Source organism: Caballeronia sp. LZ035 (assembly GCF_031451175.1).
In the GTDB taxonomy this organism is placed as follows: Bacteria; Pseudomonadota; Gammaproteobacteria; order Burkholderiales; family Burkholderiaceae; genus Caballeronia.
In genome coordinates, this window is record NZ_JARUXS010000001.1 from 2,280,814 (window position 1) to 2,395,719 (window position 114,906).

General features: G+C 64.7%; 109 protein-coding genes and 2 tRNA genes (1 of these 111 only partly in view). 42 read left to right on the plus strand and 69 right to left on the minus strand.

Annotation, left to right across the window (positions count from 1 at the left end; all coding sequences use genetic code 11):
* Positions 1-547: 547 nt before the first annotated feature.
* The 4 genes from QCE88_RS10695 to QCE88_RS10710 all read left to right on the plus strand — a co-directional run bounded on the left by QCE88_RS10695 (position 548) and on the right by QCE88_RS10710 (position 4,260).
* Entirely contained in the window at positions 548-1,762 is a 1,215-nt protein-coding gene (locus tag QCE88_RS10695) for a DUF2863 family protein (RefSeq protein WP_309901657.1), read from the plus strand.
* A gap of 187 nt (positions 1,763-1,949) precedes the next feature.
* Complete coding sequence (locus QCE88_RS10700) at positions 1,950-2,759, plus strand: response regulator transcription factor (RefSeq protein WP_309903512.1); 810 nt, start codon at positions 1,950-1,952, stop codon at positions 2,757-2,759.
* A gap of 68 nt (positions 2,760-2,827) precedes the next feature.
* Complete coding sequence (locus tag QCE88_RS10705) at positions 2,828-3,502, plus strand: energy-coupling factor ABC transporter permease (RefSeq protein WP_309903514.1); 675 nt, start codon at positions 2,828-2,830, stop codon at positions 3,500-3,502.
* Between the two features lie 191 nt (positions 3,503-3,693).
* Positions 3,694-4,260, plus strand: a complete 567-nt coding sequence (locus QCE88_RS10710) for a BspC domain-containing protein (protein WP_309901659.1) — start codon at positions 3,694-3,696, stop codon at positions 4,258-4,260.
* A gap of 110 nt (positions 4,261-4,370) precedes the next feature.
* Here the strand turns inward: QCE88_RS10710 and QCE88_RS10715 are convergent, their stop codons facing one another.
* Positions 4,371-5,516 (minus strand): M14-type cytosolic carboxypeptidase, encoded by a 1,146-nt coding sequence (locus QCE88_RS10715; protein ID WP_309901661.1) that lies wholly within the window; start codon positions 5,514-5,516, stop codon positions 4,371-4,373.
* Positions 5,517-5,563: 47 nt separating this feature from the next.
* A complete protein-coding gene (gene yaaA / locus QCE88_RS10720) occupies positions 5,564-6,343 on the minus strand; it encodes a peroxide stress protein YaaA (protein WP_309901663.1) in 780 nt (259 codons plus the stop codon).
* Between the two features lie 56 nt (positions 6,344-6,399).
* Between yaaA and QCE88_RS10725 the strand changes: the two genes are divergently transcribed.
* From QCE88_RS10725 to QCE88_RS10755, 7 genes are all read left to right on the plus strand, one after another.
* Complete coding sequence (locus QCE88_RS10725; RefSeq protein WP_309901666.1) at positions 6,400-6,915, plus strand: putative toxin-antitoxin system toxin component, PIN family; 516 nt, start codon at positions 6,400-6,402, stop codon at positions 6,913-6,915.
* A gap of 95 nt (positions 6,916-7,010) precedes the next feature.
* Entirely contained in the window at positions 7,011-8,189 is a 1,179-nt protein-coding gene (locus QCE88_RS10730) for a pyridoxal phosphate-dependent aminotransferase (RefSeq protein ID WP_309901668.1), read from the plus strand.
* Between the two features lie 97 nt (positions 8,190-8,286).
* Positions 8,287-9,828 carry a 3-hydroxyacyl-CoA dehydrogenase gene (locus QCE88_RS10735; RefSeq protein WP_309901670.1) on the plus strand — a complete coding sequence of 514 codons (1,542 nt, stop codon included), beginning with the start codon at positions 8,287-8,289 and terminating at the stop codon, positions 9,826-9,828.
* A complete protein-coding gene (locus tag QCE88_RS10740) occupies positions 9,825-10,613 on the plus strand; it encodes an oxepin-CoA hydrolase, alternative type (protein WP_309901672.1) in 789 nt (262 codons plus the stop codon). Before QCE88_RS10735 ends, QCE88_RS10740 begins: the two co-directional genes overlap by 4 nt.
* A 3-nt stretch (positions 10,614-10,616) precedes the next feature.
* A complete protein-coding gene (locus QCE88_RS10745) occupies positions 10,617-11,342 on the plus strand; it encodes a histidine phosphatase family protein (protein WP_309901674.1) in 726 nt (241 codons plus the stop codon).
* A 26-nt stretch (positions 11,343-11,368) separates the two neighbouring features.
* Positions 11,369-12,442, plus strand: coding sequence for a phosphotransferase (locus QCE88_RS10750; protein WP_309901676.1), 1,074 nt, complete (start codon positions 11,369-11,371; stop codon positions 12,440-12,442).
* Positions 12,443-12,462: 20 nt separating this feature from the next.
* Entirely contained in the window at positions 12,463-13,677 is a 1,215-nt protein-coding gene (locus tag QCE88_RS10755; RefSeq protein WP_309901678.1) for an acyl-CoA dehydrogenase family protein, read from the plus strand.
* Here the strand turns inward: QCE88_RS10755 and QCE88_RS10760 are convergent, their stop codons facing one another.
* The 28 genes from QCE88_RS10760 to QCE88_RS10895 all read right to left on the minus strand — a co-directional run bounded on the left by QCE88_RS10760 (position 13,678) and on the right by QCE88_RS10895 (position 41,008).
* Positions 13,678-14,139 (minus strand): MaoC family dehydratase, encoded by a 462-nt coding sequence (locus QCE88_RS10760; protein WP_309901680.1) that lies wholly within the window; start codon positions 14,137-14,139, stop codon positions 13,678-13,680. It abuts the gene before it with no gap.
* Entirely contained in the window at positions 14,136-14,594 is a 459-nt protein-coding gene (locus tag QCE88_RS10765) for a MaoC family dehydratase (protein ID WP_309901682.1), read from the minus strand. The genes QCE88_RS10760 and QCE88_RS10765 overlap by 4 nt, the downstream gene beginning before the upstream one ends.
* 20 nt (positions 14,595-14,614) lie before the next feature.
* Positions 14,615-15,745 (minus strand): acyl-CoA dehydrogenase family protein, encoded by a 1,131-nt coding sequence (locus QCE88_RS10770; RefSeq protein ID WP_309901684.1) that lies wholly within the window; start codon positions 15,743-15,745, stop codon positions 14,615-14,617.
* Positions 15,746-15,755: 10 nt separating this feature from the next.
* Complete coding sequence (locus QCE88_RS10775) at positions 15,756-16,952, minus strand: acyl-CoA dehydrogenase family protein (protein WP_309901686.1); 1,197 nt, start codon at positions 16,950-16,952, stop codon at positions 15,756-15,758.
* Between the two features lie 118 nt (positions 16,953-17,070).
* Positions 17,071-17,511, minus strand: a complete 441-nt coding sequence (locus QCE88_RS10780; RefSeq protein WP_309901688.1) for a DUF1178 family protein — start codon at positions 17,509-17,511, stop codon at positions 17,071-17,073.
* 201 nt (positions 17,512-17,712) lie between these two features.
* Positions 17,713-18,312, minus strand: coding sequence for an NUDIX hydrolase (locus QCE88_RS10785; RefSeq protein ID WP_309901690.1), 600 nt, complete (start codon positions 18,310-18,312; stop codon positions 17,713-17,715).
* A 50-nt stretch (positions 18,313-18,362) separates the two neighbouring features.
* Entirely contained in the window at positions 18,363-18,683 is a 321-nt protein-coding gene (locus QCE88_RS10790) for a DUF2818 family protein (RefSeq protein ID WP_309901692.1), read from the minus strand.
* Positions 18,683-20,155 carry an NADH-quinone oxidoreductase subunit NuoN gene (nuoN, locus tag QCE88_RS10795; RefSeq protein ID WP_309901694.1) on the minus strand — a complete coding sequence of 491 codons (1,473 nt, stop codon included), beginning with the start codon at positions 20,153-20,155 and terminating at the stop codon, positions 18,683-18,685. The genes QCE88_RS10790 and nuoN overlap by 1 nt, the downstream gene beginning before the upstream one ends.
* Before the next feature lie 25 nt (positions 20,156-20,180).
* Positions 20,181-21,680: an NADH-quinone oxidoreductase subunit M gene (locus tag QCE88_RS10800; protein ID WP_309901696.1), complete on the minus strand. Its 1,500-nt coding sequence runs from the start codon at positions 21,678-21,680 to the stop codon at positions 20,181-20,183.
* A 13-nt stretch (positions 21,681-21,693) separates the two neighbouring features.
* Positions 21,694-23,787, minus strand: a complete 2,094-nt coding sequence (nuoL, locus tag QCE88_RS10805) for an NADH-quinone oxidoreductase subunit L (protein ID WP_309901698.1) — start codon at positions 23,785-23,787, stop codon at positions 21,694-21,696.
* Between the two features lie 17 nt (positions 23,788-23,804).
* Positions 23,805-24,110 carry an NADH-quinone oxidoreductase subunit NuoK gene (gene nuoK / locus QCE88_RS10810; RefSeq protein ID WP_007588140.1) on the minus strand — a complete coding sequence of 102 codons (306 nt, stop codon included), beginning with the start codon at positions 24,108-24,110 and terminating at the stop codon, positions 23,805-23,807.
* A gap of 21 nt (positions 24,111-24,131) precedes the next feature.
* Complete coding sequence (locus QCE88_RS10815; RefSeq protein ID WP_309901700.1) at positions 24,132-24,821, minus strand: NADH-quinone oxidoreductase subunit J; 690 nt, start codon at positions 24,819-24,821, stop codon at positions 24,132-24,134.
* 142 nt (positions 24,822-24,963) lie between these two features.
* Positions 24,964-25,452 (minus strand): NADH-quinone oxidoreductase subunit NuoI, encoded by a 489-nt coding sequence (gene nuoI / locus QCE88_RS10820; protein ID WP_309901702.1) that lies wholly within the window; start codon positions 25,450-25,452, stop codon positions 24,964-24,966.
* Between the two features lie 49 nt (positions 25,453-25,501).
* The gene (nuoH, locus tag QCE88_RS10825) at positions 25,502-26,566 is read right to left on the minus strand and encodes an NADH-quinone oxidoreductase subunit NuoH (RefSeq protein ID WP_309901704.1); all 1,065 of its coding nucleotides are present in this window, start codon (positions 26,564-26,566) and stop codon (positions 25,502-25,504) included.
* Entirely contained in the window at positions 26,567-28,906 is a 2,340-nt protein-coding gene (gene nuoG, locus QCE88_RS10830) for an NADH-quinone oxidoreductase subunit NuoG (protein WP_309901706.1), read from the minus strand.
* A 52-nt stretch (positions 28,907-28,958) separates the two neighbouring features.
* Positions 28,959-30,278, minus strand: a complete 1,320-nt coding sequence (gene nuoF / locus QCE88_RS10835; protein WP_309901708.1) for an NADH-quinone oxidoreductase subunit NuoF — start codon at positions 30,276-30,278, stop codon at positions 28,959-28,961.
* Positions 30,275-30,760, minus strand: a complete 486-nt coding sequence (gene nuoE / locus QCE88_RS10840) for an NADH-quinone oxidoreductase subunit NuoE (protein ID WP_309832626.1) — start codon at positions 30,758-30,760, stop codon at positions 30,275-30,277. The genes nuoF and nuoE overlap by 4 nt, the downstream gene beginning before the upstream one ends.
* A 152-nt stretch (positions 30,761-30,912) precedes the next feature.
* Positions 30,913-32,166 (minus strand): NADH-quinone oxidoreductase subunit D, encoded by a 1,254-nt coding sequence (locus QCE88_RS10845; RefSeq protein WP_309832627.1) that lies wholly within the window; start codon positions 32,164-32,166, stop codon positions 30,913-30,915.
* 9 nt (positions 32,167-32,175) lie between these two features.
* Positions 32,176-32,778 carry an NADH-quinone oxidoreductase subunit C gene (locus QCE88_RS10850; RefSeq protein WP_309901711.1) on the minus strand — a complete coding sequence of 201 codons (603 nt, stop codon included), beginning with the start codon at positions 32,776-32,778 and terminating at the stop codon, positions 32,176-32,178.
* 20 nt (positions 32,779-32,798) lie between these two features.
* A complete protein-coding gene (locus QCE88_RS10855; protein ID WP_076786425.1) occupies positions 32,799-33,278 on the minus strand; it encodes an NADH-quinone oxidoreductase subunit B family protein in 480 nt (159 codons plus the stop codon).
* Between the two features lie 61 nt (positions 33,279-33,339).
* A complete protein-coding gene (locus tag QCE88_RS10860) occupies positions 33,340-33,699 on the minus strand; it encodes an NADH-quinone oxidoreductase subunit A (RefSeq protein WP_309832630.1) in 360 nt (119 codons plus the stop codon).
* Between the two features lie 213 nt (positions 33,700-33,912).
* Positions 33,913-33,997: transfer RNA gene (locus tag QCE88_RS10865), tRNA-Leu, on the minus strand.
* A gap of 137 nt (positions 33,998-34,134) precedes the next feature.
* Positions 34,135-34,521 carry a preprotein translocase subunit SecG gene (secG, locus tag QCE88_RS10870; protein WP_309901713.1) on the minus strand — a complete coding sequence of 129 codons (387 nt, stop codon included), beginning with the start codon at positions 34,519-34,521 and terminating at the stop codon, positions 34,135-34,137.
* 94 nt (positions 34,522-34,615) lie between these two features.
* On the minus strand, positions 34,616-35,389 hold the full coding sequence (tpiA, locus tag QCE88_RS10875; protein ID WP_309901715.1) for a triose-phosphate isomerase: 774 nt from the start codon (positions 35,387-35,389) through the stop codon (positions 34,616-34,618).
* A gap of 186 nt (positions 35,390-35,575) precedes the next feature.
* Complete coding sequence (locus QCE88_RS10880; RefSeq protein WP_309901717.1) at positions 35,576-36,592, minus strand: NAD(P)H-quinone oxidoreductase; 1,017 nt, start codon at positions 36,590-36,592, stop codon at positions 35,576-35,578.
* Between the two features lie 202 nt (positions 36,593-36,794).
* Positions 36,795-38,948, minus strand: coding sequence for a polyribonucleotide nucleotidyltransferase (pnp, locus tag QCE88_RS10885; RefSeq protein WP_309901719.1), 2,154 nt, complete (start codon positions 38,946-38,948; stop codon positions 36,795-36,797).
* 347 nt (positions 38,949-39,295) lie between these two features.
* On the minus strand, positions 39,296-39,565 hold the full coding sequence (gene rpsO / locus QCE88_RS10890; RefSeq protein WP_309808735.1) for a 30S ribosomal protein S15: 270 nt from the start codon (positions 39,563-39,565) through the stop codon (positions 39,296-39,298).
* Positions 39,566-39,718: 153 nt separating this feature from the next.
* Positions 39,719-41,008 carry a branched-chain amino acid ABC transporter substrate-binding protein gene (locus QCE88_RS10895; protein ID WP_309901721.1) on the minus strand — a complete coding sequence of 430 codons (1,290 nt, stop codon included), beginning with the start codon at positions 41,006-41,008 and terminating at the stop codon, positions 39,719-39,721.
* A 198-nt stretch (positions 41,009-41,206) separates the two neighbouring features.
* Between QCE88_RS10895 and QCE88_RS10900 the strand changes: the two genes are divergently transcribed.
* The gene (locus tag QCE88_RS10900) at positions 41,207-41,722 is read left to right on the plus strand and encodes a hypothetical protein (RefSeq protein ID WP_309901723.1); all 516 of its coding nucleotides are present in this window, start codon (positions 41,207-41,209) and stop codon (positions 41,720-41,722) included.
* Positions 41,723-41,801: 79 nt separating this feature from the next.
* On the opposite strand, the gene QCE88_RS10905 is transcribed toward QCE88_RS10900, so the two are convergent.
* From QCE88_RS10905 to QCE88_RS10930, 6 genes are all read right to left on the minus strand, one after another.
* Positions 41,802-43,346, minus strand: coding sequence for a 2-isopropylmalate synthase (locus tag QCE88_RS10905; protein ID WP_309901725.1), 1,545 nt, complete (start codon positions 43,344-43,346; stop codon positions 41,802-41,804).
* 350 nt (positions 43,347-43,696) lie between these two features.
* Complete coding sequence (locus QCE88_RS10910; protein ID WP_309903516.1) at positions 43,697-44,353, minus strand: C40 family peptidase; 657 nt, start codon at positions 44,351-44,353, stop codon at positions 43,697-43,699.
* Positions 44,354-44,500: 147 nt separating this feature from the next.
* Positions 44,501-46,099, minus strand: a complete 1,599-nt coding sequence (locus QCE88_RS10915; protein WP_309901727.1) for a dipeptide ABC transporter ATP-binding protein — start codon at positions 46,097-46,099, stop codon at positions 44,501-44,503.
* Complete coding sequence (locus QCE88_RS10920; protein WP_309832644.1) at positions 46,096-47,217, minus strand: ABC transporter permease; 1,122 nt, start codon at positions 47,215-47,217, stop codon at positions 46,096-46,098. The genes QCE88_RS10915 and QCE88_RS10920 overlap by 4 nt, the downstream gene beginning before the upstream one ends.
* Before the next feature lies 1 nt (position 47,218).
* Positions 47,219-48,262 carry an ABC transporter permease subunit gene (locus QCE88_RS10925; RefSeq protein ID WP_309901728.1) on the minus strand — a complete coding sequence of 348 codons (1,044 nt, stop codon included), beginning with the start codon at positions 48,260-48,262 and terminating at the stop codon, positions 47,219-47,221.
* Between the two features lie 34 nt (positions 48,263-48,296).
* The gene (locus tag QCE88_RS10930; protein ID WP_309901730.1) at positions 48,297-50,171 is read right to left on the minus strand and encodes an extracellular solute-binding protein; all 1,875 of its coding nucleotides are present in this window, start codon (positions 50,169-50,171) and stop codon (positions 48,297-48,299) included.
* A gap of 234 nt (positions 50,172-50,405) precedes the next feature.
* Between QCE88_RS10930 and fabI the strand changes: the two genes are divergently transcribed.
* Positions 50,406-51,203 carry an enoyl-ACP reductase FabI gene (gene fabI, locus QCE88_RS10935; RefSeq protein ID WP_309832646.1) on the plus strand — a complete coding sequence of 266 codons (798 nt, stop codon included), beginning with the start codon at positions 50,406-50,408 and terminating at the stop codon, positions 51,201-51,203.
* A gap of 155 nt (positions 51,204-51,358) precedes the next feature.
* On the opposite strand, the gene QCE88_RS10940 is transcribed toward fabI, so the two are convergent.
* The 3 genes from QCE88_RS10940 to QCE88_RS10950 all read right to left on the minus strand — a co-directional run bounded on the left by QCE88_RS10940 (position 51,359) and on the right by QCE88_RS10950 (position 53,819).
* Entirely contained in the window at positions 51,359-51,724 is a 366-nt protein-coding gene (locus tag QCE88_RS10940) for a hypothetical protein (protein WP_309901732.1), read from the minus strand.
* A 255-nt stretch (positions 51,725-51,979) separates the two neighbouring features.
* On the minus strand, positions 51,980-52,318 hold the full coding sequence (locus QCE88_RS10945) for a hypothetical protein (RefSeq protein WP_309901734.1): 339 nt from the start codon (positions 52,316-52,318) through the stop codon (positions 51,980-51,982).
* 187 nt (positions 52,319-52,505) lie between these two features.
* Positions 52,506-53,819 (minus strand): MFS transporter, encoded by a 1,314-nt coding sequence (locus QCE88_RS10950; protein ID WP_309903518.1) that lies wholly within the window; start codon positions 53,817-53,819, stop codon positions 52,506-52,508.
* Between the two features lie 155 nt (positions 53,820-53,974).
* On the opposite strand from QCE88_RS10950, the gene QCE88_RS10955 reads away from it, so the two are divergent.
* From QCE88_RS10955 to QCE88_RS10995, 9 genes are all read left to right on the plus strand, one after another.
* Positions 53,975-54,754 carry a GntR family transcriptional regulator gene (locus QCE88_RS10955; protein ID WP_309903520.1) on the plus strand — a complete coding sequence of 260 codons (780 nt, stop codon included), beginning with the start codon at positions 53,975-53,977 and terminating at the stop codon, positions 54,752-54,754.
* Entirely contained in the window at positions 54,751-56,427 is a 1,677-nt protein-coding gene (gene mdcA / locus QCE88_RS10960) for a malonate decarboxylase subunit alpha (RefSeq protein WP_309901736.1), read from the plus strand. Before QCE88_RS10955 ends, mdcA begins: the two co-directional genes overlap by 4 nt.
* Positions 56,428-56,432: 5 nt before the next feature.
* Positions 56,433-57,299, plus strand: a complete 867-nt coding sequence (locus QCE88_RS10965; RefSeq protein WP_309901738.1) for a triphosphoribosyl-dephospho-CoA synthase — start codon at positions 56,433-56,435, stop codon at positions 57,297-57,299.
* 30 nt (positions 57,300-57,329) lie between these two features.
* A complete protein-coding gene (locus QCE88_RS10970) occupies positions 57,330-57,632 on the plus strand; it encodes a malonate decarboxylase subunit delta (RefSeq protein WP_309808767.1) in 303 nt (100 codons plus the stop codon).
* Positions 57,629-58,471: a biotin-independent malonate decarboxylase subunit beta gene (locus QCE88_RS10975; protein WP_309901740.1), complete on the plus strand. Its 843-nt coding sequence runs from the start codon at positions 57,629-57,631 to the stop codon at positions 58,469-58,471. Before QCE88_RS10970 ends, QCE88_RS10975 begins: the two co-directional genes overlap by 4 nt.
* A complete protein-coding gene (gene mdcE / locus QCE88_RS10980; RefSeq protein WP_309901742.1) occupies positions 58,468-59,283 on the plus strand; it encodes a biotin-independent malonate decarboxylase subunit gamma in 816 nt (271 codons plus the stop codon). Before QCE88_RS10975 ends, mdcE begins: the two co-directional genes overlap by 4 nt.
* The gene (locus tag QCE88_RS10985) at positions 59,283-59,912 is read left to right on the plus strand and encodes a malonate decarboxylase holo-ACP synthase (protein ID WP_309903522.1); all 630 of its coding nucleotides are present in this window, start codon (positions 59,283-59,285) and stop codon (positions 59,910-59,912) included. The genes mdcE and QCE88_RS10985 overlap by 1 nt, the downstream gene beginning before the upstream one ends.
* Complete coding sequence (locus QCE88_RS10990; protein WP_309901744.1) at positions 59,897-60,844, plus strand: malonate decarboxylase subunit epsilon; 948 nt, start codon at positions 59,897-59,899, stop codon at positions 60,842-60,844. The genes QCE88_RS10985 and QCE88_RS10990 overlap by 16 nt, the downstream gene beginning before the upstream one ends.
* Before the next feature lie 156 nt (positions 60,845-61,000).
* Positions 61,001-61,768, plus strand: a complete 768-nt coding sequence (locus QCE88_RS10995; protein WP_309901746.1) for a M48 family metallopeptidase — start codon at positions 61,001-61,003, stop codon at positions 61,766-61,768.
* A 131-nt stretch (positions 61,769-61,899) separates the two neighbouring features.
* On the opposite strand, the gene QCE88_RS11000 is transcribed toward QCE88_RS10995, so the two are convergent.
* From QCE88_RS11000 to cysS, 6 genes are all read right to left on the minus strand, one after another.
* Positions 61,900-61,993 (minus strand) — tRNA-Ser (locus tag QCE88_RS11000).
* A gap of 163 nt (positions 61,994-62,156) precedes the next feature.
* The gene (locus QCE88_RS11005) at positions 62,157-63,407 is read right to left on the minus strand and encodes an aspartate kinase (RefSeq protein WP_309808778.1); all 1,251 of its coding nucleotides are present in this window, start codon (positions 63,405-63,407) and stop codon (positions 62,157-62,159) included.
* Between the two features lie 339 nt (positions 63,408-63,746).
* Positions 63,747-65,174, minus strand: coding sequence for a tRNA lysidine(34) synthetase TilS (gene tilS / locus QCE88_RS11010; protein WP_309901748.1), 1,428 nt, complete (start codon positions 65,172-65,174; stop codon positions 63,747-63,749).
* Between the two features lie 54 nt (positions 65,175-65,228).
* Positions 65,229-66,200 carry an acetyl-CoA carboxylase carboxyltransferase subunit alpha gene (locus QCE88_RS11015; RefSeq protein WP_309901750.1) on the minus strand — a complete coding sequence of 324 codons (972 nt, stop codon included), beginning with the start codon at positions 66,198-66,200 and terminating at the stop codon, positions 65,229-65,231.
* 150 nt (positions 66,201-66,350) lie between these two features.
* Positions 66,351-67,385: a DNA-3-methyladenine glycosylase gene (locus tag QCE88_RS11020; protein ID WP_309901753.1), complete on the minus strand. Its 1,035-nt coding sequence runs from the start codon at positions 67,383-67,385 to the stop codon at positions 66,351-66,353.
* A gap of 47 nt (positions 67,386-67,432) precedes the next feature.
* Positions 67,433-68,830, minus strand: coding sequence for a cysteine--tRNA ligase (gene cysS, locus QCE88_RS11025; protein ID WP_309901756.1), 1,398 nt, complete (start codon positions 68,828-68,830; stop codon positions 67,433-67,435).
* 500 nt (positions 68,831-69,330) lie between these two features.
* Between cysS and QCE88_RS11030 the strand changes: the two genes are divergently transcribed.
* From QCE88_RS11030 to QCE88_RS11045, 4 genes are all read left to right on the plus strand, one after another.
* Complete coding sequence (locus QCE88_RS11030) at positions 69,331-70,128, plus strand: tetratricopeptide repeat protein (protein WP_309901759.1); 798 nt, start codon at positions 69,331-69,333, stop codon at positions 70,126-70,128.
* A 221-nt stretch (positions 70,129-70,349) separates the two neighbouring features.
* The gene (locus QCE88_RS11035; RefSeq protein WP_309901760.1) at positions 70,350-70,931 is read left to right on the plus strand and encodes a peptidylprolyl isomerase; all 582 of its coding nucleotides are present in this window, start codon (positions 70,350-70,352) and stop codon (positions 70,929-70,931) included.
* An 82-nt stretch (positions 70,932-71,013) separates the two neighbouring features.
* Positions 71,014-71,505: a peptidylprolyl isomerase gene (locus QCE88_RS11040; RefSeq protein ID WP_309901763.1), complete on the plus strand. Its 492-nt coding sequence runs from the start codon at positions 71,014-71,016 to the stop codon at positions 71,503-71,505.
* A 13-nt stretch (positions 71,506-71,518) separates the two neighbouring features.
* Positions 71,519-72,319, plus strand: a complete 801-nt coding sequence (locus QCE88_RS11045; protein WP_309901765.1) for a UDP-2,3-diacylglucosamine diphosphatase — start codon at positions 71,519-71,521, stop codon at positions 72,317-72,319.
* 4 nt (positions 72,320-72,323) lie between these two features.
* On the opposite strand, the gene cysE is transcribed toward QCE88_RS11045, so the two are convergent.
* A complete protein-coding gene (gene cysE, locus QCE88_RS11050; RefSeq protein WP_309901767.1) occupies positions 72,324-73,130 on the minus strand; it encodes a serine O-acetyltransferase in 807 nt (268 codons plus the stop codon).
* 184 nt (positions 73,131-73,314) lie between these two features.
* Positions 73,315-74,094 carry an RNA methyltransferase gene (locus QCE88_RS11055; RefSeq protein ID WP_309901769.1) on the minus strand — a complete coding sequence of 260 codons (780 nt, stop codon included), beginning with the start codon at positions 74,092-74,094 and terminating at the stop codon, positions 73,315-73,317.
* A gap of 298 nt (positions 74,095-74,392) precedes the next feature.
* Here QCE88_RS11055 and QCE88_RS11060 point away from each other — a divergent pair, with 298 nt between their 5' ends.
* The 5 genes from QCE88_RS11060 to QCE88_RS11080 all read left to right on the plus strand — a co-directional run bounded on the left by QCE88_RS11060 (position 74,393) and on the right by QCE88_RS11080 (position 81,721).
* A complete protein-coding gene (locus QCE88_RS11060; protein WP_309901771.1) occupies positions 74,393-75,196 on the plus strand; it encodes an inositol monophosphatase family protein in 804 nt (267 codons plus the stop codon).
* Between the two features lie 180 nt (positions 75,197-75,376).
* Entirely contained in the window at positions 75,377-76,675 is a 1,299-nt protein-coding gene (gene lplT, locus QCE88_RS11065; protein ID WP_309901773.1) for a lysophospholipid transporter LplT, read from the plus strand.
* 165 nt (positions 76,676-76,840) lie between these two features.
* Positions 76,841-77,209 carry a glycine zipper domain-containing protein gene (locus tag QCE88_RS11070; RefSeq protein ID WP_309901775.1) on the plus strand — a complete coding sequence of 123 codons (369 nt, stop codon included), beginning with the start codon at positions 76,841-76,843 and terminating at the stop codon, positions 77,207-77,209.
* Positions 77,210-77,724: 515 nt separating this feature from the next.
* A complete protein-coding gene (mutS, locus tag QCE88_RS11075) occupies positions 77,725-80,436 on the plus strand; it encodes a DNA mismatch repair protein MutS (protein ID WP_309903524.1) in 2,712 nt (903 codons plus the stop codon).
* Positions 80,411-81,721, plus strand: a complete 1,311-nt coding sequence (locus QCE88_RS11080; RefSeq protein WP_309901777.1) for a hypothetical protein — start codon at positions 80,411-80,413, stop codon at positions 81,719-81,721. The genes mutS and QCE88_RS11080 overlap by 26 nt, the downstream gene beginning before the upstream one ends.
* Positions 81,722-81,778: 57 nt before the next feature.
* Here QCE88_RS11080 and QCE88_RS11085 read toward each other — a convergent pair whose 3' ends face one another.
* Positions 81,779-82,330: a peptidylprolyl isomerase gene (locus QCE88_RS11085; RefSeq protein WP_309808810.1), complete on the minus strand. Its 552-nt coding sequence runs from the start codon at positions 82,328-82,330 to the stop codon at positions 81,779-81,781.
* A 33-nt stretch (positions 82,331-82,363) separates the two neighbouring features.
* Here QCE88_RS11085 and QCE88_RS11090 point away from each other — a divergent pair, with 33 nt between their 5' ends.
* Positions 82,364-83,602: a JmjC domain-containing protein gene (locus tag QCE88_RS11090; RefSeq protein WP_309901780.1), complete on the plus strand. Its 1,239-nt coding sequence runs from the start codon at positions 82,364-82,366 to the stop codon at positions 83,600-83,602.
* Positions 83,603-83,868: 266 nt separating this feature from the next.
* Positions 83,869-84,123: a hypothetical protein gene (locus QCE88_RS11095; RefSeq protein ID WP_309832676.1), complete on the plus strand. Its 255-nt coding sequence runs from the start codon at positions 83,869-83,871 to the stop codon at positions 84,121-84,123.
* Positions 84,124-84,245: 122 nt separating this feature from the next.
* Here the strand turns inward: QCE88_RS11095 and QCE88_RS11100 are convergent, their stop codons facing one another.
* From QCE88_RS11100 to QCE88_RS11145, 10 genes are all read right to left on the minus strand, one after another.
* Complete coding sequence (locus QCE88_RS11100) at positions 84,246-85,019, minus strand: MBL fold metallo-hydrolase (protein WP_309901782.1); 774 nt, start codon at positions 85,017-85,019, stop codon at positions 84,246-84,248.
* Between the two features lie 36 nt (positions 85,020-85,055).
* Positions 85,056-86,198, minus strand: coding sequence for an outer membrane protein assembly factor BamC (gene bamC, locus QCE88_RS11105; protein WP_309901784.1), 1,143 nt, complete (start codon positions 86,196-86,198; stop codon positions 85,056-85,058).
* A 187-nt stretch (positions 86,199-86,385) separates the two neighbouring features.
* On the minus strand, positions 86,386-87,312 hold the full coding sequence (dapA, locus tag QCE88_RS11110; RefSeq protein WP_309901786.1) for a 4-hydroxy-tetrahydrodipicolinate synthase: 927 nt from the start codon (positions 87,310-87,312) through the stop codon (positions 86,386-86,388).
* Between the two features lie 63 nt (positions 87,313-87,375).
* Positions 87,376-87,948 (minus strand): class I SAM-dependent methyltransferase, encoded by a 573-nt coding sequence (locus QCE88_RS11115; protein ID WP_309901788.1) that lies wholly within the window; start codon positions 87,946-87,948, stop codon positions 87,376-87,378.
* Positions 87,948-89,150: a tryptophan--tRNA ligase gene (locus tag QCE88_RS11120; RefSeq protein WP_309832682.1), complete on the minus strand. Its 1,203-nt coding sequence runs from the start codon at positions 89,148-89,150 to the stop codon at positions 87,948-87,950. The genes QCE88_RS11115 and QCE88_RS11120 overlap by 1 nt, the downstream gene beginning before the upstream one ends.
* 4 nt (positions 89,151-89,154) lie before the next feature.
* Positions 89,155-89,820 (minus strand): site-2 protease family protein, encoded by a 666-nt coding sequence (locus tag QCE88_RS11125; RefSeq protein ID WP_309901790.1) that lies wholly within the window; start codon positions 89,818-89,820, stop codon positions 89,155-89,157.
* Positions 89,821-89,972: 152 nt separating this feature from the next.
* On the minus strand, positions 89,973-90,602 hold the full coding sequence (locus QCE88_RS11130) for an L-threonylcarbamoyladenylate synthase (RefSeq protein WP_309832684.1): 630 nt from the start codon (positions 90,600-90,602) through the stop codon (positions 89,973-89,975).
* 187 nt (positions 90,603-90,789) lie between these two features.
* Positions 90,790-91,620, minus strand: coding sequence for a 3',5'-nucleoside bisphosphate phosphatase (locus tag QCE88_RS11135; protein WP_309903526.1), 831 nt, complete (start codon positions 91,618-91,620; stop codon positions 90,790-90,792).
* Between the two features lie 84 nt (positions 91,621-91,704).
* The gene (locus tag QCE88_RS11140; protein WP_309901792.1) at positions 91,705-92,589 is read right to left on the minus strand and encodes an alpha/beta hydrolase; all 885 of its coding nucleotides are present in this window, start codon (positions 92,587-92,589) and stop codon (positions 91,705-91,707) included.
* A 40-nt stretch (positions 92,590-92,629) separates the two neighbouring features.
* Positions 92,630-93,469, minus strand: a complete 840-nt coding sequence (locus tag QCE88_RS11145) for a ferritin-like domain-containing protein (RefSeq protein WP_309901794.1) — start codon at positions 93,467-93,469, stop codon at positions 92,630-92,632.
* A 212-nt stretch (positions 93,470-93,681) separates the two neighbouring features.
* Here QCE88_RS11145 and QCE88_RS11150 point away from each other — a divergent pair, with 212 nt between their 5' ends.
* From QCE88_RS11150 to QCE88_RS11160, 3 genes are all read left to right on the plus strand, one after another.
* Positions 93,682-94,206: a gamma carbonic anhydrase family protein gene (locus QCE88_RS11150; protein ID WP_309903528.1), complete on the plus strand. Its 525-nt coding sequence runs from the start codon at positions 93,682-93,684 to the stop codon at positions 94,204-94,206.
* Between the two features lie 42 nt (positions 94,207-94,248).
* A complete protein-coding gene (hslO, locus tag QCE88_RS11155; protein ID WP_309901797.1) occupies positions 94,249-95,199 on the plus strand; it encodes an Hsp33 family molecular chaperone HslO in 951 nt (316 codons plus the stop codon).
* 124 nt (positions 95,200-95,323) lie between these two features.
* Positions 95,324-95,692, plus strand: coding sequence for a hypothetical protein (locus QCE88_RS11160; RefSeq protein ID WP_309901799.1), 369 nt, complete (start codon positions 95,324-95,326; stop codon positions 95,690-95,692).
* Positions 95,693-95,783: 91 nt separating this feature from the next.
* On the opposite strand, the gene ftsB is transcribed toward QCE88_RS11160, so the two are convergent.
* Together ftsB and eno are read right to left on the minus strand one after the other, a co-directional pair.
* Positions 95,784-96,248: a cell division protein FtsB gene (gene ftsB, locus QCE88_RS11165; protein WP_309901801.1), complete on the minus strand. Its 465-nt coding sequence runs from the start codon at positions 96,246-96,248 to the stop codon at positions 95,784-95,786.
* A 106-nt stretch (positions 96,249-96,354) separates the two neighbouring features.
* The gene (eno, locus tag QCE88_RS11170; protein WP_309901803.1) at positions 96,355-97,638 is read right to left on the minus strand and encodes a phosphopyruvate hydratase; all 1,284 of its coding nucleotides are present in this window, start codon (positions 97,636-97,638) and stop codon (positions 96,355-96,357) included.
* A gap of 20 nt (positions 97,639-97,658) precedes the next feature.
* Between eno and QCE88_RS11175 the strand changes: the two genes are divergently transcribed.
* Positions 97,659-97,787 (plus strand): hypothetical protein, encoded by a 129-nt coding sequence (locus tag QCE88_RS11175; protein ID WP_309901805.1) that lies wholly within the window; start codon positions 97,659-97,661, stop codon positions 97,785-97,787.
* Positions 97,788-98,030: 243 nt separating this feature from the next.
* On the opposite strand, the gene kdsA is transcribed toward QCE88_RS11175, so the two are convergent.
* The 7 genes from kdsA to QCE88_RS11210 form a co-directional block, all read right to left on the minus strand.
* The gene (kdsA, locus tag QCE88_RS11180) at positions 98,031-98,885 is read right to left on the minus strand and encodes a 3-deoxy-8-phosphooctulonate synthase (protein WP_309832694.1); all 855 of its coding nucleotides are present in this window, start codon (positions 98,883-98,885) and stop codon (positions 98,031-98,033) included.
* Entirely contained in the window at positions 98,882-100,570 is a 1,689-nt protein-coding gene (locus tag QCE88_RS11185) for a CTP synthase (protein WP_309901807.1), read from the minus strand. Before QCE88_RS11185 ends, kdsA begins: the two co-directional genes overlap by 4 nt.
* 255 nt (positions 100,571-100,825) lie before the next feature.
* A complete protein-coding gene (locus tag QCE88_RS11190) occupies positions 100,826-101,647 on the minus strand; it encodes an alpha/beta hydrolase (RefSeq protein ID WP_309901809.1) in 822 nt (273 codons plus the stop codon).
* 35 nt (positions 101,648-101,682) lie between these two features.
* Positions 101,683-104,190 carry a ComEC/Rec2 family competence protein gene (locus tag QCE88_RS11195; RefSeq protein ID WP_309901811.1) on the minus strand — a complete coding sequence of 836 codons (2,508 nt, stop codon included), beginning with the start codon at positions 104,188-104,190 and terminating at the stop codon, positions 101,683-101,685.
* A 58-nt stretch (positions 104,191-104,248) separates the two neighbouring features.
* Positions 104,249-105,037: a TatD family hydrolase gene (locus QCE88_RS11200; protein ID WP_309901813.1), complete on the minus strand. Its 789-nt coding sequence runs from the start codon at positions 105,035-105,037 to the stop codon at positions 104,249-104,251.
* Between the two features lie 24 nt (positions 105,038-105,061).
* On the minus strand, positions 105,062-105,775 hold the full coding sequence (lolD, locus tag QCE88_RS11205) for a lipoprotein-releasing ABC transporter ATP-binding protein LolD (protein WP_309901815.1): 714 nt from the start codon (positions 105,773-105,775) through the stop codon (positions 105,062-105,064).
* Entirely contained in the window at positions 105,768-107,021 is a 1,254-nt protein-coding gene (locus tag QCE88_RS11210; protein WP_309808861.1) for a lipoprotein-releasing ABC transporter permease subunit, read from the minus strand. The genes lolD and QCE88_RS11210 overlap by 8 nt, the downstream gene beginning before the upstream one ends.
* 260 nt (positions 107,022-107,281) lie before the next feature.
* On the opposite strand from QCE88_RS11210, the gene QCE88_RS11215 reads away from it, so the two are divergent.
* The 5 genes from QCE88_RS11215 (at position 107,282) to QCE88_RS11235 (ending at position 113,955) form a co-directional block, all read left to right on the plus strand.
* Positions 107,282-108,385: a regulator gene (locus tag QCE88_RS11215; protein WP_309901817.1), complete on the plus strand. Its 1,104-nt coding sequence runs from the start codon at positions 107,282-107,284 to the stop codon at positions 108,383-108,385.
* An 11-nt stretch (positions 108,386-108,396) separates the two neighbouring features.
* Positions 108,397-110,103, plus strand: coding sequence for a single-stranded-DNA-specific exonuclease RecJ (recJ, locus tag QCE88_RS11220; protein WP_309901819.1), 1,707 nt, complete (start codon positions 108,397-108,399; stop codon positions 110,101-110,103).
* A 99-nt stretch (positions 110,104-110,202) separates the two neighbouring features.
* A protein-coding gene (prfB, locus tag QCE88_RS11225; RefSeq protein ID WP_309901821.1) for a peptide chain release factor 2 occupies positions 110,203-111,307 on the plus strand; the annotation gives its coding sequence in 2 pieces (ribosomal slippage) (positions 110,203-110,274 and positions 110,276-111,307; 1,104 coding nt in all).
* Between the two features lie 84 nt (positions 111,308-111,391).
* Positions 111,392-112,918: a lysine--tRNA ligase gene (gene lysS, locus QCE88_RS11230; protein WP_309901824.1), complete on the plus strand. Its 1,527-nt coding sequence runs from the start codon at positions 111,392-111,394 to the stop codon at positions 112,916-112,918.
* A 281-nt stretch (positions 112,919-113,199) separates the two neighbouring features.
* The gene (locus tag QCE88_RS11235; protein WP_309901827.1) at positions 113,200-113,955 is read left to right on the plus strand and encodes a glycine zipper 2TM domain-containing protein; all 756 of its coding nucleotides are present in this window, start codon (positions 113,200-113,202) and stop codon (positions 113,953-113,955) included.
* 69 nt (positions 113,956-114,024) lie between these two features.
* On the opposite strand, the gene QCE88_RS11240 is transcribed toward QCE88_RS11235, so the two are convergent.
* Together QCE88_RS11240 and pssA are read right to left on the minus strand one after the other, a co-directional pair.
* The gene (locus tag QCE88_RS11240; RefSeq protein WP_309901829.1) at positions 114,025-114,534 is read right to left on the minus strand and encodes an AAA family ATPase; all 510 of its coding nucleotides are present in this window, start codon (positions 114,532-114,534) and stop codon (positions 114,025-114,027) included.
* Positions 114,535-114,538: 4 nt separating this feature from the next.
* Positions 114,539-114,906, minus strand: partial view of a CDP-diacylglycerol--serine O-phosphatidyltransferase gene (gene pssA, locus QCE88_RS11245; protein ID WP_309901831.1) — the 3' portion only. The gene runs 499 nt beyond the window's last position; 368 of the gene's 867 nt are visible here — the last part of the coding sequence; its start codon lies beyond the right edge, outside the window; its stop codon occupies positions 114,539-114,541.

Genomic DNA, 114,906 nt, shown 5'->3' on the forward strand with positions numbered 1-114,906 from the left:
CCGGTCGCTCACTCAACGTACTGACGATGATTAATGTCCTAAGACAAAAACCTTCCTCTGATACTTCGTGTGAGACTCTTGATACTTTTGCTATTCCGGCTCAAAGAACCGGCCGCACTCGCATCAAGCGCCCACACTTATCGGCTGTTAGTTTTTAAAGAGCACATCGCAGAACAGAACCACTTCACTTCCGTCTTGCGTCGCTGCATCAGCAGCAGAGAAACGAGATTATGAACAACGTTTTGAAGTCTGTCAACAAGAAATTCGAACTTTCTTTCTCGCCAACCGCGCTCGAAGCATTCAACCACCTGCTCCACAACGCCCCTTCAAACCGCCTTTCCCGCTCCCTTCGCGTTCATCGAATCGCGAAGGAACGGAATTCTAGTTAGCCGCCTCGAGAAGCGCAAGGGGACATTGCAAAAAATCGTGCGCGTCTGTTCAAGCCTCCCGTCCCCTGCCCCGGCGTTACCCAAACGGCCAGCGGTAAAAGCCGCGGCGGAGCGACTACAATCAAAGGTTCACCGCACTAACTCATTCCAGTACCGATATGCGCTCGCGAATCGCCAAACGTATTCCCCCAGACGCCGACAAGCTCGTCAGCCTCTCCCTCGCGCTCTTCGCGTCCGGCAGCCGCGTCGAGGATCGCTTCTGGGAAGCCCGCCTCGACACGCTCATCGCCAAGCTCGTGCGCAACGGCAATCAGACCACGCTCGATGCCGCGCTCGATCACCTTCAGCAGAATCATCCCGACGCGTATGGCGCACTCGCCGACATGGCCGAGACGCACAGCGAGTCGTTCTCCATCGACATCGACGGCACGCCCCACGAAGCGCTCCTGATCGCAGCCCCGGTGCTTGCCTGGACGCGCTATGCCATTCCGTCGGGCGCGCTCAAGGGCGATGCCGTCGACGCCCTGCGCACGCAAATGCAGGCGCACATTCTCGCCGCGGACGTGCGCGTCGCCGTGGCGCCCTATCTGTACAGCATCGACCAGTTGCCGCGCCATCATGTCGACACGGCCCGGCTCGCGCAGCAACTGCTGCAAGGCGCCCTGGGCGGCGCGACCATCCGGTTGAACCTTGCCGATCTTCCCGAAACCTCCCCGATCCTGGCCGATCCGCGCTTTCTGCTCGCGTTGCTCGTGGTGCCGTCGGGTGCCGCATTCTTTCGCTGGCAGGAAGACGATAACGGTAGCCGGGTCGAACGAGGACAATGCCTCGAACAGTGGACGACGCAAGGTGGTCCGAGCTTCGCCACCATTCTTCCGGGCTGCGAATTCGAGTGCTTGCTGCCTGATGCCTACTATTCGGCCTGCCGCGATGCCGACGAGCAAGTTCGCCCGCATACCGTGCGCACCGCCGTCCGCTATCTTTTCGATACGCTCGGGACCGCGCCGCAGGATCTGCGCGCGGTCATCGCCGGGTTTGGCGAGCGACGCATCGACGAGTACCGCATCGGTTTCACGCGTCGTGGCAGCAATGACGTGATTTATGGTGTGGTCTGGCCGCTATATGGCCGCGAGAACGGCGAACTCGGCATGGAAGACGACACCGCCGAACTCGAAGGCGCGAACGGTCCGGTCGAGGAGATCGTCGAGTTGCTGAAGAAGGCGGGCGTGACGGACGTGCGCCGTCATGCCGGGCGCTTCGAGCCCGAGTTCTGCGACGACTGCGGCGTGCCGCTCTACGCAGACCCGCTCGGCGAGATCGTTCACGCCGAGATGCCCGAGGACGCCGAACCCGCGCAGCCTCACTTCCACTGACGCCAAGCAACTGAAAAAGCTCAACAAACCCCGCCCTGTGCGGGGTTTTGTGTATTTATGCCTATGCCATTCGGATAGGGGGCGGAACGGCCCGGAATTTGTCAATATTGCCGAAACGCCTGCGATATCGGCGACAACAAACCCGGCGCGGAGGCGCGTACGGGGCATTTTTGACACGAGGTCAAGCATGAATATCAATATCATCGGTTCCGACGCAGAACGCCGCGCGGGCCTCAAAACCTTGCTGCGCCGTATCGCTCGTCAAGCGCAGTTCAACGAGGCGAAGGACTGGAGACAAGCTCGTTCGCTACTGCTGCGCACCAGCCCTGACATGATCATGATCGACTGGACATCGGACCTGCGCGCCTACGACTTGCAGGCCATCCTGGACGAAGTCCCGCGCGTGCCCGCCGCCGTGATGATCGACCGGTGCAGTGCGGCGCTCGTGTACTCGCTGATGAACGCCGGCGCCATGGGCATCGTGCCGCGGGCGCTCGACCCCGCGCTGATCCTGCGCGCGCTCGAGATGGTGCTGATGGGCGGCCACTACATCCCCGCAGATATCGTCGATCCCGATCTCACTCGCGAAATCGCGGCGCGGCGCGCACAAGTGGTCGAGAAACAGTTGCTCAAGGTCCGGCACCATCCCACCTTGTCGCCGCGACAGCAGCAGATCATGCGCTGCGTCCATATGGGAAGCACCAACAAGATGATCGCCAAGACGCTGGGCATCAGCGAGGGCACTGTGAAAATTCACCTTGCAAGCATCTTCCAGCAACTCGGCGCAAGCAATCGCGCGGCGGCCGTCGCCATTTACAACGGCGTGCAGAACCCGCACCTCGCCATTCTGCGCGACCTCGGCGAGCAGCCCATGCCCGTTGTGACCGGTGAACCCGGCATCATCCCGTTGCGGCGCTCGCGCAAACGTTATCCTTCAATGACTGACCTCGATCCAGCCTCGCTGCCCATGGCCGCGGAGCCGCGATCGCCGTTCTAGGAAAAAAGCGTGCAAACGGGTCCGTCCTTTGCGCACACGTTTCACGCGCAACGAGTAATATGCAAGACATGGGGTTCTTCTACACACCGCTACCGCTGTGGCTGACGGTTGGCAGCTGGGTCGCCGCCGCTGGTCTGATCGCGCTTGCCGTCCTGCAGCGTCCGTTCACGCGTCTGCAGGACGCCACGCTACAGCACGTCTGGCTCGGCACCATCGTGGCCGTTACGGTGCTATGGGCCTGCAACGCGTGGTTCGACGACGGCCCCGTGATCCATCTGCTCGGCGCGACCCTCATGGTCACGTTGTTCGACTGGCGGCTCGCGCTGATCGGCACGGCGGCAACCACTGGCCTCGCCGCCGTCGTGCTCGACGCCTCATGGCTCAACGTCGCGACCACCTATCTGCTGTTCGGCGCATTGCCCGTGGGCGTATCCACGCTGCTTCATCGCTTGAGCAATGCATGGCTGCCGCGCAACCTCTTCACGTTCATTGCGGGTCATGGGTTCATCACGTCGGGTGCAGCGGTCGCCGCCGCATGCGGCGCCACCGTGCTGCTCGAGATGGCGCTGGCCACCGGTCCCTTTGTCGTACCCGCCGCGTTCATGCGCGGCTCCTTCCTGCTCGGCGCGGGCGAGGCCCTCTTCACCGGCCTGCTCACCATCCTCATTACGGTCTACAAGCCCGCCTGGATCACCACGTATGACGTGCGCCGCTATCGGCTGGATCGCGGTCCGCGCGTCTGAGGTTCGTCGCCGTCTTCTTCATTGAGCTTTTTCATTGAGCTTTTTCACTGAGCTCGAGCTTGCTTGCGTACGGTCTGGTTCGCTCCATTTCAGACCGCTCATGATGGGAACGCGCGCAAAGTACGATAAGATTGAACTCCTTCCCCACACGGCGCATCTTACTTGGCCGTGTCTTCTTAGCGTCTGACCTGATGGATAGTAACTACGCACCGCGCCGGCTGCTGCGGCTCGTCGGCCGGTTGACGGTATGCGTGTCGTTGGCATGCGGGGTGTCCGCCTTTGCCGATACGCTCGACGAACGCAATGAGTTGATTCACCACTTCGTCATCGACTTCAACGCCAATCCGCTCGTGGCGGACTGCGCCGCGCACGGCAACTTCATCGCCAGCACGTCCACTGCGTTCGACCACGTCGAGTTCCCTCCCGAGTCGTTTGATGCCTCGCACTCCGGCATCGAGCCGTGGAACGATTCCTTCGACGAGAAGAAGCAGCGCATCAAGGTGGACAACGTCGTGACGGTCGAAGGTCAGGGCATGCCGAAGAGCGACGAACGCAACCCCACACCATTGAAGTTCCGGTGCGGGTATGTCGGCAGCCAGTTGCTGGCGTTCGGCTGGAACGATCCCGTGCCGCCGCTGCGTCCGCAATCGCACGCCACGCGCAGCACCAAGTCCAAGCACGGCGCCAAGACCAAGTCATCGGGCAAGAAGAGCACGTCGAAGACGAAGTCGACCAGGAAAAGCAGCAAGAAGCACTAGGCTGCATTGCCGGCAACCGAAGCCCAAGTCAAACGAACAGGGCGTGGTCATGCGATATGACCACGCCCTGTTGCGTATGAACCCACAAGCACACCTTATCCCGCAAACGCCTACACATGCCACAGGATGGCCTGCAACATCGACGCACCCAGCGCCGCGCTGCGCGCGCCACTCCAGCCCACGCTCTCGTCCGGCAGATTGGCGTTGTCCTTGAACGGCATCTCGAGCGTCAGTGAAAGACACCCGTACTCGTTGCCGATGTACTTCGACGCCAGCTTGAGTGCATCCGTCTGATACTTGCTGGCCTCATAGCCATGGACGTCCTGGAAATCCGGGCTCGCCTGCTTGAGGAACTGCACGAAGGCTTTCTGCTCCGCTGCCTGCCGTTCGGTGAAGCCGGGCAGCATCTCGGACCCCGCGACGAACACATACGGAATGGCCTCGTCGCCGTGGATGTCGAAGAACATGTCGCAGCCCATCTCCGCGATCGCCTCGCGCACGGCCAGCACTTCGGGACTGCGCTCGGCGCTCGGCTCCATCCACTCGCGGTTCAGATTCGCGCCCGCCGCGTTGGTGCGCAGGTTGCCGAGCACACTGCCGTCCGGATTCATGTTCGGCACGATATGGAAGATGGCCCGCTCGAACAGCGCGCGCGCCACCGGATCGCCCGACCAGTCGCCGAAGCCCGCCAGCCGCTTGACGAGCCCTTCGACGAACCATTCGGCCATGGTCTCGCCCGGATGCTGGCGCGCGATGATCCAGATGGTCTTCTTCGGCGGCGCATCGCCGAAATCGGGGATGCCGAGCGAGAGTATCGACATCGGCCGGCCCTGCACCGAACTGCCGATCTCCGTCAGCGTCGCGAGCGGCATCTGCTGGACCGCGCCGAGGAATTCGGAATGACGCTCCTCGCTGTACGGCTCGAAATACGCGTAATAGATGCGGTCGAAGTCGGGCGTGTGATCGATCGTCATCACCTTCCCGTCGTACTCCGTCGACACGCGGAACCAGTTCACGCGGTCATAGCTCGCGACCGCTTCGTAGTCACGCCAGCCTTCCGGAAACGCGCACTGTGCCGCGTTCTCGAAGGTCATCACGAGACGCTCGCCACGCGCGCCCGACACCCGGAAGTAGAACCACTGCGCGAAGTCCGCCTGCGTGTCCGGACGAATGCGCAGGCGAATGTCGGCGGGGTCGTCGGCGTTCAGGACGTCGATCGCGCCCGCGTCGAAGTTGCTCGAGATGAAGATGCTCATGGTGGTGTCCTTTTGCTATCGTGTTCGCGTCGTTGCGGGCGTCGGGCTCAGTCCGCGATGCGCCGGCGAAACACATAAGTCGAATCGTTCGATGCCTTCGCGTCGAACGCGTAGCCTTCGCTGTCGAAATCCTTGAGCGCTTCGGGCTGGTCGATACGGTTCTCCACCGCATAACGCGCCATCAGGCCGCGCGCGCGCTTCGCGTGAAAGCTGATGATCTTGTAGCGGCCGCCCTTCCAGTCCTCGAACACGGGCGAGACCACCGGCGCGGCCAGTTGCTTCGGCTTGACCGACTTGAAATACTCGCCCGACGCGCAATTCACCAGCACGCGCGCGCCGCGCTGCTTGTGCAGCTGCTCGTTGAGCGCGGCCGTAATGCGTTCGCCCCAGAAGGCGTAGAGATCCTTGCCGCGCGCATTGGGAAACTTCGTGCCCATTTCGAGCCGGTATGGCTGGAGCAAATCGAGCGGCCGCAGCAGCCCGTACAGACCCGACAGCACGCGCACGTGATTCTGTGCGAAGTCGAGGTCGCTCGCGGACAGGCTCCTGGCGGCGAAACCTTCGTACACATCGCCATTGAAGGCGAGCACGGCCTGCTTCGAATTGTGCGTATCGAAGGTGGTCGACCACTCCGCGAAACGCTGGAAATTCAGGGCGGCGAGCGGGTCGGAGATGCTCATCATGCCGCCGATCTCCTGCGGCGACAGCTTGCGCAGGCCGTGAATCAGTTCGGCGGCGTCATCGACGAATTGCGGCAACGTGTGTTTGCGGACGTGAGGCGGCGTCTCGTAGTCGAGCGATTTGGCAGGCGAGAGAACGATTATCATGGAGGCTCGCCGGCACGCCGCCGGCGATCATAGGCATAAACCCCAGATTGTATCGAATGGACCATTCCGCCGCGCCGCTGCCGCAGTTGTCGCAGTCAACGCCGCCGTTATCGCCGCCGTCGCCGCTGCGCGTCGTGCTCGATTCGAACGTATGGATCGACATCCTCGTGTTCGACGACCCCGCCACGCGCCCGATCCACGCGGCCCTCGAAGCCCGCACGCTCGAAGCGCTGATCGACCGGCGCTGTCTCAGGGAACTCACGCACGTGCTCGACTATCCGCAGTTCGTGCGCATGGAAGTGAACGCGGCGACGGCGCTCGCGACCGTTGCGCGCCTGGCGACGCTCGTCGAAACGAACCTGGCCGAAGACGCGCCCCCGCTGCCCAAGTGCAAGGACCGCGACGACCAGAAGTTCCTCGAACTCGCGCATGCGTCCGGTGCGCACTGGCTCGTCTCGAAGGATCGGGCGGTGCTGAAGCTCGCGCGCCGCGTGGCACGCGATTTCGGCTTCCGAATCGCGGAACCCAGGCCGTTCGTCCAGGAACTCGAAGCAGCCGCGGCCATTGGCTGACATAGACTGACGCTGCACTAAAATAGCGTGCACACGCGCTTCACAGTGCTTTCCGCATCTGCATTCCATATCGCGACCTACCCGCCGACATGACCATGAACGCCACGCACGAACTGCCGCCCGCTTCACCCGATGCCTTCCCGTCGCGCCTGCCCAACGTGGGCACGACCATCTTCACCGTGATGAGCGCGCTCGCGACGCAGAAAGGCGCGGTGAATCTCGGTCAGGGTTTCCCCGATTTCGATTGCGACGCACGCATCGTCGACGCCGTGGCCGACGCCATGCGTCAGGGTCACAACCAATATCCGCCGATGGCTGGCGCGGCGCCGCTGCGCCAGGCGATTGCCCGCAAGATCGAAGCGCTCTACGGCCGCGCCTACGACGCCGACCGTGAAATCACGGTGACCGCGGGCGCGACGCAGGCGCTGCTGACGGCTGTGCTGTGCTGCGTGCATCCGGGCGATGAAGTCGTGGTGATCGAGCCGATGTACGACAGCTACGTGCCGTCGATCGAACTCGCGGGCGGCAAGCCGGTGTTCGTGTCGCTGGAGGCGCCCGACTATGCGCTGCCGTTCGACAAGATCGCCGCCGCGATCACGCCGAAGACGCGCCTGCTCATGATCAACACGCCGCACAATCCGACCGGCCGCGTCTGGCGCGCCGAGGACATGCGCAAGCTGGAAGACATCGTGCGCGGCACCAACGTGCTGATCGTGTCCGACGAAGTCTACGAGCACATGGTCTACGACGGCGCGCCGCACGAAAGCGTTGCGCGCTATCCGGAGCTGGCCAAGCGCAGCTTCGTCGTGTCGAGCTTCGGCAAGACCTTTCACGTGACAGGCTGGAAGATCGGCTATGTGGCGGCGCCCGCCGCACTGACCGCCGAGTTCCGCAAGGTGCATCAGTTCAACGTGTTCACGGTCAACACGCCGATGCAGATCGGCCTCGCGCATTATCTCGAAGACCCGAAGCCCTACCTCAAACTGCCCGCTTTCTATCAGCAAAAGCGCGACTTCTTCCGCGCCGGCCTGGCGAACTCGCGCTTCTCGCTGCTGCCTTGCGACGGCACCTATTTCCAGTGCGTCGACTATTCGAAAATCAGCGACCTGCCCGAAGCCGAGTTCGCGCAATGGCTCACGAGCGAGATCGGCGTGGCCGCGATTCCGGTGTCGGCGTTCTATCACGAGAGCCATGAATCGGGCGTCGTGCGCTTCTGCTTCGCCAAGAAGGAAGAGACGCTCGCGCTTGCGCTCGAACGGCTCGCCCGGCTCTAACAAGGGCGCGCGGTCCGCCGCGCGCCGCTGAACGGCTCGCCCGGCGCGGCGCCGCGCGGGTCTGTGTGGTCCACTTCCGAAGGAGCCGAACCGCATCATGAGTCAACCCGAATACCGCATCGAGACGCTCGGCATTGTCGGCAGCGGCGCGATGGGACGCGGCATCGCGCAGATCGCCGCGCTCGGCGGCCTGAACGTGCTGCTCCACGATACGAATCCGCAGGCACTCGCCGCCGCGCGTGCCTATCTGTCCGATACCTTCGCTCGCCTGAGCGCCAAGGGCAAGCTCAAGGAAGCCGACGCACACGCGGCGCTCGCGCGCATCCGCGAGGCCCATGATGTACGCGAACTTGCTGGCTGCGACGCCGTCATCGAGGCGATCGTCGAGAATCTCGACATCAAGCGCGGGCTGTTCCGCGAACTCGAAGCCGTCGTCGGCGAGCGCTGCATTTTGGCGTCCAACACGTCTTCGCTGTCCATTACCGCGATCGCCGCGGGCTGCGCGCATCCGCAACGCGTCGCGGGCTTCCACTTCTTCAATCCGGTGCCGCTGATGCGCGTCGTGGAAGTGATCGACGGCCTGCGCGGCGACGCCCAGGCCGGCGATGCGCTGATGGCGCTCGCGCGCCGCATGGGTCACACGCCGGTGCGCGCGAAGGACATGCCGGGCTTCATCGTCAATCACGCCGGGCGCGGCATGAACACCGAAGGCCTGCGCGTGGCAAGTGAAGGCGTCGCGAGCTTCGCGACCATCGACCGCATCATGCGCGAGCAGGCGGGCTTCCGGCTCGGACCGTTCGAACTGCTCGATCTCACCGCGCTCGATGTGTCGCATCCGGTGATGGAGTCGATCTACCACCAGTTCTACGAGGAACCGCGCTTTCGGCCGTCGCCGATCACGGCCACGCGGCTCGCGGGCGGACTGGTCGGACGCAAGACGGGCGAAGGCTTTTACCGTTATGTCGACGGCAAGCCCGAGGTGCCGCCCGAAGCCGCCGCGCCCACGCGCCTGCCCACCCGGGTGTGGATCAGCCGCGCATGGCCCGCCGGGCGCGAGCAGGTGCTGAAGCTGATCGCGCGCTGCGACTGCTCGGTGCATCTCGACACCGGTCATACCCCGGCGCCCGACTCGCTGATCGTCGTCACGCCGCTTGGTGTGGATGCCACCACCACCGCCATCAACGAACATCTCGACGCCACGCGCGTCGTCGCCGTCGATACGCTGTTCCCGCTCGACACCGTCGCGCGCCGCACCGTCATGACGACGCCCGCCACCACGCCCGCGATGCGCGACGCCGCTCACGCGCTGTTCGCCGTCGATGGCGTGCCGGTCAGCGTGATCCGCGACTCGACCGGTTTCGTGGCGCAACGCGTCGTCGCGACCATCGTGAACATCGGCTGCGACATCGCGCAACAGGGCATCGCGACGCCCGAGGACATCGATCTCGCGGTGACGCTCGGGCTCGGCTATCCGCACGGTCCGCTCGCGCTCGGCGACACGCTCGGCGCGCATACCGTGCTCACGATCCTGCGCAACATCCACAGCGTGCTGGGCGATCCGCGCTACCGCCCTTCCCCGTGGCTCACGCGGCGCGCCCAGCTTGGACTTCCGCTTACCCATATCGAGGAGCTCGGATGAGCGCCGAACTACTGACATCCCGGCCGGCCGGCAGCGATACCACGCTGGTGCTGAAGCTCTCCAATCCGGGCGCGCGCAATGCCTTGCATCCGGACATGTACGCGGCGGGCATCGAGGCATTGAACGCTGCCGAACGCGATGCGAGCGTGCGTGCCATCGTGCTGACCGGCGCGGACAACTTCTTCTGCGCGGGCGGCAATCTGAACCGTCTGCTCGAGAACCGCGCGAAGGATCCGTCGGTGCAGGCCGAAAGCATCGACTTGCTGGCCGAATGGATCAGCGCGCTGCGCGCGTCGACCAAGCCGGTGATCGCGGCCGTGGAAGGTGCGGCGGCCGGCGCGGGCTTTTCGCTGGCGCTCGCGTGCGACCTGATCGTCGCCGCCGACGACGCGCGCTTCGTCATGTCCTATGCACGTGTCGGCCTGACGCCGGACGGCGGCGCATCGTGGTTCCTGGCGCGCGCGTTGCCGCGCACGCTCGCAAGCGAAGTGCTGCTCGAAGCGAAGCCGATCGGCGCCGTGCGGCTGCATGACGTGGGCGTGGTCAACCGGCTGACGAAGAAAGGCATTGCACTCGATGCCGCCATCGCCTGGGCCGACGATCTCGGCAGCGTCTCGCCGAAAGCGCTGGCGCGCATCAAAGCGCTGATCGGCGCCGCCGAGACGCAAGGGCTGCCCGCGCATCTCGACATGGAACGCGACAGTTTTGTCGATGCGCTTCATCACGGCGACGCGCTCGAAGGCATCACCGCGTTCCTCGACAAGCGCCAGCCGAACTACCGCTGAACGATGGCCCACTACGAGCTGCCACGGCGGCGCCGCATCTTCCTGATGCGTCACGGCGACGTCACCTACTTCGACGACAGCGGCCGCGCGATAGATCCGGAAAGCGTGCCGCTCAATGAACGCGGACGCGAGGAAGCCCGTGCGGCGGGCCGCGCATTCGCCGCGCAGCAGGTGCGTTTCGACCGGGTGATCGTGAGCGGGCTGCCGCGTACGGTCGAGACCGCCCAACGCGTGCTCGCGGAAACCGGCCAGCAGATCGCTATCGAAACCTGGCCCGACTGGCAGGAGATTCGCGGCGGCAAACTGAAGGACCTGACCACCGCCGATATCGAGCGGGCGTTTCTCTCGGTGTTCGATGGCGTCGTGCCCGAAGACACGCAGTTCCTCGGGGGCGAAACCATCGGCCAGTTGCTGGATCGCGCGCTGCCCGCCGTCGCGCGACTGCGCGCGGATCCCTCGTGGGACACGGTGCTGCTCGTCTTGCACGGCGGCGTCAATCGCGCGCTGCTGTCACACGCGATCACGGCCGGCGGACGCGCGTTCTTCGGGCATCTGTCGCAGGCAACGGGCTGCATCAACGCGCTCGATGTCGGCGAGAAGGCCGGCGACTGGGTCGTGCATGCGATCAATCACGCGCCGCCATCGCCGCTGCACGCCGACGTGCGCAACACGACGATGGAACTGCTCTACGCTCAATTCATCCGCTACAAGGCCGACGACATGACCTGACGGCGCCGCGCAACCCGGAGGAGACGATGCAGGATTACTCCGCGTTCGAGGGAACGCGTCCCGTGCAGGAACAGCAGCGCTTCGACACCGGCGCGCTCGCCGCGTGGCTCGCAGCGCACGTTGATGGCTTCGACGGCCCGCTCACGGTCGAGCAGTTCGCGGGCGGGCAGTCCAATCCCACCTTCAAGCTCATCACGCCCCAACGCAGCTATGTGATGCGTACGAAGCCGGGGCCAGCGGCGAAGCTGCTGCCGTCGGCGCATGCGATCGAGCGGGAATACCGCGTGATGGACGCCCTCGCCGCGACCGACGTGCCCGTTGCACGCATGCTCGCGCTGTGCGAGGACGAAAGCGTGATGGGCCGCGCGTTCTATGTGATGGCCTATGTCGAAGGCCGCGTGTTGTGGGATCCGTCGCTGCCGGGTCTGTCGCGCGAGGCGCGCGGCGCGATCTACGACGAGATGAACCGCGTGATCGCCGCACTGCATGCGGTGGATGTCGACACCGCCGGACTGTCCGCTTATGGCAAGCCGGGCAATTACTTCGAACGGCAGATCGGACGCTGGAGCAAGCAGTATCTCGCTTCGCAGACCGGCGAGATCGACGCGATGAACCGCCTGATCGACTGGCTGCCGCAACACGTGCCACACACCGTGAAACCGCACGTGAGCGTGGTGCACGGCGACTTCCGCCTCGACAACCTGATCTTTCACGCGACCGAACCGCGCGTGCTCGCGGTGCTCGACTGGGAACTCTCGACGCTCGGCGATCCGCTCGCCGATTTCGCCTATCACTGCATGGCGTGGCATGTGGACCCGTCGCAGTTTCGCGGCATCGCGGGACTCGACTGGGCCGCGCTCGGCATTCCCGACGAAGACGCCTATGTGCAGCGCTACTGCGAACGCACCGGCTTCGCGATCGAAGGCGACTGGAACTTCTACCTCGCCTACAACATGTTCCGCATTGCCGCGATCCTGCAGGGCATCATGAAGCGCGTCGTCGATGGCACCGCCGCGAGCGCGCAGGCCATCGACGCTGGACAACGCGCCCGGCCAATGGCGGAACTCGCCTGGCAGTACGCGCAGAAAGTCGGCCGCTGACCAAACGGGAGACACCATCGATGAACTTCGATTACACGACCAAAGTGCAAGCGTTGCGCGAGACGTTGCTGGCCTTCTTCGACGCGCACATCTATCCGAACGAACGCGCTTACGCCGAGGAAGTCGCGGCGAATCGCGCGGCGGGCAATGCCTGGGTGCCGACGCGCCTGATCGAATCGCTCAAGGAACGTGCGCGCGCCGAGGGTCTGTGGAATCTGTTCCTGCCGTCGTCCGGACGCGGCGCGGGCCTCACGAATCTCGAATACGCGCCGCTGTGCGAAATCATGGGCCGCGTGCCGTGGGCGCCGGAAGTGTTCAATTGCAGCGCGCCCGATACCGGCAACATGGAAACCATCGAGCGCTACGGTTCCGACGCGCAGAAGGCCCAATGGCTGGGGCCGCTGTTGCGCGGCGAGATCCGCTCGGCGTTCCTGATGACCGAACCGGAAGTGGCTTCGTCGGATGCGACGAACATCCGGTGCAGCATCGTGCGCGACGGCGACAGCTATGTGATCGACGGTCACAAGTGGTGGTCGTCGGGTGCGGGCGATCCGCGCTGCAAGATCTATATCGTCATGGGCAAGACCGATCCCGATGCACCGAAACACGCACAGCAGTCGATGATTCTCGTGCCCGCCGATTCGCAAGGCGTCACCGTGCATCGGCCGCTGCACGTGTTCGGCTACGACGACGCGCCTCACGGCCACATGGACATCACGCTGGAAAGTGTGCGCGTGCCCGCCGGCAATCTGCTGCTCGGCGAAGGCCGCGGCTTCGAGATCGCGCAAGGACGGCTCGGACCCGGACGCATTCATCACTGCATGCGCCTGATCGGCCTGGCGGAACGCGCGCTCGAACTCATGACGAAACGCACGCTCGAACGCGTGGCCTTCGGCAAGCCCATCGCGCAACATGGCGTGACGCAGGAGCGCATCGCCGAGGCGCGCATCATGATCGAACAAGCTCGACTGTTGACGCTCAAGGCCGCCTTCATGATGGACACCGTCGGCAACAAGGGCGCGCGCGGCGAGATCGCGATGATCAAGGTGGTCGCGCCGAACGTGGCGTGCCAGGTCATCGACTGGGCCATACAGGCGCATGGCGCGGGTGGCGTCAGCGACGACTTTCCGCTCGCCTACGCGTATGCATCGGCGCGCACCTTGCGGCTTGCAGACGGCCCCGACGAAGTACATCGCAACGCCATCGCCAAGCTGGAGTTCGGCAAGCTCGCGTAGTCAGAACGCGTGGCGCGTGATGAATGCCGCGACGCATGCGGGTTTGTCGGCGCCTTCGCACTCCACCGTCACGCGCCATGTCACCTGCACGCCGCCCGGTTCGACTTCGCTCGCCTGCTCTACCTCGAAGCTCGCACGCAGCCGGCTACCCACGCGCACCGGCGACATGAAGCGCACACGGTTCAGCCCGTAGTTGACGCTGACGCGCGCGGCGAGCGGCACGCACTGCGCGAGCCACATCGGCACCAGCGACAGCGTGAGGAAACCATGCGCGATCGTGCCGCCGAATGGCGACTCGCGTGCGGCCCGGTCCGAATCGACGTGGATCCATTGATGGTCGTCCGTGGCGTCGGCGAAGCGGTTCACACGTGCCTGATCGATCAGGATCCATTCGCTCACATAGCGCGCGGTACCCGCTGCCGCGAACACGTCCGCTGCGCTCTTCAACGAGGCGACGCTCATGCGCCGGTCGCCGGCTGGCGCAGGCCGAAAAGCGCGGCGGAATCCACGGTCAGCACGAGGTCGCCGTGCTGGTTATGCGCTTCCCAGCGCGTCTGCACGATGCCGCGATCCGGCTTGCTCTTCGATACGCGCTTGTCGAGCACGCGCACCGTCAGCCGCACCGTGTCGCCGACGCGCACCGGCTTGAGCCAGCGAATGTTGTCGAGACCGGGCGAACCCATCGAGGTCGAATCGCCGACCATGTCGCGCACCAGGATGCCCATCATCGCGGCGCAGGTGTTCCAGCCGCTCGCGACCAGTCCGCCGAAGTGCGAGGCCTCGCCCGCCGCTTCGTTCAAATGGAACGGCTGCGCATCGTAACGCTCCGCAAAGCCGACGATCTCCTCGCGCGTGAAGGTATGCGCGCTCAGCACCACCGCGCTGCCGATATCGAAATCTTCATAGGCGTATTTCATGTCTGTCTCCTCGCTGCATGTCAGTCTTCGGTCATGGAGAACGCGCGCAACGAAGCGAAGCGCGCGAGATGATGATCGACATCGCCGAGCGTCGTCTCGATGATCGAGAGCCGCTTGAACCAGTGCGCCGCCGGTAGTTCGTGCGTCACGCCCATGCCGCCGTGCAGTTGCACCGCCTGTTGGCCGACGAAACGCGCGGCCTGTCCCACGCGCGCCTTCGCGGCGCTGATGGCCTGGGCGCGACGGTCAGCATCGTCGCTTTGAATATGCGCGGCCGCCAGATAGGTGATGGAACGCGCTTGTTCGATGTGGATCAGCATGTCCACCATGCGATGCTGCAACGCCTGGAAGCGCCCGATCGGCATGCCGAACTGCTGGCGTTCGCGGCTATAGGCGACGGTGGCGAGATGCAGCGCATCGAGCGCGCCGAGCGCTTCGGCGCAGAGCAGAAAGCACGCGTGGTCGGCGATCCGCTGGAGCGTCGCCGCGCCGGTCTCGCGGTTGCCGAGGCGCGTAGCGGTCGTGTGGTCGAAGACGAGGGTGGCGGCGCGCTGTCCGTCAATGGTGCGGTACTCCGTCATGCGCGCGTTCGCCGCCTCCTTCCCGACGATGAACAGCGCCACTTCACCATCCAGCCGCGCCGGAACGATCCAGTGATCGGCCTGCGCGCCGTGCTGCACCATCGACTTCGTGCCGGTGAGCGTGAAGGTGTCGCCGTCCACCGTGGCGACGGTGCGCAGGTCGAAGAGGTCGTAGCGCGCGTGCGGTTCGTTGAATGCAACCGCCAGCTTTATCTCGCCGCGACCCGCGCGTTCGAGCAACGCCGTCGCTGTCGCACTGCCCTCGCGCGCGCCGAGCCACAACGCCTCGATGCCGGCCGCCGTGGCCCAGTAAGGCTCGACCACCAACGCGCGCCCCAGCTCCTGCATCACCACGAGCATGTCCACGGGATTGCCGTCGAAACCACCCTGTGCCTCGGGCACCGGCAACGCGAGCACGCCCAGTTCGGCGAACGCGCGCCAGTGCCTGTCATCGACACCCGCCGCCGATGCCACGATTTTCTGCCGCGCATCGAACGGATATTCGCGGTCGAGATAACGGCGCAGCGCGTCGCGAAATTGCTGCTGTTCGTCGCTGAAAGTGAAGTCCATGCGCCGCTCCTCAGAGTCCCAGGATCATCTGCGCGATGATGTTCTTTTGAATCTCATTCGAGCCGCCGTAGATCGATGTCTTGCGGAAGTTGAAGTAGTACGCGGCGAGCGGCGCGGCATTGTCGTCGCCGGTGAGGCTGTGAGCGCGCTCGCCTTCGAGGAACGCGGGATCGAACGCGGCAGCCTGCGGGCCGATGGCCTCGACCATCAGTTCGGTCAACGCCTGCTGCACTTCCGTGCCCTTGATCTTCAGCATCGATGCCTCGGGCCCCGGCCCCTGCCCGCCCGCCTCGCTTGCGACCACGCGCTGGACCGTCACTTCGAGCGCCATCAACTCGATGTCGAGCGCAGCCACCTTGGCGGCGAACAACGGATCATGCAGCAGCGGCTTGCCGCCTTGCGTACGCTCCAGCGCCAGCCGCTTCAGGCACTGCAATTCACGTTTCGACTGCCCCACCCGCGCGATTCCCGTCCGCTCGTGACCGAGCAGATACTTCGCATACGTCCAGCCGCGGTTTTCATCGCCGACGCGGTTCGACACCGGCACCCGCACGTCCTCGAAGAAGACTTCGTTGACTTCGTGATCTTCGTCGAGCGTGATGATGGGGCGCACGGTCACGCCGGGCGCCTTCATGTCGATCAGCAGAAACGAGATGCCTTCCTGTTTCTTCGCGTCGGGGTCGGTGCGCACGAGGCAGAACATCATGTCGGCGTGCTGGGCGAGCGTGGTCCAGGTCTTCTGGCCGTTGACGATGTAGTGATCGCCGCGACGTTCCGCGCGTGTCCGCAGCGAAGCCAGGTCCGAACCCGCGCCGGGTTCCGAATAACCCTGGCACCACCAGTCGGTGCCATCGAGAATGCGCGGCAGGTAGTAAGCGCGCTGTTCGACGCTGCCGAATTTCATCAGCACCGGCGCGACCATCGACACACCGAACGGCAGCACCGAAGGGGCGCCCGCGCGGGCGCACTCTTCGTCCCAGATATGACGTTGGGTCACGCTCCAGCCGGGGCCGCCGTATTCAGTCGGCCACGCGACAGCCGACCAGCCGCGCGCGCCGAGCAGCCGGTGCCAGCTCGCGTAATCGTCGCGTGTCAGACGCTTGTGATGGAGGACTTTGTCGCGCAGCGTGCGCGGGAGGTTGGCTTCGAGCCAGGTGCGGATGTCGACGCGAAAGGCGTCGTCGGAAGGCGAGTAACTGAGGTCCATGCGCGCTTGTCTCCGGTCCCATGCAGAACCCGGCCGGAGTGGGCGCGTCTGCGCATCTCCGGTCCGCTGCAAAGTTCATGACCCGCATCCGGGCCATGGAGAACACCGCGCGCGATGCTTACTGCAGCGGCTCCTTCAGTGCGTCCGGAACAGGCAACGGCAATACGTCGATTCCTTCTTCGAGCAAGGCGTGCGCATCTTCGGGCGTCGTGACGCCGCGAATGTTGCGCGCCGGCGCCTCGTTGTAATGAATGCGCCGCGCTTCCTCGGCAAACCGCTCGCCCACGTTCTCGGTCTTCGATATCAGCTCGCGCATGAACTGCAACGCGCGGGCCTGTACTTCAGTAGCAGCGGGCGCGTTCACCGCCTTCTGCGCTACCTCACTCCGCGCCGACGACAGATTCAGACGCGGCGCAGACGGCATCCGGCTGACGTCAGTCGCCGAACACACCGGACAGGCGACCAGCTTGCGCGCCAGTTGCGACTCGAACTCCTCCGTGGAGGCGAACCAGCCTTCGAACCGGTGATCGTGCGCGCACTTTAAATCGAGGACCTTCATGCTATTCGGGCTTCATGGAGTGTAGCTCAGTTCACGGACTTTATGAACGAGCGTACTAAAACGAGGTGGAATCGAAAAATCATAACCGGATTGAGCCGGTCGTTCATTCTATCCGCTCGGCCAGCACGCTGCGTTGCACGGCCGGAAACGACACAGGCGGCCGATGGGCCGCCTGTGTCGTTTGAATCCGGAATCCGTGCCTTAATCCTGCGCTGGCTCGCCCGGCGGCCATTCACCCGAGCGGATCTTCTCCAGCCAGAACACGCCGATGATCGTCTTCACGTCGCTGATGCTGCCGTCCTTCACCCAGCGCATCAGTTGCGCTTCGTCGGCGATGAAGGTTTCGAGAAACTCACCTTCATCGAGCCGGGCATCACCTTCGACGAGACCGCGCGCCAGATAGATATCGATGAACTCCGTCGAATACGAGATCACCGGATGGATACGCGTCAGGAAGGTCCATTCGCGCGCCGTGTAGCCGGTCTCTTCCTGAAGCTCACGCTTCGCGCAGCTCAGCTCGCTCTCGTTCGGATCGAGCTTGCCCGCCGGGAATTCCAGCAGCACGCGTCCCACCGGATAACGAAACTGCCGTTCAAGCAGCACGCGGCCGTCGTCGAACACCGGCAGGATCATCACCGCGCCCGGATGCTCGACGAACTCGCGCGTCGCGTGCTTGCCGTCGGGCAATTCGACGGTGTCGCATTTGAGCGTCAGGAATTTGCCTTCGTGGAGCGTGACGCTGTCGACCTTCTTTTCGACAAGGCCTTCATCGCCAGCGGGAAAGGAACGTTGATCTGCCATCTGGAAACCTGTGCGTGGGAAGCGAACAGGCCGCTAACGGCATGAAGCCGTCAGCGGCGTTTGACGAGGTACTGGAACGTGAAGCCCGGAAAAGCGAACACCACGAACAGACTGAAGGTGATGGCATAGAACTGCCATCCCTGATCGAAACGGTTGCCGGCGCGCGCTTCGAGCATGAAGCCGAGCGCGCCGACGACGAAGTAGAGAACCACAAGCTCGCCGATCCGGATCCACGCGCTCTTCTTCGCGGCCTTGTGCCCCGCCGTTGCGGGCAGGGGCAGCGGCACGGCGGCGAAGAGGCGCTGATTCAGGAACGGCAGGTTGGCGCACACGAACGCCAACAACACGATGAACCAGCCCGCAGCCGACATTACAGCGACAGCGTATGCGAGATGGCCGTCAGGCAAGCCGACATCAGCGGACCCGGCACCAGGCCGAGCACCAGCACGGCGAGGCCGTTCAGCGTCAGCAGCGAGCGGTTGAGGCCGCCCGAGACGATCGGCGCGTGGTCTTCCGGCGCATCGAAGTACATCAGCTTCACGACGCGCAGGTAGTAGAACGCCCCCACCAGCGAAGTCAGCACGGCCAGCACGGCGAGCCAGGTCAGGCCGGCGTTCATCGTCGCTTCGAGCACGGCGAGCTTCGCGTAGAAGCCGACCGTCGGCGGAATGCCTGCCAGCGAGAACATCATGATCATCATGACGAACGCGAAGACCGGGCTGCGCTGGTTGAGACCCTTGAAGTCGTCGAGCATCTCGGCTTCGAAGTCGCGACGCGCCAGCAGCATGACCACGCCGAACGAACCGAGCGTCGTGATCAGATAGATGATGCTGTAGAACATCGCCGAGCTGTACGCGCCGGCAGCGCCCGTGAGCTTGCCGTCGACGACACCCGACAGCAGGCCGAGCAGCACGAAGCCCATGTTCGAGATGGCCGAGTACGCCAGCATCCGCTTGATGTTCTTCTGCACGATACCGGTGATATTGCCCACGATCAGCGAGAGCGCCGCGAGGATCACCAGCATTTCCTGCCAGTCCACGGCGAGCGGCAACAGCGCCATCACGAGGAAGCGCAGGCCCCACGCGAAGGCCGCGACCTTCGGGCCGCCGCCGGTGAGCATGGTCATGGCGGTCGGCGCGCCCTGGTAGACGTCGGGCACCCACATGTGGAACGGCACCGCGCCCATCTTGAAGGCCACGCCCGCCACGATGAAGATCACGCCGAACAGCAGGACCGCGTCGTTGATATGGCCGGAGGCCACCGCCTTCAGCACTTCGTTCAGTTCGAGCGAACCGGTCGCGCCGTACAGCATCGAGATGCCGTAGAGCAGGAAGCCGGAAGCGAGCGCGCCGAGCACGTAGTACTTCATGGCCGACTCGTTCGACTGCGGCGCATCCTTGCGCAGCGCGATGACCGCATACAGCGACAGCGACATCAGTTCGAGACCGAGATACAGCGTCAGGAAGTTGTTGCCCGAGATCATCACGCACTGGCCGAGCAGCGAGAACAGGCCGAGCAGGAAGAAGTCGCCGCGGAACAGGTCGCGGTCTTCGAGATACTTCTTCGAATAGATGATCGATACCGCGTAGCCCAGGCACACGACCGCCTTCATCGCGCTCGCGAACGGATCGACGATGTACATGCGCGTGAAGAAGTAATGCGGCGTCGGGTCGAGCGCCGTGAAGGCGAACCACACGCCGATGACGACCGTCGAGACGAGTGCGATCAGATAGGTCGTGCCGCGGCTCTTCGGTCCGAAGATCGTATCGTTCAGCCAGGCCACGACGACCGCGGCCATCAGGAGCGCGTCGGGCCAGAGAATGCTCATAGGGGCGTTTTGCATGATCTTTTAGTTCCTCCGCACGCCGTTACTGGGCCAGCGGCAGCTTGGACTGCGCGACGTGGGAGAGCAGGTTTGCCACCGACGCGTGCATCACGTCGGTAAAGGGCTTCGGATGCAGGCCCATGTACAGCGTGAACACCGCGAGCACGGTCAGCATCAGGAATTCGCGCTTGTTGATGTCCTTGAGCTTCGCGACGTGGTCGTTCGCGACCGCGCCGAAGTACACGCGCTTGTACATCCACAGCGTGTAGGCCGCGCCCAGGATCAGCGTGAAGGTGGCCAGGAAGGCGATCCAGAAGTTGTACTTCACTGCCGCCAGAATCACCATGAACTCGCCGACGAAACCCGACGTGCCCGGCAGGCCGCAGTTGGCCATCGCGAACAGCATCACGAACGCGGCGAACTTCGGCATGGTGTTGACGACGCCGCCGTAATCCGCGATCTGACGCGAATGCACACGGTCATACAGCACGCCGATGGACAGGAACATCGCGCCCGAGACGAAGCCGTGCGAGATCATCTGGATGATCGCGCCTTCCACGCCGAGCTGGCTCGACGGACCGAACATGAAGAATCCGAGCGTGACGAAGCCCATGTGCGCGATCGACGAATACGCGACCAGCTTCTTCATGTCGGCCTGCACCATGGCGACCAGGCCGATGTAGATCACCGCGATCAGCGACAGCGTGATCACCACCGGTGCGAGGAAGTGGCTGGCGTCCGGCGCGATGGGCAGCGAAAAGCGCAGGAAACCGTAGGCGCCCAGCTTCAGCATGATGGCCGCCAGCACGACCGAGCCGCCCGTCGGTGCTTCAACGTGCGCATCCGGCAGCCAGGTGTGGACCGGGAACATCGGCACCTTGACCGCGAAGGCCAGGAAGAACGCGATGAACAACAGCACCTGTGGCGTCATGTCGAGCTTCACCGCGTGCCACGTGGCGAGGTCGAACGTGCCGGTCTTCGTGTAGAGATACAGCAGCGCGATCAGCATCAGCAGCGAACCGGCCAGCGTGTACAGGAAGAACTTGAACGCCGCATAGACGCGGTTCGGCCCGCCCCACACGCCGATGATGATGTACATCGGAATCAGCGTGGCTTCGAAGAACACGTAGAACAGCAGCCCGTCCGCCGTGGAGAACACGCCGATCATGATGCCCGAGAGAATCAGGAACGCGGCCATGTACTGCGACACGCGCTGGGTGATCACTTCCCAGCCGGCGATCACGACGATCACCGTGATGAGCGCCGTCAAGACGACGAACCACATCGAGATGCCGTCGACGCCGAGGTGATACGTGATGTTGAAGCGTTCGATCCAGTTCGCCTGCTCGACGAACTGTAGCGCGGCGGTGGAGTTGTCGAAGCCGGTGATGAGCGGGATCGTGACGATCAGCCCGAGCACCGCGCCGATCAGCGCGACCCAGCGCGCGGGCGCCGGGTTCTGGTCGTTGCCTACCGCGAGCACCAGCAGACCGAAGATGATCGGCAGCCAGATCGCGACACTGAGAATCGGAAAAGAGTGCATGGAGTCCCTCGCCTTATTTGCCGCCGAGCGTCACAAACAGGGTCAAGAGCCCCAACATGCCGATAATCATGGCGAACGCGTAGTGGTAGATGTAACCGGATTGAAGGAAGCGGATCACGCCGGCAAACCAGCCCATGAACCGCGCGCTGCCGTTGACGATGCCGTCGATGACGACCACATCGCCCTCTTTCCACAGGCCGCGGCCCAGTGCCACCGCGCCCTTCGCGAACACGACCTCGTTGATCTTGTCGCAGTAGTACTTGTTGTCGAGCAGCACGTAGATCGGACGGAACGTGCGCGCAACGACGGCCGGCAGGTCCGGGCGCTTCATGTAGAAGAACCACGCGACGATCACGCCCAGCGCCGCGAGCCACACCGGACCCGGCGTCACGATGCCGTGAATCGCCATCGCCATCCAGCCGTGGAACTCTTCGGCCATTTCCTTCAGGCCTTCATGGTTCTCGCCAATGAAGATGACCTTGTCGAACACCACGCCGTGCGAGAAGAAGTCGCCGTAGATCATCGGGCCGATCATGATCGCGCCGATGATGATCGACGGAATCGCCAGCAGGATGAGCGGCAGCGTCACCACCCACGGGCTTTCGTGCGGGATGTGCGGACCGTGGCCATGGCCGTGGCCGTGGTCGTCGTGCCCGTGGCCGTGAGCGTCATGACCATGCGCATCATGTGCATGCTGCGCTTCGGCCTGGCCCATCGGCGAGTCGGGATGCTTCGGACCGCGGAAGCGCTCGGGACCATGGAACACCATGAAATACATGCGGAACGAGTACAGCGACGTGACAAACACGCTCGCCACCACCGCGAAGTACGCGAAGCCCGAGCCCGCAAGATGCGAGTACTTCACGGCTTCGATGATCGAATCCTTCGAGTAAAAGCCCGAGAAGAACGGCGTGCCGATCAGCGCCAGCGACCCGATCAGCGACGTGATCCACGTGATCGGCATGTACTTGGCGAGGCCGCCCATGTTGCGCATGTCCTGGTCGTGGTGCATGCCGATGATGACCGAACCCGCGCCAAGGAACAGCAGTGCCTTGAAGAACGCGTGCGTGCCGAGGTGGAACACCGCCACCGGATACGCCGAGACGCCCAGCGCGACCGTCATGTAGCCCAGCTGCGACAGCGTGGAATACGCGACCACGCGCTTGATGTCGTTCTGCACGACGCCGAGGAAGCCCATGAACAGCGCGGTGATCGCGCCGATGACCGTGACGAACGAGAGCGCAGCGTCCGAATGCTCGAACAGCGGCGACATGCGCGTCACCATGAAGATACCGGCCGTCACCATGGTCGCCGCATGAATCAGCGCGGAGATCGGCGTCGGGCCTTCCATCGAATCCGGCAGCCAGACGTGCAGCGGGAACTGCGCCGACTTGCCCATCGCGCCGATGAACAGGCAGATGCAGGCAACCGTCAGCAGGCCCCACTGCGTGCCCGGGAAGGCCATCGTGGCGAGCTTGTCGCTCTGCGCGAAGACTTCGCCGTAGTTGAGCGAACCCGAGAACGCGAGCAGCAGGCCGATGCCCAGCAGGAAGCCGAAGTCGCCCACGCGGTTCACGATGAACGCCTTCATGTTGGCGTAGATCGCGCTCTCACGCGTGAAGTAGAAGCCGATCAGCAGGTACGACACCAGGCCCACCGCTTCCCAGCCGAAGAACAGCTGCAGGAAGTTGTTGCTCATGACGAGCATCAGCATCGAGAACGTGAACAGCGAGATGTACGAGAAGAAGCGCTCGTAGCCCACTTCCTCGTCCGCCATGTAGCCGATCGTGTAGATGTGCACCATCAGCGAGACGAAGGTCACGATGACCATCATCATGGCCGTCAGCGAATCGACCAGGAAGCCGACTTCCATCTTCAACGGGCCCACGTTCATCCATTCGTAGATGGTGGCGTTGAAGCTCGCGCCGTGCATCACGTCGTTGAAGACGAGCACCGACAGAACGAGGGAAATGAAGACGCCGAGAATGGTCACGCTGTGCGCGCCCTTGCGCCCCACCGCTTTCCCGAACAGCCCTGCGATCAGCGAGCCGGCGAGCGGCGCCAGCGGAACCGCGAGCAGGAGGTTTTCATTGAGTGTCGTGGACATAACAGCCTTGCCTGAAATTAACCTTTGAGCTGATCGAGGTCCTCGACGTTGATCGTGTCGAGGCTACGGAACAGGGTCACGAGAATCGCCAGGCCGATTGCAGCTTCGGCGGCGGCGACGGTCAGCACGAAGAACACGAAGATCTGGCCGTGCACGTCGCCGAGATAGTGCGAGAACGCGACGAAATTGGTGTTCACCGCGAGCAGCATCAGTTCGATGGCCATCAGGATGATGATGACGTTGCGGCGGTTCAGGAAGATGCCGACGATGCTGATCGCAAACAGAATCGCACCGAGCACGAGGTAATGGGCAAGACTCAACATTTTCTGGTTATCTCCTTCCGCTCAGCCCTTGTTGTCGACCGTGCCCGCGCCGATGTTGCCGGTCACCGCGGGTTCCGTGGCGGCATCGGGCGCCTCCGTTTCGGACTTCATCTTCACGATGCGCACGCGATCCTGCGCGCGCACCTTGACCTGCTGGCTGACGTTTTGCGTCTTCTTGTCCTTCTTGTCGCGGATCGTCAGCGAGATGGCCGCGATGATCGCCACCAGCAGCACGAGGCCCGCCACTTCGAACGCGAAGATGTAGTCGGTGTAGATGACCTTGCCGATCAGCTGCGTGTTCGACATCACGGCTGCACCCGACACGCCCGCGCCGGCGGAGGCGTCGCGCAGCGGCGTGGTGGTCGCGCCGAAGCCGTGCCACAGGATCAGCGCGGTTTCCACCACGATGATCGCGCCGACGATGCTCGCGAGCGGCACGAAGCGCTTGAAGTCGCGGCGCAGGACATCGATGTTGATGTCGAGCATCATGACCACGAACAGGAACAGCACCATCACCGCGCCCACGTACACGAGCACCAGCAGGATCGCGAGGAATTCCGCCTGCAGCAGCATCCAGATCGCGGCCGCGTTGAAGAACGCGAGCACGAGGAACAGCGCGGACGACACCGGGTTGCGCGAGGTGATCACCTTCAGCGCGGATGCGACCAGCAGCAGCGCGAAGATATAGAACAATACGGTTGTGAATTCCATGATTACCGGTTCATCGTTAGGCCATCATCAGGCATGGTGTGTCGGCGCCGGGACGGTCTGCCCCGCGCTTCCCGCATGTGCCGAACAGCAACTGAAAGCAACTGCAAGCAAAGCGAGCAACTACGTTTGCTACAAGTCTCGATCAACGATACGGCGCGTCTGCCGCCTTCGCCGCGGCAATCTCGTTCTCATAACGGTCGCCGACCGCAAGCAGCATGTCCTTCGTGAAGTACAGATCGCCGCGCTTCTCGCCGTGATATTCGAGGATGTGCGTCTCGACGATGGAATCGACCGGGCAACTCTCTTCGCAGAAACCGCAGAAGATGCACTTGGTCAGGTCGATGTCATAACGCGTCGTGCGACGGGTGTTGTCCGCGCGCGTTTCCGATTCGATCGTGATCGCCATGGCCGGGCAAACCGCTTCGCACAGCTTGCAGGCGATGCAGCGCTCTTCGCCGTTTTCATACCGGCGCAGCGCGTGCAGGCCGCGGAAACGCGGCGAGATCGGGGTCTTCTCTTCCGGGAACTGCACCGTGATCTTGCGCTGGAACGTGTAACGGCCCGTCAGCGCCAGACCCTTCAGCAGCTCGGTCAGGAAGAAGGTTTTGAAGAAGTTCTGTATTGCGTTCATGATGATTTCGTCCGCTCTGGTCCTGCGCTCTTGTGCTGGCTTCGTCCGACTACTTCCAGATGTTGAGCGGCGACATGATCCAGAAACCGACCACGACCACCCAGATCACCGACACCGGCAGGAACACCTTCCAGCCCAGACGCATGATCTGGTCGTAGCGGTAACGCGGAAACGTCGCGCGCGCCCAGATGAACACCGACAGCAGCAGGAAAATCTTGAAGGCGAACCAGAATACGCCCGGAATGAAGGACAGGAAGCCGAACGGCGCATCCCAGCCGCCGAGGAACAGCGTCGTCGCAATGGCCGAGATGACGATCATGTTGATGTACTCGGCCAGGAAGAACAGCGCGAACGCCATGCCCGAGTAATCGATCATGTGGCCCGCGACGATTTCCGACTCGCCTTCCACCACGTCGAACGGGTGACGGTTCGTTTCAGCGATGCCCGAGATGAAGTACACGACGAACATCGGCAGGAGCGGCAGCCAGTTCCACGACAGGAAGTTGACGCCCCAGCCCGCGAACATGCCGCGCTGCTGCGAATGCACGATCTCCGACATGTTCAGCGTGCCGGCGACCATCAGCACCACGACCAGCGCGAAGCCCATCGAGATTTCGTAGGACACCATCTGCGCCGCCGCGCGCATCGCGCCGAGAAACGCGTACTTCGAGTTCGACGCCCAGCCCGCCAGGATCACGCCGTAGACGCCGATCGACGAGATCGCCATCACGTACAGCAGACCCGCGTTGATGTCGCCCAGCACCGCCTTCGCCTGGAACGGGATCACTGCCCACACCGCGAACGCGGGCACCACGGTCATGATCGGCGCGATCATGTAGATCCATTTGCTGGCTGCGGTCGGCTGAATCACTTCCTTGAGCAGAAGCTTCAGCACGTCCGCGATCGGCTGCAGCAGACCGGCGGGACCGACACGGTTCGGGCCGAGACGCACGTGCATCCAGCCGATGAGCTTGCGTTCCCAGAGAATCAGGTACGCCACGCACAGCAGGATGACCACCGAAACCACCAGGATGCGGACCACCGCCCACACCGTCGGCCATGCGACGCCGAGAAGCTGCGTGCCGCCTGCGTTGATCGTATCGAACAAGCCCATTTACGCCTTCTCCACTACCAGTTCACCGAACAGGCCGCCGAGCGCGGCGCCAGCCGTCGTGCCCGCCGACACGCGGACCACCGATTCCGCCAGGTTCGCATCGCGGACCGCCGGCAGCGTCACCGACCGGTCGCCCTGCTTGATGCGCACCGCTTCGCCATCCTTCAGGCCGAGCTTGTCGAACAGCGCGGTCGGCAGGCCGGCGACGTTTGCGTCACGTGCAGCCACCGTCAGATGCAGCGACGGCGCACGGCGCACCAGCGCATCGGCGTGATAGATCGGCACATCGGCGAGACGCTGCAGGCCGCTGCCGTTCAGCACCACGTTCGATGCAGCGCGCGTGGCCGCCACCGAGGTCTTGTTCGACAGACGCGCGCTCAGGTCGCCCGTACCGAGCGCCGCAACGCGCACTTCTTCCGCCGTGTCAAATTCGAAGCCCGGCAGGCCGAGGATCGTGCCCAGCACGCGCAGGACCTTCCAGCCCGGACGCGTGTCGCCCAGCGCGCGCACGACGCCGTTGAACGACTGAGCCGTGCCTTCCGCATTGACGAAAGTGCCCGAGGTTTCCGTGTGCGGCGCGATCGGCAGCAACACGTCCGCGTAGTCCATGCCGTGCTTGAACGGCGACATCACGACGACCATTTCCGCAGCCTTCAGCGCGGCGATGGCCTGCGCCGGGTTGGCCGTGTCGAATTCCGGCTCGGCGTTCAGCAGCACGTAACCCTTGCGCGGCTGCTCGAACACTTCGCGGGCGTTGAGACCGCCCTCGCCCGGCACGGCATCGACGAGATACGCGCCGACCGAGTTCGCGCCTTCCGTGAGGAAGCCGAGCGTGGCGCCGGTGTTGTCGGCGATCCACTGGGCCGCCGCCTGAATCTGTGCGAAGTCCGGATGCTGGACCGCGACGTTGCCAAGCAGCACGACGCGCTTCTCGCCCGCCGACAGCGATGCCGCGACGTCTTTCGACGCCGCCGATACTTCGCGGCCCGCGAATGCGTCCGGCAGCGCGACGCCGCGCGCTTCCGCCACGGCTGCCGCGATGCCCGCGAGTTGATCGAGCCACGCCGACGGCGCCGCGACCAGGCGATGCGCGGTCGGGATCAGCGAGTCGTCGTTGCTGGCGTTGAGGAAGGTGATCTTCGCGCCGCTCTTCGCGGCCTGACGCAGACGTGCGGCGAACAGCGGATGATCGCGGCGCAGGAACGAGCCGATCACGAAGGCCGTGTCGATCAACGACAGATCGGCGATTTTCGTGCCGAGCCACGGTGCGCCGACGCCGACCGGCGCCGAGAAATCATGCTGGCGCAGACGGAAGTCCACGTTCGGCGTACCGACGCCTTCAGCCAGCGCCTTCAGCAGATGCAGTTCCTCGACCGTGCTGTGCGGCGTGGCCAGTGCGGCGATGGCGCTCGCGCCATGATCCGCCTGGATGCCCTTCAGGCCCTTCGCCACGTATTCGAGCGCGGTCTGCCAGTCGGTTTCGATCCAGTTGCCGCCCTGCTTCAGCATCGGCGTGGTGAGACGCTCGTCGCTGTTCAGGCCTTCGTACGAGAAGCGGTCCTTGTCCGAGATCCAGCATTCGTTGATGGCTTCGTTTTCCATCGGCAGAACGCGCATCACGCGGTTGTTCTTCACCTGCACCACGAGGTTCGCGCCGACGGAATCGTGCGGGCTCACCGACTTGCGGCGTGACAGTTCCCAGGTACGGGCGCTGTAGCGGAACGGCTTGCTCGTGAGCGCGCCGACCGGGCACAGGTCGATCATGTTGCCCGACAGTTCCGAATCCACCGTCTTGCCGACGAACGACGTGATTTCCGAATGCTCGCCGCGGCCCAGCATGCCGAGCTCCATCACGCCGGCCACTTCCTGGCCGAAGCGCACGCAGCGCGTGCAGTGGATGCAGCGCGACATCTCTTCCATCGAGATGAGCGGACCGACGTTCTTGTGGAACACCACGCGCTTTTCTTCGCTGTAGCGCGACTGCGACTTGCCGTAACCGACGGCCAGATCCTGCAGCTGGCATTCGCCGCCCTGATCGCAGATCGGGCAGTCGAGCGGGTGGTTGATCAGCAGGAATTCCATCACCGACTGCTGGGCCTTCACGGCCTTGTCGGAGGTCGTGCGCACGATCATGCCCGCCGACACCGGCGTGGCACAGGCGGGAACGGCCTTCGGCATCTTCTCGACTTCGACGAGGCACATCCGGCAGTTCGCCGCGATCGAGAGCTTCTTGTGATAGCAGAAGTGAGGAATGTACGTGTCGACCTTGTGCGCAGCCTGGATCACCATGCTGCCTTCGGGCACCTCGACCGTCTTGCCGTCAATTTCTAGTTCAACCATGATGGGGAATGGTCCTCAACCTCTTGTCTCGCGCATCTGACTGCGCGCCTGATTACGCGGTCAGCGCTTCGGACGGCGCGTGCGCATGTCCGCCGACAACACAGTGCTTGTGCTCGACGTGATATTCGAATTCGTCCCAGAAGTGCTTGAGCATGCCGCGCACGGGCATCGCCGCTGCGTCGCCCAGCGCGCAGATGGTGCGGCCCATGATGTTCTCGGCGACCGAGTTCAGCAGATCCAGATCTTCCTTGCGGCCGAGGCCATGCTCGATGCGATGCACCACGCGATACAGCCAGCCGGTGCCTTCGCGGCACGGCGTGCACTGGCCGCACGACTCTTCATAGTAGAAGTACGACAGGCGCAGCAGCGAGCGCACCATGCAGCGCGTCTCGTTCATCACGATCACCGCGCCCGAACCCAGCATGGAGCCGGCCTTGGCGATCGAATCGTAGTCCATGTCGGTGGCGAGCATCATGTCGCCCGGCACCACCGGCGCTGACGATCCGCCCGGGATCACCGCCTTGATCTTCTCGCCACGCACGCCGCCGGCCAGTTCCATCAGCGTCGAGAACGGCGTGCCGAGCGGAATCTCGTAGTTGCCCGGACGGTTCACGTCGCCCGAAATGGAGAAGATCTTCGTGCCGCCGTTGTTCGGCTTGCCGAGTTCGAGATAATTCTGCGGGCCGATTTCCAGCAGGAACGGCACGGCCGCGAAGGTCTCGGTGTTGTTGATCGTGGTGGGCTTGCCATACACGCCGAAGCTCGCCGGGAACGGCGGCTTGAAGCGCGGCTGGCCCTTCTTGCCTTCCAGCGATTCGAGCAGCGCGGTTTCTTCGCCGCAGATGTACGCGCCATAGCCATGATGCGCATGCAGTTCGAACGAGAAGCCCGAGCCCAGGATGTTCGCGCCGAGATAGCCGGCCTGGCGCGCTTCTTCAAGCGCCGCCTCGAACACGCGGTAAACCTCGAAGATCTCGCCGTGAATATAGTTGTAGCCGACCGTGATGCCCATGGCATACGCGCCGATGGCCATGCCTTCGATCAGCGCATGCGGGTTCCAGCGCAGGATGTCGCGGTCCTTGAACGTGCCCGGCTCGCCTTCGTCCGAGTTGCAGACGAGATACTTCTGCCCCGGGAACTGACGCGGCATGAAGCTCCACTTCAGGCCGGTCGGGAAGCCCGCGCCGCCGCGGCCGCGCAAGCCCGACGCCTTGACGTCGGCGATCACCTGCTCGGCCGGAATCTTCTCTTCCAGGATGCGGCGCAGCTGCTTGTAGCCGCCGCGCGCGACGTAGTCTTCGAGATGCCAGTTCTCGCCATTGAGGCCGGCGAGGATCAGCGGCTTGATGTGCCGATCGTGGAGTGACGTCATTTCGAAAGTTCCTCGAGCAACTGGTCGATCTTCTCGCGGCTCATGAAGCTGCACATGCGATGGTTGTTCACGAGCATCACGGGTGCGTCGCCGCACGCGCCGAAACACTCGCCTTCCTTCAGCGTGAACTTGCCGTCGGCCGTGGTCTCGCCGAAATCGATTCCCAGCTTCTGCTTCAGATACTCGGCCGCGCTGTCCGAACCGCCGTCCGGTCCGAGCTGGCAAGGCAGGTTCGTGCAGAGCGTGACCTTGTGCTTGCCGACCGGCTTGAGCTCGTACATCGTGTAGAACGTCGCGACTTCCTGCACGGCGACCGGCGGCATGCTCAGGTAGTCCGCCACGAACTGCATGAGTTCGGGCGAGAGCCAACCCTGCTCTTCCTGGGCGACCGCAAGCGCCGCCATCACCGCCGACTGCTTTTGCTCGGCGGGATATTTCGCGACTGCGCGATCGATTTCTTTCAGGCCTTCAGCTGAGATCATTTTCAGACACGACTCTTTCAATTCCTACCGAACGAAAACCCGCCGCGTTATTCACTTGCGGCAGACCTGGCGTTCCTGCGGATTCCTGTTATTGCACTCGCGTTTTCATGCGCGGCGGCTCCAGGAGCGCGCCGCTCACGCGGCAAGGGAGATCAGCGATCGATCTCGCCGAACACGATGTCCTGCGTACCGATGATCGTCACGGCGTCGGCGATCATGTGGCCGCGCGCCATTTCGTCGAGCGCGGCGAGATGCGCATAACCCGGCGCGCGAATCTTGAGGCGATACGGCTTGTTGGCGCCGTCCGAGATCAGATAGATGCCGAACTCGCCCTTCGGATGCTCCACTGCCGCGTACGTCTCGCCTTCCGGCACGTGGAAACCTTCGGTGAAGAGCTTGAAGTGGTGAATCAGCTCTTCCATGTTGCTCTTCATGCCGACGCGCGACGGCGGCGCAACCTTGTGATTATCGACCATCACAGGGCCGGGATTCTTGCGCAGCCACGCAATGCACTGTTTGGCGATGCGGACCGACTGGCGCATTTCTTCCACGCGCACCAGATAACGGTCGTAGCAATCGCCGTTCACGCCGACGGGAATGTCGAAGTCCAGCTGGTCATACACTTCGTACGGCTGCTTCTTGCGCAGATCCCACTCGATGCCCGACCCGCGCAGCATCGCGCCCGACAGGCCCATCTGCAGCGCACGCTCTGGGCTCACCACGCCGATGCCCACGAGACGCTGCTTCCAGATGCGGTTGTCGGTGAGGAGCGTTTCGTACTCGTCGACGCAACCCGGGAAACGGTTGAAGAAGTCTTCGATGAAGTCGAGCAGCGAACCCTGGCGCGTCTCGTTCATCCGGTCGAGCGCCTTCGCGTTGCGGATCTTCGATGCCTTGTATTGCGGCATCGCATCCGGCAGGTCGCGATACACACCGCCCGGACGATAGTACGCCGCGTGCATGCGCGCGCCGGACACCGCCTCGTAGACGTCCATCAGGTCTTCGCGCTCGCGGAACGCGTACAGGAACACTGCCATTGCGCCGACGTCGAGCGCGTGCGAGCCGATCCACATCAGGTGGTTCAGCACGCGCGTGATTTCGTCGAACAGCACGCGGATGTACTTCGCGCGAATCGGCACGTCGATGCCCAGCAGCTTCTCGATCGCCATCACATAGCCGTGCTCGTTGACCATCATCGACACGTAGTCGAGACGGTCCATGTACGGCACCGACTGCAGGAAAGTCTTGGTTTCGGCGAGCTTCTCGGTCGCGCGATGCAGCAGACCGATGTGCGGGTCCGCGCGCTGGATCACTTCGCCGTCGAGTTCGAGCACGAGGCGCAGCACACCGTGCGCTGCCGGATGCTGCGGGCCGAAATTCAGCGTGTAGTTCTTGATCTCTGCCATGGCGTTCTCTTAATGTTTCAGACCGCCATAGCGATCTTCGCGAATCACGCGCGGCGTGATCTCGCGCGGTTCGATCGTCACAGGCTGATACACCACGCGCTTCTCTTCCGGGTCGTAGCGCATTTCCACGTAGCCGGAGACCGGGAAGTCCTTGCGGAACGGATGGCCGATGAAGCCATAGTCCGTCAGGATGCGGCGCAGGTCGGGGTGGCCTTCGAACACGATGCCGTAGAGGTCGAACGCTTCGCGCTCGTACCAGTTCGCCGAGGTCCAGAGGTCGACCACCGAAGGCACGATGGGCACTTCGTCGTCCGGCGCGAACACGCGCACGCGCACGCGCCAATTGTTCGAGATGGACAGGAGATGGCTGACGGCGGCGAAGCGCGGGCCGTCGTAGGCGCCGTCGCCGTAGGTGGAATAGTCCACGCCGGAGAGGTCCATGAGCTGCTCGAAGCGCAGCGACGGATCATCGCGCAGCTGCTTGCAGACTTCCAGGTAGTTCGACGCCTTGACGACGATCGTCACTTGCCCGAGCGACTCCGTAATGCTCTGCAGACGGCCACCAAACGCCGTCTCGAGGTTCGCTTTGAGGGTCTCGAGTTTGCTTGCCATAGTTGGGGAGACTCAGGCCCTTAACTACGGGCGATGGTGTTGGTGCGGCGAATCTTCGCCTGCAACTGGATCACGCCGTAGACCAGCGCTTCGGCGGTCGGAGGACAGCCGGGGACGTAGACATCCACGGGTACGATCCGGTCGCAACCGCGCACGACGGAGTACGAATAGTGGTAGTAGCCGCCGCCGTTCGCGCACGAACCCATGGAGATGACCCAGCGCGGCTCGGCCATCTGGTCGTACACCTTGCGCAGCGCGGGCGCCATCTTGTTGCACAGCGTGCCGGCGACGATCATGACGTCGGACTGACGCGGACTCGGGCGGAACACGACGCCGAAACGGTCCAGGTCATAGCGGGCGGCGCCTGCGTGCATCATCTCGACCGCACAGCAGGCGAGGCCGAACGTCATCGGCCACAGCGAGCCGGTGCGCGTCCAGTTGATCAGCTTGTCAGCCGTGGTGGTGACAAAGCCTTCCTTCAAGACCCCTTCGATACTCATTTCTTGTCCACTCCAGATGAGCTGCCAGCCAAAGCCGCCCATGAATCCGGTGATCTAACCGTCATTCCCAGTCGAGCCCGCCCTTTCTCCAGATGTAGGCGAAGCCGAGCAAAAATTCGAGCAGGAAAATCATCATCGCGATGAAGCCGGGCCAGCCGATCTCGCGCAGGGACACGCCCCACGGAAACAGGAACGCAGTCTCAAGGTCGAAAATGATGAAAAGAATTGCGACGAGATAGTAACGCACATCGAACTTCATCCGCGCGTCTTCGAAGGCTTCGAAGCCGCACTCGTAAGGTGCGTTTTTTTCGGTGTCGGGCCTGTTGGGACCGAGGATCTTGCCAATGCTGACCAGCGCTATACCTAAACCAAGGCCCACCACAAGAAACAAGAAGACGGGGTAATAGGGTGCGAGGTTCAAGGCTATCCTCTGTTCGGTAGAGATGGTCTGTTATTGATTGAGCGCCTCAGCCGGGACGGACCACCCGACAGGGGATTCACTTGGGACCGCTCACGTTATCAGCACACTGTGACAATCGCCGCATGGCGAGCACCACCGCTTCAAAACCGTAAGGGTACTCCAGAAGTGACAATGCCAGCCGAAGCGATGCATGCGGCTGGCATTGGATAACTTTGGTGCCGACGGCGAGACTCGAACTCGCACAGCTTTCGCCACTACCCCCTCAAGATAGCGTGTCTACCAATTTCACCACGTCGGCACTGTACTGCAATCCGGGAAAACTACTTCTTAATTGCCGCGAATCGCTTCAAGACCAGAATTATAACTGCCCGTTCCGAATTGTTCAACGCACAAAATGCAGTTTTCGCGAGAAATTTGTTTTGGCGTTCGAGCCGATTATTTGGGAACGTCGTTGCCCGGCGCGGACGAAGCGGCAGCAGGTGCAGCACCCGAGGCAGCGGTTGCGGGCGCGGCGCCCGAGGCCGGAATCGCAGCCGAAGCGGCCACCGGCGCGTCACCCAGAATGCCCGCCGATGCCTGCGGCTTGTAGCTGCCGAGATAGGTCAGCGCCAGCGTCGTGACGAAGAACACGGCGGCGAGGACGGCTGTCGTACGCGAAAGAAAATTCGCTGATCCGGTCGCGCCGAACAGGCTGCCCGACGAACCGCTGCCGAATGCCGCGCCCATGTCGGCGCCCTTGCCGTGCTGCAGCAGCACGAGTCCGATAACGCCCAGCGCCGACAACAACTGGACGACGATAATCAATGTCTTCAAATACAGCATTTCAACTCACCTGATTCCTGATGTTTCAATGACACTTGCGTGCCGCAATGGTCTTTCCTGATCTGCCCTGCACGCGTGCCGCTTGCCCGATGACTTATTGCAAGGCGGTTTGCGCAGCCTGGCAGATCGCCAGAAAATCCTTCGACTTCAACGACGCGCCGCCAATCAGGCCGCCGTCGATGTCGCCTTGTGCAAACAATTCCCGCGCATTGTCCGGCTTGACGCTGCCGCCGTACAGCAGCAACGCGTTGGCCACTGTCGCGCCCTTCTCCTGCAGCTTGCGACGCAGGAATGCGTGAACCGCCTGCGCCTGCTCCGGTTGCGCCGTCTTGCCGGTGCCGATGGCCCACACCGGTTCGTAGGCGACCACGATGCCCGCCGCCTGCTCCTCGGTCAGCAGCATCAGCACGGCGTCCAGCTGCGTGCCGATGACCTGCTCGGTCGCGCCCGACTCGCGCTCTTCCAGCGTTTCGCCGACACAGACGATGGGCACGAGGCCCGCTTCGATCGCGCGCTGCGTTTTCGCGCCGACGAGTTCCGGGCTTTCGCGATGATACGCGCGACGCTCCGAATGACCCACGATTGCGTAAGTGACGCCGAAGTCCACCGCCATCTCCGCCGCGACTTCGCCGGTGTAGGCGCCGCCGGCATGCGCGGACACGTCCTGCACGCCCCACTTCACCACCGAGCCGCTCAGCAACGCCTGCGATTGCGCGAGATAAGGGCACGGCACGCACACGCCCACGCGGACGTCCTTCTGCAAAGCCGATGCTCCGGCAGCTACTTCGGTCAACAGGGCCGCGTTTTCGTCGATGCGACCATGCATCTTCCAGTTGCCTACCACCAGTTTCGCTCGTTGTCTGGACATAAGTCTCGTCGATCGGCGGCGGCTTGCCGGATGCGCTTGACCGGTAAACCGGAACAGCCGCCCTGTTATTGGAATGAAACCTTTACGAATCGCAAACTGCCTGCAAAACAGGCGATTTTACTGTGATCCGACGAAACCGGTCAAACCGGCAAAAGTGCCTTGCACTTTGGGCACGTCATGAGCACGTCACGACGCATCGCGCCAGTCCAGCATGATCTTGCCGACATGCGTGCTGCTTTCCATCAGCTCGTGCGCCGCCGCGGCTTCAGCAGCCGGAAACACCTGATGGATGACCGGCTTGATGCGCCCCGCCTCGATCTCGGGCCACACGCGCTCCTTCAGCTTCGCCGCGAGCTTCGCCTTGAACGCGACCGGACGCGGGCGCAGCGTCGAGCCCGTGATGACCAGCCGGCGCCGCAGAATGTCGTTCAGGTTGATCTCGGCCTTCGAGCCGCCGAGCAGCGCGATCACGCAGACGCGGCCGCCATCGGCGAGCGCCTTGAGTTCGCGCGGCAGATAGTCGCCGGCGACCATGTCGAGAATCACGTCGACGCCACGGTCGTTGGTCAGCGACTTCACCACTTCGACGAAATCTTCCGTCTTGTAGTTGATCGCGCGCTCCGCACCGAGCGCTTCGCACGCGCGGCATTTTTCATCGGTGCCGGCCGTCGCAAACACGCGAAAGCCGAGCGCCTTCGCGATCTGGATCGCCGTCACGCCGATACCGCTCGACCCGCCCTGCACCAGCAGCGTCTCTTCCTCGCCGTTCTCGCCCGCACCGAGATGCGCACGCTCGAACACATTGCTCCACACCGTGAAGAAAGTTTCCGGCAGCGATGCCGCCTCAATGTCGGACAGGCCCGCCGGCACCGGCAGACATTGTTCGAGCGGCGCCACCGCGTATTCGGCATAACCGCCACCCGCGAGCAGCGCGCACACGCGGTCGCCCTTCTTCAGACCGAACGGATTGTGCTTCGGATTGAAATCGCCATCGACGATCTCGCCCGCCACTTCCAGCCCCGGCAGGTCCGACGCGCCCGGCGGCGGTGCATACGCGCCCTTGCGCTGCAGGACATCCGGACGGTTCACGCCCGACGCCGACACCTTGATGAGCACTTCATTCTTGCCGGGCGCGGGCTGCGGACGCTCGCCCAGTTTCAAGACTTCGGGCGCGCCAAACTCGGTGATTTCGATGGCTTTCATGACCTCTCCCCTGGAACCCGCGATCGCGCTCGGAATGATTCGAACCGGATGACACTGTGCGCGCTGGAGCAATCGCTACTCCCGGGCTCGCACTCACACTGTGATCCAGTCCGACGACGCGTCCGCTCTCATGCAACGGACACGCGTCAGACAAGAAAACGGCCGGCTCGCGCTAGCGGCCGGCCGTCAACACATTACCGCATTACTGCTGCGGCTGCGTCGGTTCCGCGGGTTGAGCGGGTTGCGCGGCTTCGTTCAGCAAAGCCTTCGCCGACAGGCGCACGCGGCCCTTCTCGTCCGTCTGGATGACCTTGACCTTCACGACCTGGCCTTCCTTCAGATAGTCGTTGATGTCCTTCACGCGCTCGTTGACGATCTCGGAGATGTGCAGCAGACCGTCCTTGCCCGGCAGGATGTTCACGATCGCGCCGAAGTCGAGCAGCTTGAGCACCGGGCCTTCGTAGATCTGACCCACTTCCACTTCGGCCGTGATGTTCTCGATGCGCTTCTTCGCCTCGGCCATGCCTTCCGAGCTCGTGCTCGCGATGGTCACGACGCCGTCGTCGGAAATGTCGATGGTCGTGCCGGTTTCTTCCGTCAGCGCGCGGATCACCGAACCGCCCTTGCCGATCACGTCGCGGATCTTCTCCGGATTGATCTTGATGGTGATCATGCGCGGCGCGTAGTCCGACAGTTCCGTGTTCGTGCTCGGCACTGCGGCGGTCATCTTGCCGAGGATGTGCATGCGGCCTTCCTTCGCCTGCGCGAGCGCGACCTGCATGATTTCCTTCGTGATGCCCTGGATCTTGATGTCCATCTGCAGCGCGGTCACGCCTTGCGCCGTGCCGGCCACCTTGAAGTCCATGTCGCCGAGGTGATCTTCGTCGCCGAGGATGTCGGTCAGCACCGCGAACTTGTTGTCTTCGAGGATCAGGCCCATCGCGATGCCCGCAACGTGCGCCTTCATCGGCACGCCGGCGTCCATCAGCGCGAGACAGCCGCCGCACACCGAAGCCATCGACGACGAACCATTCGATTCCGTGATTTCCGACACCACGCGGATCGAGTAGCCGAACTCGTCCGGACCCGGCAGGCACGCGACCAGCGCGCGCTTGGCCAGACGGCCATGGCCGATTTCACGGCGCTTCGGCGAGCCGACGCGGCCCGTTTCGCCCGTCGCGAACGGCGGCATGTTGTAGTGGAGCATGAAGCGCTCGCGGTATTCGCCTTCGAGCGCATCGATGTTCTGCTCGTCGCCCTTCGTGCCCAGCGTGGCCACGACCAGCGCCTGCGTCTCGCCGCGCGTGAACAGCGCCGAGCCGTGCGTGCGCGGCAGGACGCCCGTGCGGATTTCGATCGGACGGACGGTGCGGGTGTCGCGGCCGTCGATACGCGGCTCGCCGTTCAGGATCTGCGTACGGACGATCTTCGCTTCGATGTCGAACAGGACGTTGCCGACGGTTGCCTTGTCGGCCGCCACCGTGCCGCTCGCAGCGGCATCCTGTTCCAGCTTCGACGAGGTTGCTGCGTACACTTCCTTCAGCTTGCCCGAACGCGCCGACTTGTCGCGCAGCTGGTAAGCGGCTTCGAGTTCCGGCTTCGCGATTTCGGTGACGCGTGCGATCAGCGCTTCGTTCTTCGGCGCCGGCGCCCAGTCCCACTCCGGCTTGCCGCCTTCGCGCACGAGCTCATGAATGGCGTCGATGGCCGTCTGCATCTGCTCGTGGCCGAACACGACCGCGCCGAGCATGATTTCTTCGGACAGCTGCTGCGCTTCGGACTCGACCATCAGCACCGCGCGTTCCGTGCCCGCGACCACCAGATCCAGCGCCGATTCCTTCATCTGCGGGCGCGTCGGGTTCAGCACGTACTCGTTGTTGATGTAGGCGACGCGCGCGGCGCCGACCGGACCGTTGAACGGCAGGCCCGACACGGCGAGCGCGGCGGAGGCGCCGATCAGCGCGGGGATGTCGGCGGGGACTTCCGGGTTCAGCGACAGGACGTGGATCACGACCTGCACTTCGTTATAGAAGCCTTCCGGGAAGAGCGGACGCAGCGGACGGTCGATCAGGCGCGAAATCAGCGTTTCGCCTTCCGACGGACGGCCTTCGCGGCGGAAGAAGCCGCCTGGGATCTTGCCGGCGGCGTAGGTCTTTTCGAGGTAATCGACGGTCAGCGGGAAGAAGTCCTGACCCGGCTTGGCGCTCTTCGCGCCGACGACGGTGGCCAGCACCACGGTGTCTTCCACGTCGACGATCACGGCGCCGCTTGCCTGACGGGCGATCTCGCCCGTTTCGAGACGGACGTTATGCTGGCCCCACTTGAATTCCTTGACGATCTTATTGAACATTTCCACTCCTTATACGTTGCGCCAGCGTCCCTCGACGCGGGCGGGACGATCCCAAGCCGCGCGTAAGAGGTGTGTTATGCCATTCCAGCGCGGTACGTCGCGCGAACGAGGCGCGGTGTGCCGCGCTGGAATGACACAAAGCTCTGCCGCGAGGCCGGACCGGGTGTCGAACCGGATGGAGCATCCGGGTAAAGCATGTGTACTGCCGAAATCATCCACCTGGATGTGTCGCGCGCGATTAAGCGATCGAACACCACTTCATCGCCAGACCGTACAAAAACAAAGTGCCTGTATCAGCGGACTGACACAGGCACTCTGTTTCAAAGGCGGCTATGAAGCCACATATGCGCCAATTACTTGCGCAGACCCAGCTTCTCGATCAGCGAGCGGTAGCGGTCCGCGTCCTTGCCCTTCAGGTAGTCGAGCAGCTTCCGGCGACGGCTCACCATGCGCAGCAGACCGCGGCGGCTGTGGTGATCCTTCGAGTGCGACTTGAAGTGGGAAGTGAGTTCGTTGATGCGGCTCGTGAGCAGTGCAACTTGCACTTCGGGGGAGCCGGTGTCGTTGGCGCCGCGCGCGTATTCAGCGACGATGTCGGACTTCTTGATTTCTGCTACGGACATTTGCTTTTCCTTTGATACAGACAGGCGGTCACGGAAGAAAGGCCGTGCCGTGGGGTTACAGGTTTCATGTTTTGCTGCATTTTCGCTTCAGACGGACCTGCCGGCTGAAGGCGAAGCGCGGAGTATAGCACAGGCGCACGCCGCCCACGACCCTTACCGGTCCGGGCGCGTCATCCTGCAAGTGGTCGACTGGACCGTCTTGTCGGCGGGAATGGCGAGCAGCGTCCGGAAGCCATAGCCCGAGCCTTCGTTGTCCAGCTTCACGCCCGCCGTGCCGGCGCGGTCCATCTCCATGACATACAGGGGCTGGATCAGTTGGTGATCGGCGGCGCGCATCGTCGACGGATGGAAACCCTCGCCGTCGAACTTCATACCTTCCAGCGCACGCGCCACCGCCCAAGGATCCGCGCTGCCCGCGCGCGTCATCGCGGCGGCGAGCATTTCGACCATCAGCGGCATGCGGGCCACCAGGTAATCATCGGCGGCCGCGGGATAGCGGGCGCGAAACGCACGGTAATACGCGTCCGATGCCGCGCCGCCCACGTTCGGATGCCAGTCCGCCACCGCGATCACGCGCTTCACGCCGGCGTCGCCGAGCGCGGCCGGCGCGCCCAGGCTGTTGCCGTAGAAGGTGTAGAACTTCGTGTCGAGGCCTTGTTCGCGCGCGGCCTTCACGAGCAGCGTGAGATCGTTGCCCCAGTTGCCGGTGATGACCGCGTCAGCACCGCTCGCGCGGATTTTCGCGATGTAGGGCGCGAAATCCTTCACCCGGCCGATCGGATGAAACTCGTCGCCCGCGATCGCGATATCCGGCCGGCGCTCTTTCAGCGCGCGCTGCGCCTCGCGGCTCACGTCGTGACCGAAGCTGTAGTCCTGGTTCAGCAGATACACCTTCTTGACCGCGCGATCGTCCTTCAGCGCGTCCGCGAGCGCGTCCATGCGCAAGCCGGCGTGGGCATCGAAGCGGAAATGCCAGAAACTGCAGGCGTCGTTGGTGAGCGCGGGGTCGTCGGCGGAGTAGTTGAGGAACAGCGCGCGGTGTTGCGGGTCGCGCGCGTTTTGCCGGTCGATCGCCGCCACCAGCGCCGCCGCCACCGCCGAACTGTTGCCCTGCATCACGAAACCGATGCCATCGTCAATCGCCGCGCGCAGCTGCACGAGGCTCGCCTCGCTGCCGCCCTTGCCGTCGAGCACGACGAGTTCCAGCGGATGCCGGCCGTCGGCGAGCTGGACGCCGCCCTGCGCGTTCACGCGCTCGACGCCGAACTGCAGGTTGCGCTCGACCATCGCCCCCGCGTTGGCGAACGGGCCCGACATGCCCTCGATCATCGCGAGCTTGATCGGCGTCGGGCCGGCGGCGCTTGCCCCCTGCACGCCGATCAAGCATGCCCATGCCGCCACGCACAGCCATCGCGCCCCGCGCGCGCCGATTCGATTCTTCATGCCTGCCGCCGATTCGCTGAAAGCGCGGATCATAGGCCGCCACGCCCGCGCCGCGCAAGTGCGTCATTGCCGACAGATCGGCCCGGATGCCGCAACGTCGCGGAGCATGATTCGGCGTCCGCGCATGTCAGAATCACGGAAAAGATCGAATGAACGATCCTCGCCATCCAGAGGATCTCCACACGCCGGAGGCTTGCCATGCTGCATCCCCTCTTTCGCCTGCGCGCCCTGTTGGCCGGCGCGGGCGTCGCGCTTCTGCTGTCCGCCTGCGCCCAGCCGTGGCAGAACTACCAGGCGGGCGCGGATGCATCGACGATCACCGCGCGCCTCGGCCCGCCGCGCGAAGTCTACGACCTGCCCAGCGGCGGCAAGCGCCTGATGTGGCCGACGCAGCCGCTCGGCGAGTTCACCACGGCCGCCGACATCGACAGTTCCGGGAAAATTGTCAGCGTGCGCCAGGTGCTCGACGAGAACGAGTTCTACAAGGCGCAGATCGGTACGTGGACGAAGGCGGACGTGCTGGTGAATTTCGGCCGGCCGGTCGAAACCTCGTACTTCCCGTTGATGAAACGCCAGGTCTGGACGTATCGCTATATGGAGGCGAACATCTGGTACCTGATGTACAACTTCTATTTCGACGATCAGGGCATTCTGCGCATGACGCAGAAGACGCCGGACCCGCTGCACGATCCGGACCGGCGCAACATGTTCTGATTGCCTGCCTTCTATCTTCCAGAAGCATAAGAAAAGCCCTCTCGCGAGGGCTTTTTCATGTCCCCAAAACGCGCCCGAATCAGAGCTGCGGATTGAGCTTCTCGACCTTCGAGTGGAGCTTGTTCAACGCCGCCAGATACGCCTTCGCCGACGCCGCGACGATGTCCGGATCCGTGCCCACGCCGTTCACGATGCGCCCGCTCTTCGACAGACGCACCGTCACTTCACCCTGTGCCTGCGTGCCGGTGGTGATCGCGTTGACCGAATACAGCACGAGTTCCGCGCCGCTGTCGACCTTCGATTCGATCGCGTGCAGCGTCGCGTCCACCGGACCGTTGCCGCGCGCTTCGCCCGTGACCTCGGCGCCTTCCATCGCGAACACGACCTTGGCCTGCGGCTGCTCGCCCGTTTCGGAATGCTGCTTCAGCGACACGAAGCGGAAATGCTCCTTCGCCTGCGCCTCGGCGGATTCCTCGGAGACGATCTGCATGATGTCTTCGTCGAAGATCTCGGCCTTGCGGTCAGCGAGTTCCTTGAAGCGCGCGAACGCGGCGTTCACCTCGCCTTCGGACTCCAACTGCACGCCCAGTTCTTCGAGACGCTGCTTGAACGCATTGCGGCCCGAGAGCTTGCCGAGCACGATCTTGTTCGCGGCCCAGCCCACGTCTTCCGCGCGCATGATTTCATAGGTGTCGCGCGCCTTCAGCACGCCGTCCTGGTGAATGCCCGACGCGTGTGCAAACGCGTTCGCGCCGACCACCGCCTTGTTCGGCTGCACGACGAACCCGGTGATCTGCGAGACGAGCTTCGAAGTCGGCACGATCTGCGACGTGTCGATGCCGAGATCCAGGCCGAAGTAGTCCTTGCGCGTCTTGACCGACATCACGATCTCTTCGAGCGACGTATTGCCCGCGCGCTCGCCGAGACCGTTGATCGTGCATTCCACCTGACGCGCGCCGCCGATCTGCACGCCTGCCAGCGAATTGGCGACGGCCATGCCGAGGTCGTCGTGGCAGTGCACCGACCAGACGGCCTTGTCGGAATTGGGCACGCGCTCGCGCAACGTCTTCACGAGGTTGCCGTAGAGCTCGGGCACGCCGTAACCGACCGTATCCGCGATATTGATGGTGCGCGCGCCTTCATCGATGACCGCTTCGAGGACGCGGCAGAGATAGTCGATGTCCGAGCGGCTGCCGTCTTCCGGCGAGAACTCGACGTCGTCGGTGAACTTGCGGGCGAAACGCACGGCGAGACGCGCCTGGTCGTAGACCTGCTCCGGCGTCATGCGCAGTTTCTTCTCCATATGCAGCGCCGACGTGGCAATGAACGTGTGAATGCGGAACTGGCCGGCGGGCTTGAGGGCGTCGGCGGCGCGCTGAATGTCCTTGTCGTTCGCCCGGGCCAGCGAGCAGACCGTGCTGTCCTTCACGAGCGAGGCGATGGTGTGGATGGCGTCGAAATCGCCGTTCGAGCTGGCAGCGAAGCCCGCTTCGATGATGTCCACCTTCATGCGCTCCAGCTGCTTCGCGATGCGGATCTTCTCTTCCTTCGTCATCGACGCGCCGGGGGACTGCTCGCCATCACGCAAGGTGGTGTCGAAGATGATCAACTTGTCTGCTGCCATGTTGGGCTCCAGTGGGGAGATTGATTGTTTAAGTGTTGGAAATGACGCGCGGAAATGCAAAAGGGAATTCGGGTGTTCGCGCCACCGCTGGCGTCGAAAACCTGACAGGACGAGCAGACGGGAGGCGAGAAAGATTAGCGCGGTAGGCGCGCTAGTAGCGGTAGTGCGCGTAGCGACGCACCAGCTTGGACTGACAGGAAGGGGAACAGGAAAAAACGCATTCAAAAACTATAACGGCTTTCCGAGGCTCGTGCAATGAGGCGTTCCGCTCGCGCCATCACGCGAACGCCAAAACAAAAAGCCTGCGTCCGATCAGGAGGCAGGCTTTCGATTTTCCTTCACAACGGCGGTCAGTATCCGCCGATGCTCGCGCTCACGCGCTGGCGCAATTCGGCACCGTCGCCGATTTGCGCGTTGTCGATGCGGCGCGCGCCCTGGAAACGTTTCTCCCAGTAGCCGTCTTCCATGTCGTCGACGCGGATCGTGCTGCCGGTGGACGGCGAATGCACGAACTTGTTGTCGCCGATATAGATGCCCACGTGCGAGAACGAGCGGCGCATCGTGTTGAAGAACACGAGATCGCCGGGCTTCAGATCCGACACGCGGACCTTCTCGCCGACGCGGCTCATTTCCTCGGCGCGACGCGGCAGCGTCATGCCCAGCGTGTCCTGGAACACGTAGCGCACGAACCCGCTGCAATCGAGACCGGAATCAGGCGAATTGCCACCCCAGCGATAGCGCACGCCGATCATGTTGAGCGCGCCGACGACGACGTCGCCCGCCTTGCTCGCCATGCCCGACAAAAACGACTTCGCGCCGCCCTGGCTGGTGGTGACGTCGGTATTCGCGGTATCGGTGGATCTGGAAGAAAAAATGCCCGTGCTGGCATTTTGGCTGCTACTGCTGACTTCGTCGGCAAACGCGCCGGAAGTTGCTGTCATCAGGAGGCCGATCAACATGCCCGCGGCGGCGCGCGCGCATGTCTGAGTCAACGTTAGTGGCTGCATCGGTCGGTAGGTTTTACAATTAAAAGCTGTTAAATCAGGGAGATAGCAGAAAGTTTGGAAGGATACTAGCCACAAAGTATTTACCTGTCAAAAGAAATAGAAAAATACAATTGAGACGGGCACCCAATTGGTGAAAAAGAAAGATTTTTAGGATTCGAGGGCTGCGCTCAGAAGCTTTCGCGTGTATTCATCGGAGGGGTTCGAAAAAATCTTCTCCACCTCCCCAGCCTCCACGATAAAACCATTTCGCATCACCGCGACGCGATGTGCCATCGCGCCGATCACCTGTAAATCGTGGCTAATAAAGACGTAGCCCAGGTTGTGCTTCTTCTGAATGTCGGCGAGCAGCGCCAGGACTTGAGTCTGGATCGACACGTCGAGCGCGCTGGTGGGTTCGTCGAGGATCAGGATGCTCGGTTCCAGCACCAGCGCGCGGGCGATCGCGATGCGCTGCCGCTGGCCGCCCGAGAACTCGTGCGGATAGCGCGCGAGCGCCGAGCGTTCCATACCGACTTCCCGCAACACCGCTACCACGCGTGCCCGGCGCGCGGCGGCATCCAGTTCCGGCCGATGCAGCGCCAACCCCTCGCCGACGATCCGCTCGACGGTCTGTCGCGGCGACAGCGAGCTGAACGGATCCTGAAACACCACTTGCAGATTGGAGCGCAGCGCGGTCTGCTCACGGCCGCGAAACTCGCCGAGCGCGCGGCCCTGGAACTGCACCGCGCCGTGCGAGATGCGCTGCAGGCCGAGCAGCGCCATCGCCAGTGTGGACTTGCCCGAGCCGGATTCCCCGACGATCCCGAGTGTCTCGCCCTGCCGCACGGTCAGCGTGACGTCGTCGACGGCCTTGAAGCGGCCGCGCCGGAGCCAGCCCTGGAAGCCGGGCAGGCGCGTCGGGTAATCGACGGAGACGTTCTTCGCGTCGAGCAGGACCGGCGCGATCGGCAGCACCGGCAGCACGCTGCGCTTCGGCTTGCTGGCCAGCAGCCGCTGGGTGTACGGATGCTGCGGCGACGCGAAGATCGATTCCACCGTGCCGCTCTCGACCAGCACGCCCTTCTCCATCACCGCGACGCGCTCCGCGAAGCGCCTGACGAGATTCAGGTCGTGCGTGATCAGCAGCACCGCCATGCCGCGCTCCTGCGCTTCGTCGCGTTGCAGTTCGAGCAGCAGTTCGACGATCTGCGCGCGAATGGTCACGTCGAGCGCCGTCGTGGGCTCGTCGGCGAGCAGGAGACGCGGACGGCACGCGAGCGCCATCGCGATCATCACCCGCTGGCGCTGGCCGCCCGACAACTGATGCGGATAGCTGTCCACGCGCCGCTCGGGCTCCGTGATGCCGGTACGCGCGAGCAATGCGATCGCGCGTCGGCGCGCCTCGCGCGGCGTGGTGCCGTCGTGCAGCTGAATCGTCTCGCCGATCTGGTCGCCCACCGTGTAGAGCGGATTGAGCGCGGTCATCGGCTCCTGGAAGATCATCGCGATGTCGGAGCCGCGCAGGCCGCGCATCGCGCGCTCGCTCTTGTCGAGCAGTTCCTCGCCAGCGAAGCGGATCGAGCCCGACAGTTCGGCTTCTCGCAACAGACGCAGGATGGACAGCGCCGTGACGCTCTTGCCCGAACCCGATTCGCCGACCAGCGCCACGCGTTCGCCCGCGTGGATGTCGAGATTGACGCCGTCGACGGCCAGCGTGTCGCTGAAGCGCACGCGCAGGTCTTTGATGGAAAGAAGCGGTTCGTTCACTGCCCGCCTCCGGCTTTCACGGCATCGGCGATACGCGTGTCGAGCGCGTTGCGCAGCGCGTCGCCCATGAAGGTCAGCAGGAGCAGCGTCGCGACCAGCACGCCAAAGGTAGACAACGAGATCCACCAGGCATCGAGATTGGCCTTGCCTTGCGCGAGCAGTTCGCCGAGCGACGGCGTCGGCGACGGCACGCCCAGCCCGAGAAAGTCGAGGCTCGTCAGCGCGAGAATGGCGCCGCTCATGCGGAACGGCAGGAACGTGATGACCGGCGTGAGACTGTTGGGCAGCACGTGGCGCCAGATGATCTGCCAGTTGGAGAGGCCCATTGCGCGGGCGGCGCGCACGTAATCCTGCGTGCGGTTGCGCAGGAACTCGGCGCGCACATAGTCCGACAAGCCGATCCAGCCAAACAGCGACAAGAGGATGATCAAAAGGATCAGGCTCGGCTCGAAGATCGACGCGAAGATGATGAGCAGATAAAGCTCGGGCAGCGCGCTCCAGACTTCGATGAGCCGCTGCCCGGTAATGTCGATCCGCCCGCCGAAATACCCCTGCACCGCGCCCGCGACGACGCCCAGCAGCGTGCCGATCGCCGTCAGCACGAGCGCGAACAGCACCGATACGCGAAAGCCGTACACGAGCCGCGCGAACACGTCGCGGCCGCGGTCGTCGGTGCCGAGCCAGTTCTCGCGCGACGGCGGCGCCGGATTCGAGCCTTTCGAGAAGTAGTTGAGCGTGTCGTAGTAGTAGTGATTCGGCGGATAGATCGCGAAGTTGCCGGGCGCGCTGAAACGGTCGCGCACGAACGGATCGAGATAATCGGCGGGCGTGGGGAAGTCGCCGCCGAACGTGGTCTCCGCGTAGGTCTTCACGAGCGGAAAGTAGAGATGCCCCTGATAGCGCACGACGAGCGGCTTGTCGTTCGACCACAGCGGCCCGGCGAGGCTGATGACGAACGCCACGACGAACACGACGAGGCTCCAGTAGCCCAGCCGGTTGCGCTTGAAGCGCTGCCACACGCGCCTTCCGGGCGGGATGGATTTTTCGAAGCTAAGCGGCTGGGCGTCGCTGCCGTGTGCGTCGCGCCGTGACGATCGGGATGAAGCGGCTCGATTCAAATCAGCGCTCCAGTTGTTCGAATTGAATGCGCGGATCGACCCAGACGTAGCACAGGTCTGAAATGAGCTTCGTGGCGAGGCCGATCAGCGTGAAGAGATAGAGCGTGCCGAGCACCACCGGATAGTCGCGCCGCACCACGGATTCATACGAGAGCAGCCCGAGGCCGTCGAGCGAGAACAGCGTCTCGATCAGCAGGCTGCCGGTGAAGAACGCGCCGATGAACGCCGCCGGAAAGCCGACGATCAACGGCAGCAGCGCATTGCGGAACACGTGCTTCCACAGCACGCGGCGTTCGCTCAAGCCTTTCGCGCGCGCGGTCAGCACGTATTGCTTTCGGATCTCGTCGAGGAAGGCGTTTTTGGTGAGCATCGTGACGATGGCGAAGCTGCCCACCGCCGAGGCCGTCACCGGCAGCGTGATGTGCCACAGATAATCGAGAATCTTGCCGCCGAGCGACAGCGTGGCCCAGTTGTCGGAGGTGAGATTGCGCAGCGGGAACAGTTGCCAGAACGTTCCTCCGCCGAACAAGACGAGCAGCAGCACGCCGAGCACGAAGCCGGGAATCGCGAAGCCGATCAGCACGATCAGGCTCGTTGCGACATCGAACTTCGAGCCGTTCCTGACCGCCTTCGCAATGCCGAGCGGCACCGATATCAGATACGTGATGAAGAAGGTCCACAGGCCGATGCTGATCGACACCGGCAGCTTCGACACGATCAGCGACCAGACGCTCTGATGCCTGAAATAGCTCTCGCCGAGATCGAAGCGCGCGAACTTGCCGAGCATCAGCACATAGCGTTGCAGCGGTGGCTTGTCGAAGCCGTAGAGCTTCTTCAGTTGCTCGACCTGTTGCGCATCGACGCCCGTATGCGTGCGCAACCCGAAACCGCCGCCTCCGCCTTCGGACTGCCCGCGCCGCAGATCGTGCACCGCCTGCTCGACCGGCCCGCCCGGCACGAACTGGATCACGACGAAGGTCAGCGTCAGCACGCCGAGCAGCGTCGGAATCATCAACAGAATGCGTTTAAGGATGTAGCTCCACATGGCGCGCCCTATTCGGCTTATTCGGCTTGTTCGTCTATTGGGTTGGCGCCGCGGGCGCGTGCTGCGCCCACCACGTCGAAATGATCCATTCCTCGGCGCCGTAGTACAGCGGCAAGGTGGACGGATACGCCAGCGTGTTGCGATACGCCACGCGATGCGTCGCCGAGTACCAGTGCGGCACCACATAGTAGCCGTTCATCAGCACGCGATCGAGCGCATGCGTGGCATCGACCAGTTGCTCGCGCGTCTGCGCGGACACCACCTTCTGCAAGATGGCATCGACGGCCGGCGACTTCACGCCCGCCAGATTGTCCGAGCCCTGCTCGTTCGCCGACTGGCTGCCGAAGCGCGACACCTGTTCGGTGCCCGGCACCTGAACGTCGGGCATGCGCACGCTCGTCATGTCGAAATCGAAGGCATCGAGACGCTTCTGGATCAGCGCGTAATCCACCGTGCGGAAGTTCATCGTGATGCCGAGCTTCTGAAGATTGCGCCCGAACGCGGCCGCGACCGGCTCCATCGACGCGCCACCGCCGGTATCGTCGAGGATCTCGAACACGAAGGGCTCGCCTTTCGCGTTGCGCAGCGCGCCGTCGCGATAGGTCCAGCCCGCCTGCGCCAGCAACTCGCGCGCCTTGATGAGATTGGCACGCAGCGAACCGGGCGGATCGGTGTCCGGCTGGCGCGGCATCGGACCGAACACGGACGGGTCCAGTTGCGGCTTCAACGGATTCAGGATGGCCAGTTCGCCTTCGCTCGGCAGGCCCTTCGCCTGCAGGTCCGTGTTGACGAAGAAGCTGTCGATGCGCCGGTACTGGTTGAAGAACAGTTGCCGGTTGAGCCATTCGAAGTCGAGCGCGAGATCCAGCGCCTGACGCACGCGCACGTCCTTGAACAGCGGCCGGCGCGTGTTCATGAAGAAGCCCTGCATGCCGGTCCCGTTGTGTTGCGGGAATTCGCGCTTGATGAGTTCGCCGTTGTCGAAGCGCTTGCCGATGTCGCGCCGCACCCAGCTGCGCGCAATGTACTCGACCAGCACGTCGTACTCGCCGGCCTTGAAGGCTTCGAGGCGCGCGGTGGGATCGCCGTAAAGCTTGTAGTCGATGTGCGCGAAGTTGAACAAGCCGACCCGCACCGGCAGCGCCGCACCCCAGTAGTCCGGATTGCGCCGGTACGAGATGGTGCGGCCGTTGTCGTAGTGGTCGATCAGATACGGGCCGCTGCCGATCGGCTTCTGGAACGCGATCTGGTCGAACGGAACGCGCGTGCCGTCGGGCTTCATCGCCCACTTGCGCGAGAACACCGGAATGCCGCCCGCGAGCAGCGGCATTTCGCGCGTCGCGACCTTGAACTCGAAGCGGATGGTCAATGGATCGACGATCACCGCGCGCGCGATCTGCCCGAAGTACACCGCGAACTGCGGCGCGGCCAGCGGGCTCTTCAGCGTCTCGAACGAGAACTTCACGTCTTCGGCGGTGACCGGGTCGCCGTTCGAGAAGCGCGCCTTCGGATTGATGTGGAAGGTAGTCGACATGCCGTCCGGCGCCACCGAGATGTCGTCGGCGAGCAGGCCGTAGGCGGTCGCGACTTCGTCGGAACTGCCCGTCGTCAGGCTCTCGAACATCAGCGACAGACCCGGCGCGGGATTGCCGCGCAGCGTGAACGGATTGAACTTGTCGAAGCTCGTCAGGCGGTTCGGATTGGCGAGCACCAGCGTGCCGTCGCGCGGGGCGTCGGGGTTGACGTAGTCGAAGTGCGTGAAGCCCGCCGGGTATTTGGGCTCGCCGTATTGCGCGATGGCATGCACCGCGAAGGCCGGACTCGCCGCCAGTGCAATCGATCCGGCCAGCCACCCGGATAGAACCAGGCGAAAGACGCTGGATGAGCGGATCGTCGGGCGAGTCGTCATGTGCCTTGGTGGTCTCTGGGCGCGATGGATGATGGAGTTGAACGCCCTGCCCGACGACTCCGCGCAAGCGCAGGAATCCTCGGCGGGGCGTTGCGATGTGAGAGAATTCTACCCAAAATCACGCGCCGTCCGGCTTGCTCTATCGGATCCTCCCGAAGGCAGTCCCCGCCGGCGACTGCGCGCGGCCACGCCTGCCCGCCCGCGCGCGACATTGACTTCAAAGAAGGAGCATTCATGGGCTTTCTCGCTGGAAAACGGATTCTGCTCACAGGCCTGCTGTCGAACCGGTCGATTGCCTATGGCATCGCCGAGGCCTGCAAGCGCGAAGGCGCCGAACTCGCGTTCACCTACGTCGGTGAGCGCTTCAAGGAGCGCATCACCGAATTCGCCGCCGAGTTCGGCAGCGACATGATCTATCCGTGCGACGTCGGCGACGACGCGCAAATCGACGCGCTGTTCGGCGCGCTCAAGGAACGCTGGGACTCGCTCGACGGGCTCGTGCATTCCATCGGCTTTGCGCCGCGCGAGGCCATCGCGGGCGACTTCCTCGACGGCATGACGCGCGAGAACTTCCGCATCGCGCACGACATCTCCGCTTACAGCTTCCCGGCGCTCGCCAAGGCCGCGCTGCCGTTGCTGAAAGACGGCTCGTCGCTGCTTACGCTGTCGTACCTCGGCGCCGAACGCGCGCTGCCGAACTACAACACGATGGGTCTCGCGAAGGCCTCGCTCGAAGCGAGCGTGCGCTATATGGCGGCGTCGCCGTCGCTGGGCGGCAAGGGCGTGCGTGTGAACGCCATCTCGGCTGGCCCGATCAAGACACTCGCCGCAAGCGGCATCAAGGGCTTCGGCAAGATCCTGAACTTCGTCGAGGAAAATGCGCCGCTCAAGCGCAATGTCACGACCGAACAGGTGGGCAATGTCGCGGCATTCCTGCTGTCGGATTTGTCGGCGGGCGTGAGCGCGGAAGTCGTGCACGTCGATGCCGGCTTCCATGCCGTGGTCGGCGGCATGGGCGTCGACGCGGAGTAACGCATCCTCTTCACAACGCTTGCCGCGCAGACGGAAAGCGTTAAAACGAAAGCGCCGCTCAATGGGTCGAGCGGCGCTTTTTATTTACTTTCACGAATTGGCTTTGAAGGATTGATTCGCAGCGACTCTCGTGGCGACTTCAGCCTGCCCTGCCCTCAATGACGTCCGTGCGGCCCGCCGTGTCCGTGACCGTGGCCATGCCCCGGCGGCGGACCACGATGCGGCCCGCGGCCATGCCCGTGATAGCGGTAGTAATCGTTGCGGCTCCAGTAGCGACGGCCGTCCCAGTAGCGGCTGCCGTGCCAGCCGATCACCACGGGCGGCGCATAGACGGGCGCGGGCCGATACACGACCGGCGGCGGCGGCGGCGCATAGACGGGCGTAGGCGCGACATACACCGGCGCCGGAATGCCGACGTTCACGCCGACATGCACGTCGGCGCGCGCTGCTTGCGTGCTCATCAGGCCGACCGCCGCGACGGCCATCACGCCCGTCCAGAATGTTTTGGAATGGATCTTCATGTGCAAACGGACCTCGCTGTTGTGCTTGTTCGCTTGCCGGGAAATATAACGGACAGCTTTCAGTGCAATATTTCAGCTTTGTAAGTTGTTGCGCGTCCCGGCGTAATGTCAGGAGAAAGCTTACCTTTTGTTACATTGCACGTGGGCGAAAATTGCTTTCAAACAAACAACCGACGGCGATTCCCCCTTCCAGGCATTGACAAGAATGAAAAAGCCACCCGCGCGGGGTGGCTTCCTCGGGGACTTTCCGGCCGGTCAGTGCCAGCCGCGATGGCCATGGTCGTAGCCGTGCCCGTATCCACGCCCGTGGCCACGATAGTATTCGTCGCGATTCCAGTAGCGGCGGCCGTCCCAGTAACGATCGCCATGCCAGCCGATCACGATGGCCGGCTGCGCATACACGGGCGGCGGGGGCGGCGCGTAGACCACCGGGGGCGGCGGCGGAGCATAGACCGGCGCCGGCGCGACATAGACGGGCGCGGGCACCCCGATGTTCACGCCCACGGACACCCCTGCCATGGCTGCGCCGGACATCGTCACGCCACCGATCAAAACGGCGCCGGCCAGCGCGGAAGCCTTCAAAACCTTGTTCATGTGAAGCCCACCTCGACGGTTTGTTTGTAGTGTTGAGCGGACTATATCGGACGGATGCCAACGTAAGTGTTTGACTTGGTAACCTCCTATTACCGCCGAAAACATTACGAAATGACAACGCACCCGAATGAAAAAACGGCGGCACTGCATCGGGCAGGCCGCCGTTCGACACTTGCGCGAAAAGCGTTCAGTTCGGCAGTTCCTGCCCTCTCGTTTCCGGCGCGAACGGAATGACCGCAAGTCCCACCAGGAAGACGATGCCGGTCAGCGCGATCGGCACGCCGAGCGTCTTCATGTTGAGCACCATCGCGCCGATGCCGAAGTTGACGATCGCGCCGATGAAGCGTCCAACCGACGTACAGAACGCAAAGGCCGTCGCGCGCACGCGGGTTTCGAACTGCTCCGGCAGCCACAGCGAAAACAGCGCGAAGTTGCCGCCGAAGAAGCCGAGCACGACGAGCAGCGCAATGAACGGCACCAGCCCGTTCGGCAGATAGAACGCCCAGCCGAAGGCCAGCGCAATCGACGCTGCCATGCCGATGAAATACACCGCGAGCGTCTTGCGGCGGCCGATTTTCTCGGCCATCGGCGGCAGCGCGAGACAGCCGACAATCGTGCCGATGGAGAGCAATCCCGTCGCGATCGACGCCATCCGCGCCGCGTCGTGCTTGTCCATGCCGGCTTTCGTCGCGAGCTGGATGACCGCCGACGGCTCATACACCGCACCCGCCCACAAGCCGATGATCGCGACCGTCAGCAGCACCGCCGCGACGATCGTCCGCTTGCGGTACTGCGCGTTGAAGATCGCCTTCAGCGAGCTCTCGTGCTTGACGTGCGGCTGGGCCGTTTCGGCGCGTTGCCACTTGTCGGTTTCCTTCACGCGCAGCAACACGAGGATCGAGATGACGACCGGGAACAGCCCGACCAGGAACATCGCGCGCCAGCCGAACGCCGCGCCGATCGTATAGTTCAGCGCGGCCGCGAGGAAGAAGCCCGCGTAATAGCCGGTTTGCAGATAGCCCGCGCCCATCTTGCGGCGATCTTCCGGCCAGGCCTCGGCGACGTAGGTGCCGGCGAGCGCCCACTCCCCGCCGATGCCCACGCCCGCGAAGAAACGATAGATGCCGAGTTCCCACACGTTGTGTGCGGTCGCGGCGAGTCCGGTGAAGATCGCGAACGTGAAGATGGTCGCGGCCAGCACCTTGGTGCGTCCGAAACGATCCGCGAGCGGCCCCCAGATGAACGACAGCCCCCATCCCACCAGGAACAGCGCGAACAGAATCGAACCCGCCAGGCCGACGTTCGCCGGCGTCGCGGCATAGCCCGAGCGCGGCAGCAGTTCGGTGAGCGCCGGCGCGAGCACGAGCGCATAGATGAACGAGTCCATGCCGTCGAGCGTCCAGCCGGCCCAGGCGCCCCAGAAGCCCGTGATCTGCGAGCGGTTGAGCGGTGTCTTCGCGGCGCGCGTGGCGCCTATCTCACGATCCAGCGTTGTCGGCATGGCCATGTCTCTCCGATGAAACTCAAGCGAGGATGAACGACGCGCGCATTCGGAATCTTGTTATGGCGTCTAGGGAAAGCACCGAAACCCGGTGCGCGTTTTTATATATAATATTTGAACATCGACCACGGACAAGTCCGCACTTTCACCTAGCCATGCCCAACGATCTCGCTTCTTCCGGAAGATCCCGGCCTGCCGCGTCGTTCCGCGACGCGCAGTTCGAACCGCGCCAGAGCACGTCGCGCTTCATTGCGGATGCGCTGCGTTCGGCCATCGTCGAGGGTGCGTTGCTGCCGGGCGAACCGCTGCGCCAGGACGCCATCGCGCGACAGTTCTCGGTCAGCGCGATTCCCGTGCGCGAAGCGTTCCGCCAGCTTGAAAGCGAGGGCTGGGTGACCATCGAGCCGAATCGCGGCGCGGCCGTCAGCCTGCAATCCGCCGACGAAGCGCGCGAGATCTACGAGATCCGGGCGTCGCTGGAGAGTCTGGCAATCGGGATTGCCATCGAGCATCACACGTCGGAAACGCTGGCCGAAGCGCAGGGTCTACTGGAAGCCGCGGAACGCGAGCCCGACCCGGCGCTCTACGTCGTGCGCAACGAGCAGTTCCACATGAGCCTGTATGCGCCCGCCGACCGGCCGCGCCTGATGGAACTGATCGGCCAGATGCACCGGCGCGGCGAGCGCTACCTGCGCCTGAAGCTCGGCTTGCCGATTCACAAGGACGCGTCCGATGCCGAGCATCGCGTGATCTTCGCCGCGCTCGCCGCCCGCGATACCGAGCAGGCGCAGACGCTGGTCGCGCGCCATCTGCTCGCGACGGGCGACCTGATCTACCGCTTTCTCGCCGATGCGCAAGCGCTCGCTCATTTGAGCCACAAGAAGAAAAAGCGCCGCGCCTCTTCCCGAACGCTCACTCCGAAGGCCGACCGATGAATTCGTCCCTCCCCGCTGACGCTCCCCGCGACAGCCGCAACTGGAACACGCGCGCGCAGGAAAAGGCGCGTCGCCTGAAACTGATCGAGCCCTGGCTGGACGGCGCGGTGCTCGATCCGGCGCATATCGTCGATGCCCTGGGCGCGCTGATCGTCAGCGGCGACCGCGTGGCGCTGGAAGGCAACAACCAGAAACAGGCCGACTTCCTGTCGCGCGCCTTTGCAAAACTGGATCCGGCGCGCGTGCATGACATCCATCTCCTGATTTCGAGCATCAGCCGCCCGGAACATCTTGCGCTGTTCGAGCAAGGGATCGCGCACAAGGTGGACTTCGCGTTCGCCGGGCCGCAGAGCCTGCGCGTGGCGCAACTGCTCGAGGACGGCATGCTGGAGATCGGCGCGATCTATACGTACATCGAGTTGTACGCGCGCATGTTCATCGACCTCACGCCGGCGGTCGCGCTGGTGTGCGCGGTGCAGGCCGACCGCCACGGCAATCTCTACACGGGCGCGAACACCGAGGACACGCCGACCATCGTCGAGGCCGCCGCGTTCCGGCACGGCATCGTGGTGGCGCAGGTGAACGAGATCGTCGATGAACTGCCGCGCGTCGATATTCCCGGCTCGTGGGTCGATGTCGTCGTGCAGGCCGACCGGCCCTTCGCCGTGGAGCCGCTCTTCACGCGCGATCCGCGCCATATCGGCGAATTGCAGATCCTGATGGCGATGATGACCATCCGCGGCATCTACGACCGCTACGGCGTGACGGCGCTGAATCACGGCATCGGCTTCGACACCGCGGCGATCGAACTGCTGCTGCCCACCTACGGCGAAGCGCTCGGCTTGAAGGGCAAGATCTGCACGCACTGGGCGCTCAATCCGCATCCGACGCTGATCCCCGCGATCGAATCCGGCTGGGTGCAGAGCGTGCATTGCTTCGGCAGCGAAGTGGGCATGGAGGATTACATCGCCGCGCGCCCGGACGTGTTTTTCACCGGCCGCGACGGCAGCCTGCGTTCGAACCGCGTGTTCTGTCAGTTGGCGGGCCAGTATGGCGTGGACCTGTTCATCGGCTCGACCTTGCAGATGGACGCCGACGCCAATTCCTCGACCGTCACGCTCGGCCGTCTGGCGGGCTTCGGCGGCGCGCCGAACATGGGACACGATCCGCGCGGCCGGCGTCATTCGAGCGAAGCCTGGCTCAAGCTGCTGAAGAACGACGGCCCGAATCCGCAGATCGCGCGCGGCCACAAGCTCGTCGTGCAGACCGCCGAGACTTACAAGAAAGGCGGCGAGCCGACCATCGTCGAATCGCTCGATGCGATCGCGGTCGGTGCGAAGAGCGGCATGCCCATCGCGCCCGTGATGATCTACGGCGACGACGTCACGCATGTCGTCACCGAGGAAGGCATCGCGTATCTGCACGCGGCCGAAGGTTTCGATGAACGACGCGCGGCGCTTGCGGCGGTTGCGGGCGTGACGCCCATCGGCATGCGCGCCGATCCCGCGAAAACGGCCGAACTGAGACGGCGCGGCATCGTCGCATATCCGGAAGATCTCGGCGTGCGACGCGGCGAAGCGAAGCGCTCGCTGCTCGCGGCGCGCAGCATCGACGATCTCGTCGCGTGGTCGGGCGGTCTCTATGCGCCGCCCGCGCGCTTTCGCAGCTGGTGAGCGCGATGAACGCCCTGCCCTTGCTGCATGAAGAAGCCTGCGAGCTTGCACTCGAACCGGCGGTCATCGCCGCTCACGCGCGCGATGCGCTGATCGCCGAGGCACGGCTGACGCCAAAGCCCGCGCTCGTCGATCAACGCGGCAGCGGCGCGCATCGCGATCTCGATCTGGACACGATGCTGCGTTCCGCCCACGCACTGCACCCGACCTTTCTCGCGATTGCACGCGCGGCGTCGCGGGCGCGGCCGTCGCAGGCGCTGCGCGAGCAACTGGCGCGCATCGGCCGCGAAGGCGAAATCGCGATGATGAACGCGACCGGCGGCAGCAACGCGCATCGCGGCGCGATCTGGATTGTCGGCTTGCTGTGCGCGGGCGCGGCCTTGCACGCGCCGCACGACAGCGCGGCGATCTGCGCGTCTGCGGCGGCCATCGCGTGTCACGAAGATCGCTATGCGCCGCCGTCGGCGTCGGCGAGTCACGGCGCGCGCGCGAGTTCACGGTATCAGGTGGCCGGCGCGCGCGGCGAAGCACGCGACGGCTTTCCGCATGCACGGCTGATCGGCCTGCCGGCGCTCGACGCCGCGCGCGCCCGCGGTGTCTGCGAGAACGACGCGCAACTCGATGCGCTGATCGCGATCATCGCGTCGCTCGACGATACCTGCCTGCTGCATCGCGGCGGCCTGCGCGCGCTCACGACAGCGCAGGACGGCGCACGCATCGTGATGGCGCGCGGCGGCGCGGGCACCGCTGAAGGCCGCGCCGCGCTCGCGCAACTCGACGACGCGCTGCTCACGCTGAACGCATCGCCCGGCGGCGCCGCCGACCTGCTCGCGGCGACACTCTTTCTCGACAGTCTCAGGCGTCTCGATTGACGCGCATCGAAGCGTAAAGAGGAACGAACGATGGAAAACATGCGATACGAATACCCCGCCACGCGACCCGTCGCGCGCCGCGCGCACGTGGGCGTGGTCGGCTCGGGCGATCTGGAAGTGCTGCTGTCGCCGTCGGACTCGATGCAGGCGGAAGTGGTGATCCGCACGAGCGTCGATGGTTACGGACACGTGTGGAAGAGCGTGCTCGACCGCTTCTTCCAGCGCTACGACGGCGCGGCGAAGATCGAACTGAACGACTTCGGCGCGACGCCGGGCGTCGTGATGCTGCGGCTCAATGAAGCGGTGGAAGCGAGCGAAGGAGACGCGCCATGAATGCTCATGACACCTTTCTCGCGCGCCACAGCTTCATCGAAATGGGCGCGCGCGACCGCGCCCGCGCGCTGCTCGACCCGGGCAGCTTCCGTGAGTTGCTCGGTCCGTTCGACCGGCTCGAATCGCCGTGGCTCGCGATGCAGGACATCGTCTGTCAGGCCGATGACGGTGTGGTGATCGCGCGCGGTCTTCTCGGCGGCGAACCCGCCGTGATCGCCGCGATCGAACCCGCGTTCCAGGGCGGCAGCATCGGCGAGGTGTCGGGCGCGAAGATCGCGGCGGCACTCGAAATGGCGGCGAGCGAGATCGAAGCGGGACGCCCGGTGCGCCCGGTCGTGCTGTTCGAGACCGGCGGCGTGCGCTTGCAGGAAGCGAATCTCGGGCTGGCGGTCATCGCCGAAATTCATGCGGCGATCGTCGCGCTCAGGCGTCATGTGCCGGTGGTCGGCGTGATCGGCGGCATGGTGGGCTGCTTCGGCGGCATGTCGCTCGCGGCCGCGCTCTGCACCGAACTCGTGATGACACGGCAGGCGCGGCTCGGCATGAACGGGCCGGAAGTCATCGAGCAGGAAGCGGGCATCGAGGAACTCGATTCGAGCGACCGCCGCCTCATCTGGTCGATGATCGGCGGCGAGCAACGCGTGGCCGTCGGGCTCGCGGATACGCTGGTCGAGGACGACACCGGCGAGGTGCGCGCGGCCGTGCTCGCGGCATTCGAGCGCGGCGTGCCGGAGCGGCATCGCAGCGAGGACGTCGACGGCTATCTCGCGCGGCTGGCCGAAGTGAATCCGGACGCCATCGATCCCGATACCTTGCGTCAACTGTGGGGCACATCATGACCGACACCCTCTCACGCGGCGCGCGCTGGCTGGACGCGCTCGCCGAAGCTGCATTGCCCGATGAAAGCGGCCCGGTGCGCGTCCGCGAAGGCCGGCTCGACGATGCGCGCGCCACGTTCATCGCCGTCGTACCCGATCCGCGCAACCGCTTCCCGCGCGCGACCGACAACGTCGTCGGCCTCGAACAGGGCTGGCTGCTCGCGCGTGCCGTGCGCGCGCTCATCGATGCCGACCGCGACGCGCCGGTGAAGCGCCCGATCGTCGCCGTGGTCGATGTCAAGAGCCAGGCCTATGGACGCCGCGAGGAACTGCTGGGCGTCCATCTCGCCTGCGCGGCCGCCGCCGATGCCTACGCGAGCGCGCGGCTCGACGGACATCCGGTGATCGCGCTGATCGTCGGGCCGGCGATGTCGGGCGCGTATCTCGCGCACGGCTATCAGGCCAACCGCATCATCGCGCTCGATGCGCCCGGCACCGCCGTGCACGCGATGGGCAAGGAAGCGGCGGCGCGCGTCACGCGGCGCAGCGTCGAGAGCCTCGACGCGCTCGGCGACACCGTGCTGCCGATGTCCTACAAGATGAGCGCGTATGCCAGGCTTGGTTTGCTGCATGAAATGCTCGAAGGCATCGATGCCGACGCGCCCTCTTCCGCCGACATCGCGCGCGTGCAGGCGTCGCTCACGGCGGCGGTGCGCGATGCGCGCAACGGTCCGCGCGACCTGTCGAGCCGGCTCGCGTCCGCCGATGCGCAGCGCACACGCGCGGCGTCCATCGAGGTGCGTCGCCGCATGCGCGAGCAGTGGCACGCGTGATGATGCACGCGCCGCGTCCGCACGACTTGCTGCGGCTCGTACCGGACGCACCGCCGCCTGAAGGCGCGCCCGGCTGGGTCGCGGCGGCGCTTGTGCGCGCGCCGTTCGTCGTGGTGCGGCGCGCGCCTCCGGATAACGGAAAGCTGGCGGTAGGCGTGCGCGGCAGCGTGCGCGGCGAGCGCTTTGGTACGTGGATGGACAGCGGCTGGATCGGGGCGATATTCACGCCTGAAGACCTGAGCACACGCGAGCCTGAATCCGCCCGGCGTGAGCTTCCCGCGTTCACGCTGATGCGCGACATCGCCGGCATGCTCGACGATCGCGCGCTGCGCTGGGGACCGGCCGGCAGCGCGGGTTTCGAACTCGCGAGCGGTGTGCCGACCGTCACGCCGGCGAGCGATCTCGACCTCGTCGTGCGCGCCGACACGCCGCTGCCGCGCAACGACGCCGCCGCGCTCTTCGATGCTCTTTCGCACGCGGCGCAGCAGAGCGGCACGCGCATCGACGTGCAGATTGAAACGCCTGAAGCCGCGTTCTCGCTTGCCGAATACGCGCGTCCGCAGCTGCGTGTGATGCTGCGTCACCCCGCGGGCCCGCGTCTCGTCGACGATCCGTGGGCCGCGTCATGATCGCGTATCTGTTTCCCGGACAAGGCGCGCAGACGCCGGACTTTCTTCATCGGCTCGGCGGCGCCGATCCGCATCCTTTGCTTGCCCGAACCATCGAGGAAGCGTCGGACGCGCTCGGTGTCGACGTCCTTTCGCTCGACACTGCCACGGCGCTCGCTTCGACCATCGCGGTACAGGTGACGCTCGTGGTCTCCGGCGTGGCGGCGGCACGCGCGCTCGCTGACGAAGGCATCGCACCGGACGCCGTGGCCGGCCTGTCGGTCGGCGCGTATGGCGCGGCGGTCGTGGCAGGTGCGCTCGAGTTTGCCGCTGCGCTCAGGCTCGTGCAACTGCGCGCGCAGCTGATGGAGAACGCCTGTCCGCACGGTTACGGCATGCTCGCGGTGCTCGGACTGGACGAGCGCGAGATGACGCGTGCAATCGACGAAAGCGGCGCCGCGGTGTGGATCGGCAATCTGAACGCGCCGCGCCAGATCGTGCTGTCGGGCGGCGACGATGCGCTCGCGACGATTCGCGACGTCGTGCTGTCGCGCGGCGCGCGCAAGGCAGAGCGGCTCGCCGTCAGCGTGCCGTCGCATTGCGTGCTGATGGAGGACGCATCCATTCGCCTCATCGAAGCGGCGCGCACGGTGCGCGTCGATCAGCCACGCATCCCCTATGTCGGCAATCGTGGCGCGCGCGTGCTGCGCAGCGCCGATGCCATCCGCGACGACCTCGCCACCAATCTGCGTTATCCGGTGCGCTGGCATGATTCGACCGTCGCGCTATCGGAGCTCGGCATGAAGGTGTTCGTCGAAATGCCGCCGGGCCGCACGCTCACGTCGCTCGCAGCCGACGCGCTGCCTGAAGCGGCATCGATCGCGCTGGAGGCCGGATCCGTCGCGAGCGCCGCCGCCCGCATCCGCGCCGCGTGCCGCCAGCGGCAGGACTGACCCCGCTCCGTCTTCTCATTGTCAGGTTTTGTAAAAGTTTTGGAATTTTCGACGGATCGACGAGTCGATCACCCTCGAGCATTCCATCTCGCCCGTCCGCCTGCTGCGACCCGGGCGAACCTCGATCCACAACCTGCAACCTGAGAGAAGACCAAGATGACACTCTTTCGCCTGGGCGTTGTCGCGTCCGCTGCGTCCGCCGCCGCCCTGCTCGCTTCGTGCAGCGGAGTGAGCGGTTTCGATCCAACCTCCCTCGCTCAGTCGGGGCAGCTTGCGTCCCAGGCGCTCACGCTGAGCGATGGCGACGTGCGCACGCTGTCGGACAAGTCCTGCGCGCAGATGGACAAGGAGAACCAGATCGCGCCGGCCAACAGTCCGTACACGCAACGGCTCGACAAGATCGCCACGCAGCTTGGCAACAACATCAACGGCGTGCCGGTGAACTACAAGGTCTACATGACGAAGGACGTCAATGCCTGGGCCATGGCGAACGGGTGCGTGCGCGTCTACAGCGGCCTCATGGACCTGATGAACGACGACGAAGTACGCGGCGTGGTCGGCCACGAGATGGGACACGTCGCGCTGGGCCACACGAAGCGCGCGATGCAGGTGGCGTATGCGACGTCGGCGGCGCGCTCGGTGGCGGCGTCGGGCTCGGGGATGATCGCCAGTCTTTCCGGATCGCAACTCGGCGATCTGACCGAGAAGTTCGTCAATGCGCAGTTCTCGCAGGCGCAGGAAAGCGCCGCGGACGATTACTCGTTCGACACGCAAAAGAAGAAAGGCTATAGCCCGGCGGGTCTGGTGACGGCGTTTCAGAAGCTCGCGTCGATCGATGGCGGGCAGTCGAGCCTGCTTGCTTCGCACCCGTCTTCGCCGGCGCGGGCGAAGCATATTCAGGAGCGGCTGGCGTCGGGGAAGTGAGGTCGCGCAGGGTCGATGCGACACGATCGGCGATCGTTTCGGAATCTTGATCAACGCCGGGCGACGCCGGAAGGCCCAAAAACAAAAAGCCCCGCAAGCTTTTAACCTTGCGGGGCTTTTTCCGCCATCACTGGCGGAGACGGAGGGATTCGAACCCTCGATCCAGGTTTTGGCCCAGATGCTCCCTTAGCAGGGGAGTGCCTTCGACCTCTCGGCCACGTCTCCCAAACTTTCCGTTACGCCGGGAGTGCAGCGCAACGAGATCGAGATAATAGCGTGTCTGCTCACGCCGGTCAAATTCGCATGATGATTTTTTTAAATCGCCATGCTTCGCCGAATGCAGCAACAAGAAGGCCCGCGAGCCTTCACACGCCGGTCATCCCTGCGCTTACGCCCGATCCAGCTCGAACGCCTTGTGCAGCGCGCGCACGGCGAGTTCGGTGTATTTCTCGTCGATCAGCACCGAGATCTTGATTTCGGACGTCGAGATCATCTGGATGTTGATGCCCTCTTCCGACAGCGTGCGGAACATCGTGCTCGCGATGCCCACATGCGAGCGCATGCCGACGCCGACCACCGACACCTTCGACACCTTCGGGTCGCCCAGCACCGTTTCCGCCTGCACGTGACCCTTGACCTGGCCGTTCAGGATCTCGAGCGCGCGCGCGTAGTCGCCGCGGCCGACGGTGAACGTGAAGTCGGTCTTGCCGTTCACGCTCTGGTTCTGGATGATCATGTCGATGTCGATGTTCGCATCGGCGACCGGGCCCAGGATCTGATACGCGACGCCCGGCTTGTCGGGCACGCCCATGACCGCGATGCGCGCTTCGTCGCGCTGGAACGCGATGCCGGAGATGACTGCTTTTTCCATGTTCTCGTCTTCTTCAAAAGTGATCAGGGTGCCGGAATGCATCTCGGTGTCGAGCGGCATCAGCGGATCGGTCAGGCTGGAGAGCACGCGCGTCTTCACCTGATACTTGCCGGCAAACTCCACCGAACGGATCTGCAGCACCTTCGAGCCGAGGCTCGCCATTTCCAGCATTTCCTCAAAGGTCACGCGGTCGAGCCGGCGCGCCTCTTCGACCACACGCGGGTCGGTGGTGTACACGCCGTCGACGTCGGTATAGATGAGGCACTCGTCGGCTTTCATCGCCGCCGCGATCGCCACCGCCGACGTATCCGAACCGCCGCGGCCCAGCGTCGCGATATGGCCTTCGGGATCGACGCCCTGGAAGCCCGTGATCACGACAACCTTACCGGCATCGAGATCCTTGAGCACGCGCTCGCCGTCGATTTCGCTGATGCGCGCTTTCGTGAATGCGCTGTCCGTTCTGATCGGCACTTGCCAGCCGGCATAACTCACGGCTTCGAGGCCTTCGGCGTGCAGTGCGATGGCCAGCAGCCCGACGCTCACCTGTTCGCCGGTGGAGGCAATCATGTCGAGTTCGCGCGGGTCCGGGTCCGCCTTGATGTCTCGCGCGAGACCGAGCAGGCGATTGGTTTCGCCGGACATCGCCGAGGGCACGACGACCATCTTGTGGCCAGCCCGATGCCATTTCGCGACGCGCTTGGCGACGTTCTTGATGCGCTCGACCGAGCCCATCGAAGTGCCGCCGTATTTGTGTACGATGAGTGCCATTGTCGTTCTTGAACTGAAGGGAAAACCGCGCTTCACGCGCCAACGCGAGAGCGCTCGATACGCGCGCCACGGCGCTTCGCAGGACTTCGGGGGATGGTGAAGCCAGCTCGATGCGGGGGGCGCTGCCGCCTGCCCGCCGACTCGACTGGATCAGGTTGCGATCAGGAGCGGCGCGCACGGGTGCGTGGTTGCGGACGAATTCGGGTCTTTTGAACGGCGTTGCCGCGCAAAAACACGCTGGGCGAAAACGAGTTACCGTACCCGATCGAGACTGAAATTACAAGGCGCAGCGGCGGCGCGGACGGTTTTACCGCTTCTGGCGCGTGTCGTTCGTCGGGTTCACGCAAGCAGCAGATCCGGCCGCCAGGAGATGCGTCGCAGCGGCCCGTGCGCCGCGGCCGGCGCCGCCTCGCGGTTCACGCCGAGGTGCGGCACATAGAGCAGTGCCTCGCCGATGAACAGCAACGGCACGTCGCGCTTCCAGGCCGGTACGCCACGCTCCTGAAACAGGTTCTTGAGCGTGCGGCTCGGCGCTTCGGCCGCCACGCGCATGCGCTCGCCGCCCGCCCGCGAGCGCGCAACGAGCGGCGCGGCGCGCAGCACGCCCTCGCCCACGACGTCGCCGTCGGGCGCGGCCACGGGTTCGAACACGAACGAGCCGCGCCATTGCGGCAGGCGCCAGACTTCTTCGCCCTGCCATTCCCATTCCACTGCGTTTCTCGGTGCGCTCGCGCCTGCGTCGAGATCGGGTGCATCGGCGCTGTCGCCGGTTTCCCAGAAGAGCGCGTTGCGATACGCACGCAAGCAATGGCCCGCGTGATCGACCCGCAACGCATGACCGTCGCGCGCGGCGGCGGTGTCGCGCAGCTGACGCAGCATGTCGGCGATGCGCGCCGTCGATGCCGCCTGCAACCCGCACGCGCGAATCCAGTGACGCATCAGATTGATCGCGCGCTCGGGTTCCAGCGCGAGCAAGGCGTCGAGCCTGAGCGCATCCGGCTCGTCGTCATGCGCCGCCTGCGCGAGATCGATGCGCGCCAGTTGATCCAGCAAACGCTGCGCGGACGCCGCATGCGACGCCGTGCGCGCGAGCGCATCGCGAAAGCCCGGAAAATGCACCGCCAGCACCGGCAGCACGTCGTGCCGCAGCGCGTTGCGCGCGTAGCGGGTGTCGGCGTTGGATTCGTCGTCGATCCAGCTCAGGTCGCGCTCGTGCGCATACTGTTCGAGCTGCGCGCGCAACAGCCGCAGCAGCGGTCGCAGACGCGCGACGGCGCCGTTCGCATGCTGCGGGGCCATCGCCGCAAGACCCGCGACGCCCGCGCCCCGCAGCAATTGCAGCAGCACGGTCTCGGCCTGGTCGTCGGCGTGATGGGCGATCAGCAGCGCAGCCGCGCCGTACTCGTCGCACAAAGCGTCCAGTGCGCGATATCGGGCGTCGCGCGCCGCCGCTTCGAGGCTTTCGCCACCCGCGCGCGCCACCTCGACCCGACGCACCGCATAGCTCACGCCGAGCGACGCCGCGAAGCGCTCGCAATGCGCGTCCCACGCGTCGGCATTCAGGCTCAACCCATGGTGCACATGGAACGCGACAACCCGCGCCGCGCCGAAGCAGCGCACGGCGGCATCGAGAAGCACGGTGGAATCGAGCCCGCCGCTGAGCGCGACGGCAAGAACAGCATGTGCGGGAAGCGCCGCGTCCGCAACCGCCGCGCGTACCGTCTCGATCACGAGGCGGCCGGCGGGCGTGTCACGGTCGGAGGTCACGATGGATTCGTGAGTGAGGAAGGAATGGCGATGCGGAAAGATGCCTCAGGCCGCTTACGCGCCCGGGATCGTTTCCTTGAACTTGCCGTAGGCCATCAACTTGTCGAAGCGGCGATCGCGCAGTTCGGTCGCGCTCATGCCCTGGAACTGGCGCAGCGAATCGGCGAGTCCGCGGCGCAGCAGCGCGGCCATGCCCTTCGGATCGCGATGCGCGCCGCCGAGCGGCTCGTTGATGATCTTGTCGATGAGACCGAGCGCCTTCAGGCGATGCGCGGTGAGACCGAGCGCCTCGGCCGCTTCCGGCGCCTTGGCCGCGCTCTTCCAGAGAATCGACGCGCAGCCTTCCGGCGAGATCACCGAATAGGTGGAGAACTGCAGCATCATGACCACGTCCGCGACCGCCACGGCCAGCGCGCCGCCGGAACCGCCTTCGCCGATGATCGTCGTGATGATCGGCGTCTTGAGCTCGGCCATCACATACAGATTGCGGCCGATGGCTTCCGACTGGCCGCGCTCTTCCGCGCCGATGCCCGGATACGCGCCCGGCGTATCGACGAACGTGAAGATCGGCAGGTTGAACTTCTCGGCCGTGCGCATCAGGCGCTCGGCCTTGCGATAGCCTTCCGGACGCGGCATGCCGAAGTTGCGCAGCGCGCGTTCCTTCGTGTCGCGGCCCTTCTGATGGCCGAGCACCATGCACGGCTGGCCATTGAAACGCGCGAAGCCGCCGACAATCGCGAGGTCGTCCGCGAAGGAGCGGTCGCCATGCAGTTCGTGGAAGTCGGTGAACAGCTCGCTCACGTAGTCGAGCGTGTAGGGACGCTGCGGATGACGCGCGATTTGCGACACCTGCCAGGGCGACAGGTTCTGGTAGAGATCCTTCGTAAGCTGCTGGCTCTTTTTCGACAGCCGCTCGATTTCTTCCGAAATATCGACAGCGGAATCGTCCTGAACGAAGCGGAGTTCTTCGATTTTCGCTTCGAGTTCAGCGATCGGCTGCTCGAAATCCAGAAACGTGGTCTTCATGTGTTCGAGTCCTGGGAAACATCGGGCAGCGCGTATTCTAACCGCGTCCGTCCCTCTAAAATTCGCGCGGGAACTATCGATTATAAAGCAACGATAGTTCACCCTTGCGCGCCTGCCACGCGCGCCCCTGCGCGCGTCCTTGAGTCGTGTCTAGTGATCGGCCGGGATCGGATTGAGGCTGCGCCACATGTACCAGGTCGCGACGGTGCGCCACGGCTCCCAGTTCGCCGCCACTTCGCGCGCCTCGCTGCGCGTGACCGGTTCGCCGCTGAAATAGTTGACGCTGATCGCCTGGATCAGGCCGAGGTCGTCGAGCGGCAGCACGTCCGGGCGCGACAGGTTGAAGATCAGGAACATCTCCGCCGTCCAGCGGCCGATGCCGCGAATCTGCGTGAGTTCGGCGATCACGGCTTCGTCGTCCATCGAGGTCCACGCGTCGACGTGCAGCGCGCCGTTCTCGAAATGCTGCGCGAGATCGAGAATGTATTCGGCCTTGCGCCGCGACAGGCCGCACGCCTGCAACTTGTCGTGGCCGAGCCGGATGAAGCGCGCGGGATGAATTTCCGGACACGCGGTCTTCACGCGTTCCCAGATGGCCTGCGCGGCTTTCGTCGAGATCTGCTGACCCGCGACGGAACGTGCGAGCGTCGAGAACGGATCGCCCAGATTGACGAGATGAATCTCGCCGAATTTCGGGATCAGCTTCTTGAGAATGCGATCGCGCTTCATCAGGTCTGCACACGCGCGATCCCAGTAGTCGGGACGCACGGCTTCGCGCGTGAGGCCGCCGATCTGCACCGGCTTCACCGCGTCGGCGGTGACGACGTGCGACTTGCGGACGATCTCGCCCTCGCGCGTGTCGGGCACGAGCGCCTGCGCGTGCGGGTCGTCCGCGGCGCGGCCGTTGGCCTTAGCGGCGCGCGCGGACCCTGCGGCACCGTTGGTGCGCGCAGGCGCGGCTTTCGCGGCGCGCGTCACATCGATGGCAGGCTTGCCGCCGTCCGCGCGCTTGAGCGCGCTCTTGCGGCCGTTCACCGCGCCCGCGCCGTCGATCTTGCGCGTGTCCGTTGCAGCCTGACCGTCCACGTGTGTTTCCGTTCGCGCGACGCGCGTGCGCTTCATTGCGCGCGACGCATCGCTAACAGACGCGGGTCGTTTGACCGGCGTCTTCCTGGCCGTTGCCATCGTGCCTCCTGCCTGGTGAGTCGATCAGAGGGTTCGAAGGTCCGCGTTCAGACGCGGCGCCATTCGGTCGACCCACCCGGTTTGTCTTCAAGGGCAATACCGGCTTCGAGCAATTCAGCGCGAATCCGGTCTGCTTCGGCATAGTTCTTCGCCTGCTTGGCGGCGACGCGCCCGGCGATCTTCGCTTCGATCTCCTGCGGCGTCAGTCCCGGCGCCTCGCCCGTGCCCGCGGCCTGCTGCAGGAACACGCGCGGCTCGCGCACGAGCAGACCGAGCACGCCGGCGAGACCCTTCAGCTGACGGGCGGACGCCGGGTCGCGCGAGCGGTTCACCTGGCCCGCGAGATCGAACAGCACGGATACCGCCAGCGGCGTGTTGTAATCATCGTTCATTGCTGACTGGAAACGCTGCGCGTTCGGCTCGTTCCAGTCAAGTGGCTGATTGTCCGGCTCGACATCCTTCAACGCCGTGTACAGCCTCGTGAGTCCGTTGCGGGCGTCGTCGATGTGCACGTCGCTGTAGTTCAGCGGCGAACGATAGTGTGCCCGTGCAATAAAGAAGCGCACCACTTCGGCATCGAATTTCTTCAGCACTTCGCGGATCGTGAAGAAGTTGCCGAGCGACTTCGACATCTTCTCGTTGTCGATCTGCACGTAGCCGTTGTGCATCCAGTAATTCACGAAGGTCTTGCCCGTCGCGCCTTCGCTCTGCGCAATCTCGTTCTCGTGATGCGGAAACTGCAGGTCCTGTCCACCGCCGTGGATGTCGAACTGATCGCCGAGCAGCGTGCAGCCCATTGCCGAACATTCGATGTGCCAGCCCGGACGGCCGCGGCCCCAGCGCGACTCCCAGCCGGAATCGGCGGGCTCGTCTGCCTTCGCCTGCTTCCACAGCACGAAGTCGAGCGGGTCTTCCTTCGCATCGTTCGCGGCGACGCGCTCGCCGGCGCGCAGGTCCTCGATCGACTTGCCGGACAGCTTGCCGTAGTCGGCGAACTTGCGCACCGCGAAGTTCACGTCGCCGTCCTTCGCCTGGTAGGCATAGCCGTTCGACTGCAATGCATCGATCATGCCGAGCATCTGCGGAATGTAGTCGGTCGCGCGCGGTTCGAGGTCCGGCCGCGCGATGCCGAGCGCCGCCGCATCTTCATGCATGGCCTCGATGAAGCGATGCGTGAGCGCCTTGATCGGCTCGTTGTTCTCCACGGCGCGACGAATGATCTTGTCGTCGATGTCCGTGATGTTCTGCACGTACGTGACCTTGTAGCCGAGCGCGCGCAGCCAGCGCTGCACGATGTCGAACACCACCATCACGCGCGCATGACCGATGTGACAGTAGTCATACACCGTCATTCCGCAGACATACATGCGCACCTCGCCGGCGCGAAGCGGCGTGAAGGTTTGCTTGTCACGGGCGAGCGTGTTGTAGATGCGCAGCGAGTTCATAGAAGGCAAAACGTAGAACGGAAATCACCGTGTGCCGGGTAAGGACGGCGTGCACGAGAGCGGCGTGTACGGGGAGCGGACGAGACCCACACGCGAGCGCGAACACGACGGTCATGCGACCTGGACGGACACGGCCACGAGTGGCAAAGGAAAGTCTGGACTCGGCGCCGCATGCATTGCTCGCGGGAACGAACCCGGAGACAAGGGGCAAGATGCGTGCGCGGGACGTGCAGACCTTTTGTTAGAATGGGTCGGAGTATAACACCGGGACTTGAGCCTATGAAAACCCCAGGCGGCCGGGCAGCGGGCCTCGCAAGGCGCGTTCCGGGCCGGGCGCCAAGCCCGTTCGAAGCACCCGCCGAGGGGATTGTTTCAGACTCCGTCACGGTCCGTGCGCCGAAGCGGCCGCCGGTTTTTTGCCGCACGCTTTCGCCGCTTTCCGGCATCCTTCGCAGCATCATTCATTGAATCGATCCCAAGTGACTCATCGCTCAGCGCGCATGGCTTCGCCACTCTCCCGCAGGCTCGTGCCCGCGACCCTCGGTGCATTCGCGGCGCGCTCGCTCGCCGTGGTTGCGCTCTGCATCGGCGTCCCGGGCGCCGCGTTCGCGCAGACCTCGCCCGCCACGCGCGACGATACGCCGCAAATCGACTCGGCGATTGCGAACAAGGACTGGAGCGCGGCGCTCACGCAACTCGACGCGCGCATCGCGAGCCATCCGCGCGACGTCCAGGCGAAGTTCAAGCGCGCCACCGTGCTCGCCCGCCTGAACCGCGACGACGACGCCATCGCCGCATTCACCGAGCTCACGCAGGCCTATCCCGAATTGCCAGAGCCGTACAACAACCTGGCCGCGCTCTATGCGAAGAAGGGCCGCTACGACGACGCGCGCGTCGCGCTCGAAACCGCGGTGAAGGCGAACCCCGGCTATGCGCTCGCCTACGACAATCTCGGCGACCTGTACCTGCGGCTCGCGAGCGAGTCGTACAAGCGCGCGCAGACGCTCGGCTCGAAGAGCCCGCTCACGGCGCAGCGCATCACGGCGATCCAGAGCATCTATACGCCGCCGGCGCGCAAGCGCGGGGCCGCGGCCGCGGCGGCATCGGGCGCCTCGGGGGCCGCTGCCGCGCGCGGTCCGGCTGACGAATGGGCGCCGGCTTCGGGGACAACTTCGGGGACGACATCAGGAAGCAGCGCGACCTCGACCATGCCCTCGCCCGACGATTACTCGCCCTTCGGCGGCCCGAGCAGCCCGCTGCCGAGCACGCCCTACATCGCGCCGAACGCGCAGCCTTGAGTACGCAGCCTTGAGTACGCGGCACTGAACACGCAGCACTGAGCACACGACGCTGGACACGCGCCGGTTCGGCATCCGGCGCGGCGCGCACGGTAAGCTGTCGCCTCGCGGCGCTTCGGGTGCGATCCCGGCGCGCCTCCGGCACGACTCCGGCGCGCTCGTTTCGCAAACAGATTGCCGCGGCTGACGCATTGCATTCACCACACGAGGATCGATCCTTCATGAAATTCCTGATGCTGGCGCTGTCGAGCGCTGCCCTGATCGCGAGCGCGCCGTCGTTCGCCCAGCCCAACGCACAGGCGGCGCACCCCACCGTGCTCCTCAAGACCACGCAAGGCGACATCAAGGTCGAGCTGTATCCCGAAAAGGCGCCGAAGACCGTGGCGAACTTTCTGAGCTACGTGAAGTCCGGTCAATACAGCGGCACGATCTTTCATCGCGTGATTCCGGGTTTCATGATCCAGGGCGGCGGGTTTAGCACGAGTTTTGCTGAGAAGCCCACGCGCGCGCCGATTCCGCTCGAAAGCAAGAACGGCCTGAAGAACCTGACGGGCACCCTCGCGATGGCGCGCACCAGCGACCCGAATTCGGCCACGGCCCAGTTCTTCATCAATACGGTCGATAATGCGGGTCTCGACTATCCGAGCCCGGACGGCAACGGCTATGCCGTGTTCGGCAAGGTCGTCGGCGGGATGGATGTCGTGAAGAAGATCGAAGGAAGCCCGACCACTACGCGCGGCCCGATGCAGGACGTGCCGCAGAAGCCGGTCGTGATCGAATCGGCCAGCGTGGTCTCGCAGTAATACGCAACGCCCTTCGCGTCCGTGGTACGGCACGCCGCGCCACGGGCCCATCAAACAATCTGGAACCCTGGAGAACACAATCATGGTCGAACTGCATACGAACCACGGCGTCATCAAGCTCGAACTGGACGCTGAGAAGGCGCCGAAGTCGGTGGAAAACTTCCTCAACTACGTGAAGAAGGGACACTATGACAACACCGTGTTCCACCGCGTGATCGACGGCTTCATGATTCAGGGCGGCGGCTTCGAGCCGGGCATGAAGCAAAAGCCGACCGACGCGCCGATCACCAACGAAGCCAACAACGGCCTCGCGAACGACAACTACACGGTCGCGATGGCCCGCACGAATGATCCGCATTCGGCCACCGCGCAGTTCTTCATCAACGTGAAGGACAACGACTTCCTGAACCACTCGTCGCCGACGCCGCAAGGCTGGGGCTACACCGTGTTCGGCCGCGTGGTCGAGGGCATGGACGTGGTCGACAAGATCAAGAAGGTGAAGACCGGCTCGAAGGGCTTCCATCAGGACGTGCCGGCGGACGACGTCGTGATCGAGAAGGCCGTGGTGGTCTGATCGCGGTCATTGCATGATCGCTACGAACGCGTCATTCGATCGCGGCGCAGCGGGTGCGGCGAAACAGTCGCGCCCGCTGTTTTTCATTTCCGACCTGCACTTGAGCGAGGCGCTGCCGAACACGGTCACGGCGTTCGAGCATTTCGTCGAGGTCACCGCGAACGAGGCGGATTCCGTCTTCATTCTCGGCGACCTGTTCGAATTCTGGATCGGCGACGACATCCTCGATGCGCCATCGTCGCACCCCCGCGCCGCTTTCGCGCGCCGCATGACGCGTCTGATGCATACGCTGTCGGAACGCGGTATCGGGCTGTATGTGATGCACGGCAACCGCGACTTCCTGCTCGGGCCGCGCTTCATGAAGGACGCCGGTGCGATGCTGCTGCCCGAGCCGTTCGTCATCACCGGCTTCGGCAAGCGCATCGTGCTCGCGCACGGCGACGGGCTCTGCACCGCCGATCGCGGCTACCAGGCCTTCCGTGCGCTCGCGCGCAACCGCATCGCGCAACGCCTGTTTCTGGCGTTGCCGCTCGACACGCGCATGGGCGTCGGCCAACGCATGCGTACGAAGAGCGAGGGAGGCCGCATGGCGGGCGCCGCGCCCAAATACGATGTCACGAGAAAGGCCGTGTCCGAGCTCTTCATCGCGAGCCACACGCATACGCTGATTCACGGCCACACGCACCGGCCGGCGATGCATCGCGAGGTCGAGGGCGTGCGCTGGGTGTTGCCTGACTGGGAACTCGATGTCGCCGCGCCGCGCGGAGGCTACCTGCGTCTGGACGAACAGGGCCTGCGCGCGTTGCCGCTGTGAAGCGTCAGCGCGCGGCGTCCGCCGTGTGAACGGCGGCGGCGCTGGTTTTGCCGTCCATCGACGTGCACAGGCGCTTGAGGTCGATGAGCGCGGCGCCGTCCGCCGGATTCAACGCTTCCATGCGCGCGCCAAGCCGCTCCAGCGCCGCGACCATCTCGTCGATGCGCTGGGTCTGCGTCGAGGCATGATCGATCAGGCCGTGGATGGCAAGCGACATCGGATCGTCGGCGTTCGGCGTGATGCCGTAGGCGCAGAAGCCGTTGCGCGCCGGCGTTTCGGCCGGCTTCCTGCCGACTGCCGGCATCACGATGCGCGCCGGATTGCCGACCGCCGTGCCGCCTGCCGGCACCGGCTTCACCACCACGGCATTCGAGCCGATCTTCGCTTCCGCGCCCACCGTGAAGCCGCCGAGCACCTTCGCCCCCGCCCCGACGATCACGCCGCGTTCGAGCGTCGGATGGCGCTTCGCGCCGCGCGTGAGCGAGGTGCCGCCGAGCGTCACGCCCTGATAGATGGTGCAGTCGTCGCCGATCTCGGCCGTCTCGCCGATCACGACACCCATGCCATGATCGATGAACACGCGCCGGCCGAGCGTCGCGCCCGGATGGATCTCGATGCCGGTGAGAAAGCGCGCGACCTGCGACACGAAGCGCGCGAGCCAGCGCCATTGACCGCGCCAGCATGCATGCGCGAACCGATGCAGCACGATGGCGTGCAGCCCTGGATAGCAGGTAGCGACTTCCCATGCGCTGCGGGCAGCGGGATCGCGCTCGCGGATGGCGGCGATGTCTTCGCGAAGTCGGTCGAACATGGCGAGGTCTCGATTGAGGGACAGGGACGGGGCCCGCGCCACGCCGTGCAGGCAGGCGGAGGCCTGCATAGCACGGAACGCGCAAAGCTTATATCGGCTCGGGCCGTTTTCCGGCGATTGTAGGGCGAGCGCGCGGAGTCTGCCGTGATGCCCACGATGCGAATGCGGTCGGCCGGTCCTCGACTTATCCCTTGCGATCCTTGCCCGCCTGCAGCAGCACGTGCTTGGCGATGCCGCGCAGGATATTGACTTCCTCGTGCTCGAGTCCGGCGCGCGCGAACATCTGCCGAATACGCGACATCAGCTTCTTCGGATGGGCCGGATCGAGAAACGCCAGCGCGACGAGCGCTTCTTCGAGATGCGCATACATGCCTTCGATTTCATCGTTCGATGCGCCCTGCTCCGCCGTTTCCACGAGCGCGAGCGGGCTGGCCGGCGCCTGGAACGCGAGACGCAGTTCGTAGGCCAGCACCTGCACGGCCTGCGCGAGATTGAGCGAACTGTAGGCCGGATTGGCCGGGATATGCGCGAGCGCGCTGCAGCGTTCGACGTCCGCATTCGAGAGCCCGGTGCGCTCGTTGCCGAACACGAGCGCGATGTCGCCGTGCCGGACGAACTCGTGCGCACGCTCGGCCAGCGCACGCGGCGGCATCTGCGGCGGGCCGTATTCGCGTGTGCGCGCCGTCAGCGCGACGGACCAGCGGACGCCGGTGAGCGCATCGGCGAGCGTGTCGACGACGTGCGCGGACGCAAGCACGTCATCGGCGCCGGAAGCCATCGCGATGGCTTCCGGTGTGTTCTTGACGTCCGCGATCCGTGGCGCGACGAGCACGAGGCGCGCGAAGCCCATGGTCTTGAGCGCGCGCGCGGCCGCGCCGACATTGCCCGGATGACTCGGCTCGACGAGGACGAAGCGGGTGGAGGTGAAGCCTCCGGCGGGCGGGGAAAGATCGTTGGTGTCCAAGGCGCGGTTCGTGCTGAAAAAAGGCTGGGAATAAAGCGGTTGAGCCCGCTATGTTAACGCGCTTTTGCCGCCCGTCCGACGTCCGGGCCGCATGATGCCGCCGCATCGAGCGCGGCCCGGCGCCGAGTTTCGGGTAAAATGGCGCCCTCGCGCGTCGTGAATGGCGGCCGGATTCACTCCGGACTGTCTCGCGGCCGCCTCGCTCTTATTCAATTCGTCTTTCGTCGACAGTCGTTGTCGCCCACTTTTTCGCTTGTCGCGTCCGTTCGAACGCGCAGGCGGCCAGAGGATTTCGCTCATGCATCCGATGCTCAATATCGCTGTCAAGGCCGCGCGCCGCGCCGGACAGATCATCAACCGCGCATCGCTGGACCTGGACCGCATCCAGATCAGCAAGAAACAGCACAACGACTTCGTGACGGAAGTCGACAAGCCGTCCGAAGCCGCGATCATCGAGACGCTCACCACCGCCTATCCCGACCATTCCATCCTCGCCGAAGAATCCGGCGAGACCGAGCGCCAGTCCGAGTTCCAGTGGATCATCGACCCGCTCGACGGCACCACCAACTTCATCCACGGCTTCCAGTATTACTGCGTGTCGATTGCGCTCGCGCACAAGGGCGTGGTGCAGCAGGCCGTCGTCTACGATCCGACCCGCAACGACCTGTTCACCGCCTCGCGCGGCCGCGGCGCGTATCTGAACGAGCGCCGGATTCGCGTCGGCAAGCTGGACCGGCTGTCGGACGCGCTGGTCGGCACGGGCTTCCCGTTCCGCGACGGCCAGGGCCTCAACGCCTACATGCGCATGTTCAGCGAAATGACGCTGTCGTGCGCGGGCCTGCGCCGTCCGGGCGCGGCGGCGCTGGACCTCGCGAACGTCGCGGCGGGCCGGCTCGACGGTTTCTTCGAGCAGGGCATCCATCCGTGGGACGTCGCGGCAGGCAGCCTGATCGTCACGGAAGCGGGCGGCCTGGTCGGCAACTACACGGGCGAGTCGGACTTCCTGTTCAAGAACGAGATCGTCGCGGCGAACCCGAAGGTCTACGCGCAGATGATCAAGATCCTCGACATGTATTCGCGCACGCGTTTGACCGGCGAATAAGCCGAACGCAGGCGCGCCCCGCTTTTTCCGCATCGTTCCGCACGCGCGCCGGGTCTGCATCGATCGCGGGGCTCCGCTACGATGCACTCTTTTGCCCCGGCCGCATCGGGCGATGCGCATCCCGTCCGCGTCAGGCATTGCGCTTCGGGACCGCGCGCCGAGCCTGCCATCGAGCCCGTCATGAAAAAAGGCTTCTACACGATCATCGCCGCGCAGTTCGTCTCGTCGCTCGCCGACAATGCGCTCCTGATCGCCGCCATCGCCATGCTCGCCGTCGTGCAGTCGGCGCCGTGGGTCACGCCGCTGCTGCAAATCTTCTTCACGATTTCCTACGTGGTGCTCGCGCCCTTCGTAGGCGCATTCGCGGACGCGCTCCAGAAACGCCACGTCATGTTCATCTCGAACGCGCTGAAGGCGGCCGGCTGCGCGCTGATGATCGCGGGCGTGCATCCGATGATCGCGTACGGCGTCGTGGGTCTCGGTGCGGCGGCCTATTCGCCCGCCAAATACGGCATCCTGACCGAACTCCTGCCGCCGCAGAAACTGATCGCGGCCAATGCGTGGCTCGAATCCGCGACGGTCGGCTCGACCATTCTCGGCACCGTGATCGGCGGCGCGCTCGTGAGCCAGATGGTCACGCACTGGGTGGCGCAGGCGCACCTGCCCTTCGTGCACACCGCCGCGCACGCCGCGCTGTTCACCGTGATGCTGATCTACGCGTCGGCGGCGGCGATCAACGCGTTCATTCCCGATACCGGCGCACGCTATCCGAACCTGCTGAACCAGCCGACCCGTCTCGTGCACGACTTCTCGCACTGCTTCAAGGTGCTGTGGAAAGACCGGCTCGCGCAGATTGCGCTGTGGGTCACGACGCTGCTGTGGGGCGCCGCCGTCACGCTGCAACTGCTGGTGCTCAAGTGGGCCGACGCGAACCTCGGCCTGTCGCTGTCGAAGGCGGCCGTGCTGCAGGGCATCACGGGCGTGGGCATCGCGCTCGGCGCGGCGGCGGCGTCCGCGTGGATCGTGCTGCGCCAGTCGCTGAAGGTGCTGCCGGTGGGCGTGCTGATCGGCGCGGTATCGGTGGCGATGGCCTTCTACAACAAGGACCTGTTCCCGGCCGGCGCGGGCGTGCATGTCGGTCCGTGGTTCGCGCCCGCCTACATCCTGATGGCCTATCCGCTGATGATCGCGCTGGGCGGCCTGTCCGGCTTCTTCATCGTGCCGATGAACGCGATCCTGCAGCATCGCGGTGCTACGCTGCTGTCGGCGGGACATTCCATCGCGGTGCAGAACTTCAACCAAAATATCGCCGTGCTGGCGATGCTCGGCGCTTACGCGCTGCTGCTGACCATTCAGGTGCCGGTGCAGTGGATCATCGTCGTTTTCGGTCTGTTCGTCTGCCTGATGATGGCGCTCGCGATGCGCCGCCACGCCCGCAACGACCGCGAAGTCGACCTGGGCGCGATGGTCGAGGAATGATCCTTGCTGATTCGATGAATCTGGATTCGCCGGCCCCGCGCGTGACCGGTTGACAAGCCTGCGCGGGGTACCAAACGAACGGTCGTCAGGCCGTTGCGATAAATCGTGGCAGGCGGCGAATCCGGCGCTAATCTTATTCGGCAACGTCAATAAAGGAGCAAGGAAATGGGATTGTTCACACGTTCGACGCTCGACAGCAAAATCAATGGCGCAGCCAACGTCGGCGAGCGCGCGGTGCGCGGTGCGAGCGACGCGGTCGATTCGGCCAGCAGCCAGTTGCGCAGCCTGCTCGATGATCTGGAAAGTTCGATTCACGGCGCGAAGGACATCGACGCCGACAAGCTGCGGCGCGACCTGCAAGCCAAGCTGAAGTCGGCGCGCTCGCAGATGAACGGCGCGGGCAGCGTGTTCTCGGGCAAGCTCGGCGACGCGGCCGGTTATGCCGATGAATTCGTGCACGACAAGCCTTGGCACACGCTGGGCGCGGTGGCGGGACTCGCGCTGCTGGTGGGATTCCTGGCCGCGCGTGCGTAGAGCGCTGGTTCGGCGAAAGGGTTTCTGATTTCGGGCGGGCGGTCCAATCGCCCGTGTACGGGCGTGTGCGCATGCCGCGCACACTCAGAAATCTGAAACTCGAATCGTGTGCGCAACAGTTGTCACACCTCGCTGACCACAATGCTGACAACGCAAGCGTCGTCCGGGCGCCAGGCCTGAGGCGGCACATCCCAGGGCCACTTTCGAGTGGCCCTGGTTGCGTAAGCGGGGCTTGCTTGTAGGTCTCGGTGAGGTCTCGGTGTCTTTCTCGAACAACTTGGCGGCGCCGGCGTGACCGTATCACCGGCATACAGCCGGCCTCGTTGAACGAGCTAGCTCATGTCCGTCCGGACTAGTCCAATCGGCCGACTCCGCCCGCCCTTCACGACAGGTTAAACTCATGCCCTGTTGGTGGTAACCGGTCATGACCGGTCACCACCGCCGCTATCCGCCGTCCGCGGTGGGCGCACGTTGCGTCCGGCCGTCGGCACGTTCCGGCTTTCACAGCACGCATGATGGGCAATCACACGGCAACTCCCGACTCCTCCAGCGAAACCGCCGCGCCTGCGGACCTGTCGCAACACACGCCCATGATGCAGCAGTATCTGCGCATCAAGGCGCAGCATCCCGGCACGCTGGTGTTCTATCGCATGGGCGACTTCTACGAGCTGTTCTTCGAGGACGCCGAAAAAGCCGCGCGTCTGCTCGATCTCACGCTCACGCAGCGCGGCGCGTCCGGCGGCAATCCCATTCGCATGGCGGGCGTGCCGCATCACGCGTGCGAGCAGTATCTCGCCAAGCTCGTGAAGCTCGGCGAGTCGGTGGCGATCTGTGAGCAGATCGGCGACCCGGCCACGTCAAAGGGCCCCGTCGAACGCAAGGTCATGCGCGTGGTCACGCCGGGCACGCTGACCGACGCCGCCCTGCTCTCCGACAAAAGCGACGTCTACCTGCTTGCGCTCTGCCCCATTCACAACCGGCGCGGCGTGGTCACGAGCGTCGGGCTCGCGTGGCTCAATCTGGCAAGCGGCGCGCTGCGCCTCGCGGAAGTCGCGCCCGCTCAAGTGGGTGCGGCGCTGGAGCGCATCCGTCCGGCCGAAACACTGGTCGCGGATTCGATCACGGACCTGCAAAGCTCGCTCGGGGTAACCAATCTCGGCGCGAGCCACGTCGCCATCACGCGGGTGCCCGCCTGGCATTTCGACGTCGGCTCGGGCACGCAGCGCCTGCGCGAGCAACTGGATGTCGCGAGCCTCGACGGCTTCGGCGCGCAGACGCTCACCTGCGCGTGCGGGGCGGCGGGCGCGTTGCTGCTCTATGCGGCGGCGACCCAGGGCCAGCAGTTGCGCCACGTGCGCAGCCTGAAGGTGGAATACGAGTCGGAATACATCGGGCTGGATCCCGCCACGCGGCGCAATCTCGAATTGACCGAGACGCTGCGCGGCACGGAATCGCCCACCTTGTTCTCCCTGCTCGACACCTGCTGCACGACCATGGGCAGCCGTCTGCTGCGCCACTGGCTGCATCACCCGCCGCGCGACGCCGCCATCGCACAGGCGCGCCAGCAGGCCATCGGCGCGCTCATCGAAGCACCGGCCGCCAGCAGCCTGGATACGTTGCGCACGGCGCTGCGCCGGGTGTCGGACATCGAACGCATCACCGGGCGCCTCGCGCTGCTGTCCGCGCGTCCGCGTGACCTGTCGAGTTTGCGCGACACCTTCGCCGCGCTGCCCGAATTGCGTGTGCAGGTCGCGGGGGTGTCGGCGCAGGCGAGCGCGCTGGAACGCATCAGCGCCGCGCTCGAACCGCCGCATGAATGTCTCGACCTGCTGACGAGCGCCATTGCGCCCGAACCGGCCGCGCTGATCCGCGACGGCGGCGTCATCGCGCGCGGCTACGATCCCGATCTCGACGAACTGCGCGACATCTCGGAGAACTGCGACCAGTTCCTGATCGATCTCGAAACACGCGAGCGCGAGCGCACCGGCATTGCGAACCTGCGCGTCGAGTACAACAAGGTGCATGGCTTCTATATCGAAGTGACGCGCGGCCAGACGGACAAGGTGCCCGACGACTATCGCCGCCGCCAGACGCTGAAGAACGCCGAGCGCTATATCACGCCCGAACTGAAGACCTTCGAGGACAAGGCGCTGTCCGCGCAGGAACGCGCGCTCGCCCGCGAACGCGCGCTCTATGAAGCGCTGCTGCAGAACCTGCTGCCCTTCATCGCGGACTGCCAGCGCGTGGCCGGCGCGCTCGCCGAGATGGACCTGCTGTGTGCTTTCGCCGAACGCGCCCGCGCGCTCGACTGGGTCGCGCCGCAGTTTTCGGCCGAAGCAGGCATCGATATCGAACAAGGGCGACATCCGGTGGTCGAGGCGCAGGTCGAGCAGTTCATCGCCAACGACTGCTGCCTGAGCCAGGATCGCAAGCTCCTGCTGATCACCGGGCCGAACATGGGCGGCAAGTCCACCTTCATGCGTCAGACCGCGCTGATTGCGCTGATGGCCTATGTGGGCAGCTACGTGCCCGCGAAGCGCGCGCGCTTCGGCGCGCTGGACCGCATCTTCACGCGCATCGGCGCTGCCGACGACCTCGCCGGCGGCCGCTCCACCTTCATGGTGGAGATGACCGAAGCCGCTGCGATTCTCAACGACGCCAGCGCGTCGAGTCTCGTGCTGATGGACGAGATCGGGCGCGGCACCTCGACCTTCGATGGCCTCGCGCTCGCGTGGGCCATCGCGCGGCATCTGCTCACGCACAACGCCTGCTACACGTTGTTCGCCACGCACTACTTCGAGCTCACGCAACTGCCGAGCGAGTTCGCGCAGGCAGCGAACGTGCATCTCTCGGCGGTCGAGCACGACCATGGCATCGTGTTCCTGCATGCCGTCAGCGAAGGTCCGGCCAATCAGAGCTACGGCCTGCAGGTGGCGCAACTCGCAGGCGTGCCGTCGGCGGTGATCCGGGCGGCGCGCAAGCATCTGGTGCTGCTCGAACAGCAGTCGATCAACCAGCCCACCCCCCAGTTCGATCTCTTCGCGAGCCAGCCCTATGCGCCGTATGGAGACGAAGCGGAGGCGCCTGAAGCTGTCGAAGCGCCCGAGCATCCGGTGTTGGCGAAGCTGCGCGGATTCGATCCGAACGAACTGCGTCCGCGCGACGCGCTCGATCTGCTCTACGAACTGCACGAGCTGGCGAATGCGCCGCCGGATGACGCGCGTTGAGCGTGCCGGATTATCGCGCCTCTCTCATGCGTCCCGTCTGACGGCTGCGGCCGTGCTGCTCGCGGCGCTCATGTGGAGCGCAGTCGGGCATGCGCAGGCCAGCGGGCCGCTCGGCTTTGCGGTGCTCGCCAACGCGCTCTCGCGCCCCGCTGACGAAGCCCCGGTGCGCCGCATGCTCGATGCCATCGGGCGCGACAGCAACATCGCTTTCATCGTTTACGACGGCAATTTCAAGGGCAGCGCCGAAGCATGCCGCGACAGCATCTATCAGTCGCGCCATGATCTGCTGGATGCGTCGCGCACGCCGGTGATCGTCCTGCTGGGCCAGCACGATTGGGCCGACTGCGGTCAGGTTCACGCAGGTGCCTATGACCCTGTGGAACGGCTCGACTTCATCCGCCAGCTATTCTTCGCCGACGCCAATGCGCTCGGCCAGACGCCGCTCACGCTGTCGCGCCAAAGCGATGTCGCGCGGTTTCGCACCTTTCGCGAGATCGTGCGCTGGCAGTCGCAGGGCGTCGCGTTCATCGGCCTGAACGTGCCGAGTCCGAACAATCACTATCTGACCGCGGGCGGACGCAACGGCGAGTTCGAAGACCGCGCTGTCGCCACCAGCTTCTGGCTCGAACATGCGGCGGAGACCGCGCGGCGCACGGACATGCGTGCGCTCGTCATCCTGCTGCAGGGCGATCCGGATTTCTCGCGCTATGAACGGCGCGAGCGCTTTGCATGGCTGCGCTTTTCACGCGCGAATCCGCCGCGCGACGGCTTCCTCGAACTCAAGCGCAGTCTCGTGAAGGCCGCCGAAACGTTTCGGGGGCCGGTCATCGTGATCCACGGCACGGATGCGTCCGAGCCCGCCGGCTTTCATATCGACCAGCCGCTGCGCAATGACAAAGGGCTGATCGTCACGAACCTGACGCGCGTGGCCATCGCGTTCGGCAAGCCGCAATCGCAATGGCTCGACGTGCAGACCGATGCGCAATGGCATCCGCCGTTCCGTCTGCGCGTGCGTACCGTGAACGGAGCGGCCAACGCGGACACCAGTGCGCCTTCGAGCGCGTCGGACCTGGCGTATCCGACGCCTCAATCGCAACCGACGCCGCTCGCGCTGCCGCGCAACGACCTGCCCGAAGCCCTGCCCGCGCCGCCGACTATGCCCTTGCCCGCGTCCGATCTTCCGCCCATCCTGACGCCGCCGCAGTCGCTGCCGCCTCTTTATCCGACGCCGGCCTCGAGCATGCAGAACGGCGCGGCGCCGAACTCGCCCACGCCGACCCAATAAAAAAAGCGCAGCCGAAGCTGCGCTTTCTTCATCAATGAGTGGTCTCGCGCCGCGCGTTCAGTGCAGCGTCGGGCCCGCGTCCTTGCGCGGTTCGTTATCGTCTTCTTCGTCGTCTTCATCGACGACTTGCAGTCCATCCGCGCCATGCGCGTGCTGATGCTCGATCTCGTCATCCGTGGCGTCACGCACTTCCTGCACCGACAGCGCGAAACGCAAGGCCATGCCCGCGAGCGGATGATTGCCGTCCAGCACGACCTTGTCCTCGGCGACGTCAGTGACGGTGTAGATCAGCGAGTCCAGTTCGTCGTCTGCATCCTCAGGCGTACCTTCGAACTGCATGCCCACTTCCAGCGGCTCGGGAAAACGGCTGCGCTCCTCGATCTTCACGAGCTCGGGATCGTACTCGCCGAATGCGTCCTGCGGCTCGAGCTGGATGAGCGTTTCAAAGCCGGCTTCATGGCCGGCGAGCGCTTCCTCGATCTTGGGGAACGTGCCATCATAGCCGCCGTGCAGATAGACCATCGGCTCGTCGCTTTCCTCGATCAGATTGCCTTGCGCATCCGATAGCTTGTACGCGACCGAAACGACTTTGTCTTTCGCAATTTTCATTGGATCCTCCAAGATACAAGACTCGATTATACGATGCCCAAGCGGCCACACCACGCCAGTCCGTCCCCCCGTTCCACCCCGCCCGGGCCCACTCGTGCGCCCTTGCCGAACGAAATCACCCCCCTGTTGGGCAACCGCACGCCGCTTCAGTTCATGCGTCGCTACTGGCAGAAAAAGCCGCTGTTGATCCGCCAGGCATTCCCCGGTCTTGCCGCTCCGCTGCCGCGTGACGAACTCTTCGCGCTCGCCGATCTCGACGACGTCGAGTCGCGTCTCATCACTCATTTTCGCGACAAATGGGACATGGAGCACGGGCCGTTCGCGCCTGACGAACTGCCATCGGTGAAAAAGCGTGAATGGACGCTGCTCGTGCAAGGCGCGAACCTGCACGACGACCGCGCTCATGCACTGATGAACCAGTTCCGTTTCATTCCGGACGCGCGCCTGGACGATCTGATGATCTCGTACGCCACCGATGGCGGCGGCGTCGGTCCGCATTTCGACTCTTATGATGTGTTTCTGCTGCAGGTGCATGGCAAGCGTCGCTGGCGTATTGGCAAACAGCGCGATCTTTCGCTAAAACCCGGATTGCCGTTGAAAGTTTTACAGCACTTCGAGCCCGAAGAGGAATGGCTGCTGGAGCCCGGCGACATGCTCTATCTGCCGCCGCACGTCGCGCACGACGGCATTGCAGAAGGCGAATGCATGACGGCGTCCATCGGCTTTCGCGCGCCCTCGGAGCATGAACTCACGGCGCAGTTCCTCTATCACCTGGCCGAGCGTGCAGGCGAAGCGGCCGAGGGCGCCCGTGCCGGCGCGCGTTATCGCGATCCCGCTCAGGAACCCGTGGCGAACCCGGGCGCGCTGCCTCAACTGCTGAAGGAGCGTGTAGGCGCGATCCTTGCGAACATCGACTGGGATGAAAAGGACATTGCCGCGTTTCTGGGCACTTATCTGAGCGAGCCGAAGGCGAATGTGGTGTTTGACCCGCCTGAACGCATTTTGAATGAAGCGCGTTTCGTTGAACGTGCAAAAAAGACGGGCGTAAGGCTGGATAGAAAGGCCATTTTGCTCTATGACCAGAAGTCATATTTCGTAAATGGCGAGGCAGCATCGTTATCGTCGAAGCTGAAAAAGTGGCTCCCTGAATTGGCCGATTCAAGGCATCTGGAGGCGAAACGCTTTGTAACACTTACAGACGATTCGACAATGACGGCGTTGCTGCACGAATGGTATCGTGCGGGCTGGATTCAATTGGGCGTCTGGGCTTGACAGGCTTGGCTCAACGAGACTTCCAGAACGCTGCAGATGCTAGAATGCGGCGTTCCGCAATATGAAAGTTTGTATGAGAAAGACAACGTATCGGCCCCCGATTTATCGACGGTCGTTGCGAAAGTGCCTATAATTTCCGGCCAAGCCGTAGGAAGTCTCACACAAAAAAGAATTGTGAGTCTCCACAGCGGCCCTGGTCGGTGTTGGAGCACACATTACCGGTACTTTGCGCTGTTGCTTACCTTTAACCATAAAAGGACGTGATCATGAAGAAATCCCTCCTCGTAGCATCCCTGTTGGCTGCTGTTGCTCTTGCTGCATGCAACAAGTCTAGCGATTCGGCTGCTCCGAGCGCTGCAAGCGATACGTCGGCTGCTTCGGCACCGGCTGCTGCCGCTTCGGACGCAAACGCTGCAGCATCGAGCGCTTCGGCCGCTGCAAGCGACGCAGCTTCGGCTGCTGGCGCTGCTTCGGACGCTGCCGCTTCGGCTGCTGCTCCGGCATCGGGCGCAAGCCAGTAAGGCTTCAGGCGCTATGCCCCCGCAGGCCGCTCAATGCGGCCTGCAAACGAAAAAACCGGCTCTCGAGCCGGTTTTTTTTTTAAGTGTGCTTCATGTCGTGCATGGCGCGTATTGAAAGAACCCTATAGCGTCAGCCAGTCGAAGCCCTCGGCTTGCGTGGCAACGACCACTTCAATCTCCGCTGTCCCCAACACCGCCGCAAGGGCCGCCTGCGCCAGATGCGGCTGATTGTTCTGCTGACTCAGATGAGCGGCTACCAGATGACGCAGCTTCGATCGATCCAGAGAAGCGAGAATGGCCGCGGCCGCATCGTTATTCAGGTGTCCATGCGTTCCGCCGATGCGCGCCTTCAGCGAAGGCGGATAGCGGCTTGCTGCGAGCATCGCGAGATCGTGATTGGATTCGAGTACGAGTGCGTCGCAACCGCTCAGCATGGCCGTGATATGAGGCGTTGAAACGCCCACGTCGGTGAGCACGCCCAGACGGCTGGCGCCATCGGAGAAGACGTATTGCAGCGGCTCGCGGGCATCGTGCGGCACGGTGTAGGGCAACACGCTCAGATCGCCGATGGCCACCCGCTCGTCGCCCCACAGCACGTTCAGCTCGACCTTGCCTTCATCGGCGCCGATCGCGCGCGCCGTGCCCCAGCTCATGTGCAACGGAATCGAGAACTTGCGCGCCAGCGTCATCGCGCTGCCGATGTGATCCGTATGCTCGTGCGTGATGACGATGGCGTCGAGATCTTCGGCGCGGCAATCGAGCCGCGCGAGACGCCGCTCGATCTCCTTCGCCGAGAAGCCGCAGTCGAGCAGCACGCGCGTCGTGGTGGTGCCGCACGACGCCTCGACGAGCAATGCATTGCCTTCGCTGCCGCTGCCCAGACTGGCGAATCTCACGATGCAACCTTGATCAACTGAAGTCCCGCACGCGTGTTAGTTCAACTGTGCGTGAAGCAACGAGACGATGCGCTGCGCATCGGACGACGTATCCGGCTGCCCGTTCGCATCGACGACGCCGATCTGCGTGACCGTGTCCGCCTTCGGCTTCACGTTGACGAGGAACTGGCGCGTCGGCTTCGGCGTGTTGCTCGAAAAGAACTTGCCGAACAGGCCGTCTTTCTTGAGCTCGGCCATCGAGTCCGAGTAATGCACGTAGTAGATGCCCTTCTCGCGATCGCGGTTGTCGACCGTGAAGTTCGTGCGATCGAGCGCCAGGCCCACGCGCAGCCACGCGCGATCGAAGGGCTCGGCGAGATCGAGCGACGTGCCGCCCGCGCCCGGATCCACCGCGACCTTCGCGCCGGCCGGCCGTGCATCGGCGATCAGCTTCTTCGACTGGTCTTCGGTGAGACCGAACTTCTGCATCAGCTTCGTGAGGACCGCCGCTTCGAGCTCCGGATTGCGCGGACGCGTTTCCCAGCGCGAGCCGGTCTTGTCCTGTCCCGTCAACACTTCTTCCATCGCGCTGTGCGTGATGGAGATGTCCGTGGAGCCGTCCTGCGCGCGATCCACCTGGGTGCGGAACATGTCGCGCGTGCCCGACGAATACGCGAAATCGATCAGCTTGCCCACGCTGTTCCTGAACCAGTCGCTCGGAATGTTGGCGCGGTTCTCGGCCCAGTCGGTTGCCATGATGCCGGTAGCGGGCGCGTCGGTCTTGAGCGTGAAGCCGTTCTCCTGCCAGAACTCCTTGAGCGGATCCCAGATCTGGTCGGGCGAGCGGCCGTCGACGACGAGCCAGCGGCGATCGCCGTCCTTCTCGACGTGCATGCCGTACGGATCCTGCGTGTTCGGCACACCGAGCGTCGCGTTGCCGGCCGGCGTGACCGAGCGCTCGGCGGCGCCGCCCAGCGCGTTGATCTTCGGCGGCGCGGCGTAACGCTGGCTGATGTTGGCCGTGGTCAGGTCCGAGGGCACGTTGAGCGACGGCGCGGTTTCAGCAGACTTGTAGTTGACGCGGTCCGGCGCGAGCCAGTCGTTGAGCGTATCGCAACCGGCGAGGGCAAACAGGGCACTGGCGCCAAGCGACAGCACGCTCAGGCGTTTTGCATGAACAAGAAGAGCGGAACGTTTCATGAGGTCCTTCGTTGCTGCTGATGACGCTTGGGTCCTGGCGCGGATCCCGCTCGGGCCGAGCGGTTCATCGGGACCGGCCGATGAGGCCAAGGAGCGTGGGTTGAGGATGGAGGCAGTGGTTCATGTCGATCACTTGCGGCGGCGCGGCGATCACGTGAGTGTGACCATGGCGCGCCGCCGCAGGCGATCAGCCGAGCAGCCCTGACTCGCGCAGCGCGTCGCGCACGACGTCGTGGAAGCGCGCATCGAGCGGCGTGAGCGGCAGACGGATGCCATGCTGCATGTGGCCCAGTTCGGCGAGCGCCCACTTGGCCGGAATCGGATTCGATTCACAGAAGAGCTGTTTGTGCAGCGACAGCAACTGCATGTGGATGCGGCGTGCAGTGACCGCGTCGCCTTCGAGCGCGGCGCGGCACAGCTGGCTCATGGCCTTCGGCGCGACGTTGGCCGTCACCGAGATGTTGCCGTGGCCGCCCAGCAGCATCAGCGCGATGGCCGTGGGGTCGTCGCCGCTGTAGATGCCGAAGTGCGCCGGCGCGTGCTTGATCAGTTGCGCGGCGCGATCGATGTTGCCGGTCGCTTCCTTCACGCCGATGATGCCCGGCACCTGCGCCGCGCGCAGGATGGTTTCGTTGCTCATGTCCGCGACCGTGCGGCCGGGGACGTTGTAGAGGATCACGGGCAGGTCGACGGCTTCCGCGATCGCCTTGAAATGGCGATAGATGCCTTCCTGCGTCGGCTTGTTGTAATACGGGACGACTTGCAGCGTGGCGTCGGCGCCGACCTTCTTCGCGTGCTTCGAGAGTTCGATGGCTTCGGCGGTGGAGTTGCCGCCCGCGCCCGCGATGATCGGAAAGCGCTTGGCCGCGTGTTCGACGGCCGTCTGGATCATCAGGATGTGTTCCTCGACCGACAGCGTGGCCGATTCGCCGCTCGTGCCCACGACGACGAGACCGTTCGAACCCTGTTCGACATGCCAGTCCACCAGTTTTCGGAACGCCGGCAGATCGAGACTACCGTCATCGTGCATCGGGGTAACGATGGCAGGAATGCTGCCGCGGATCTGAAGACCGCCCTGGTGGGTGCCGCTGGTGCCGTTTGTGCCGTTTGTCATGAAACTCTATGAATTTAATCGTGAATTTAGCCGCGAAACGCGATCTCTCGCGATTGTAGCGGATTAGCCGTGCAACGCGTAACGCGGCGGACCCGGGGGTGTGTTACCAATCGTGAGCTGATTTGCCTCGCGGACCGCACAGATGCGCTGCACATACGCCGGCCGCGGTTCATCGAGAAAGCCGTCTTCGTAGCCGATCACGCGCAACGGTCCGCGCACGGCGTCCAGCAGTTCGCCAGGCGCGAGCAGGAACGCCGGATTGGACGGCTTGCCCACACTCGCATTGCCCGCCGCGAAGGTTTCGTAAAGCAGCACGCCGCCCGGCGCAAGCGAGCCGACCAGCGCGCCGAACAACGGCCGGTGCAGATAGTTCGTGACGACGACTGCATCGAACGTTCGGCCGGAAAGCGGCCAAGTAGAACCGTCTTCGAGATCGGCGTTCAACGTGTCGATGCCAATCTCCGACGCCATCGACTCGAGCGCCTGCGCGTCGCGATCCACCGCCAGCACGCGATGCCCTCGCGCCGCCAGCCAGCGCGCATGGCGCCCGCTGCCCGCGGCGACATCGAGCACCGCGCCGCCGGCCGCGATCAGATGCGCCCAGCGCGTGATCCAGACGCTCGCCACACTGTCCATCAGTTGTAGGACAGGCCCATGGCCTCGCGTACGTCGCGCATCGTCTCCACGGCAAACTTGCGGGCCTTGTCGCAGCCGTCCGCAACGATCGCGCGCAGCAGCGACGGATCGTCCATGTATTTCTGCGCGCGTTCGAGCATCGGCTGCTGTTCGCGCAGGATGCCCTCGATCACCGGCTGCTTGCATTCTAGACAGCCGATGCCCGCGCTGCGGCAACCCTTCTGCACCCACGCATGGACCGTCTCGTCGGTATAGACCTCGTGCAGCTTCCAGACCGGGCACTTGTCTGGATCGCCCGGATCGGTGCGGCGCACGCGCGCCGGGTCGGTCGGCATGCGGCGCACCTTCTGTTCGATGGTCGCCGCGTCCTCGCGCAAACCGATGGTATTGCCATAGGACTTCGACATCTTCTGCCCGTCGAGGCCCGGCATGCGCGACGCTTCCGTCAGCAGCACCTGCGGCTCGACCAGGATGATCTTGCGCGAACCTTCCAGATAGCCGAACAGGCGCTCGCGGTCGCTCATCGAGAGGCTCTGCGATTCCTGCAGCATCGCGCGCGCTTGTTCGAGCGCTTCGTCGTCGCCTTCCTGCTGATAGGCGACGCGCAGTTCGTGATACAGCTTCGAGCGCTTGCCGCCGAGCTTCTTCGCGGCTTCCATCGCCTTTTCGTCGAAGCCCGGTTCGCGGCCGTAGAGATAGTTGAAGCGGCGCGCGATTTCACGCGTCATCTCGACGTGCGGCACCTGGTCCTCGCCCACCGGCACGAGCGACGCGCGATACAGCAGGATGTCCGCCGCCATCAGCACCGGATAGCCGAGGAAGCCGTAAGTGTCGAGATCCTTCTCCTTCAGCTTCTCGATCTGCTCCTTGTAGGTCGGCACGCGTTCGAGCCAGCCGAGCGGCGTGCCCATGCCGAGCAGCAGCGACAATTCGGCGTGCTCGGGCACGCGGCTCTGGATGAACAGCGTGGCCTGCGCCGGATCGATGCCCGAGGCCAGCCAGTCGATCAGCACCTCCCAGACGTTTTTCTCGATGACCTCGGGCGTCTCGTAGTGCGTGGTGAGCGCATGCCAGTCCACGACCGCGAAGAAGCACGGGTATTCGGACTGCAGCCGCACCCAGTTTTTCAGCACGCCGTGATAGTGGCCGAGATGCAGCGACCCAGTGGGGCGCATGCCGGAGAAAATACGGTCAGGGAACATGATGTTATGGAAAGAGTGAAGCGAGGGGATTCAGGATGGCCGATACCGCCGCGTAGCCGACGCTCACGAGCGGCCCGAGCCAGAAGCGCGTCAGCACGCCGGTAACGACGAGCGCCATCACGATGAAGAAGCCGTAAGGTTCGAGCTTCGAGAACGCGATGGACGCGCGCACCGGCAGGAGCGCCATCAGCACGCGGCCGCCGTCGAGCGGCGGCAGCGGAAACAGGTTGAGCACGCCGAGCACGAGATTCACGCCGACGCCTGCTGCCGCCATGCGCGTGAAGAACGGTTCGTCGACGTGAAAGACCATGAGCAGCACCGCGATTACGCCCCACACGAGCGCCTGCACGAAGTTGCTACCGGGACCGGCGGCGGCCACCCAGAGGCTGCCCCAGCGCGGATTGCGCAGGTTGCCGAACGCGACCGGCACCGGTTTGGCATAGCCGAACATGAACGCGCCGCTCGTCACGAAATACAGGACGATGGGAATCAGGATCGTGCCGATGGGATCGATATGGCGCATCGGATTCATGGAAACGCGGCCGAGCACGTAGGCCGTGTTGTCGCCGAGCAGGCGCGCGGCGTAACCGTGCGCGGCCTCGTGCAGCGTGATCGCGAAGATCACCGGGAGCGCGTAGACCGCGATGGTCTGTATCAGGGAAGAATCCATAGGGCGGTATTGTATCAAGCAGGCAGGAAGGTTCCGGGCGCGCTGTGTGGCCGTGCGCGCACGCTCTCGGCCGCAGCATGAAGCATGAGACTTAATCGGGACTTATGCGGGCGTTGTGCGGGCGTTGTGCTCGTGTGCGTCACTGCGCGGCGCTAGGCCGTGAGCCCGAACGGTTCGAGACTGCCTCGCCCCGCGCGCACGAGCACGGGCTCCCCCCCGGACAGGTCGATCACCGTGGAAGGCTCCGCGGGACACGCGCCCGCGTCGATCACCAGTTCGATCTGCTTTTCCAGGCGCTCGCGAATCTCCTCGGCGTCGTTGAGCGGTTCGGTGTCGGGCGGCAGGATCAGCGTGGAGGCGAGCAGCGGCTCGCCGAGCGCTTCGAGCAGTCCGAGCGTGATCGTGTGATCCGGCACCCGCAGCCCGATGGTCTTGCGCGACGGATGCGACAGCCGGCGCGGCACTTCCTTGGTGGCCTGCAGCACGAACACATAAGGCCCCGGCGTCACCGACTTGATGAGACGGTATTGCTGGTTGTCGACCTGGGCGAAATTGGACAGCTCGGACAGGTCGCGCACGAGCAGCGACAGCAGTTGCTTGTCGTCGATGCCGCGAATGCGTCGCAGGCGCTCGACGGCGTCCTTGTCGTCGAGATGGCAGGCGAGCGCATAGCTGGAATCCGTCGGCAAGGCGACGAGCCCGCCGTCCTTGATGATCTGCACCGCCTGATTGATGAGCCGCGGCTGCGGATTGTCCGGATGAATGCGAAAGAATTGGGACATGACGACGCCTTGTTGTTTCGATCGTTTGCGCGCGCATGGCACGGGCACACGTGCAACTCGCGCCCAGGTGCGCCGGTACGCGAACTGCGTACGGAATAAGACGGGTGATGCAAAGACCGTGCGCGCGAAAAAGTAATCACGCAGGGAACAGCGCAGGAACCAAGCAGGCGCCGCGCGCGAAGGCGCGTTACAGCCAGCGCTCCCAGACGGGCGTGAGGTCGTCCGGCAACGGCGGCAGCCGGCCGAGATCGACGCGACCTTCGCCCGCGCCGTGGAAGTCCGATCCGCGCGATGCCTCGAAGCCATAGCGACGCGCGACGTCAGCGTACTCGCGATATTGATCGGGCGTGTGACTGCCCGTCACGACCTCGATGGCGCGCCCGCCCAGCTGGATGAACTCGTCGAACAGCGCGGCGAACTCCACTTGCGTGTAATCGTAGCGGCCGGGATGCGCGATGATCGGCTCGCCGCCCGCTTCGCGGATCCACTTCACGGCGTCGGCCAGCTTGGCCCAGCGATGCTCGACGAAGCCTGGCTTGCCGTCGCCGAGATAGCGCGCGAACACCTCGGACGTGGATTTCGCGTAACCCGCGTCGACCAGATAGCGCGCGAAGTGCGTGCGCGAGATCATGTCGGGGTCGTCGGTATAGCGCAGCGCGCCCTTCAGGCAGTCCGGAATGCCAACGGCCGCCAGCGCCTCGCCGATCGCCTCGCCGCGCGCCGCCCGGCCGTTGCGCGTGCATTCGAGGCCTCTTTGCAGCCCTTCGTGTTCGGCATCGACGTTCATGCCGACGATATGCACCGTCCGCGCCGCCCACGTCACCGAGATTTCGACGCCGGCCAGATAGCCCATGCCGAGCGCCTCGGCCGCCGCGCGCGCTTCGCGCTGGCCACCGATCTGATCGTGATCCGTCAGCGACCACAGCGTCACGCCGTTCGCATGCGCCCGTGCCGCAACCTCGGCGGGCGCGAACTGGCCGTCGGACACGGTGGAGTGGCAATGCAGGTCGGCGTTCATCATCGGTTCTCGCGGTTCACTGACATTCTAGTTTAATGGCATGACAGTCCGGGCATGGCGTCCCATCGTCACACGCGGGCGCGCTCACGCACAGAACGCCGCGATCAGCGCCGCAACTCGTTCCGGCTGGTCGTGATGGACCATGTGGCCGGCGTCGTCGATGACCTCCTCGCGCCAGTCGGCAAACGCCTCGAAGCGCTGCTTGAACTCGGCGACGGGCGTCTGGCCGGCAAAGCCCGCGAGGGTCGGCGAATCCTTCGCTTCGACGTGCAACACCGGCGCCGTGACGCGCGCCCACGTTGCGCTGACTTCGTCCAGACGGTACAGCGTCGGTCCGCGCATCTTGTGTGCCGGATCGGCGAGCAGGTGAAACCGTCCGTCCGCTTCTTCGCGCGACCAGAACTGCGCCAGATGGCGCGCGCGGGCCGGCGCGAGGCGCGGATTGGTGCGGATCAGGCGCTCGGCCACTTCGTCGAGGCTCGCGTAGCTGCGCAGTGTTGGCGGCGTGCGCTGGTCGTCCAGCCACTGCGCCAGACGGCCAGGCGCCTGCGACGCGCGCGCCGCCGGCAAACCGAACCCTTCCAGATCGACGACGCGCCGCACGCGCTCCGGCCGCACGCCGGCGTACAGCAGCGCGAGATTCGCGCCCATGCTGTGACCGACGAGATTCGCCGGGGCGTCAGGCGTGAAGTGGTCGAGAAGCCGTTCGAGATCCGCGAGATAGTCCGGAAAGTGGTAATGACCGCCGCCGCTGCGGGCCACCGGCCAGTCCGACAGGCCGAACCCGCGCGCATCCGGCGCGAGCACCTGCCAGTCGCCGGCGAGTGCATCGACGACAAACTGGAACGACGCGCCGATATCCATCCAGCCGTGCAGCATGAAGAGCATCGGTGCATCGGGCGGACCCCAGCGGCGCACATGCAGCCGCACGCCGTGCGCATCGATGAATTCGGAGCGCGATTCCTTCATGTTCCCGCCTTCTTCAAGATAAAAACGGATGATCGTTCGATTATACCGGCGGCGCGTCGTCGAGACCTGAGAGCGCGCGCAGTTCCGCTTCGTCGAAACCCGCCTCGCGACGTGCCTCGAAGTTGAACGGTCCGCGCAGCCGTGGCGCGTGATAGTGGGCGGCGAGGTGTTCGTAGGTCACGTGGGGATCGAGTTGCCGGACGTCGCAGAGAAAGCGGAACCAGCGGTTGCCGATCAGCACATGGCCGATCTCGTCGCGCAGGATGATGTCCAGAATCGCTGCTGAAGCGTGATCGCCCGCCTGCGCGAGCCGCTTGCGAATGGGCGGCGACGCGTCCAGCCCGCGCGCCTCCAGCGTGCGCGGCACCAGCGCCATGCGGCCGAGTACATCCCCACAAGTACGCTGGGCCATGTCCCACAGGCCATCGTGCGCCGGGAAATCGCCGTATGCGTGGCCAAATTCGGCCAGCCGCGCGCTCAGCAGCGAGAAATGATGCGCTTCCTCGGCGGCGACTTTCAGCCAGTCGAGATAGAAATCGTGAGGCATGGCCGGGAAGCGCCAGACGGCATCGAGGGCCAGGTTGATCGCGTTGAATTCGATGTGCGCGAGCGCGTGCAGCAGCACGGCCCGCCCCGCCTCCGACTGCATGCCGCGCCGCTTCAGCGCCGACGGCTCGACCAGCGCAGGCCGCACCGGGCGGCCCGGAAGATCGCCGGGATCGGCCGGGGCACTCGCCGGATCGATCCGCGCCGCCTGCGCGTGCACGGCGTCCCATAGCGCGCGCGTACGCGACGCCTTCACAGCGGGATCGCGCTCGCGCAGGATCTCGAGCGCGAGAAGACGGGCGTCGGTGTCGGAGGGCGTGGTGGTTTCGTGCATGGTGGCGGTCTGGAGAGAGGATGCCGGAAAATTCAGGATCGGCGGGCATCCAGTGCAAACGGCTAAAATGGTCATCCCGGCGCACGCCCGCGCAGCGCGCAGCGACGTCGGCCGCCGAGCCGGCAGGCGCGCATTGTAGCGCCGCCGCCGGACCCGCCCCGGCCACGCCCCGTTCGCACCCGTTCATACAATTCCACGCCTCAGGAGACAATGTGGCCATCTACAAACTCGGCGACGACGCCCCCACCATCCACGAAAGCGTGTTTCTGGCGGACACGGCGACCATCATCGGTCGCGTGACGCTCGCGGAAAACGCCAGCGTGTGGCCCGGCGCCGCCCTGCGCGGCGACAACGAGCCGATCGTCGTCGGGCGCGGCAGCAACGTGCAGGAAGGCGCGGTGCTGCACGCGGACCCGGGTTTTCCGCTGACGATTGAAAACGACGTCACCGTCGGCCATCAGGCCATGTTGCACGGCTGCACCGTCAAGGAAGGCTCGCTGATCGGGATTCAGGCGGTGGTCTTGAATGGTGCGGTCATCGGCCGCAACTGTCTGGTTGGCGCGGGCGCCGTGGTCACCGAAGGCAAGGTCTTTCCGGACAACACGCTGATTCTCGGCGCGCCGGCGAAGGCCGTCCGGGAGATCGGCGAAGCGGACATCGCCCGCATGCGCGGGGCCACGGCAAGCTATGCCGACCGGCGCGAATATTACAAGGCGCAGCTCGTGCGCATCGGCTGAGACCCGGACATCCGGGCCAGTCTCAACACCCAAGGAAGCGTTGTGAACGACCAGTTGCAAAAATTCATGTTCAATGCGGCGCCGGTGCGCGGCGAGATCGTTTCGCTGCGTCAGACGTGGCAGGAAGTGCTCGCGCGTCGCCAGTATCCGGTTGCCGTGCGCACTGTGCTCGGCGAGATGATGGCGGCGTGCGCGCTGCTGTCGGCCAATCTCAAGTTCGACGGCACGCTCGTCATGCAGATCTACGGCGACGGCCCCGTGAAGATGCTGGTCGTGCAGTGCCATTCGAACCTGTCGCTGCGTGCCACGGCCAAGCTGGCCGAGGGCGCGGAGAGCGAACTGAAGGACGAAATGTCGCTCAGCGAGCTGCTGAACCAGCATGGCCGCGGCCGCTGCGTGATCACGCTCGATCCGTCCGACAAGAAGCCGGGCCAGCAGCCGTACCAAGGCATCGTGCCGCTGTCGGGCGAGCACGGCCCGCTGGCGTCGATGGCCGAGGTGCTCGAGCACTACATGCACCACTCGGAGCAGCTCGACACGCGCCTGTGGCTCGCCGCGGATACCGATCGCGCGGTCGGCATGCTGCTGCAGAAGCTGCCCGGCGACGGCGGCATCGTCCCGCATCCGGGCGAGCACGACGCCGATACGTGGCAGCGCGTCTGCCATCTCGGCAGCACGCTGTCCAACGAGGAACTGCTGAAGGAAGAACCGGACACTGTGTTCAAGCGGCTCTTCTGGCAGGAAAACGTCCAGCATTTCGATCCCGCGCCCGCGCGCTTCCAGTGCAGCTGCTCGCGCGAGAAAGTGGGCGGCATGCTGAAGATGCTGGGCCGCGAGGAAGTGGACAGCGTGATCGCGGAACGTGGCGGCGTCGAGGTGCATTGCGAGTTCTGCAACCAGCGTTATGACTTCGACCCGGTGGACGTCGCGCAACTTTTCGTCGCGAAAGAGCTCTCACAAGGCGTGAGCCCGGCGTCGGACCGGCGGCATTGAGCGTCGGCGAAACAGGGCTTGAAAAGGGGCCATGAAGCGTCGCCTGCGGTGCGGTTCACGGAAAGCCCGCCGCAGGTTCTGGTTGAATTTCCGTTCAGATGTCCGGCCCGCTGGAGGTCGCAAGATGAAAACCGCACTGCCCGACTGGAAACGGCTGACGGGGTTGTTCGCATTCGTCGCGGGGTTCGCGCTCGTCGCGGGCTGCGCGATGGAGCCGCCTGGCCCTTCGCCGATTTATAGCCGTCTGCCCGACACCGCGCCCGCGCCGCAACAGGCGCTGACGCCGCAGCAGCAGATGGCCCGCTACAACGCCATCGACAAGCAGGCGCTCAACGAATCGCAGCAGGCCGCCACGGCCAGCGAGGCCGCCCGGACGATGTCGCAGTTCTACGCACCGGCGCCGGCACCCGTCTCGGTGTACGGCGGCTATTCGAGCGGCGGCTGGGGTGGACCGTACTGGGGCACGGGCGTGGGCATCGGCACCTGGTGGTGAGCGCGGCAACACACGGCTCATGAAAACAAAAATGGCGCGATCACGTGAAGTGACCGCGCCATTTTTTCGTCTGTCTGAACCGCGCCGCGTATTACTGCGCGCCGCCCTGCTTCTTCTTCGCGTCAGCCGCCTTGTCCTTCTGCGCCTTGCGGTCGAGATCGCGCAACTCCTGCTTCGAGCGCGACACCGGATTCGGCACCACGCGCAACGGCGCCGACGACACCTGACCGCGCGTCGACCCGCTCATGCCCGGCACGTTGGCCGAGTTGACGGGCGCAGTGGAATTCGGCGAGACGAACTGCACGAACACCTCGCTGTCCTTCACCATGCCCATCTCGTAGCGCGCCCGTTCCTCGACCGCCGACGTGCCGTTCTGCAGATCCTGAACCTCGCCCTGCACCCGCTCGTTACGCAAGCGCAGAGTGGTGTTCTTGTCCGTCTGCTGCCCGAGCTGCTGCTGCAATTCGTGCACGCGCAGCCAGCCGCCGTGGCCCCACCAGAGCGGGTACTGGATCAGCGCCAGCAACAGAATCAGAACGACAGTGACGAGCCGCATTCAAGTAGCCGAAAGAAGCGTCGCCCGGCGGCGAAAGACGTTTGGCCGAGGGCGACGGGCTGGAAATAAGACTGACGAACCCTTATCGACTAAAGCGGCGAAAGCTTTAGCGCAGGTTGTAGAACGCCGACTTGCCCGGATAGCTCGCGATATCGCCGAGATCTTCCTCGATGCGCAGCAGCTGGTTGTACTTCGAGATGCGGTCGCTGCGCGACAGCGAGCCGGTCTTGATCTGGCCGGCATTCAGGCCAACCGCGATATCCGCGATGGTCGAATCTTCCGTCTCGCCCGAACGATGCGAGATGACGGCCGTATAGCCCGCGCGCTTGGCCATTTCGATGGCCGCGAAAGTTTCCGTCAGCGTGCCGATCTGGTTGATCTTGATGAGGATCGAGTTGGCGATGCCCTTCTCGATGCCTTCCTTCAGGATGCGCGTGTTGGTCACGAAGAGATCGTCGCCGACCAGCTGGATCTTCTTGCCGAGCTTGTCGGTCAGCGTCTTCCAGCCGTCCCAGTCGGACTCGTGCATGCCGTCCTCGATCGAGACGATCGGGAACTTGTCGGCCAGCGTGGCGAGGTAGTCGGCGAATTCGGTCGACGACAGTTGCAGGCCTTCGCCCGCGAGCTGGTACTTGCCGTCGTGATAGAACTCGCTCGCCGCGCAATCGAGCGCGAGCAGCACGTCTTCACCGGCGCGATAACCCGCCTTCTCGATGGCTTGCAGAATCGTGGACAGGCACTCGTCGTTGCTGCCGAAGTTCGGCGCGAAGCCGCCTTCGTCGCCCACGGCGGTGCTCATGCCGCGCTCGGCCAGAATCTTCTTCAGCGCGTGGAACACTTCGGCGCCGCAGCGCAGTGCTTCGCGGAAGGTCGGCTGGCTCACCGGCACGATCATGAATTCCTGGATGTCCAGGCTGTTGTTCGCGTGCGCGCCGCCGTTGACGATGTTCATCATCGGCACCGGCAGTTGCATGGCGCCCGAGCCGCCGAAATAGCGGTACAGCGGCAGACCGGCTTCTTCAGCGGCGGCCTTTGCGACGGCCATCGACACGGCCAGCATCGCGTTCGCGCCGAGGCGCGACTTGTTGTCGGTGCCGTCGAGTTCGAGCAGGGTCTTGTCGAGGAAGGCTTGTTCCGAGGCGTCGAGGCCCATGATGGCTTCGGAAATCTCGGTGTTGATGTGTTCGACGGCTTTCAGCACGCCCTTGCCGTTGTAGCGGCCGGCTTCGTCGTCGCGCAGTTCGATGGCTTCGCGCGAACCGGTGGACGCACCCGACGGCACCGCGGCGCGGCCCATCGTGCCCGATTCGAGCAACACGTCGCATTCGACAGTGGGATTGCCTCGCGAATCGAGAATCTCGCGGCCGATGATATCTACGATAGCACTCATGGTTTCCTCAAGAAATGACGATGAATTCTGTCAGGCGTTACGACGCGGCGGGGCCGGACTGGCCGTGGCGCTCGCGCCTGCTGCGCTTCGCCCGGCTCTTCTGCACGACCCGCCGGTTCAGTGGCGCGACGGCGTTTCGCGACTCATGACAAGCGCGGCCGACGCTGCCATGCGGTCACGATACTGCGTGCGTGACCGCTGAATGCTTCAAATCCGGCTTCAGGTTCGGCTTCAGGTTCGTCATGACGGCCCTGCCTTCGAACACATCAGGCACGGCCCGCTCCTCCTGCACGGCCACATCACGTGACCGCTGTTCTGCATGCGGGCGCCGACATGGGCGCCCGCTATCGTACTTCTTCACCGCGAAACTGCAATGGCGGTTGCGCTCGATTTCAATTGAAATCGCTTTCGAGGAACGGACCGCTTTTTACAGCGCGATCGATCGTGATGAGCGTTTCCAGCAGCGCTTCCATGCGATGCAGCGGCACTGCATTCGGACCGTCCGATTTCGCGCAGGCCGGGTCCGGATGCGTCTCCATGAACACGCCCGCGACACCCGTGGCAATCGCCGCGCGCGCCAGCACCGGCACGAATTCGCGCTGGCCGCCGGAACTGGTGCCCTGCCCGCCCGGCAACTGCACCGAGTGGGTGGCGTCGAACACGACCGGCGCGTTCGTCTCGCGCATGATCGCGAGCGAGCGCATGTCGGAGACGAGGTTGTTATAACCGAACGACACGCCGCGCTCGCACGCCATGAAGCGGTCGTCCGACAAGCCCGCTTCGCGCGCGGCGTCGCGTGCCTTGTCGATCACGTTCTTCATGTCGTGCGGCGCGAGAAACTGGCCCTTCTTGATGTTGACCGGCTTGCCCGAACGCGCGCACGCGTGGATGAAATCCGTCTGGCGGCACAGGAAAGCGGGCGTCTGCAGCACGTCCACGACCGATGCCACCGCTTCGATTTCCTCTTCCGCATGCACGTCCGTGAGGACCGGCACGCCCAGTTGCTTCTTCACTTCACCCAGGATGCGCAGGCCTTCGTCCATGCCCGGGCCGCGATACGACTTGCCCGAGCTGCGGTTGGCCTTGTCGAACGACGACTTGTAGATGAACGGAATGCCGAGCTTCGTGGTGATTTCCTTCAGCCGTCCGGCGACGTCAATGGTCATCTGCTCCGACTCGACGACACACGTTCCCGCGATCAGGAAGAACGGCTGGTCCAGACCCGCTTCGAAGTGACACAGCTTCATGCTTGCGCTCCAGCGGTCGCCTTGGACTGCGACGTCGCACCCGCGCCTTGCGCATGCGCGCGCGCGGCTTCGACGAAGGCCTTGAAGAGCGGATGCCCGTCGCGCGGCGTCGAGGTGAACTCGGGGTGGAACTGCACACCGACGAACCACGGATGCAGCGCGTGCGGCAGCTCCATCATTTCGGGCAGGTCCTCGCTCGGGGTACGGGCGCTGATGATAAGCCCGCCTGCTTCGAGCTGGGGCACGAAACGGTTATTGACTTCATAACGGTGCCGATGACGCTCGTTCACATCCGTGCCATAGATGCGCTCGGCCATGGTGCCGGGCTTGATCGGGCACTTCTGCGAACCGAGGCGCATGGTGCCGCCGAGATCCGATTCCTCGCTGCGCTTTTCGACGCGGCCCGCGCGGTCGTACCACTCGGTGATGAGGGCGACGACCGGGTTCTGCGTGTCCTGATCGAACTCGGTGGAGTTCGCATCCGCGAGACCGGCGACGTCGCGCGCGAACTCGATCACCGCGAGCTGCATGCCGAGACAGATGCCGAGATACGGCGTCTTCGATTCGCGCGCGTAGCGGATTGCCTTGATCTTGCCTTCCGTGCCGCGCCGGCCGAAGCCGCCCGGCACCAGCACGGCGTCGAGATGCTTGAGGGCGTCGGTGCCTTCGGCGTCGATCTGCTCGGAGTCGATGTACTCGATGTTGACCTTGGTCGACGTATGGATGGCCGCGTGGCGCAGCGCCTCGATCAGCGACTTGTACGACTCGGTGAGCTCGACATACTTGCCGACCATGCCGATGGTCACTTCGCTCTTCGGATGCTCGAGCTTCTGCACGAGGTCCGCCCACATCGCGAGGTCGGCCGGCGGCGGCGCGAGCTTCAGCGCTTCGCAGATGATGTCGTCGAGATGCTGGTCGTTCAGCATCTGCGGAATCTTGTAGATGCTGTCCGCGTCCCACACGGAAATCACGGCGTCTTCCGGCACGTTCGAGAACATCGAGATCTTCGAGCGCTCGTCGTCGGGAATCGGGCGGTCGGCGCGGCACAGCAGCACGTTCGGATAGATACCGATTTCGCGCAGCTTCTGCACGCTGTGCTGCGTGGGCTTGGTCTTCAGTTCGCCGGCGGTGGCGATGAACGGCACGAGCGTCAGGTGCACGAAGCACGCGCTGTTGCGGCCCATGCGCAGGCTCATCTGGCGCGCGGCTTCGAGGAACGGCAGCGATTCGATGTCGCCCACCGTGCCGCCAATCTCGACGATCGCGACATCCGGCTGGCCGCAGGTGGCCGCTGCCGCGCCGCGTTCGACGAACGCCTGGATTTCGTTGGTGATGTGCGGAATGACCTGCACCGTCTTGCCGAGGTACTCGCCGCGGCGTTCCTTGCGGATCACCGATTCGTAGATCTGGCCGGTGGTGAAGTTGTTGGCCTTGCGCATCTTCGTGCTGATGAAGCGCTCGTAATGGCCGAGGTCGAGGTCGGTTTCCGCGCCGTCTTCCGTCACGAACACTTCGCCGTGCTGAAACGGGGACATCGTGCCGGGGTCGACGTTGATGTAGGGATCGAGCTTGAGGAGGGTGACTTTCAGACCGCGCGATTCGAGGATCGCGGCGAGGGAGGCGGCGGCAATACCCTTGCCGAGGGAAGACACTACGCCGCCGGTGACGAATACATATTTGGTCATCGCTAGATGCTCGCGGGAAAAACGGATTATACCGTAAAGGCCGCGCCCCACGAAGCGTGCCTGGACGCCGGACGGGCTGCGAATGCGCGCGTTTTCATCCGGTTTCCGGGAGATCGTTTCGCCGCGCGGCAGGCGGGCGTCGTGGCCTTTTTCATGTCTGGAATACGGCTGCGCGCATCGACGCGATCATGCGCTGCACGGCGATGTGGGCCTCGTGCCCTTTTACAAGCCGGCATAGGGCCGGTCAGCGCGGCGTCAGCCGGCGTCGCGCATCGACGTGATCATGCGCTGCACGGCGCGGGCGGTGTCGATGGGGCGTTCCATCGGGAACAGATGGCTGCCGTCCATCCATTCGAGCCGCTCGCCGACGACCCGCCGCGTCATGCCGAGCCCCACGTGGCGCACCTCGCGCGAGCGCGTCCCCGCGATGAAGCCCACCGGCACCGGCGCGCCGTGCGCGAGCCGCGCGCCGAGCGTGTGCGGCAAGGTCCGATAGATCCGATATTCGACCTGCCGGTCGAAGGCGAGTGTGCGCCCGCCGTCCGGCTGCGCTTCGCGCATGCCGCGGTCGATGTAGTCGGCCAGCATGCGCTCGTCCCAGCGCGCGAAGGCGGGCTTGGCGTGGAAGTGCCGCCATGCCTCGTCGCGGCTCGCCCAGTGCGTGCGCCGCTTGCGCGTGGCGGCGGCGGGCGACAGCCGCTCGTCCAGTCCGGTCCATTGCGTGATGCGCAGCAAACCGCTTTTCCAGCCCGCGATCACCGGCGAATCGAGCATCACGACGCCCTTCACCCAGTTCGGCCGCTTCAGCGCCGCCAGCAGCGAGACATAGCCGCCCAGCGAATGCCCGACGAGCCAGACTTTCGCGGGTTCGCCGTCGGCGTGACCGCGCTGGCGGTTCATGTCGTCGATGAGCTGTTCCACCAGATGCGGCCAGTCCTGCGTAACCGGAAAGCGCGGATCGTGACCGATGCATTCGATACCGCGAATCTCGAATTCGTCGGCCAGTTCGGCAAACATCGTGCGATAGGTCGATGCGGGAAAACCGTTCGCATGCGAAAACTGGATGATGTCTTTCACGCGGGGACGCCTCCGTGCCGTTCCTTTTGTTCTGATCAGCGCCCCATCCAGTAGCGGGCGTGCGTGTGCCTGAAGCGTTCGAGCGTGAGGTCCGCGCCGATCTCGACGCGCGCTGCGCCGTCTTCGTCGCTGCGTGACAGCGGTATGGCGCGCAGGCCGTAGCGCGCGAACACGCTGGCATTCGGGTGATGAAAACGGTTGCGATAGCCTACCTGAAATAGCGCGGCGCGCGGCTCGACGGCGTCGAGGAAGGGCTCGGTCGACGACGTGCGGCTGCCGTGATGCGGCGCGATCAGCAGGTCGGCGCGCAGGGCGTCGCGGTCCTGCGCAATCAGCATGCGTTCGACGTCGGCTTCGATATCCGCCGTGAAGAGCGCCGCCCGCCCCGCCGCGCTCGTCACCTTGAGCACGCACGACTGCCCGTTGGGCTTGCCCGTGAGCGGCGCAGGCTCCGGCCACAGCACGCGAAACTCGACGCCGTCCCACTGCCAGCGCTGGCCCGCCGCGCAGCGCAGCGTCTCGATGCCGCGCGTGCGAGCGGATGCCCAGAGCACGTCCTGCGCCGGCAGCGAGGCGAGCAGTTGCCGCACGGCGACCGTCCGCAGCACGGCCGGCGCGCCGCCCGCGTGATCCGAATCGGAATGACTGACGACGAGCGCATCGAGTGCGGTCACGCCGGTGGCGAGCAGATAGGGCGCGACGATGCGCTCGCCCGCATGGTTCGATTCCGGGCCGGGACCGGCGTCGAACAGCAGCGCATGATGCGCGGTTTCGATGACGAGCGCCGCGCCCTGTCCGACATCCAGCGCGGTCACACGGAATGCGCCCGGCGGCGCGGGATGCGGCGCGGTCGCGAGCAGCGGCAACCAGGTCAGCGGCGCGGCCCAGCGCAGCGGCCAGCCCGGCGGCGCCAATGCCCATGCAACGCCGATGCACGCCGCCGCCAGCGCGAACGGCTCCGGCCGGGGCAACTGCCACAGCGACGCGGGCGCCGCGGCGGCGAGGCGCGCGAGCAGATCGCACAGCACGGCGAGCGCGGCGTGGGCGACATGCAGCACGGGCGCGTCGAACGGCGCGGGCAACAGCAGGCCGGCGAGCGTCGCGGGCGTCACGAGTGCGCTGATCCATGGAATGGCGAAGGCGTTCGCGAGCGGCCCGAGCAAGGGAATCTGCGAGAACCACCAGACGGTGAGCGGCGCGAGCGCGAGCGTCACCGCGTACTGAACGCGCACGCCGGCTGCCATCCGATGCCGCACGCGACGCGCGCAGCGCTGCATGAAGTGAAGCACACGTGCGACAGTGCGACGCGCGCCGGAGGACGGCGCGGGCCGCTGCCCTACTTCACTCGGATCGGCGCGATCCCATTGGTCGATGTCGTCGTCATCCTGCGTCGTCGGCCGGGAGGCGGCGCGGCCCGCCGAAGCGAGCGCGAAGAGAATCGCGGCCACGGCACCGAACGACAGCCAGAAGCCCGGCGACGTCACCGCCCACGGATCGGCGGTCAGTACGCACGCGAGCGCCCACAGCAACACCAGCGACGACGCCGGCCGCCGGCCGCTCAGCAGTGCGCAGCCGGCAATCAGCAGCATCCACAGGGTGCGTTGCGCGGGCACATTGAAGCCGGCCAGCGCGGCGTAGAACGCGGCGCACGCGGCCGCGCCGAGCATCGCCACCTTCGGCGCCGCCGCGATCAGCGGCGCGGGGACGCCACGCAGTCTCAGGCGCTTCCAGACGAAGCCACACAGCAAACCCGCCAGTCCCGCAACGAAGCCGATATGCAAGCCGGAGATCGCGACGAGGTGACTCGTGCCGGTGGCGCGCATCACGCGCCAGTCTTCGTCGCTGACGGCGTTCTGCGCGCCGACCGCGAGCGCGACTACGACGCCTCGATGCGGCGCATCGTGGAGCACGCTTTCGATGCGCTCACGCAAGCGCGTGCGCAAGCGGTCGAGCGCCAGCAGCGGCCCGCTCGCGTCTGGCTTCAAACGCTGCGGCGCAGGCGTGGCGGAGATGACGCCCGTCGCGCGGATATCGCGTTCCAGCAAGCTCGCTTCGCCATCCCGAAGTGCGAAGTTCGCTTCGGTGTGCGGGCGTTTCAGGCGCGCAGTCAATCGCCAGCGCTCACCCGCGTAGAGGGCTGGCAGCGGCACGCCGTCCTTCTGCATCCACAGCAAGCGCACGACGCGTGGAAAGTCTTTGAGCCTCGCGCCATTCGATTCGACTTCGAAGAGCAAACGCGTGCCGTCGGCGCGCACGTCGGACATGCCGCGCACGAAACCGCTCAGCTCGATATCCCGCTGTTCGTAGGCAACCGGCAACTGCCGCTGCAAGCGCACTTCCGCTCGCCATGCCGCATACGCCAAGCCCGCGACGCAAGCAGCAATCGTGAAGCTCGCCACGCGCAGCCGCGGCTTCGCGATACCCAGCCCTATCGCAATGACGAAGCCGACGCAGCAAACGAGCCATCCGAAGCCGCCCGGCAAGTGCGCCTGCTGCTGCAACCATCCGACGCCCAACGCATATCCCAGCAGAATCGCCCGCACCGCTTCCTCGTCCTCATTGCCGTCGCGAACGCAAACCTCTTTGCATCCGCCGCAACGATTATGAGGAAGCGAGCGCGAGCCGTGGCAGCGCCGCGTGTGCGCTGGCCGTTGTGCCTAGGGAAAGCGTGGCTTCATCGATGCCGCGCAGTTGCGCCAGCACCTGCGCAATGCGCGCCACCTGATCGGGCGTGTTGCGCTGCTTGTAGCGCCACGCGGGCGCGATGTCGGGCGCGTCGGTTTCGAGCACGATCGCGTCGAGCGGCAGATCGGTCGCGAGCCGCCGGATCTGCAGCGCGCGCTCGAAAGTCAGGTTGCCGCCGAAACCCAGCCGCATGCCCTGCGCGATGAACGCCTCGGCCTGCTGGAAACTGCCGTTGAACGCATGCGCGATGCCCTGATGGATGTCATGCACGCGCAGGCCTTTCAGCACCTTGTCCTGCGACTTGCGCACGTGGCAGATCACCGGCAGGCCGAACTCGCGCGCCAGCTTCAGTTGCGCGTTGAAGAAGAACTGCTGGCGGGCGTCGTCGAGCGTCGGCACGAAATAATCGAGCCCGATCTCGCCGATGCCCACGAAGCGCGGATCGTCCATGCTCGCCGCGATGTCCTCGCGCAGCACGCGCAGGTCGTCGTCGGTGGCGCCCGGCGTGAACAGCGGATGAATGCCGAGCGCATACGCCCCGCCCGCGACCCGATGCGCCAGCTCGCGCACCGCGCCAAAGTTGAAGCGCCCGACACCCGGAATCACGATGCGCGCGACGTTCGCCGCGCGCGCGGTCTCGGCGACGGCGTCACGATCGGCGTCGAATTCGCCGGCATCGAGATGACAGTGCGTATCGATCCACATGACGCCCTCCTCGCACCAAAACGCTCAGACCGGCACCACCGGCTCTTCGTGCAGCACGCCGTCGCGCAGGCGGACGATGCGGTCGCAGCGCGCGGCCAGATCCGTGTCATGCGTGACGATCACGAAACTCGTCTCCAGCGTCTGCGACAGCTCCAGCATCAGGTTGAACACCGTGTCCGCGGTGCCGCTGTCGAGGTTGCCGGTGGGCTCGTCGGCGAGCACGCAGGCAGGCCGCGTGACGAGCGCGCGGGCAATCGCCACGCGCTGCCGCTCGCCGCCCGACAGCTCACCCGGCCGATGCTTCGCCCGATGCCCCACGCCCACCCGCTCCAGCATCTCCTGCGCTTCCTTGCGGGACGCCTCCTCGCTCATGCGGCGGATGCGCAGCGGCATCCCGACATTGTCGAGCGCGGTGAATTCCGGCAGCAAATGATGAAACTGATAGACGAAACCGAGCGCGCGATTGCGCAGTTCGTTGCGCTCTTTTTCCTTCAGCTCGGTGAACGGCTTGCCGAGCAGCGAGACCTTGCCGGCGCTCGGTTCGTCGAGGCCGCCGAGCACGTGCAGCAGCGTGCTCTTGCCCGAACCGGATGCGCCGACGATCGCCAGCTTCTCGCCCTTCATCACCTGCAACTGGGCGTTGTTGAGCACGGGCACGTTGAAGCCGCCCTGCACGAAGGCCTTCGAAATGGCCGATGCGTGCAGCACCACGTTGTCGGCGGGAATCAGATCACTCATAGCGCAGCGCCTCCGCCGGACGAATCTTCGCGCCGCGCCAGCTCGGATAGAGCGTCGCGAGCGACGACAACAAAAATGCGATAACGCCGATCTTCGCGACATCGCCGGGCACGAGCTCGGACGGCAGCTCGCTGATGAAATACACCGAAGACGGCAGGAACTGCACGTTGAACAGATGCTCGATCATCGGCACCAGCCACGGAATGCTCCACGCGATCAGGCAGCCGAAGGTCACGCCAAGCGCCGTGCCGATGAAACCGATCGTCACGCCCTGCACGACGAAGATCTTCATGATCGAGCCCGGTTGCGCGCCGAGCGTGCGCAGGATGGCGATGTCGGCCTGCTTGTCGGTGACGGTCATCACCAGCGACGACACCAGGTTGAACGCCGCCACCGCGATGATCAGCGTGAGGATGATGAACATCATGCGCTTCTCGATCTGCACGGCCGAGAACCAGGTCTTGTTCTGCTGCGTCCAGTCGCGGATGTAAAGATCGCCGGACAGCGTTTTCGCCAGTTCGCGCGCCACCTGCGGCGCGCGCTGCATGTCCTTCAGACGCAGCCGCACGCCGGTGGGCGCAGGCAGGCGGAACAGCGCTTCCGCGTCCTTGATCTCGATCAGCGCCAGCGTGGAGTCGTACTCGTAGTGACCGGACTCGAAGATGCCCACCACCGTGAACTGCTTGAGGCGCGGCATCATCCCGGCCGGCGTGATGGTGCCTTCGGGCGCGACCAGCGTGATCTTGTCGCCGGTCATCACGCCCAGGTTCATCGCGAGATCCTTGCCCAGCACGATGCCGAAACCGCCCGGCACGAGGTCGGTGAGCTTGCCGGCGCGCATTTCCTTGCCGATGTCCGAGACTTCCGGCTCCAGCGAAGGCTCCACGCCGCGCAGCGCGACGCCGCTGACCGCGCCCTGGCGCGTGAGCAGCGCCTGCGCCTCGACATAAGGCGCCGCGCCAATCACTTCCGGATTGCGGCGCGCTTCCTGCGCGGTGAGTTGCCAGTTGGGCATCGAACCGGACGGCGAGAAGATCTCGACGTGCGCGAGCACGGACAGCATGCGGTCGCGCACTTCCTTCTGGAAGCCGTTCATCACGGAGAGCACGACGATCAGCGCGGCGACGCCGAGCGCGATGCCCGCCATCGAAACGAGCGCGATGAACGAAATGAAGCCGTTGCCTGTGGTGCGTTTGCTGGCGCGCGTGTAGCGCCAGCCGATCTGCCATTCGTACGGAAGTTTCAAGCGAGTCCTTTTTTGCTGCTGGTCAAGCGTTGCGGCGCCCCGGAGCGGTGCCCCGATCACACCGTGTGAATACGCCCGCGCGGCCGTGGTGGATGCATGACGATCAACGCACATCCGCCCCGCAAGACGCCGATGTCACCGCCCCGCGCGTGAAATTTGCGAAAGTTTGCCATATATGAAGAAAGCGACGCACGAACCTGCATCGCGGACGAGTCGAAATCACGCCGCGCGTGGCATCGGCAAAAGCGCTTTGCCCTACAATGCCGGGCATCATGCCCGCTCACGCACGCCCCGCACTTCATCTCCTGCTGCCCTTCGCGCTGCCCTCGGCGACGGATGCCGCCACCGCCCTGCATGGCCTGGAGGGCGCGGCCCTCGACAGACTGCTGGCCCGCGCCACGCTCGAAGAACGCGTGATCGGCGAAGACTTTCAGCGCACGCTGCCGCACGAACGCTGGATCGCGCGACGTTTCGGCGCGGTCACGCCCGCCGATCAGCGCTATTCAGACGATGCCCCGCTCGCCCCCTTCATGCTGCTCGCCGACGGCGGCACGCCCGGTGATGCGTCGTGGGCCTGCATCGAGCCGGTTCATGTCCGGATCGCACACGATCATCTGGTGCTGATCGATCCGGATACGCTCGGCGTGCATACCGAGGAAGCACGCGTGCTGCTCGAACTGGCGCGCCCGGTAATCGAGGATCAGGGCCTGATGTTGCAGGCGCCGACGCCCTTGCGCTGGTACGTGTCGGGCGCGGCGCTGGGCACGCTGGCCGGCGCGGCGCCGCTGCGCGCGACGGGCCGCAACATCGAAATCTGGCTGCCGCACGAAGCCCGCACCGGCGAGCGTTCGCGCGCGTGGATGAAGCTGCAGAACGAAGTGCAGATGGCCTGGTTCGAACAGCCGCTGAACCTCGAACGCGAGTCGCGCGGCCTGCCCGCCATCAACTCCATCTGGCTGCACGCGCAAGGCGCGCTGCGTCCGGTGACGAGCCCGTTTGCACGCGTGTTCTCGGAGGCCGCCGCCACGCGCGGACTGGCGCTGGCGGCGGGCATCGAACCGTCGCGGCCGCCGGAGTCGTTCGCCGCGCTGTCGAAGGCGGACACGTCCGGCTTGACGCTCGTCGAACTCGATCCGTTCTCGGCGCCGTTCATCGAACAGGACTGGGCGCGCTGGAATGCCGCACTCAGGACGCTCGAAGAGACGTGGTTCGCGCCGGCGCTCCAGGCGCTCAGCGACGGCTCGCTCGGCCGCCTCGAACTGACGCTGTGCGGCGACACCGGTTCGGTCACGCTCACCGTCACGCGCGGCGACCTGCGCAAATTCTGGCGCCGCCGGCCGGTCGCGGCGCTGCTCATCGAATAAGGCTTCTCCGAATGACGCGAATCGTTACCCGTGCCGCCTCCCCCGCCGATGCCGAAGCGCTCGCGCGCCACGGGCTGCATCCCGTCATCGCGCGGCTGTACGCGGCGCGCGGCGTGCGTACGCCCGACGAAGTGGAAACCGAGTTCAAGCGCCTGCATCCGCCCGCCGGCCTCAAGGGTTGCGACGACGCGGCCGTCGTGCTCGCCGATGCCCTCGCCGCCGGCAAGCGCATGCTGGTCGTCGCGGACTACGACTGCGACGGCGCCACCGCCTGCGCCGTGGCCGTGCGCGGCCTGCGCATGTTCGGCGCGAACATCGACTATCTGGTGCCGAACCGCTTCGAGTATGGCTACGGACTGACGCCGGAAATCGTCGCACTGGCGGCCCGCTCGAAGTCCGGATTGCCCGAACTGCTGATCACGGTCGACAACGGCATCGCCAGCGTGGATGGCGTCGCGGCCGCGAATGCGCTCGGCATCGACGTGCTCGTGACCGATCATCACCTGCCCGGCGACGAACTCCCCGCTGCGCGCGCCATCGTCAATCCGAACCAGCCGGGCTGCGTGTTTCCGAGCAAATGCCTGGCGGGCGTCGGCGTGATGTTCTACGTACTGCTCGCGTTGCGCGCCGAATTGCGCCGCCGCGGCGCTTATCAGAATCAGGATGTGCCCGAACCGCGCCTCGACGGCCTGCTCGATCTGGTCGCGCTCGGCACCGTCGCGGATGTCGTGAAGCTCGACTGCAACAATCGCATCCTGGTTGCGCAAGGGCTCAAGCGGATCCGCTCGGGCCGCATGCAGCCCGGCGTCGCGGCGCTGTTCCGCGCCGCCGCCCGCGATGCGCGCACTGCCTCGGGTTTCGATCTCGGCTTTGCGCTCGGGCCGCGCCTGAACGCGGCGGGCCGGCTGTCGGACATGTCGCTCGGCATCGAATGCCTGACCACCGACGACATCGGCCGCGCCTGGGAACTTGCGCAGCAACTGGACGGCATGAACCGCGAGCGCCGTGAAATCGAAGCGGGCATGCAGCAGCAGGCGCTGGCCGAACTGCAAACGCTCGACTGCGGCGAGCGCGCCACCCTCACGCTCTACGATGCGAGCTGGCATCAGGGCGTGATCGGGATCGTCGCGGGGCGCCTGAAGGAGCGCTTTCACCGGCCTTCGTTCACGTTCGCCCATGCCGACGACAGCGGCGTGCTCTGCAAGGGCTCCGGCCGCTCGATCCCGGGCTTTCATTTGCGCGACGCAGTCGATCTCATCAGCAAGCGCGAGCCGGGCTTGATCCACAAGTTCGGCGGCCACGCGATGGCTGCGGGCCTCACACTCGCGACCGCCGATATCCCGCGCTTTACCGCCGCGTTCGAAGCAATCGGGCGCGAATGGCTGACCGCGGACGCGCTGGCGCGCACCGTCGAAACCGATGGCGAACTCGAGGATGCGTACTTCACGCCGCAGTTCGTCGAGATGCTCGACGCCGCCGTCTGGGGCCAGGGCTTTCCGGCGCCCACGTTCTCCGGCGAATTCGAAGTCGCCTCGCAGGCGCTCGTGAAAGACAAGCACCTGAAGCTGTCGCTGCTGCGCGGCCGCCAGCGCTTCAACGCGATCTGGTTCAACCACGTCGATCCGCTGCCGCCGCGCGCCACCGTCGCGTACCGGCTGGTCAGTGATTCGTGGAATGGCGTCGCGCGGGTGCAGATGATCGTCGAGCACGCGGGCTGAGAGCACGCAGGCTGAAAACGGCCTCCACGGCCGGTCCGGCGCGGGAAAACGCGGTCGATCGGCTATAATTTGCTCTTTTTACGAAGCCGAAGATCGACAATGGAAGCGGAACGTCTCAACGCGATCGAAAGCCTTCTGGCTGACCTGCGCCGTCGCGCGGGCGAGCTACGGGGGTATCTTTGACTACGACGCCAAGTCCGCGCGTCTAGTCGACGTCAACAAGGAACTCGAAGATCCGAACGTCTGGAACGACTCGAAGAACGCCCAGGCGCTCGGTCGTGAAAAGAAGCTGCTCGACGGCGTCGTCTCGACGATCACCGCGCTCGACGGCGACCTGAGCGACGCCAACGAACTCTTCGAGATGGCGCGCGAGGAAGAGGACGAGGACACGCTGGTCGCGTCCGAAGCCGATGCCGACGCCCTGCGGGTACGGGTCGAGGACATGGAGTTCCGCCGGATGTTCTCCAACCCGGCCGACCCGAACAACTGCTTCATCGACATCCAGGCCGGCGCCGGCGGCACCGAGGCGTGCGACTGGGCGGCCATGCTGCTGCGCCAGTACCTGCGCTACTGCGAGCGCAAAGGCTTCAAGACTGAAGTGCTGGAAGAATCCGAAGGCGACGTCGCCGGCATCAAGAGCGCGACCATCAAGGTCGAGGGCGAATACGCCTACGGCTATCTGCGCACGGAAACCGGCATTCACCGGCTGGTGCGCAAGTCGCCGTTCGATTCGTCGGGCGGACGGCATACGTCGTTCTCGTCGGTGTTCGTGTATCCGGAAATCGACGATTCCATCGAGATCGAGATCAATCCCGCCGACATCCGCACGGACACGTATCGGGCGTCGGGCGCGGGTGGCCAGCACATCAACAAGACCGACTCCGCCGTGCGTCTTACGCATGCGCCGACCGGCATCGTCGTGCAGTGCCAGAACGACCGCTCGCAGCACCGCAACCGCGCGGAAGCCATGCAGATGCTGAAGGCGCGTCTCTATGAGTTCGAGATGCGCAAGCGCCAGGCCGAACAGGACAAGCTCGAATCGAGCAAGACCGACGTGGGCTGGGGCCATCAGATCCGCTCCTACGTGCTCGACCAGAGCCGCGTGAAGGACCTGCGCACGAGCGTCGAAATGAGCAACACGCGCGCCGTGCTCGACGGCGACCTCGACGACTTCATCAGCGCGAGCCTGAAACAGGGCGTCTGACCTGCCCGGACGGCGCGGCCTTCTGGCCGCGCCGGGTTCGTTTCACTGCGCCGCGCCTTTGCCTCATACACAAGCCACACCATCATGACCGAACCGACTCAACCGGGCGTCGCTCCCGAACTGGAAGAAAACCAGATCATGGCCGAGCGGCGCGAGAAACTGCGCGCGCTACGCGAGCAGGGCGTCGCCTATCCGAACGACTTCCGCCCGACGCACCAGGCCGCTGCGCTGCAAGCCAGCTACGCCGACACCGACAAGGACGCGCTCGAAGCGAATCCCCTGCCCGTCGCGCTGGCCGGACGGATGATGCTCAAGCGCGTGATGGGCAAGGCGAGCTTTGCCACGGTTCAGGACGGCAGCGGCCAGATCCAGTTCTTCGTGACGCCCGCCGACGTCGGCGCCGAGACCTACGACGCCTTCAAGAAGTGGGACCTGGGCGACATCATCGCCGCGCAGGGCGTGCTGTTCCGCACCAACAAGGGCGAATTGTCGGTGCGCTGCACGGAGTTGCGCTTGCTGTCGAAGGCCCTGCGTCCGCTGCCGGACAAGTTCCATGGCCTCGCCGACCAGGAAACGCGCTATCGTCAGCGTTATGTGGACCTGATCGTCACGCCGGAATCGCGCCAGACCTTCATGGCGCGTACCAAGGCCGTCACGTCGATCCGCAATTTCATGGCGCAGGCCAACTTCATGGAAGTCGAAACGCCGATGCTGCACCCGATTCCGGGCGGCGCGGCGGCCAAGCCCTTCGTCACGCATCACAACGCGCTTGACATGCAGATGTTCCTGCGCATCGCGCCGGAGCTGTATCTGAAGCGGCTGATCGTCGGCGGCTTCGAACGCGTGTTCGAGATCAACCGTAACTTCCGGAACGAAGGCGTGTCGCCGCGTCACAATCCGGAATTCACGATGATGGAGTTCTACGCAGCGTTCACGGATTACCGCTGGCTGATGGACTTCACCGAACAGCTGATCCGCCAGGCGGCCATCGACGCGCTCGGCACCGCGACCATCACCTATCAAGGGCGCGAACTGGATCTGGCCAAGCCGTTCCATCGGCTGACGATCAGCCAGGCTATTCAGAAGTACGCGCCGCAGTACACCGACGCGCAGTTGTCGGACGGCGCGTTCCTGCGTACGGAGCTGAAGAAGTTCGGCGTCGATCCGAATCAGCCTGCCTTCCTGAACGCCGGAGTGGGTTCGCTGCAACTCGCGCTGTTCGAAGAGACGGCGGAATCGCAATTGTGGGAACCGACTTATATCGTCGATTACCCGATCGAAGTGTCGCCGCTTGCGCGCGCATCGGATTCTGTGCCGGGCATCACCGAGCGGTTCGAGCTGTTCATCACAGGGCGTGAAATCGCGAATGGTTTTTCGGAGCTGAACGATCCGGAAGACCAGGCCGCGCGCTTCCAGAAGCAGGTCGACCAAAAGGATGCCGGCGACGAGGAAGCCATGTACTTCGACGCCGATTACATCCGCGCGCTCGAATACGGCATGCCGCCGACAGGCGGTTGCGGCATCGGCATCGACCGTCTGGTCATGCTGCTCACCGACAGCCCCAGCATTCGTGACGTGATCCTGTTTCCGCATCTGCGTCGCGAAGACTGATTCTCTTTGCTTTTGTGGTCGCGAAGCGCGCCCCTTGCGGGCGCGCTTTTTTTCGTCTGAACGCTTTTTCTGTTACTGCGGGTAAAAGTTTCAAGGCACTGTCCCGAGCTGTCCTTTTGCTGAAGGCCTTTCAGGCTGGCATCGGTTGTGCTTTTCTTCACGCCGTGCGATTCCGGGAAATTGTTACAACCCGAAAAAGCGAAAAATCCGGGTTTGCCCGACAATCAGCCGTAACAGTCGGCTCTGGCCGCGACACTTCGCCTCGAGAGGAGGTTCAGAAAATGGATAACGGGACCAATAAACTCAGCACCTCGCCCGCTTCGAGCGGCGCGCAGCCGCAGCAGCGGCGTTTGCATCCGCTTGTCGCGACGGCAGCGGGCGCGGTGATCGTCGCCAGCCTCGTGGCCACGGCGGCCATGACGGGACTCTTCCCGAAGGCAAGCAGCAACTCGGCGCAGAATCCGCAAACGCAAACGGCTGCGGTCGCGCAGCAGCCTGTGGTCGATTCGGCCGCGCCCAGCCCGGCGCAGCAATCGGCCGCAGCGCAGCAGCAGGCTGCTCAGCAGCAGGCCGCTCAGCAAGCAGCGCAGCAGCAGGCCGCGCAACAAGCCGCCCAGCAGCAAGCGGCTCAACAGGCCGCCCAGCAACAACCACAGCCTGCTCAACCCTCCTACGCGCAGCAACCGCCGCAACATCCGGCCTATTGCTCGACTTGCGGCACCGTCGAAGCCATCTCGGCGGTCAAGCACGAAGGCCATGGTACGGGGATTGGCGCAGTCGGCGGCGCGGTGGCAGGTGGCGTGGTCGGCAACCAGTTCGGACGCGGCGGCGGACGTACCGCGATGACCCTGCTCGGCGCGCTCGGCGGCGGTCTTGCCGGCAACTCGGTCGAGAAGCACGTCCGCAGCGATACCGATTATTCGGTCCGCGTGCGCATGGAGAACGGCCACACGCGCTACTTCACCTACAAGAACGCGCCGCCGTTTGGCCAGGGTCAGCGCGTGCGAGTCGAGAACGGCACGCTGGTCGCGGGTTGATCCGCGCCACGCGGGCGTGAAAAAAGGCGATGGACTATGGGTCCATCGCCTTTTTCGCATTTGGCGCCCTCACGTTCGGTACACAGCGGCCAGCGCCTCTTCTACACACTGCGCGACCGTCCAATGCGCAGTGTCGAGCCGCAGCGGCGGCGGATCCCACGCTTCGTAGTCGCGCTTAACGACTTGATCCCAGGTCGGCAGCTTGAGGCCGGGCACGGTCGCGACGCGCGTTTCCACTCGGCACCGATGCAGCGCCACGTCCGAGCACACAACCTCGATGTCGAGACACGTCGCGCCAGCCTGCCGCGCGACCTCCCGATACGCATCGCGCGTGAGGTTCAGCGGATTCACCGAATCGACGATCACCGTCAGTCCTGCGCGCAGGTTATCGGCCGCGATCCGGCAAGCGGCGACGTAGCCCGCCGGTCCGATATCGGCGCCATTCGGCAGACCACCCGAGTCGCGGATCGCCTGCTCGATGGAATCGATCCGCACGTACACCGCGCGAAGCCGCTTCGCGAGCTCCGCGGCGATCGTGCTCTTCCCTGCCCCCGGCAAGCCGGCAAACACGATCAGCACGGCGTCAATGATCCCGCTGCGAACTGCGTGCCGGGTTCGGCCGGCCACGCATTGCGAGATACCCCCACCAGATATAGCCCGAGAGGCCATACAACACGAACAGGCAGAACAACATCACCGGCGGGTCCGACGACACCAGCACGAACGCCACCACCACCAGCAGCACGCCGGCGAACGGCACGCGATAGCGCACGTCGAGCGCCTTGCCGCTATAGAACGGCGCATTCGACACCATGGTGACGCCTGCGTAGATGGTGAGCGCGAACGCCACCCACGGCAGCCACACGAGCTTGAGCGGTACGCGGTTATCGGTGGCGAGCCACACGAAGCCGGCAATCAGCGCCGCCGCCGCCGGCGAAGGCAAGCCCTGAA

Bases quoted from the DNA above. Each gene is read 5' to 3' on its own strand.
- QCE88_RS11085 (WP_309808810.1), bottom strand. From the start codon at position 82,330: ATGAAAATTGCGAAAGACAAAGTCGTTTCGGTCGCGTACAAGCTATCG.
- QCE88_RS11040 (WP_309901763.1), top strand. From the start codon at position 71,014: ATGGTCGAACTGCATACGAACCACGGCGTCATCAAGCTCGAACTGGAC.
- kdsA (WP_309832694.1), bottom strand. From the start codon at position 98,885: ATGAAGCTGTGTCACTTCGAAGCGGGTCTGGACCAGCCGTTCTTCCTG.
- rpsO (WP_309808735.1), bottom strand. From the start codon at position 39,565: ATGTCCGTAGCAGAAATCAAGAAGTCCGACATCGTCGCTGAATACGCG.
- eno (WP_309901803.1), bottom strand. From the start codon at position 97,638: ATGAGTGCTATCGTAGATATCATCGGCCGCGAGATTCTCGATTCGCGA.
- QCE88_RS10900 (WP_309901723.1), top strand. From the start codon at position 41,207: ATGCTGCATCCCCTCTTTCGCCTGCGCGCCCTGTTGGCCGGCGCGGGC.
- QCE88_RS10755 (WP_309901678.1), top strand. From the start codon at position 12,463: ATGAACTTCGATTACACGACCAAAGTGCAAGCGTTGCGCGAGACGTTG.
- QCE88_RS11035 (WP_309901760.1), top strand. From the start codon at position 70,350: ATGAAATTCCTGATGCTGGCGCTGTCGAGCGCTGCCCTGATCGCGAGC.
- QCE88_RS10940 (WP_309901732.1), bottom strand. From the start codon at position 51,724: ATGAAGATCCATTCCAAAACATTCTGGACGGGCGTGATGGCCGTCGCG.
- QCE88_RS10785 (WP_309901690.1), bottom strand. From the start codon at position 18,312: ATGGCAGATCAACGTTCCTTTCCCGCTGGCGATGAAGGCCTTGTCGAA.
- QCE88_RS11160 (WP_309901799.1), top strand. From the start codon at position 95,324: ATGAAAACCGCACTGCCCGACTGGAAACGGCTGACGGGGTTGTTCGCA.
- QCE88_RS11125 (WP_309901790.1), bottom strand. From the start codon at position 89,820: ATGGATTCTTCCCTGATACAGACCATCGCGGTCTACGCGCTCCCGGTG.
- nuoN (WP_309901694.1), bottom strand. From the start codon at position 20,155: ATGCAAAACGCCCCTATGAGCATTCTCTGGCCCGACGCGCTCCTGATG.
- QCE88_RS11130 (WP_309832684.1), bottom strand. From the start codon at position 90,602: ATGTCCCAATTCTTTCGCATTCATCCGGACAATCCGCAGCCGCGGCTC.
- QCE88_RS11120 (WP_309832682.1), bottom strand. From the start codon at position 89,150: ATGTTCCCTGACCGTATTTTCTCCGGCATGCGCCCCACTGGGTCGCTG.
- QCE88_RS11020 (WP_309901753.1), bottom strand. From the start codon at position 67,385: ATGGCAACGGCCAGGAAGACGCCGGTCAAACGACCCGCGTCTGTTAGC.
- QCE88_RS10975 (WP_309901740.1), top strand. From the start codon at position 57,629: ATGAATGCTCATGACACCTTTCTCGCGCGCCACAGCTTCATCGAAATG.
- QCE88_RS11095 (WP_309832676.1), top strand. From the start codon at position 83,869: ATGAAGAAATCCCTCCTCGTAGCATCCCTGTTGGCTGCTGTTGCTCTT.
- mdcA (WP_309901736.1), top strand. From the start codon at position 54,751: ATGAATTCGTCCCTCCCCGCTGACGCTCCCCGCGACAGCCGCAACTGG.
- QCE88_RS10850 (WP_309901711.1), bottom strand. From the start codon at position 32,778: ATGGCAAGCAAACTCGAGACCCTCAAAGCGAACCTCGAGACGGCGTTT.
- QCE88_RS10770 (WP_309901684.1), bottom strand. From the start codon at position 15,745: ATGGACTTCACTTTCAGCGACGAACAGCAGCAATTTCGCGACGCGCTG.
- QCE88_RS10855 (WP_076786425.1), bottom strand. From the start codon at position 33,278: ATGAGTATCGAAGGGGTCTTGAAGGAAGGCTTTGTCACCACCACGGCT.
- QCE88_RS10930 (WP_309901730.1), bottom strand. From the start codon at position 50,171: ATGACGACTCGCCCGACGATCCGCTCATCCAGCGTCTTTCGCCTGGTT.
- QCE88_RS10715 (WP_309901661.1), bottom strand. From the start codon at position 5,516: ATGAGCATCTTCATCTCGAGCAACTTCGACGCGGGCGCGATCGACGTC.
- cysS (WP_309901756.1), bottom strand. From the start codon at position 68,830: ATGAACTCGCTGCGCATCTACAACACGCTCGCCCGTGACAAGCAAACC.
- QCE88_RS10780 (WP_309901688.1), bottom strand. From the start codon at position 17,511: ATGAAGGTCCTCGATTTAAAGTGCGCGCACGATCACCGGTTCGAAGGC.
- QCE88_RS10970 (WP_309808767.1), top strand. From the start codon at position 57,330: ATGGAAAACATGCGATACGAATACCCCGCCACGCGACCCGTCGCGCGC.
- QCE88_RS11185 (WP_309901807.1), bottom strand. From the start codon at position 100,570: ATGACCAAATATGTATTCGTCACCGGCGGCGTAGTGTCTTCCCTCGGC.
- QCE88_RS10965 (WP_309901738.1), top strand. From the start codon at position 56,433: ATGAACGCCCTGCCCTTGCTGCATGAAGAAGCCTGCGAGCTTGCACTC.
- cysE (WP_309901767.1), bottom strand. From the start codon at position 73,130: ATGTTCGACCGACTTCGCGAAGACATCGCCGCCATCCGCGAGCGCGAT.
- nuoK (WP_007588140.1), bottom strand. From the start codon at position 24,110: ATGTTGAGTCTTGCCCATTACCTCGTGCTCGGTGCGATTCTGTTTGCG.
- QCE88_RS11175 (WP_309901805.1), top strand. From the start codon at position 97,659: ATGAATTCTGTCAGGCGTTACGACGCGGCGGGGCCGGACTGGCCGTGG.
- nuoI (WP_309901702.1), bottom strand. From the start codon at position 25,452: ATGAACGCAATACAGAACTTCTTCAAAACCTTCTTCCTGACCGAGCTG.
- QCE88_RS11115 (WP_309901788.1), bottom strand. From the start codon at position 87,948: ATGGACAGTGTGGCGAGCGTCTGGATCACGCGCTGGGCGCATCTGATC.
- QCE88_RS10995 (WP_309901746.1), top strand. From the start codon at position 61,001: ATGACACTCTTTCGCCTGGGCGTTGTCGCGTCCGCTGCGTCCGCCGCC.
- lysS (WP_309901824.1), top strand. From the start codon at position 111,392: ATGACCGAACCGACTCAACCGGGCGTCGCTCCCGAACTGGAAGAAAAC.
- QCE88_RS10800 (WP_309901696.1), bottom strand. From the start codon at position 21,680: ATGCACTCTTTTCCGATTCTCAGTGTCGCGATCTGGCTGCCGATCATC.
- QCE88_RS10845 (WP_309832627.1), bottom strand. From the start codon at position 32,166: ATGGCAGAGATCAAGAACTACACGCTGAATTTCGGCCCGCAGCATCCG.
- QCE88_RS11135 (WP_309903526.1), bottom strand. From the start codon at position 91,620: ATGAACGCCGACCTGCATTGCCACTCCACCGTGTCCGACGGCCAGTTC.
- nuoE (WP_309832626.1), bottom strand. From the start codon at position 30,760: ATGATCTCAGCTGAAGGCCTGAAAGAAATCGATCGCGCAGTCGCGAAA.
- QCE88_RS10740 (WP_309901672.1), top strand. From the start codon at position 9,825: ATGAGCGCCGAACTACTGACATCCCGGCCGGCCGGCAGCGATACCACG.
- bamC (WP_309901784.1), bottom strand. From the start codon at position 86,198: ATGAAACGTTCCGCTCTTCTTGTTCATGCAAAACGCCTGAGCGTGCTG.
- lplT (WP_309901773.1), top strand. From the start codon at position 75,377: ATGAAAAAAGGCTTCTACACGATCATCGCCGCGCAGTTCGTCTCGTCG.
- QCE88_RS10905 (WP_309901725.1), bottom strand. From the start codon at position 43,346: ATGGCAGCAGACAAGTTGATCATCTTCGACACCACCTTGCGTGATGGC.
- yaaA (WP_309901663.1), bottom strand. From the start codon at position 6,343: ATGATAATCGTTCTCTCGCCTGCCAAATCGCTCGACTACGAGACGCCG.
- QCE88_RS10950 (WP_309903518.1), bottom strand. From the start codon at position 53,819: ATGCCGACAACGCTGGATCGTGAGATAGGCGCCACGCGCGCCGCGAAG.
- QCE88_RS11060 (WP_309901771.1), top strand. From the start codon at position 74,393: ATGCATCCGATGCTCAATATCGCTGTCAAGGCCGCGCGCCGCGCCGGA.
- QCE88_RS11200 (WP_309901813.1), bottom strand. From the start codon at position 105,037: ATGTGGATCGATACGCACTGTCATCTCGATGCCGGCGAATTCGACGCC.
- QCE88_RS11015 (WP_309901750.1), bottom strand. From the start codon at position 66,200: ATGAAGACCACGTTTCTGGATTTCGAGCAGCCGATCGCTGAACTCGAA.
- QCE88_RS10895 (WP_309901721.1), bottom strand. From the start codon at position 41,008: ATGAAGAATCGAATCGGCGCGCGCGGGGCGCGATGGCTGTGCGTGGCG.
- QCE88_RS10985 (WP_309903522.1), top strand. From the start codon at position 59,283: ATGATGCACGCGCCGCGTCCGCACGACTTGCTGCGGCTCGTACCGGAC.
- QCE88_RS10790 (WP_309901692.1), bottom strand. From the start codon at position 18,683: ATGTCGGCTGCGGGCTGGTTCATCGTGTTGTTGGCGTTCGTGTGCGCC.
- mutS (WP_309903524.1), top strand. From the start codon at position 77,725: ATGGGCAATCACACGGCAACTCCCGACTCCTCCAGCGAAACCGCCGCG.
- nuoL (WP_309901698.1), bottom strand. From the start codon at position 23,787: ATGTCCACGACACTCAATGAAAACCTCCTGCTCGCGGTTCCGCTGGCG.
- QCE88_RS10955 (WP_309903520.1), top strand. From the start codon at position 53,975: ATGCCCAACGATCTCGCTTCTTCCGGAAGATCCCGGCCTGCCGCGTCG.
- dapA (WP_309901786.1), bottom strand. From the start codon at position 87,312: ATGACAAACGGCACAAACGGCACCAGCGGCACCCACCAGGGCGGTCTT.
- secG (WP_309901713.1), bottom strand. From the start codon at position 34,521: ATGCTGTATTTGAAGACATTGATTATCGTCGTCCAGTTGTTGTCGGCG.
- nuoH (WP_309901704.1), bottom strand. From the start codon at position 26,566: ATGGGCTTGTTCGATACGATCAACGCAGGCGGCACGCAGCTTCTCGGC.
- QCE88_RS10910 (WP_309903516.1), bottom strand. From the start codon at position 44,353: ATGCAGCCACTAACGTTGACTCAGACATGCGCGCGCGCCGCCGCGGGC.
- mdcE (WP_309901742.1), top strand. From the start codon at position 58,468: ATGACCGACACCCTCTCACGCGGCGCGCGCTGGCTGGACGCGCTCGCC.
- QCE88_RS10710 (WP_309901659.1), top strand. From the start codon at position 3,694: ATGGATAGTAACTACGCACCGCGCCGGCTGCTGCGGCTCGTCGGCCGG.
- QCE88_RS10705 (WP_309903514.1), top strand. From the start codon at position 2,828: ATGGGGTTCTTCTACACACCGCTACCGCTGTGGCTGACGGTTGGCAGC.
- QCE88_RS10775 (WP_309901686.1), bottom strand. From the start codon at position 16,952: ATGGACCTCAGTTACTCGCCTTCCGACGACGCCTTTCGCGTCGACATC.
- QCE88_RS11140 (WP_309901792.1), bottom strand. From the start codon at position 92,589: ATGAAGGAATCGCGCTCCGAATTCATCGATGCGCACGGCGTGCGGCTG.
- QCE88_RS11005 (WP_309808778.1), bottom strand. From the start codon at position 63,407: ATGGCACTCATCGTACACAAATACGGCGGCACTTCGATGGGCTCGGTC.
- ftsB (WP_309901801.1), bottom strand. From the start codon at position 96,248: ATGCGGCTCGTCACTGTCGTTCTGATTCTGTTGCTGGCGCTGATCCAG.
- fabI (WP_309832646.1), top strand. From the start codon at position 50,406: ATGGGCTTTCTCGCTGGAAAACGGATTCTGCTCACAGGCCTGCTGTCG.
- nuoF (WP_309901708.1), bottom strand. From the start codon at position 30,278: ATGACGTCACTCCACGATCGGCACATCAAGCCGCTGATCCTCGCCGGC.
- QCE88_RS11090 (WP_309901780.1), top strand. From the start codon at position 82,364: ATGCCCAAGCGGCCACACCACGCCAGTCCGTCCCCCCGTTCCACCCCG.
- QCE88_RS10815 (WP_309901700.1), bottom strand. From the start codon at position 24,821: ATGGAATTCACAACCGTATTGTTCTATATCTTCGCGCTGCTGCTGGTC.
- QCE88_RS10725 (WP_309901666.1), top strand. From the start codon at position 6,400: ATGGACCATTCCGCCGCGCCGCTGCCGCAGTTGTCGCAGTCAACGCCG.
- QCE88_RS10760 (WP_309901680.1), bottom strand. From the start codon at position 14,139: ATGAGCGTCGCCTCGTTGAAGAGCGCAGCGGACGTGTTCGCGGCAGCG.
- QCE88_RS10945 (WP_309901734.1), bottom strand. From the start codon at position 52,318: ATGAACAAGGTTTTGAAGGCTTCCGCGCTGGCCGGCGCCGTTTTGATC.
- recJ (WP_309901819.1), top strand. From the start codon at position 108,397: ATGACGCGAATCGTTACCCGTGCCGCCTCCCCCGCCGATGCCGAAGCG.
- QCE88_RS10880 (WP_309901717.1), bottom strand. From the start codon at position 36,592: ATGAAAGCCATCGAAATCACCGAGTTTGGCGCGCCCGAAGTCTTGAAA.
- QCE88_RS11145 (WP_309901794.1), bottom strand. From the start codon at position 93,469: ATGCACGAAACCACCACGCCCTCCGACACCGACGCCCGTCTTCTCGCG.
- QCE88_RS10700 (WP_309903512.1), top strand. From the start codon at position 1,950: ATGAATATCAATATCATCGGTTCCGACGCAGAACGCCGCGCGGGCCTC.
- tpiA (WP_309901715.1), bottom strand. From the start codon at position 35,389: ATGTCCAGACAACGAGCGAAACTGGTGGTAGGCAACTGGAAGATGCAT.
- QCE88_RS10735 (WP_309901670.1), top strand. From the start codon at position 8,287: ATGAGTCAACCCGAATACCGCATCGAGACGCTCGGCATTGTCGGCAGC.
- QCE88_RS11215 (WP_309901817.1), top strand. From the start codon at position 107,282: ATGCCGGGCATCATGCCCGCTCACGCACGCCCCGCACTTCATCTCCTG.
- nuoG (WP_309901706.1), bottom strand. From the start codon at position 28,906: ATGGTTGAACTAGAAATTGACGGCAAGACGGTCGAGGTGCCCGAAGGC.
- lolD (WP_309901815.1), bottom strand. From the start codon at position 105,775: ATGAGTGATCTGATTCCCGCCGACAACGTGGTGCTGCACGCATCGGCC.
- QCE88_RS10765 (WP_309901682.1), bottom strand. From the start codon at position 14,594: ATGAAATACGCCTATGAAGATTTCGATATCGGCAGCGCGGTGGTGCTG.
- QCE88_RS11080 (WP_309901777.1), top strand. From the start codon at position 80,411: ATGCGCCGCCGGATGACGCGCGTTGAGCGTGCCGGATTATCGCGCCTC.
- QCE88_RS10750 (WP_309901676.1), top strand. From the start codon at position 11,369: ATGCAGGATTACTCCGCGTTCGAGGGAACGCGTCCCGTGCAGGAACAG.
- QCE88_RS10730 (WP_309901668.1), top strand. From the start codon at position 7,011: ATGAACGCCACGCACGAACTGCCGCCCGCTTCACCCGATGCCTTCCCG.
- QCE88_RS11045 (WP_309901765.1), top strand. From the start codon at position 71,519: ATGATCGCTACGAACGCGTCATTCGATCGCGGCGCAGCGGGTGCGGCG.
- QCE88_RS10925 (WP_309901728.1), bottom strand. From the start codon at position 48,262: ATGTGGAGCTACATCCTTAAACGCATTCTGTTGATGATTCCGACGCTG.
- QCE88_RS10695 (WP_309901657.1), top strand. From the start codon at position 548: ATGCGCTCGCGAATCGCCAAACGTATTCCCCCAGACGCCGACAAGCTC.
- QCE88_RS11070 (WP_309901775.1), top strand. From the start codon at position 76,841: ATGGGATTGTTCACACGTTCGACGCTCGACAGCAAAATCAATGGCGCA.
- QCE88_RS11235 (WP_309901827.1), top strand. From the start codon at position 113,200: ATGGATAACGGGACCAATAAACTCAGCACCTCGCCCGCTTCGAGCGGC.
- QCE88_RS10745 (WP_309901674.1), top strand. From the start codon at position 10,617: ATGGCCCACTACGAGCTGCCACGGCGGCGCCGCATCTTCCTGATGCGT.
- QCE88_RS11030 (WP_309901759.1), top strand. From the start codon at position 69,331: ATGGCTTCGCCACTCTCCCGCAGGCTCGTGCCCGCGACCCTCGGTGCA.